Annotated in this window: 105 protein-coding genes and 1 pseudogene (1 of these 106 running past the window's edge); 34 read left to right on the top strand and 72 right to left on the bottom strand. The window is 59.9% G+C overall.

The window, feature by feature from the left end; translation table 11 throughout:
• Positions 1-341, top strand: the end of a protein-coding gene (locus H7698_RS12325) for an NEL-type E3 ubiquitin ligase domain-containing protein (RefSeq protein ID WP_194691550.1). It extends 4,753 nt beyond the left edge of the window; 341 of the gene's 5,094 nt are visible here — the last part of the coding sequence; the start codon falls outside the window, past its left edge; the stop codon is at positions 339-341.
• Positions 342-403: 62 nt separating this feature from the next.
• Here the strand turns inward: H7698_RS12325 and ureC are convergent, their stop codons facing one another.
• The 22 genes from ureC to H7698_RS12215 all read right to left on the bottom strand — a co-directional run bounded on the left by ureC (position 404) and on the right by H7698_RS12215 (position 21,008).
• Positions 404-2,104, bottom strand: coding sequence for an urease subunit alpha (ureC, locus tag H7698_RS12320; RefSeq protein WP_194691549.1), 1,701 nt, complete (start codon positions 2,102-2,104; stop codon positions 404-406).
• A gap of 156 nt (positions 2,105-2,260) precedes the next feature.
• Positions 2,261-2,569, bottom strand: a complete 309-nt coding sequence (locus H7698_RS12315; RefSeq protein ID WP_109627750.1) for an urease subunit beta — start codon at positions 2,567-2,569, stop codon at positions 2,261-2,263.
• A complete protein-coding gene (locus tag H7698_RS12310) occupies positions 2,569-3,102 on the bottom strand; it encodes a GNAT family N-acetyltransferase (RefSeq protein WP_194691548.1) in 534 nt (177 codons plus the stop codon). Before H7698_RS12310 ends, H7698_RS12315 begins: the two co-directional genes overlap by 1 nt.
• A 6-nt stretch (positions 3,103-3,108) precedes the next feature.
• On the bottom strand, positions 3,109-3,642 hold the full coding sequence (locus H7698_RS12305; protein WP_194691547.1) for a GNAT family N-acetyltransferase: 534 nt from the start codon (positions 3,640-3,642) through the stop codon (positions 3,109-3,111).
• A 9-nt stretch (positions 3,643-3,651) separates the two neighbouring features.
• A complete protein-coding gene (gene ureA, locus H7698_RS12300; protein ID WP_194691546.1) occupies positions 3,652-3,954 on the bottom strand; it encodes an urease subunit gamma in 303 nt (100 codons plus the stop codon).
• Positions 3,955-4,113: 159 nt separating this feature from the next.
• Positions 4,114-4,950, bottom strand: coding sequence for an urease accessory protein UreD (locus H7698_RS12295; RefSeq protein ID WP_194691545.1), 837 nt, complete (start codon positions 4,948-4,950; stop codon positions 4,114-4,116).
• 155 nt (positions 4,951-5,105) lie between these two features.
• Complete coding sequence (urtE, locus tag H7698_RS12290; protein ID WP_162439155.1) at positions 5,106-5,804, bottom strand: urea ABC transporter ATP-binding subunit UrtE; 699 nt, start codon at positions 5,802-5,804, stop codon at positions 5,106-5,108.
• A 130-nt stretch (positions 5,805-5,934) separates the two neighbouring features.
• Entirely contained in the window at positions 5,935-6,804 is an 870-nt protein-coding gene (gene urtD / locus H7698_RS12285) for an urea ABC transporter ATP-binding protein UrtD (RefSeq protein WP_194691544.1), read from the bottom strand.
• Positions 6,801-7,880: an urea ABC transporter permease subunit UrtC gene (urtC, locus tag H7698_RS12280; protein ID WP_162439153.1), complete on the bottom strand. Its 1,080-nt coding sequence runs from the start codon at positions 7,878-7,880 to the stop codon at positions 6,801-6,803. The genes urtD and urtC overlap by 4 nt, the downstream gene beginning before the upstream one ends.
• Entirely contained in the window at positions 7,880-9,382 is a 1,503-nt protein-coding gene (gene urtB / locus H7698_RS12275; protein ID WP_194691543.1) for an urea ABC transporter permease subunit UrtB, read from the bottom strand. Before urtB ends, urtC begins: the two co-directional genes overlap by 1 nt.
• Positions 9,383-9,545: 163 nt before the next feature.
• Positions 9,546-10,811 (bottom strand): urea ABC transporter substrate-binding protein, encoded by a 1,266-nt coding sequence (gene urtA / locus H7698_RS12270; protein WP_162439151.1) that lies wholly within the window; start codon positions 10,809-10,811, stop codon positions 9,546-9,548.
• Positions 10,812-11,167: 356 nt separating this feature from the next.
• Positions 11,168-12,544 (bottom strand): PepSY-associated TM helix domain-containing protein, encoded by a 1,377-nt coding sequence (locus H7698_RS12265; protein ID WP_194691542.1) that lies wholly within the window; start codon positions 12,542-12,544, stop codon positions 11,168-11,170.
• A 150-nt stretch (positions 12,545-12,694) separates the two neighbouring features.
• Complete coding sequence (locus H7698_RS12260; RefSeq protein WP_194691541.1) at positions 12,695-14,812, bottom strand: TonB-dependent copper receptor; 2,118 nt, start codon at positions 14,810-14,812, stop codon at positions 12,695-12,697.
• Between the two features lie 84 nt (positions 14,813-14,896).
• On the bottom strand, positions 14,897-15,334 hold the full coding sequence (locus H7698_RS12255) for a DUF2946 domain-containing protein (protein WP_194691540.1): 438 nt from the start codon (positions 15,332-15,334) through the stop codon (positions 14,897-14,899).
• Between the two features lie 21 nt (positions 15,335-15,355).
• Entirely contained in the window at positions 15,356-15,835 is a 480-nt protein-coding gene (locus H7698_RS12250) for a copper chaperone PCu(A)C (protein ID WP_194691539.1), read from the bottom strand.
• A gap of 47 nt (positions 15,836-15,882) precedes the next feature.
• A complete protein-coding gene (locus tag H7698_RS12245; RefSeq protein WP_194691538.1) occupies positions 15,883-16,281 on the bottom strand; it encodes a DUF2946 domain-containing protein in 399 nt (132 codons plus the stop codon).
• A 97-nt stretch (positions 16,282-16,378) separates the two neighbouring features.
• Positions 16,379-16,669, bottom strand: a complete 291-nt coding sequence (locus H7698_RS12240) for an addiction module antidote protein (RefSeq protein ID WP_194691537.1) — start codon at positions 16,667-16,669, stop codon at positions 16,379-16,381.
• Between the two features lie 3 nt (positions 16,670-16,672).
• On the bottom strand, positions 16,673-16,975 hold the full coding sequence (locus H7698_RS12235; RefSeq protein ID WP_194691536.1) for a type II toxin-antitoxin system RelE/ParE family toxin: 303 nt from the start codon (positions 16,973-16,975) through the stop codon (positions 16,673-16,675).
• A 188-nt stretch (positions 16,976-17,163) separates the two neighbouring features.
• On the bottom strand, positions 17,164-17,892 hold the full coding sequence (locus tag H7698_RS12230; RefSeq protein WP_194691535.1) for a cobalt-precorrin-6A reductase: 729 nt from the start codon (positions 17,890-17,892) through the stop codon (positions 17,164-17,166).
• Positions 17,889-18,986, bottom strand: a complete 1,098-nt coding sequence (locus tag H7698_RS12225) for a cobalt-precorrin-5B (C(1))-methyltransferase (RefSeq protein ID WP_194691534.1) — start codon at positions 18,984-18,986, stop codon at positions 17,889-17,891. Before H7698_RS12225 ends, H7698_RS12230 begins: the two co-directional genes overlap by 4 nt.
• A complete protein-coding gene (gene cbiE / locus H7698_RS12220) occupies positions 18,979-20,190 on the bottom strand; it encodes a precorrin-6y C5,15-methyltransferase (decarboxylating) subunit CbiE (RefSeq protein ID WP_194691533.1) in 1,212 nt (403 codons plus the stop codon). Before cbiE ends, H7698_RS12225 begins: the two co-directional genes overlap by 8 nt.
• Positions 20,191-20,357: 167 nt before the next feature.
• On the bottom strand, positions 20,358-21,008 hold the full coding sequence (locus tag H7698_RS12215) for a hypothetical protein (protein WP_194691532.1): 651 nt from the start codon (positions 21,006-21,008) through the stop codon (positions 20,358-20,360).
• A gap of 256 nt (positions 21,009-21,264) precedes the next feature.
• Between H7698_RS12215 and cobG the strand changes: the two genes are divergently transcribed.
• From cobG to H7698_RS12190, 5 genes are all read left to right on the top strand, one after another.
• Positions 21,265-22,587, top strand: a complete 1,323-nt coding sequence (gene cobG, locus H7698_RS12210; RefSeq protein ID WP_194691531.1) for a precorrin-3B synthase — start codon at positions 21,265-21,267, stop codon at positions 22,585-22,587.
• A complete protein-coding gene (locus H7698_RS12205; protein WP_162439138.1) occupies positions 22,580-23,206 on the top strand; it encodes a precorrin-8X methylmutase in 627 nt (208 codons plus the stop codon). Before cobG ends, H7698_RS12205 begins: the two co-directional genes overlap by 8 nt.
• Positions 23,206-23,937, top strand: coding sequence for a precorrin-2 C(20)-methyltransferase (locus H7698_RS12200; RefSeq protein ID WP_194691861.1), 732 nt, complete (start codon positions 23,206-23,208; stop codon positions 23,935-23,937). Before H7698_RS12205 ends, H7698_RS12200 begins: the two co-directional genes overlap by 1 nt.
• Positions 23,937-25,655 carry a precorrin-3B C(17)-methyltransferase gene (gene cobJ / locus H7698_RS12195; RefSeq protein WP_194691530.1) on the top strand — a complete coding sequence of 573 codons (1,719 nt, stop codon included), beginning with the start codon at positions 23,937-23,939 and terminating at the stop codon, positions 25,653-25,655. Before H7698_RS12200 ends, cobJ begins: the two co-directional genes overlap by 1 nt.
• A gap of 166 nt (positions 25,656-25,821) precedes the next feature.
• Positions 25,822-26,646: a hypothetical protein gene (locus H7698_RS12190; protein ID WP_194691529.1), complete on the top strand. Its 825-nt coding sequence runs from the start codon at positions 25,822-25,824 to the stop codon at positions 26,644-26,646.
• Between the two features lie 32 nt (positions 26,647-26,678).
• On the opposite strand, the gene H7698_RS12185 is transcribed toward H7698_RS12190, so the two are convergent.
• The 13 genes from H7698_RS12185 to H7698_RS12125 all read right to left on the bottom strand — a co-directional run bounded on the left by H7698_RS12185 (position 26,679) and on the right by H7698_RS12125 (position 43,542).
• Complete coding sequence (locus H7698_RS12185) at positions 26,679-27,275, bottom strand: MarC family protein (RefSeq protein ID WP_019582263.1); 597 nt, start codon at positions 27,273-27,275, stop codon at positions 26,679-26,681.
• A 63-nt stretch (positions 27,276-27,338) separates the two neighbouring features.
• Positions 27,339-30,116, bottom strand: a complete 2,778-nt coding sequence (locus H7698_RS12180) for a hybrid sensor histidine kinase/response regulator (protein ID WP_162439135.1) — start codon at positions 30,114-30,116, stop codon at positions 27,339-27,341.
• Positions 30,117-30,215: 99 nt separating this feature from the next.
• Entirely contained in the window at positions 30,216-31,511 is a 1,296-nt protein-coding gene (gene purD, locus H7698_RS12175; protein ID WP_194691528.1) for a phosphoribosylamine--glycine ligase, read from the bottom strand.
• A 155-nt stretch (positions 31,512-31,666) separates the two neighbouring features.
• Complete coding sequence (purH, locus tag H7698_RS12170) at positions 31,667-33,274, bottom strand: bifunctional phosphoribosylaminoimidazolecarboxamide formyltransferase/IMP cyclohydrolase (RefSeq protein ID WP_194691527.1); 1,608 nt, start codon at positions 33,272-33,274, stop codon at positions 31,667-31,669.
• 81 nt (positions 33,275-33,355) lie between these two features.
• Positions 33,356-33,676: a DNA-binding transcriptional regulator Fis gene (gene fis, locus H7698_RS12165; RefSeq protein WP_007907419.1), complete on the bottom strand. Its 321-nt coding sequence runs from the start codon at positions 33,674-33,676 to the stop codon at positions 33,356-33,358.
• Positions 33,673-34,683 (bottom strand): tRNA dihydrouridine synthase DusB, encoded by a 1,011-nt coding sequence (dusB, locus tag H7698_RS12160; protein ID WP_162439132.1) that lies wholly within the window; start codon positions 34,681-34,683, stop codon positions 33,673-33,675. Before dusB ends, fis begins: the two co-directional genes overlap by 4 nt.
• A 185-nt stretch (positions 34,684-34,868) precedes the next feature.
• Complete coding sequence (locus H7698_RS12155) at positions 34,869-36,089, bottom strand: DUF3426 domain-containing protein (protein WP_194691526.1); 1,221 nt, start codon at positions 36,087-36,089, stop codon at positions 34,869-34,871.
• 30 nt (positions 36,090-36,119) lie between these two features.
• The gene (gene prmA / locus H7698_RS12150; RefSeq protein WP_194691525.1) at positions 36,120-36,998 is read right to left on the bottom strand and encodes a 50S ribosomal protein L11 methyltransferase; all 879 of its coding nucleotides are present in this window, start codon (positions 36,996-36,998) and stop codon (positions 36,120-36,122) included.
• 350 nt (positions 36,999-37,348) lie between these two features.
• A complete protein-coding gene (accC, locus tag H7698_RS12145) occupies positions 37,349-38,707 on the bottom strand; it encodes an acetyl-CoA carboxylase biotin carboxylase subunit (protein ID WP_162439129.1) in 1,359 nt (452 codons plus the stop codon).
• 17 nt (positions 38,708-38,724) lie between these two features.
• On the bottom strand, positions 38,725-39,186 hold the full coding sequence (gene accB, locus H7698_RS12140; protein ID WP_054044024.1) for an acetyl-CoA carboxylase biotin carboxyl carrier protein: 462 nt from the start codon (positions 39,184-39,186) through the stop codon (positions 38,725-38,727).
• 24 nt (positions 39,187-39,210) lie between these two features.
• Entirely contained in the window at positions 39,211-39,666 is a 456-nt protein-coding gene (gene aroQ / locus H7698_RS12135; protein ID WP_010463880.1) for a type II 3-dehydroquinate dehydratase, read from the bottom strand.
• Between the two features lie 206 nt (positions 39,667-39,872).
• Complete coding sequence (locus H7698_RS31860) at positions 39,873-40,916, bottom strand: methyl-accepting chemotaxis protein (protein WP_442966291.1); 1,044 nt, start codon at positions 40,914-40,916, stop codon at positions 39,873-39,875.
• Positions 40,917-41,871: 955 nt separating this feature from the next.
• Positions 41,872-43,542 carry a GGDEF domain-containing response regulator gene (locus H7698_RS12125; protein ID WP_162439126.1) on the bottom strand — a complete coding sequence of 557 codons (1,671 nt, stop codon included), beginning with the start codon at positions 43,540-43,542 and terminating at the stop codon, positions 41,872-41,874.
• 475 nt (positions 43,543-44,017) lie between these two features.
• Here H7698_RS12125 and H7698_RS12120 point away from each other — a divergent pair, with 475 nt between their 5' ends.
• The 7 genes from H7698_RS12120 to H7698_RS12090 all read left to right on the top strand — a co-directional run bounded on the left by H7698_RS12120 (position 44,018) and on the right by H7698_RS12090 (position 51,631).
• A complete protein-coding gene (locus H7698_RS12120; RefSeq protein ID WP_194691523.1) occupies positions 44,018-45,085 on the top strand; it encodes a DUF2333 family protein in 1,068 nt (355 codons plus the stop codon).
• A gap of 3 nt (positions 45,086-45,088) precedes the next feature.
• Positions 45,089-45,637, top strand: a complete 549-nt coding sequence (locus H7698_RS12115; RefSeq protein WP_194691522.1) for an NUDIX hydrolase — start codon at positions 45,089-45,091, stop codon at positions 45,635-45,637.
• A 279-nt stretch (positions 45,638-45,916) separates the two neighbouring features.
• The gene (locus H7698_RS12110; protein WP_162439123.1) at positions 45,917-46,288 is read left to right on the top strand and encodes a translation initiation factor Sui1; all 372 of its coding nucleotides are present in this window, start codon (positions 45,917-45,919) and stop codon (positions 46,286-46,288) included.
• A 213-nt stretch (positions 46,289-46,501) separates the two neighbouring features.
• Complete coding sequence (gene speA, locus H7698_RS12105; protein ID WP_059405726.1) at positions 46,502-48,415, top strand: arginine decarboxylase; 1,914 nt, start codon at positions 46,502-46,504, stop codon at positions 48,413-48,415.
• 233 nt (positions 48,416-48,648) lie between these two features.
• Positions 48,649-49,959, top strand: coding sequence for a type VI secretion system Vgr family protein (locus H7698_RS12100; protein ID WP_194691521.1), 1,311 nt, complete (start codon positions 48,649-48,651; stop codon positions 49,957-49,959).
• A complete protein-coding gene (locus H7698_RS12095; RefSeq protein ID WP_162439121.1) occupies positions 49,956-50,738 on the top strand; it encodes a DUF4123 domain-containing protein in 783 nt (260 codons plus the stop codon). The genes H7698_RS12100 and H7698_RS12095 overlap by 4 nt, the downstream gene beginning before the upstream one ends.
• 62 nt (positions 50,739-50,800) lie before the next feature.
• A complete protein-coding gene (locus H7698_RS12090; protein WP_442966290.1) occupies positions 50,801-51,631 on the top strand; it encodes an alpha/beta hydrolase in 831 nt (276 codons plus the stop codon).
• Here the strand turns inward: H7698_RS12090 and H7698_RS12085 are convergent.
• The gene (locus tag H7698_RS12085) at positions 51,625-52,974 is read right to left on the bottom strand and encodes an MATE family efflux transporter (RefSeq protein WP_162439120.1); all 1,350 of its coding nucleotides are present in this window, start codon (positions 52,972-52,974) and stop codon (positions 51,625-51,627) included. The genes H7698_RS12090 and H7698_RS12085 overlap by 7 nt on opposite strands.
• A 99-nt stretch (positions 52,975-53,073) precedes the next feature.
• Positions 53,074-53,367, bottom strand: a complete 294-nt coding sequence (locus H7698_RS12080; RefSeq protein WP_162439119.1) for a hypothetical protein — start codon at positions 53,365-53,367, stop codon at positions 53,074-53,076.
• A 178-nt stretch (positions 53,368-53,545) separates the two neighbouring features.
• On the opposite strand from H7698_RS12080, the gene H7698_RS12075 reads away from it, so the two are divergent.
• The 5 genes from H7698_RS12075 (at position 53,546) to H7698_RS12055 (ending at position 58,163) form a co-directional block, all read left to right on the top strand.
• Positions 53,546-53,848, top strand: coding sequence for a MazG-like family protein (locus H7698_RS12075; RefSeq protein ID WP_162439118.1), 303 nt, complete (start codon positions 53,546-53,548; stop codon positions 53,846-53,848).
• Positions 53,848-54,597, top strand: a complete 750-nt coding sequence (locus H7698_RS12070) for a methyltransferase domain-containing protein (RefSeq protein WP_194691520.1) — start codon at positions 53,848-53,850, stop codon at positions 54,595-54,597. Before H7698_RS12075 ends, H7698_RS12070 begins: the two co-directional genes overlap by 1 nt.
• Positions 54,598-54,609: 12 nt before the next feature.
• Positions 54,610-55,236, top strand: coding sequence for a DUF4136 domain-containing protein (locus H7698_RS12065; RefSeq protein WP_194691519.1), 627 nt, complete (start codon positions 54,610-54,612; stop codon positions 55,234-55,236).
• Between the two features lie 54 nt (positions 55,237-55,290).
• Positions 55,291-55,848: a DUF4136 domain-containing protein gene (locus tag H7698_RS12060; RefSeq protein ID WP_162440634.1), complete on the top strand. Its 558-nt coding sequence runs from the start codon at positions 55,291-55,293 to the stop codon at positions 55,846-55,848.
• A 347-nt stretch (positions 55,849-56,195) separates the two neighbouring features.
• Positions 56,196-58,163: a pilus assembly protein TadG-related protein gene (locus tag H7698_RS12055; protein ID WP_194691518.1), complete on the top strand. Its 1,968-nt coding sequence runs from the start codon at positions 56,196-56,198 to the stop codon at positions 58,161-58,163.
• Here the strand turns inward: H7698_RS12055 and H7698_RS12050 are convergent.
• A complete protein-coding gene (locus H7698_RS12050; RefSeq protein ID WP_194691517.1) occupies positions 58,160-60,901 on the bottom strand; it encodes a PAS domain-containing sensor histidine kinase in 2,742 nt (913 codons plus the stop codon). The genes H7698_RS12055 and H7698_RS12050 overlap by 4 nt on opposite strands.
• Complete coding sequence (locus tag H7698_RS12045; protein WP_162440637.1) at positions 60,898-61,338, bottom strand: TadE/TadG family type IV pilus assembly protein; 441 nt, start codon at positions 61,336-61,338, stop codon at positions 60,898-60,900. Before H7698_RS12045 ends, H7698_RS12050 begins: the two co-directional genes overlap by 4 nt.
• Positions 61,339-61,412: 74 nt before the next feature.
• Here H7698_RS12045 and H7698_RS12040 point away from each other — a divergent pair, with 74 nt between their 5' ends.
• From H7698_RS12040 to H7698_RS12030, 3 genes are all read left to right on the top strand, one after another.
• Positions 61,413-61,883 carry a prepilin peptidase gene (locus H7698_RS12040; RefSeq protein WP_194691516.1) on the top strand — a complete coding sequence of 157 codons (471 nt, stop codon included), beginning with the start codon at positions 61,413-61,415 and terminating at the stop codon, positions 61,881-61,883.
• A 117-nt stretch (positions 61,884-62,000) separates the two neighbouring features.
• The gene (locus tag H7698_RS12035) at positions 62,001-62,783 is read left to right on the top strand and encodes a response regulator (RefSeq protein WP_194691515.1); all 783 of its coding nucleotides are present in this window, start codon (positions 62,001-62,003) and stop codon (positions 62,781-62,783) included.
• 1,413 nt (positions 62,784-64,196) lie between these two features.
• Positions 64,197-64,508 (top strand): DUF6124 family protein, encoded by a 312-nt coding sequence (locus tag H7698_RS12030; RefSeq protein WP_194691514.1) that lies wholly within the window; start codon positions 64,197-64,199, stop codon positions 64,506-64,508.
• 151 nt (positions 64,509-64,659) lie between these two features.
• Here H7698_RS12030 and H7698_RS12025 read toward each other — a convergent pair whose 3' ends face one another.
• The 8 genes from H7698_RS12025 to cpaB form a co-directional block, all read right to left on the bottom strand.
• A complete protein-coding gene (locus H7698_RS12025; RefSeq protein ID WP_162440641.1) occupies positions 64,660-64,920 on the bottom strand; it encodes a DUF3613 domain-containing protein in 261 nt (86 codons plus the stop codon).
• Positions 64,921-64,936: 16 nt separating this feature from the next.
• Positions 64,937-65,647 (bottom strand): tetratricopeptide repeat protein, encoded by a 711-nt coding sequence (locus H7698_RS12020; protein ID WP_194691513.1) that lies wholly within the window; start codon positions 65,645-65,647, stop codon positions 64,937-64,939.
• 11 nt (positions 65,648-65,658) lie between these two features.
• The gene (locus H7698_RS12015) at positions 65,659-66,549 is read right to left on the bottom strand and encodes a type II secretion system F family protein (RefSeq protein WP_162440643.1); all 891 of its coding nucleotides are present in this window, start codon (positions 66,547-66,549) and stop codon (positions 65,659-65,661) included.
• A 1-nt stretch (position 66,550) separates the two neighbouring features.
• Positions 66,551-67,435 (bottom strand): type II secretion system F family protein, encoded by an 885-nt coding sequence (locus H7698_RS12010; RefSeq protein WP_194691512.1) that lies wholly within the window; start codon positions 67,433-67,435, stop codon positions 66,551-66,553.
• 17 nt (positions 67,436-67,452) lie between these two features.
• Positions 67,453-68,727, bottom strand: a complete 1,275-nt coding sequence (locus tag H7698_RS12005) for a CpaF family protein (protein WP_194691511.1) — start codon at positions 68,725-68,727, stop codon at positions 67,453-67,455.
• Positions 68,724-69,914: an AAA family ATPase gene (locus H7698_RS12000; protein ID WP_194691510.1), complete on the bottom strand. Its 1,191-nt coding sequence runs from the start codon at positions 69,912-69,914 to the stop codon at positions 68,724-68,726. Before H7698_RS12000 ends, H7698_RS12005 begins: the two co-directional genes overlap by 4 nt.
• Positions 69,911-71,083 carry a type II and III secretion system protein family protein gene (locus H7698_RS11995; RefSeq protein ID WP_235992851.1) on the bottom strand — a complete coding sequence of 391 codons (1,173 nt, stop codon included), beginning with the start codon at positions 71,081-71,083 and terminating at the stop codon, positions 69,911-69,913. Before H7698_RS11995 ends, H7698_RS12000 begins: the two co-directional genes overlap by 4 nt.
• A 66-nt stretch (positions 71,084-71,149) precedes the next feature.
• Positions 71,150-72,094, bottom strand: coding sequence for a Flp pilus assembly protein CpaB (cpaB, locus tag H7698_RS11990; protein WP_194691508.1), 945 nt, complete (start codon positions 72,092-72,094; stop codon positions 71,150-71,152).
• 329 nt (positions 72,095-72,423) lie between these two features.
• Here cpaB and H7698_RS11985 point away from each other — a divergent pair, with 329 nt between their 5' ends.
• Positions 72,424-72,630 (top strand): Flp family type IVb pilin, encoded by a 207-nt coding sequence (locus H7698_RS11985; RefSeq protein ID WP_162440649.1) that lies wholly within the window; start codon positions 72,424-72,426, stop codon positions 72,628-72,630.
• Between the two features lie 64 nt (positions 72,631-72,694).
• The gene (locus tag H7698_RS11980) at positions 72,695-73,108 is read left to right on the top strand and encodes a response regulator (RefSeq protein ID WP_162440650.1); all 414 of its coding nucleotides are present in this window, start codon (positions 72,695-72,697) and stop codon (positions 73,106-73,108) included.
• A gap of 38 nt (positions 73,109-73,146) precedes the next feature.
• Here the strand turns inward: H7698_RS11980 and H7698_RS11975 are convergent, their stop codons facing one another.
• The 4 genes from H7698_RS11975 to H7698_RS11960 form a co-directional block, all read right to left on the bottom strand.
• Positions 73,147-74,817 (bottom strand): ShlB/FhaC/HecB family hemolysin secretion/activation protein, encoded by a 1,671-nt coding sequence (locus tag H7698_RS11975; protein WP_194691507.1) that lies wholly within the window; start codon positions 74,815-74,817, stop codon positions 73,147-73,149.
• Between the two features lie 138 nt (positions 74,818-74,955).
• Entirely contained in the window at positions 74,956-76,557 is a 1,602-nt protein-coding gene (locus H7698_RS11970) for a collagen-like triple helix repeat-containing protein (protein ID WP_194691506.1), read from the bottom strand.
• Between the two features lie 1,041 nt (positions 76,558-77,598).
• Entirely contained in the window at positions 77,599-78,453 is an 855-nt protein-coding gene (locus tag H7698_RS11965) for a MaoC family dehydratase (RefSeq protein WP_194691505.1), read from the bottom strand.
• Between the two features lie 2 nt (positions 78,454-78,455).
• The gene (locus H7698_RS11960; RefSeq protein WP_194691504.1) at positions 78,456-79,808 is read right to left on the bottom strand and encodes a 3-oxoacyl-ACP reductase; all 1,353 of its coding nucleotides are present in this window, start codon (positions 79,806-79,808) and stop codon (positions 78,456-78,458) included.
• Between the two features lie 355 nt (positions 79,809-80,163).
• Here H7698_RS11960 and H7698_RS11955 point away from each other — a divergent pair, with 355 nt between their 5' ends.
• Entirely contained in the window at positions 80,164-81,441 is a 1,278-nt protein-coding gene (locus H7698_RS11955) for an acetyl-CoA C-acetyltransferase (protein WP_162440089.1), read from the top strand.
• A gap of 118 nt (positions 81,442-81,559) precedes the next feature.
• Here H7698_RS11955 and H7698_RS31855 read toward each other — a convergent pair whose 3' ends face one another.
• Together H7698_RS31855 and H7698_RS31850 are read right to left on the bottom strand one after the other, a co-directional pair.
• A complete protein-coding gene (locus H7698_RS31855; protein ID WP_442966289.1) occupies positions 81,560-82,288 on the bottom strand; it encodes a methyl-accepting chemotaxis protein in 729 nt (242 codons plus the stop codon).
• Positions 82,289-82,417: 129 nt separating this feature from the next.
• Positions 82,418-83,350, bottom strand: a pseudogene (locus H7698_RS31850) (cache domain-containing protein); the annotation flags it as partial.
• A gap of 526 nt (positions 83,351-83,876) precedes the next feature.
• Between H7698_RS31850 and H7698_RS11945 the strand changes: the two are divergent.
• Both H7698_RS11945 and H7698_RS11940 read left to right on the top strand, forming a co-directional pair.
• Positions 83,877-84,770: a PA4780 family RIO1-like protein kinase gene (locus H7698_RS11945; RefSeq protein WP_162440091.1), complete on the top strand. Its 894-nt coding sequence runs from the start codon at positions 83,877-83,879 to the stop codon at positions 84,768-84,770.
• A gap of 129 nt (positions 84,771-84,899) precedes the next feature.
• Positions 84,900-86,117, top strand: a complete 1,218-nt coding sequence (locus tag H7698_RS11940) for an MFS transporter (RefSeq protein ID WP_194691502.1) — start codon at positions 84,900-84,902, stop codon at positions 86,115-86,117.
• On the opposite strand, the gene cueR is transcribed toward H7698_RS11940, so the two are convergent.
• The 3 genes from cueR to H7698_RS11925 form a co-directional block, all read right to left on the bottom strand.
• Entirely contained in the window at positions 86,071-86,484 is a 414-nt protein-coding gene (gene cueR, locus H7698_RS11935) for a Cu(I)-responsive transcriptional regulator (RefSeq protein WP_162440093.1), read from the bottom strand. The genes H7698_RS11940 and cueR overlap by 47 nt on opposite strands.
• Positions 86,484-88,874, bottom strand: a complete 2,391-nt coding sequence (locus H7698_RS11930; protein WP_194691501.1) for a heavy metal translocating P-type ATPase — start codon at positions 88,872-88,874, stop codon at positions 86,484-86,486. Before H7698_RS11930 ends, cueR begins: the two co-directional genes overlap by 1 nt.
• 166 nt (positions 88,875-89,040) lie before the next feature.
• Positions 89,041-89,424 (bottom strand): hypothetical protein, encoded by a 384-nt coding sequence (locus H7698_RS11925; RefSeq protein ID WP_162440095.1) that lies wholly within the window; start codon positions 89,422-89,424, stop codon positions 89,041-89,043.
• A 150-nt stretch (positions 89,425-89,574) separates the two neighbouring features.
• On the opposite strand from H7698_RS11925, the gene H7698_RS11920 reads away from it, so the two are divergent.
• Positions 89,575-89,772, top strand: coding sequence for a heavy-metal-associated domain-containing protein (locus tag H7698_RS11920; RefSeq protein WP_194691500.1), 198 nt, complete (start codon positions 89,575-89,577; stop codon positions 89,770-89,772).
• A gap of 95 nt (positions 89,773-89,867) precedes the next feature.
• A complete protein-coding gene (locus tag H7698_RS11915; RefSeq protein WP_162440097.1) occupies positions 89,868-91,064 on the top strand; it encodes a multidrug effflux MFS transporter in 1,197 nt (398 codons plus the stop codon).
• Positions 91,065-91,072: 8 nt separating this feature from the next.
• On the opposite strand, the gene H7698_RS11910 is transcribed toward H7698_RS11915, so the two are convergent.
• The 3 genes from H7698_RS11910 to H7698_RS11900 all read right to left on the bottom strand — a co-directional run bounded on the left by H7698_RS11910 (position 91,073) and on the right by H7698_RS11900 (position 92,757).
• Positions 91,073-91,246, bottom strand: coding sequence for a hypothetical protein (locus tag H7698_RS11910; protein ID WP_194691499.1), 174 nt, complete (start codon positions 91,244-91,246; stop codon positions 91,073-91,075).
• A gap of 168 nt (positions 91,247-91,414) precedes the next feature.
• Positions 91,415-92,428, bottom strand: a complete 1,014-nt coding sequence (locus H7698_RS11905; protein ID WP_194691498.1) for a zinc-binding alcohol dehydrogenase family protein — start codon at positions 92,426-92,428, stop codon at positions 91,415-91,417.
• A gap of 35 nt (positions 92,429-92,463) precedes the next feature.
• Complete coding sequence (locus tag H7698_RS11900; protein WP_194691497.1) at positions 92,464-92,757, bottom strand: putative quinol monooxygenase; 294 nt, start codon at positions 92,755-92,757, stop codon at positions 92,464-92,466.
• 116 nt (positions 92,758-92,873) lie between these two features.
• Here H7698_RS11900 and H7698_RS11895 point away from each other — a divergent pair, with 116 nt between their 5' ends.
• Both H7698_RS11895 and H7698_RS11890 read left to right on the top strand, forming a co-directional pair.
• The gene (locus H7698_RS11895) at positions 92,874-93,803 is read left to right on the top strand and encodes a LysR family transcriptional regulator (RefSeq protein ID WP_162440100.1); all 930 of its coding nucleotides are present in this window, start codon (positions 92,874-92,876) and stop codon (positions 93,801-93,803) included.
• A 233-nt stretch (positions 93,804-94,036) separates the two neighbouring features.
• Positions 94,037-94,771 (top strand): ArsR/SmtB family transcription factor, encoded by a 735-nt coding sequence (locus H7698_RS11890; protein WP_162440101.1) that lies wholly within the window; start codon positions 94,037-94,039, stop codon positions 94,769-94,771.
• Between the two features lie 227 nt (positions 94,772-94,998).
• On the opposite strand, the gene H7698_RS11885 is transcribed toward H7698_RS11890, so the two are convergent.
• The 3 genes from H7698_RS11885 to H7698_RS11875 form a co-directional block, all read right to left on the bottom strand.
• Complete coding sequence (locus H7698_RS11885; RefSeq protein WP_194691496.1) at positions 94,999-95,952, bottom strand: adenosine deaminase; 954 nt, start codon at positions 95,950-95,952, stop codon at positions 94,999-95,001.
• Positions 95,953-96,034: 82 nt separating this feature from the next.
• The gene (locus tag H7698_RS11880; RefSeq protein ID WP_194691495.1) at positions 96,035-97,000 is read right to left on the bottom strand and encodes a 2-oxoglutarate and iron-dependent oxygenase domain-containing protein; all 966 of its coding nucleotides are present in this window, start codon (positions 96,998-97,000) and stop codon (positions 96,035-96,037) included.
• 130 nt (positions 97,001-97,130) lie between these two features.
• Complete coding sequence (locus H7698_RS11875; RefSeq protein ID WP_194691494.1) at positions 97,131-98,213, bottom strand: BMP family ABC transporter substrate-binding protein; 1,083 nt, start codon at positions 98,211-98,213, stop codon at positions 97,131-97,133.
• A 297-nt stretch (positions 98,214-98,510) separates the two neighbouring features.
• Here H7698_RS11875 and H7698_RS11870 point away from each other — a divergent pair, with 297 nt between their 5' ends.
• Positions 98,511-99,602 carry a calcium:proton antiporter gene (locus tag H7698_RS11870; RefSeq protein ID WP_162440105.1) on the top strand — a complete coding sequence of 364 codons (1,092 nt, stop codon included), beginning with the start codon at positions 98,511-98,513 and terminating at the stop codon, positions 99,600-99,602.
• 97 nt (positions 99,603-99,699) lie between these two features.
• Here H7698_RS11870 and H7698_RS11865 read toward each other — a convergent pair whose 3' ends face one another.
• The 3 genes from H7698_RS11865 to H7698_RS11855 form a co-directional block, all read right to left on the bottom strand.
• The gene (locus tag H7698_RS11865) at positions 99,700-101,058 is read right to left on the bottom strand and encodes an 8-oxoguanine deaminase (RefSeq protein ID WP_162440106.1); all 1,359 of its coding nucleotides are present in this window, start codon (positions 101,056-101,058) and stop codon (positions 99,700-99,702) included.
• A gap of 251 nt (positions 101,059-101,309) precedes the next feature.
• A complete protein-coding gene (locus H7698_RS11860; protein WP_194691493.1) occupies positions 101,310-101,996 on the bottom strand; it encodes an SDR family oxidoreductase in 687 nt (228 codons plus the stop codon).
• A gap of 22 nt (positions 101,997-102,018) precedes the next feature.
• A complete protein-coding gene (locus H7698_RS11855; protein ID WP_194691859.1) occupies positions 102,019-102,384 on the bottom strand; it encodes a MerR family transcriptional regulator in 366 nt (121 codons plus the stop codon).
• Between the two features lie 83 nt (positions 102,385-102,467).
• On the opposite strand from H7698_RS11855, the gene H7698_RS11850 reads away from it, so the two are divergent.
• Positions 102,468-102,884 (top strand): hypothetical protein, encoded by a 417-nt coding sequence (locus H7698_RS11850; RefSeq protein WP_194691492.1) that lies wholly within the window; start codon positions 102,468-102,470, stop codon positions 102,882-102,884.
• Here the strand turns inward: H7698_RS11850 and H7698_RS11845 are convergent.
• From H7698_RS11845 to H7698_RS11815, 7 genes are all read right to left on the bottom strand, one after another.
• Positions 102,881-103,807 carry an ABC transporter permease gene (locus tag H7698_RS11845; protein WP_162440109.1) on the bottom strand — a complete coding sequence of 309 codons (927 nt, stop codon included), beginning with the start codon at positions 103,805-103,807 and terminating at the stop codon, positions 102,881-102,883. The genes H7698_RS11850 and H7698_RS11845 overlap by 4 nt on opposite strands.
• Entirely contained in the window at positions 103,807-104,913 is a 1,107-nt protein-coding gene (locus H7698_RS11840; protein WP_194691491.1) for an ABC transporter permease, read from the bottom strand. The genes H7698_RS11845 and H7698_RS11840 overlap by 1 nt, the downstream gene beginning before the upstream one ends.
• A gap of 11 nt (positions 104,914-104,924) precedes the next feature.
• The gene (locus H7698_RS11835) at positions 104,925-106,490 is read right to left on the bottom strand and encodes an ABC transporter ATP-binding protein (RefSeq protein ID WP_194691490.1); all 1,566 of its coding nucleotides are present in this window, start codon (positions 106,488-106,490) and stop codon (positions 104,925-104,927) included.
• A gap of 553 nt (positions 106,491-107,043) precedes the next feature.
• A complete protein-coding gene (locus H7698_RS11830; RefSeq protein WP_194691489.1) occupies positions 107,044-107,625 on the bottom strand; it encodes an IMPACT family protein in 582 nt (193 codons plus the stop codon).
• Between the two features lie 7 nt (positions 107,626-107,632).
• Positions 107,633-108,283, bottom strand: a complete 651-nt coding sequence (locus tag H7698_RS11825) for a TetR/AcrR family transcriptional regulator (protein WP_162440113.1) — start codon at positions 108,281-108,283, stop codon at positions 107,633-107,635.
• 87 nt (positions 108,284-108,370) lie between these two features.
• Positions 108,371-109,765 (bottom strand): uracil-xanthine permease family protein, encoded by a 1,395-nt coding sequence (locus tag H7698_RS11820; protein WP_194691488.1) that lies wholly within the window; start codon positions 109,763-109,765, stop codon positions 108,371-108,373.
• A gap of 125 nt (positions 109,766-109,890) precedes the next feature.
• Positions 109,891-110,811: a LysR family transcriptional regulator gene (locus tag H7698_RS11815; RefSeq protein ID WP_162440115.1), complete on the bottom strand. Its 921-nt coding sequence runs from the start codon at positions 110,809-110,811 to the stop codon at positions 109,891-109,893.
• Between the two features lie 141 nt (positions 110,812-110,952).
• Between H7698_RS11815 and H7698_RS11810 the strand changes: the two genes are divergently transcribed.
• Both H7698_RS11810 and H7698_RS11805 read left to right on the top strand, forming a co-directional pair.
• Positions 110,953-112,302 carry an aspartate aminotransferase family protein gene (locus tag H7698_RS11810; RefSeq protein WP_194691487.1) on the top strand — a complete coding sequence of 450 codons (1,350 nt, stop codon included), beginning with the start codon at positions 110,953-110,955 and terminating at the stop codon, positions 112,300-112,302.
• A gap of 70 nt (positions 112,303-112,372) precedes the next feature.
• Complete coding sequence (locus tag H7698_RS11805) at positions 112,373-113,866, top strand: CoA-acylating methylmalonate-semialdehyde dehydrogenase (RefSeq protein ID WP_162440117.1); 1,494 nt, start codon at positions 112,373-112,375, stop codon at positions 113,864-113,866.
• Positions 113,867-114,164 lie beyond the last annotated feature (298 nt).

Genomic DNA, 114,164 nt, shown 5'->3' with positions numbered 1-114,164 from the left:
CCGAAAGTCTGGATCTGCCGTGGCAATCGCGAGGCATGCTGTTCAGGACAATGGCTGGCGTTGAACCGGAAATGATCACCGCTGCTCGTCTCCATGTGTTGGGCCTGGAGCAGGGGGAGCTGCTCGCGGAGAGCATACTTGAGCAGCCTTTCTGGAGGTCGTACCTGGAAACAACGTATCGCAGTGATTTCGACGCGTTGAAGCTGGCCATGCAGGATGCGGATGAAATGGACCAATTTATCGCAATCAAGAACCTGGAAAAGTCCTTGACCGAGCAAGCCATCGAGCGTGCAAAGCTGCGAAGGACGGAGATACCGTTTACGGTCCAGTCTGCCAGTTGATTGATGTTTGACGGGCCCCGAATGCGATGCCGCATTCGGGGCTTTTTTACGTTCAGCGTCCGTTAGAACAGGAAGTAACGTTGTGCCATGGGCAAGGTTTCAGCCGGCTCGCACCACAACAACACGCCATCGGCTTTCACCTGATAAGTCTGCGGGTCGACGTCGATCGACGGCAGGTAATCGTTGTGAATCAGGTCGGTTTTCTGCACGTCGCGACAGCCTTTGACCACGGCGATTTTCTTCTTCAACCCCAAGGCTTCCGGTAAGCCGGCCTCCTGCGCTGCCTGGCTGATAAAGGTCAGGCTGGTGGCATGCAGCGAGCCGCCGTAACTGGCGAACATCGGACGGTAGTGCACCGGTTGCGGTGTCGGTATCGACGCGTTGGCATCGCCCATCAGGCTGGCTGCAATCGCGCCACCCTTGAGAATCAGCGAGGGTTTTACGCCAAAAAATGCCGGACGCCACAGCACCAGATCCGCCCATTTCCCCACTTCGACCGAGCCCACTTCGTGGCTGATACCGTGAGTGATCGCGGGGTTGATGGTGTACTTGGCGATGTAGCGTTTGGCGCGGAAGTTGTCGTTGCCTTCACCGTCACCCGGCAGTGGGCCGCGCTGCTTTTTCATCTTGTCGGCAGTCTGCCAGGTGCGCGTGATGACTTCGCCGACGCGGCCCATGGCCTGGCTGTCGGAGCTGATCATCGAGAACGCGCCGAGGTCGTGGAGGATGTCTTCGGCGGCAATGGTTTCCCGACGGATGCGGCTTTCGGCGAATGCCACATCTTCGGCAATGCTCGGGTCCAGGTGGTGGCAGACCATCAGCATGTCGAGGTGTTCGTCGATGGTGTTGCGGGTGAACGGCCGGGTCGGGTTGGTCGAGCTTGGCAGCACGTTGGGGAAGCCGCAGGCTTTGATGATGTCCGGCGCATGGCCGCCACCGGCGCCTTCGGTGTGGTAGGTGTGAATGGTGCGCCCCTTGAACGCGGCGAGGGTGGTTTCGACGAAGCCCGATTCATTAAGCGTGTCGGTGTGAATCGCCACCTGAACATCGTATTGGTCGGCAACGGTCAGGCAATTGTCGATGCTCGCCGGCGTGGTGCCCCAGTCTTCGTGCAATTTCAGGCCGATAGCACCGGCCTTGACCTGCTCGATCAGCGGCTCCGGCAGGCTCGCGTTGCCTTTGCCGGTGAGGCCGATGTTCATCGGGAAGGCATCGGCGGCCTGAAGCATGCGTGCCAGGTGCCAAGGGCCGGAGGTGCAGGTGGTGGCGTTGGTGCCGGTCGCGGGACCGGTTCCGCCGCCGATCATGGTGGTGACACCGCTCATCAATGCCTCTTCGATCTGCTGTGGGCAGATGAAGTGGATGTGGGTGTCGATGCCGCCAGCGGTGAGGATCATGCCTTCACCGGCAATCACTTCGGTGCTGGCGCCGATCGCAATGCTGACGTTCGGCTGCACGTCCGGGTTGCCAGCCTTGCCGATCCCGGCAATGCGCCCGTCTTTGAGGCCGACGTCGGCTTTGACCACGCCCCAATGGTCGATGATCAGTGCGTTGGTGATCACTGTGTCGACCACTTCGGCGGCGAGCAATTGGCTCTGGCCCTGGCCGTCGCGGATAACTTTTCCGCCACCGAATTTCACTTCTTCGCCGTAGGTGGTGAAGTCTTTTTCCACTTCGATCCACAGTTCGGTATCGGCCAGACGGACCTTGTCGCCGACGGTGGGGCCGAACATGTCGGCGTAGGCTTGACGGGAAATCTTCATCGTAATTCCTTGCACAAATGTATTGTGGCGAGGGGATTTATCCCCGTTCGGCCGCGCAGCGGTCGTAAAACCTGGCACTCCGATCTCTCTGCAATAACGCATTCGCCAGATTGCGGGTTCTTCGCACCCGAACGGGGATAAATCCCCTCGCCACAGTCAGTCGAGGTCACCCATGATCCGCCCGGCAAACCCGAACACCCGGCGATGCCCCGCCAGGTCCACCAGCTCGACTTCGCGGCTTTGCCCCGGCTCGAAGCGCACGGCGGTACCGGCGGGGATATTCAGGCGCATGCCGCGGCTGGCGGCACGGTCAAATGTCAGGGCATCGTTGGTTTCGAAAAAGTGATAGTGCGAGCCGACCTGGATCGGCCGGTCGCCGCTGTTGGCCACTTTCAGGCTGACCGTGCGACGGCCGACATTGAGTTCGATGTCGCCGGGCTGGATCTGGTATTCACCGGGAATCATCAATGGGCTCCTTGCAGGATCTTGTAGTAGAGGGCGGTCGGTTTGTACTGGCCGCTCGGGTCGCAGGCGAAGTCGGGGATCTGGCCGGCGCGGGTATAACCCAGGGCCTTGTAGAAGTCCTCTGCGGGTGAGCCGGCCTCTGTGTCGAGGTACAGCATGCCGCGCTTGTGCTGAAGGGCGGCGGTTTCCAGAGCGCTCATCAATTGCTGGCCCAGGCCGCGCCGACGCGCGTGTTCACGCACCAGCAGCTTTTGCACTTCCGCGCGGTTCAGTCCATTGGCTCTCTGGCACAAGGACAGTTGCACACTCGCTTGAACCTGCTCGTCCTTGACCACCACCCAGAGCAACACGTTGCCTTTGTTGAGGTCGTCCTGGACGTCATCGAAATAGGCGCGAGCCTGGGTAGCGTCCAGGTCAGCCATGAAACCAACGCTGGCGCCATAACCCACCGCGTCGAGCAGCAGGTCAATCAGACCCTGACGGTAGTGCGCAAAACTGTCGACATTGACGCGACGCAGTTGGGCGGCATTCATCGGGTGTCACTCCTTGTGGGCGAGCGGTGGTGGCGCGCCAGGATTGAGGGTCAGTTGCATGAAAGTCAGGTCCAGCCAGCGACCGAACTTGGTGCCGACCTGGGGCATCTGTCCGGTCGTCACAAACCCGGCTCGTTCATGCAAACGAATGGAGGCGGCGTTACCACTCTCGATGGCGGCAACCATGATGTGCTTGTCACAGCTTTTGGCGCGTTCGATCAGCACCGTCATCAGTTGCGGTCCGAGGCCATTGCCACGCTGATCGCTGCGCACGTAGACCGAGTGTTCGACCGTGTGGCGAAAGCCATCGAACGGCCGCCAGTCGCCGAACGAAGCGTAGCCCAGTACGGTGTTATCAGCGTCGACGATTACGAGGATGGGATACCCCTGGGACTGTCGCGCGCTGAACCAGGCCTGGCGGTTGCCCAGGTCGACGGCCTGCTCGTTCCAGATGGCCGTGGTATTGAGTACGGCATCGTTGTAGATATCGCGAATCGCCGGCAGGTCGGCGTGCAAGGCATCGCGGATGCGGTAAGTCATGGCGCTTCCTCAGGCGATGGGTTGATGGACGGTCACCAGTTTGGTGCCGTCGGGAAACGTCGCTTCGACCTGGATCTCCGGGATCATTTCCGGGATGCCTTCCATCACGTGTTCACGGGTGAGCAGGGTGGTGCCGAAGTGCATCAGTTCGGCCACGGTCCGACCGTCACGGGCGCCTTCAAGCAACGCTGCGGAGATGTAGGCCATGGCCTCGGGGTAATTAAGTTTCACGCCGCGAGCCAACCGCCGCTCGGCCACGAAGCCGGCGGTGAAGATCAGTAGCTTGTCTTTTTCACGTGGGGTCAGGTCCATCGCTTGGAATCCATCTGGGCAGATAAAAAGGTATTAGGATCTGTAAACACAAAACCCTGTAGGAGTGAGCCTGCTCGCGATAGCGTCGGCACATTCAACACATAAGTTGCCTGACACACCGCCATCGCGAGCAGGCTCACTCCTACAGGGGAACGTGTTTCAGGTGCTCCATATTCTGGGTTGGACGGCTTCCCGGCCGAGCAACGCAGGGCGCAGCAACCGCCATAAATCGATCAACCAACCGCGTGCCAACAACGCTTCACTGGCCAGGCATCGTGCAACCAGCAGCCCCGGCAATTGCGTCAGATCGCCGCGCACGTCATGAGGCAGCGAGCGGCATTGCTCCAGCAAGTCGCTATCGATTTCGCCCGTCACCAGCAACGTCGCAAACACCGGTTGGCCATCCAGACCTATTGGCGAATCAAGCAAACCATCAGCCCCGACAATGCGCTGACGTTCGTGCCAGAGCAACTGGCCATCGCGGCGGATGTCGAGCCGGGACTGAAAATGCCCGAGGTCGAAGCGTTCACCGCTAGCCGGGCGACCCAGTGCCACCACGTCCCAGTAGAACAACCGGGCATCACCTTCAAGGTCGATGGCGGTGCTGAGTTCGGCCTGTGCTGCACTGAAAATGATCGTCTCCTGGGGCAACCATTCCAGGGTCGCACCGGCGGCCACGTTCAGTTGCAGCTGCTGATAGGCGGGCCCGGCTGCGCGGTACCACTTGGCCGCGCCGGGGCTGGTGATCTGCGCCCAGGCATCGCGGCCGACACTGGCCGAGATGTCCAGGCGATCGCCCCCGGCAATTCCGCCCGGTGGGTGCACGATGATGTGCTGGCACACTTCGGGACCTTCGGCGTACAGATGTTTCTGCACCCGTAACGGGCCTTGGTGTCGGCGCTGAACCGGGCGCGTACTGTCGCCGAAACGGGCGTAGCCCAGTTCCAGTTCGGCGTGCCAGCTGGGGGTAAAGGCGCCGGAAGCAGGAAGAGTCATGGTCAGTGCTTAGTGAGAAGTCATGAAGGCATTTGCAAAGGCTGTGCCGTCCGTTTCCCAAGCAGAAGGCGGTTGTTGTTTGTTGAGGGGCACCAACATGGCGCACATCGAGGGTCGGGGTGCGGCAAATTGGTGCTGCGTGTGAGGTGAACAGCTCAGATTGTGACCAGACCTCGTACGCCCTCGGCTTCCATGTTTTCGCCGCGACCCTGCTGCACGATTTCGCCCCGGGACATCACCAGGTAGTGATCGGCCAGTTCGGCGGCGAAATCGTAGAATTGCTCCACCAGCAAAATCGCCATGTCACCACGGGCCGCGAGCTTCTTGATGACCGCGCCGATTTCCTTGATTACCGACGGCTGGATGCCTTCGGTGGGTTCATCAAGAATCAGCAGGCGCGGACGGCTGGCCAGCGCCCGGCCGATGGCAAGCTGTTGCTGCTGACCACCGGACAAGTCACCGCCGCGCCGCTGTTTCATTTGCAGCAACACCGGGAACAGTTCGTAAATGAAGGCCGGTACTTCCTTGGCCTCGGCCCCCGGGAAACGCGACAGGCCCATCAGCAGGTTTTCTTCCACGGTCAGGCGCCCGAAGATCTCGCGACCTTGCGGCACATACGCGATGCCTGCATGCACCCGTTGATGCGGCTTGAACGTAGTGATCGGCTTGCCTTCCCAATTCACCGCGCCCTCTTTGGCGGGCAGCAAACCCATCAGGCATTTGAGCAGGGTGGTCTTGCCGACGCCGTTGCGCCCGAGCAGGCAGGTAACCTCGCCCACCTTCACGTCAAACGTCAGGCCGCGCAGGATGTGGCTACCGCCGTAGTACTGGTGCAGCTTGTCGACTTGCAGCATTTCAAACTCTCCTACAGTGATCGTTCCCACGCTCTGCGTGGTAATGCCGCCATGGACGCTCCGCGTCCGCCGTTATGTGACGCGGAGCGTCACGGGATGCACTCCCACGTGGAGCGTGGGGACGATCATCTCAGCGACCGAGATATACCTCGATCACCCGTTCGTTATCCTGCACCTGCGCAAGCGACCCTTCGGCCAGCACGCTGCCCTGGTGCAACACCGTCACGTGGTCGGCAATCGAGCCGACAAAACCCATGTCGTGCTCCACGACCATCAGTGAATGTTTGCCGGCCAGGCGTTTGAACAGTTCGGCGGTGAACTCGGTTTCGGCGTCGGTCATGCCCGCCACCGGCTCATCGAGCAGCAACAGTTGCGGGTCCTGCATCAGCAACATGCCGATCTCCAGGAACTGCTTCTGACCGTGGGACAGAAGACCTGCGGGGCGATTGACCGAGCTGGTCAGGCGAATGGTTTCCAGCACCTCGCTGATGCGATCCTTCTGTTCGCCACTCAACTTCGCCCGCAGGCTGGCCCATACCGATTTGTCGGTTTTCTGCGCCAGCTCCAGGTTTTCAAACACGCTCAGGGCTTCGAACACCGTCGGTTTCTGGAACTTGCGACCAATGCCCGCCTGAGCGATTTGCACTTCGCTCATCTGTGTCAGGTCGAGGGTCTCACCGAACCAGGCCTTGCCATGACTGGGACGCGTCTTGCCGGTAATCACGTCCATCAGGGTGGTCTTGCCCGCGCCGTTGGGGCCGATGATGCAGCGCAGTTCACCGACACCGATGTACAGGTTGAGATTGTTCAACGCCTTGAAACCATCAAAGCTGACGCTGATGTCCTCCAGGGTCAGGATGGTGCCGTGGCGAGTGTCCAGGCCAGGGCCGGCGCGTTGGCCGAGGCCGATGGCATCGCGGCTGCTGCCGGCATCCTTGTTGGGCTCCACGGGAAAGAAGGCCGGTTCGAGCATGAATTCAGCCGTCGCAGTCACTCTCATTGTTCACCCCTTTTCTTCAGCAGACCGATCACGCCTTTGGGCAGGTACAGGGTCACGACGATGAACAGCGCGCCGAGGAAGAACAGCCAGTATTCCGGGAACGCGACGGTGAACCAGCTCTTCATGCCGTTGACCACACCGGCACCCAACAGGGGCCCGATCAACGTGCCGCGACCGCCCAGGGCTACCCAGACGGCGGCCTCGATGGAGTTGGTTGGCGACATTTCACTCGGGTTGATGATGCCGACTTGCGGTACGTACAAGGCGCCGGCCAAGCCGCACAACACCGCGCTCAATACCCAGACAAACAGCTTGAAACCACGCGGGTCGTAGCCACAGAACATCAGGCGATTTTCGGCATCGCGCAACGCAGTCAACACCCGGCCGAACTTGCTTTGCGCCAGCCTCCACCCGATGAACAGGCTCGCCACCAGCAACACCACGGTGGCAAAAAACAGCACGGCGCGAGTGCCTGGCTCGGTGATGCCGAAACCCAGAATGGTGCGGAAATTGGTGAAGCCGTTGTTGCCGCCAAATCCGGTTTCATTGCGAAAAAACAGCAGCATGCCGGCGAAGGTCAGGGCCTGGGTCATGATCGAAAAATACACGCCCTTGATCCGCGAGCGGAACGCGAAGAAACCGAACACCAGCGCCAACAGTCCCGGTGCCAGCACTACCAGGCACATCGACCAGAGGAAGCTGCTGGTGCCTGTCCAGTACCACGGCAATTCGGTCCAGGACAGGAACGTCATGAACGCGGGCAGGCCATCCCCCGAGGCCTGGCGCATCAGGTACATGCCCATGGCGTAGCCGCCGAGGGCGAAGAACAGACCGTGACCCAGGGACAGCAGGCCGGCGTAACCCCAAACCAGGTCCAGCGCCAAAGCGACGATGGCATAGCAAAGAATCTTGCCCACCAATGTCAGCGTGTAGGCGGAAACGTGAAAAACGCTGAGGGGCGATAACAGCGACAGCAGCGGCAATGCCAACAGTAAAACAAGGATCACCGCACCAACGGCGATCGTGACTTTCGGGCCGGCTTTTTTTGTCGCGGTAACGAGCAGGGGCTGGTTCATCAGTCGATCACCCGTCCTTTCAGTGCAAAGAGGCCTTGCGGACGTTTCTGGATGAACAGAATGATCAGCGCGAGGATCAGGATCTTGCCGAGCACCGCACCGATCTGCGGTTCGAGAATCTTGTTGGCGATACCCAGCCCGAAAGCGGCCAGCACACTGCCGGCCAACTGACCGACACCCCCGAGCACCACCACCAGGAACGAGTCGATGATGTAGCTCTGGCCGAGGTCGGGGCCGACGTTGCCGATCTGGCTCAGGGCTACGCCACCGAGTCCGGCAATGCCTGAGCCGAGGCCGAATGCGAGCATGTCGACGCGTCCGGTGGGCACGCCGCAGCACGCTGCCATGTTGCGGTTCTGAGTGACGGCACGCACGTTCAGGCCCAGGCGTGTTTTGTTCAGCAGCAGCCAGGTCAGCACCACCACGAACAGCGCGAATGCAATGATCACGATGCGGTTGTACGGCAGCACCAGGTTGGGCAGAACTTGAATGCCGCCGGAGAGCCACTGCGGGTTGGCGACTTCAACGTTCTGCGCGCCGAACAGCAATCGCACCAGTTGAATCAACATCAGGCTGATGCCCCAGGTGGCGAGCAGGGTTTCCAGCGGGCGGCCGTACAAGTGACGGATGACCGTGCGTTCGAGCGCCATGCCGATGGCCGCCGTAACGAAGAAGGCCACCGGCAATGCGATCAAGGGATAAAACTCGATGGCCTGTGGTGCGAAGCGCTGGAACATCATCTGCACGACGTAGGTCGAGTAAGCCCCCAGCATCAGCATCTCGCCGTGGGCCATGTTGATAACGCCGAGCAGGCCGAAGGTGATCGCCAGACCGAGTGCCGCCAGCAGCAGAATTGAACCGAGGGACATGCCGCTGAAGGCTTGCCCCAGGATCTCGCCGATCAGCAATTTGCGTTTGACCTGGGCCAGGCTGGTTTCGGCTGCCGTGCGTACCGTGGCATCGGTTTCGACGCTGGGCTCCAGCAGACTTTCGAGGCGGGTACGGGCCAGTGGATCGCCCGTTTCGCCGAGCAGACGTACGGCGGCGAGACGCACCGCCGGGTCACTGTCCACCAGTTGCAGGTTGGCCAGTGCAAGACTCAAGGCTGCGTGAACGCCCTCGTCCTGTTCGGCGGCGAGTTGCAGGTCGAGAAATTTCAGCTGCGCCGGTTTGGCACTTTTCTGCAATTGCTGCGCGGCGGCGAGACGAATTTTTGCGTCGGCTGCGAGCAATTGGTGACTGGCCAGCGCGGTGTCGATCAGACCCCGCAGGCGGTTGTTCAGGCGCAGGGTTTTGACTTGTCCGTCGACGGTCAGCGCGCCTTGTTGCAGGGCGTTGATCAGTTCGATACGGGCAGGGTCGGGCTGCGCAGCCCAGGATTCGAGCAGCTTTGCCTGTTGCACGGGATTGGCGGCGACGAAGTCTTCGGCATCGCTGGCGTGGGTGGCCATCGGTATCAGCAGCGCGATGGCGAGGATGAAACGGTAGAGAGCGGTGGGCATATGCAGGCCTTGCGCGGACTATATGTAGGCGTGAGCCTGCTCGCGATAGCGGTTTATCAATCAACAACTCTGTTGACTGTCCCACCGCTATCGCGAGCAGGCTCACTCCTACAGGGTTTTTTGTCGGTCCCGGACGAAGTGTCCGGGCCCGACATCCATTGGCTTAGTTGCTCTTCACCGCGTAATCCGGCTTCTTGTCGTTGCCGACAATGAACGGGCTCCACGGTTCGGCACGGATCGGGCCTTCGGTCTGCCACACCACGTTGAACTGACCATCAGCCTGGATCTCGCCAATCATCACGGGCTTGTGCAGGTGGTGGTTGGTTTTGTCCATGGTCAGCGTGTAGCCGGACGGGGCGGCGAAGGTCTGGCCGGCGAGGGCTTCGCGTACCTTGTCGACGTCGGTGGATTTGGCTTTTTCTACCGCTTGCGCCCACATGTGGATGCCGACGTAGGTGGCTTCCATCGGGTCGTTGGTCACCGCTTTATCCGCGCCCGGCAAATTGTGTTTCTTGGCGTAGGCTTTCCAGTCGGCGACGAACCGGGTGTTCGCCGGGTTCTGGACCGACTCGAAGTAGTTCCACGCCGCCAGGTTGCCTACCAGGGGTTTGGTGTCGATGCCGCGCAGCTCTTCTTCGCCGACGGAGAACGCCACGACCGGTACGTCGGTGGCTTTCAAACCCTGGTTGGCGAGTTCTTTATAGAACGGTACGTTGGAGTCGCCGTTGACCGTGGAGATGACAGCTGTCTTGCCACCGGCCGAGAATTTTTTGATGTTGGCCACAATGGTCTGGTAATCGCTGTGACCGAATGGCGTATAGACCTCTTCGATGTCTTTGTCTGCCACGCCTTTGGAATGCAGGAACGAGCGCAGGATTTTATTGGTGGTACGTGGGTAGACATAGTCGGTGCCGAGCAGGAAGTAGCGCTTGGCACTGCCGCCTTCTTCGCTCATCAGGTATTCCACGGCCGGGATCGCCTGCTGATTCGGTGCGGCGCCGGTGTAGAACACGTTCGGCGACATCTCTTCGCCCTCATATTGCACGGGATAGAAGAGCAGGCCATTGAGCTCTTCGAACACTGGCAATACCGATTTGCGCGACACCGATGTCCAGCAGCCAAAGACCACGGCAACCTTGTCCTGAGTCAGCAGCTGCCGGCCTTTTTCGGCGAACAACGGCCAGTTCGACGCTGGGTCGACCACCACAGGCTCCAGCATCTTGCCGTTCACGCCGCCCTTGGCGTTGATCTCGTCGATGGTCATCAACGCCATGTCTTTGAGGGAGGTTTCAGAGATCGCCATGGTGCCGGACAACGAGTGCAGGATACCGACCTTGATGGTCTCGGCGGCCTGGACAGTCCAGGTCATGCCCATCGCGGCAATCGATGCCGATAGTGTGAAAGCCTTGATCAAGCTGCGACGCTTCATTGTGCGATCTCCATGAACGTTAGATATTTTTCTTGGTTGGCAGATGCGGACTACTGAAGGGTCTTTAGCAAGGGCTGTGCCTGGTCGGCGAAAGGTGGAGAAATGACGTACCAGAGCGGTTGCGCTGCCTGGCGGCGCACTATGAAGGATCGCGTCTGGCGCGCTGGTGCGAGGTGGTGCGCCAGATTGGGGCGCATAAAGTGAACTCGTATCCCCGCTCATTCTCTGTGGGAGCAACGCTTGCTCGCGATGACGGCGTACCCACCACAGGGTTGTTGCCTGACACACCGCCATCGCGAGCAAGCTTTGCTCCTACAGGTGATCGTTGCTCCTGCGCTTCTCGAGAGAGGCGTGCGTCAGGATGTGGAGGCCGATTCGGTCTGCCGATTGAAACGCGAAAACAGCACCTTATCCAAAATCCACACCACCACGAGCGACGCACCTACCAGCGGGAACGCCACCGCCAGCGCAAACATGATGACCATCGCGGTTTTCCATTTCGGCAGGTCGTGACGCAGTGGCGGCACACCGAATTTGCCCTGCGGACGACGCTTCCACCAGATCACCACGCCACTGACGGCACTGAGCAGAATCATCAGGCAGATCAGCAGCACCATGATCTGGTTGAACACCCCAAACATTTTGCCCTCGTGCAACATCACGCCCACTTCCGTAGCCCGGGCGACGTTGCCGTAGTGTTCCCAACGCACGTCAGCGAGGACGTTGCCGGTGTATTGATCGACATGCAGGGTGGCGTCGTTTCGCGGGTCGTCGGCAAACACCGCGATGGTGAACACGCCCGTCGCGGTGGTCGGAAACGTGATGCTGTAGCCCGGCTCGACCTTGCGCTGCTGGGCGATGTTTTGCACCGCTTGCAAGCTGATGGTCGGTGCCGCAGGACCAGCTTTCGCATCGCCGTGGTTCATGTGTTCGGCGTGGTCGCCGGACATCGGCATCGGCGTGTTTTCCATCGCCCAGGGCACGGTCTGGCGCGTGGCGGTATTGAGGCTGCGAGCCTCGACGTCGGACTTGGGCATGTCATTCCACATCGCATCCGGGAAGACATTCCACACGCCCGCGTATTGTTTGCCCCAGAAGCCGGTCCAGGTCATGCCGCTGAGCAACATCACCAGCAGAAACGCGGCGCCCCAGAAGCCGGTGACGGCGTGCAGGTCGCGCCACAGCACTCGACCGCGACTGCTCAAGCGCGGCCATAGAATGCCAGCTGCCTGACCGCGAGGCCACCACAGAAAGACGCCGGAGACCACCAGCACAATGCCCCAGCCGGCGGCGAGTTCGACCAGTCGATCACCCACGGTGCCGATCATCAGTTCGCCGTGAATCGACCGCGCGATGGCCTGCAGATTCATCTTGGCGTCTTGCTCACCCAGGATATCGCCGTGATAGGGGTCGACGAACACGTTGAGCTCGGTGCCTTCGTTAACGACGACAAATTGCGCGCTGCGTTCTGCACTGATTGGCGGCAGGTATTGCTTGATCGTTGCTTGTGGATACGCCTCTTTGACCCGCTTGAGCAGGTCGTCGGCCGCCACCGTGTGGTGGCCGGCCGGGACGTTCAGCAAGCTGCCGTACATCAACGGATCGAGTTGCGGTTTGAACAGGTAAATAACGCCGGTCAACGCCAGCATCACCATGAAAGGCGCGACGAACAGACCGGCATAGAAATGCCAACGCCAGGCCAGGTTGTAGAAATTCACTTTGGGCTGTTTCATTGGTTGTGCTCCGCTTGGCAAATCAGTCGTTTGTTAAAAGATCGCAGCCTCGTTTCACTCGACAGCTCCTACACAGCTCCTACAGAGCGGCTACGGGAGATCCTGTTCATGCAGGAGCGGCCGCTGGCTGCGATCTTTTGACTTTTCTTGTTAGAAGCTCATGTCCACTTTGGTCCAGAGCGTGCGCCCCGGTTCTTTAATGGCCTGCGGGTCATTGGCCGGGTAGCCGAAACCCGCGTTCCCCGCCAGGTTCAGGTGCTCGGCGTAAGCCTTGCCGAACAGGTTGTCCACACCAGAACTGACCTTCCAGTTCTTGTTGATCCGGTAGGCACCATTGAGCGAGAACACCCCGAAGCCTGCCGTTTTGTCGAAGTCCTTGCCGACCACGTTGCCCTTGTTCTGGTCGATACGGTTTTGCGCGGCGACCACTCTCCACAGTGCGCCGGCGCTCCAGTTGTCTTCGCTGTAGGTCAAGCCGAAACGCGCATCCAGCGGCGGCATTTGTGGCAATGCGCTGCCGTCGCTGCTGTTCTTGCCCCAGGCGTAGGCCAGGGTTGCATCAGCCTTCCAGTGGCTGGTCAGCTTGTAGGCCGCGCCGAGTTCGCCACCCATGATCCGCGCGTCGATGTTTTCGGCCTGGGAGGTCATGCCCATCATCCCGGGCGTGTAGTTGAACAGGATGTAGTCGCGTACCTGCCCGATGTAGCCCGAGGCCCAGGCGTCGAGTTCTTCGGTTTTGTATTGCAGGCCGAAATCGAGCTGGGTGGTTTTTTCGGGTTTGATCGAATCGAAGGCGTTCACCGATCCGACAGGCCCGGAGTTGGGCGAGAACAGCTCCCAGTAATCCGGGAACCGCTGGGTGTGACCTAGGCCGGCATAGAGCGTGGTCGGGCTGTCCGCCAGGTCATGCTCGTAGCGGACGAAGCCGCTGGGCAGGGTGTCGGCGCGGGTGTCGTCGGCGGTCGGATTGGGGCGCGTCATCATCCCCGAGCCGGTGGTCTGACGGAAATCCTTGGCCGAGGCGCGGTCCAGTCGCGCACCTGTGATCAGCCGGTCGTTGTCGGTGGCGTACCAGGTCAGCTCGCTGAACACGCCGTAGTTATGGAAGTCGGCGTCCTTGGTGTACGGCAGGTTCTTATAGGTATCGATGCCCATGGCGCTGCGTTGGCGGTGTTCGTTGGTCTGCGCGTCGATGCCGCTGATCAACTGCACATCGGCCCAGCGCCAGGTCGCCTTGATCCGTGCGCCGAGGGTCCGGCGGTCGACGTTCGAGGCCATGGGGCCGGCCATCATCCCGGTGCCGGAAGGCGTGCGCAGGGTGTAGTTGTCCATCACGTGGTCGGCGTAGTTGTAGTAGACCTGCGCTTCGACCTTATCCAGCACCTCGCCCATGTTCGACTTCTCGAAACGGAGGCCGAGGCTTTCACGCTTGAACTGTGAGCCGTCCATGCCGCGTCCAGCGTAACGCGCTTCGCCATCGCCCTTGCCGGCGGTCAATTCCAGCAGGGTGTCGGCGTCCGGTGTCCAGCCCACCGCGACGTCGCCATTCCACTTGTCGTAGCGTGACGGCACGGTGTCGTTGTTGCCGTCCTTGTAGTCGTCGGCATGCGCGGTGTTGCCGATCACCCGAACATAACCCAGCGGACCGCCGGCAGCGGCATCCACCACCTTGTCGAAGCGGCCGTTGGAACCGGCCAGCACGCTGGCGTTCACTCGTGTGCCAAGCTCGCCGAAGCGTTCAGGCTCGCGGTCGAACAGGATGGTGCCGGCCGATGCGCCCGGTCCCCATAACACGGTTTGCGGGCCTTTGATGACGGTGAGTTTGTCGTAGGTTTCTGGCGAGATGTAAGAGGTTGGTGCGTCCATCCGGCCAGGGCAGGCGCCCAGCATCATGCCGCCGTTGGTGAGGATGTTGAGCCGCGAACCGAACATGCCGCGCAACACGGGATCACCGTTGGTGCCGCCGTTGCGCACCAGAGCGAAGCCTGGAATGGTCTTCAGGTAATCGCCGCCGTCGCTGGCTGGTACCGGTTGGCGCGGGTCCTTGGGGTTGGTGACGATGGTCAGCGGGGAGCTGGGCGCGATGGCAGTGATCACCGTCGGGCTCAGTTCTTCGCCATGACCTGCGTGTTCATCGGCCAGCACCATGGGTGTCAGCAAAGCGCCACAAAGAAGGGCGGTGGCGTGCCTGAAACGAACGCGGGATTCATTCAGGGCAAAAGTAGCTTGGGCAGCGCTCAAGCGTGTGTCAGCACAAAACCTGGACATGACAATTTCCATCGAACAGTCGTAAACGACACGGCCGGCAGCGTTGGGCTGTCTTCGATACCGTGTGAGATCGGATGTGGGTGTTTACGCGACGACGGGCGGGGCTCGGGTGCGAGCACCGGGGAAGAAGGTTTGCCGGGCGTGGCCCAGGCGCGGGGAGGGAGTACTGAAGGTTGTGGCTGTGGGGGTATCGAATGCGACGAAAGACTGGCCGCCGGTCAGTGCCGGGCAGTTGAACAACAGGCTGCAGTAGCCGCATTTCTCCCAGAGGGCGTGGTGATCGGGTTGTGGCGGGCAATGCTCTGCGGCGGGTTGGGCGCCGTGGTCCATGGCCGACATGTCCATCGACATGTTCATGGAGCCGGACAGGCTCGCGCGTTGATCCATCGGCATCGGCATCGACTGAGAAATCAGTGGGCCGATAAAGATCATCAACATGGCGAACAGGCTGATCCAGCTGCCGCGGGTCAGGCTCAAAGGCTGACGACGGGAGGCGGATGACCTGGCGTTAAGCGGGCGCATGGGCGGGCTCGGTGCTGTCGGTTACTGGGTATGCTCGTGCGCTTGCATGCCATCCGGCGCCTGCTTCTGCACCGAGACTTCAACGGTTACGTCACCGGACTTCTCGAAGTGCATCGTCAGCGGGAAGTGTTTGCCATCGGCCAGCAGGCTGCGGTCTTTCAGCTCCAGCAGCATGACGTGATACGCCATCGGCGCGAAAGTGATTTCGCCACCGGCAGGGATTTCGACGCTCGGAACCTGCTGCATTTTCATCAGGTCGTTCTGCTTGATGTGCTCGTGCAACTGGGCCTCGCCAGCAATTGGCGAGTCGACACTGAGCAGGCGGTCAGCGGTTTTGCCTTTGTTGTGAATCACGAAATACGCCGCGACGGTCGGCGCATTGGGCGGCAGTTCCTGAGACCAGGGGTGAGCGATTTCCAGCTCGCCGGCCTTGTATTCATGGGCGGTGGCAAAGCAGGCAGGCAGCAGCAACGCAGCCAGAACGATGAGTTTGTTCAACATGGCAGTACTCCGGATGGATTCAAGACGCAGTCAATTGCGAGAGGGAATCACACCATAGGGGACGCGCGGGGGTTCAGGCTCGGCCATTGCTGGCGCGGAGTGGGTGTGTCGAGTGCGGCGGGGGGCTGGCTTCGGTTGGCTTCGAAACGGGCGAAAAATGGTTGTGGTTCATGCCCGGGCAACGCCACAAGAGGCGAGGAACCGGAGCAACACCAGCAGTGCTGCATGTTGGAATGATCGTCGTTTTGCGGGGCTTTCTGCTCGATGTCGCCGATGGAAATCGCCACCATCTTCGTGCCGCCGGAGGTGCAGAAGCTGCCCCATAACAGTTGTTCGGCAGGCGACTTCGCCGACTGCGCCATCGCACCGGTCATCGGCATGGCGAGCATGTTGAATAGCACTGCGAAGCAGGCGATCCAGGCAATTGCGAGCCGTTGTCGGGACATGGGACAAATCCGGTGGGTGGGCGATCAGGCGCGGCTATTTAGCCTGATCAGGGCCGATAAGTAAAAACGTGGCATGCGGTGTGGTGTCGCAGCACGTTTAGACAGCGATGGCATGCAAGCGCAAGCCCAAGGCCTTCATAACTTTCATGATAGTCGCGAATTCAGGATTGCCAGTGCTGCTCAGCGCTTTGTATAGGCTCTCACGACCCAGACCCGCATCACGGGCAATCCGGGTCATGCCTTGAGCTCTGGCGATATCGTTGAGAGCTGCACGTATCAGAACACCGTCGCCTGCATCCTCTTCAAAGCAGGCATCCAGGTAAGCCGCCATTTCTGCCGGCGTCTTAAGAAAGTCTGCAGCATCGAAACGGACAAATTGTTCGGACATGATTTACTCCTCATTGCCGATGTTTTGCGCCATTTGGATAGCGCGTTTGATATCTCGCTTTTGAGTCGACTTGTCACCTCCGATCAGGAGCAGATAAACAATCTCGCCCCGGCGGGAGAAGTACATTCTGTAGCCCGGACCATAATGAACACGCATTTCATAAACGGCTTCGCCTACGGATTCACAATCGCCGAAGTTTCCGTGTTCGGCAGCCCGGAGTCGCGCGATGATCCGAGCTTTACCTACGGTATCTTTCAATGAGTCGAGCCAGACGGCGAACGCTTCGGAACGCTCAAAGTTGAACATGATCGATCGTATTCCTTGGGATACACGCAGGCAAGCAGCATTTTTTCGGGACGGGCCCGATGTCCCGCAGTTGCGGGTGAATGTGCTTGGCACAGGCAAAGAACACGTACGATAAAAGTGAAGCCGCTGATCGTATAGCCGGCGCCTTCCGAGATTGTTGCCGGCAAAGTCGTGATTTTTTGCAGTCTTCAGGAATCGTCTGACACGCACAGCGCTTTTATTAACTCACCTACCGACCCAAACTCTCGATCAACCCCCGGCAACACCGGCCGCTTCAACACCAGCACCGGCACCCCACGCTCGCGCGCCACTTCCAGCTTCGGCTCGGTGGCCGTACTGCCGCTGTTCTTGCTGATCAGCACATCGATCTGCCGACGCTCGAACAGTTCGCGCTCATCGTCGATCAGGAACGGGCCGCGGGCGCCGATGACTTCGCAGCGTTCGTTACCCGGATACGCGTCCAGCGCGCGCAACGTCCAGAATTGCTCTGGCGGAATTTCGTGCAGGTGTTGCAAGGGCTCGCGACCGAGGGTGAACAACGGGCGTCTGAAGGGTTTCAGGGCTACGATCAATTCGCTCCAGTCACTGACTTCGCGCCAGTCATCGCCGGCCTGTGGCTGCCAGGCCGGACGTCGCAGTGCCCAGCAGGGAATGGCGCTCGCGCGAGCCGCGGTGGCAGCGTTCCGGCTGATTTGCGCGGCGTAGGGGTGGGTCGCATCCAGCAATAGCTCGACCCCTTCATCGAGAATGAATTGCGCCAACCCTTCGGCGCCGCCGTAACCGCCGACACGTACCTGACACTGCAAATCGGTGGGCACACGACCGATCCCCGCCAGGCTATAGATATGTTCCGGCCCAAGGGTGCGAGCGATGGCCAGGGCCTCGGTGACGCCGCCGAGCAACAAGATGCGTTTCATTGGAAAGCTCCCGCGTGGCCGACAACGCCGCCCTGACGATCAATGGCAAAGACTTCCACCTGAACCTGCGCCGGTACCACGCTGCGGGCGAAATCCAGGGCGTGCTGGCACACCGCATCGCCCAGCGCGATACCGGCGGCGCTAGCCATGGCCAGGGCTTGCTGACTGGTGTTGGCGTCGCGAATCGCTTGCTGCAGCGGTTCATCGGCACCTATTGCGGCGGCCCACTGCGCGAGTTGCGGCAAATCGATACTCGAATGTCGACTGTGCAGGTCCATGTGGCCGGCAGCCAGCTTGCTGATCTTGCCGAAACCTCCACACAGGCTGAGTCTGTCCACAGGCACTCTGCGCAGATGCTTGAGCACTGCGCCGACGAAGTCGCCCATTTCGATCAGGGCGATTTCCGGCAGGTCATAGACCCGGCGCATGGTGTCTTCGCTGGCATTGCCGGTGCAGGCGGCGATGTGCAGGTAGCCGTTGGTCTTCGCGACATCGATGCCTTGATGGATCGACGCAATGTAGGCTGCGCAGGAAAACGGCCGGACGATGCCGCTGGTGCCGAGAATCGACAGTCCGCCGAGAATTCCCAGGCGCGGGTTCATGGTTTTCAACGCCAGCGCCTCGCCACCTTCGACGTTGACCGTGACGTCGAAACCGCCGCGGTAGCCGAGTTCGTCTGCCAGCAGGGTCAGGTGGTCGGTGATCATTTTGCGCGGCACCGGATTGATCGCCGGTTCGCCGACGCCCAGTACCAGTCCTGGACGGGTCACGGTGCCGACGCCTTGGCCGGCGTTGAAGCGAATACCCGGTTGGGAATTCAGGCGTACCTGGGAATAGAGCAGGGCGCCATGGGTGACGTCCGGATCGTCACCTGCATCTTTGATCGTTCCTGCTTCGGCACCGTTGCCGATCAGCCGGCAGAACTCCAGGCGCATCTGTACGCGCTTGCCCTTGGGCAGGGTGATGTCCACCGCATCCGAACTCCCTCCGCCGAGCAGCAATCGAGCGGCCGCCAGGCTGGTGGCGGTGGCGCAGCTACCGGTGGTCAGGCCACTGCGCAGGGGCGTGGGTTGTTCAGCAGTTTCGTCACGCATCGAAAGGTTTGACCACGTCCAGCAGTGTAATGGGCAGCGCCTGACGCCAGGTATCAAAGTCGCCCAGGGGTTGCGCTTGCGCTATATGGATGCGCGTGAGCTCCCCGCCGTGCAGCTCGCGCCAACCCATGAGGGTCATTTCACTTTGCAATGTCACCGCGTTGGCGATCAACCGACCGCCTGGCTTGAGTGCAGTCCAGCAGGCCTCCAGCACGCCCTCGCGAGTGACACCGCCGCCGATGAACATCGCATCCGGGCGCTCAAGACCTTGCAGGGCTTGCGGCGCACTGCCGCGAATCAGCTGCAGCCCCGGCACCCCCAGTGCGTCGCGGTTGTGCTCGATCAAACGTTGTCGGCCTTCGTCGGCTTCGATGGCCAGCGCGCGGCAACTGGGGTGGGTGCGCATCCATTCGATACCAATCGAGCCGCTGCCCGCGCCCACGTCCCACAGGAGTTCACCCGGTGTCGGTGCCAGGCGCGCGAGGGTGATGGCGCGAACGTCACGTTTGGTCAGTTGACCGTCATGCTGGAAGGCGGAGTCGGGCAGGCCGGCCAGACGGGACAGACGCGGAGTGTCGGGCGCGGCAATGCAGTCGATGGCGATCAGATTGAGGTCGGCGATCAGCGGATCGTTCCAGTCATCGGCGACCCCATCGATGCGGCGCTCGTCTGCACCGCCCAAATGTTCCAGCACGCTCAGCCGACTCGGACCGAAACCGCGCTCGCGCAATTGCGCAGCGATCGCGGCAGGGCTTTGGCCGTCGTTGCTCAGTACCAGAAGGCGAACACCGCTGCCCCAATGCGCATTCAGCGCGGCAACTGGACGGGCAACCACTGACAGCGTCAGCGTGTCCTGCAACGCCCAACCCATCCGCGCGGCGGCGAGGGAGCAGGAAGACGGCGCGGGCAGGATCAGCATTTCATCTGCGGGTATTTGCCGAGCGAGGCTGGCGCCGACACCGAAGAACATCGGGTCTCCACTGGCCAGTACGCAGACGGGTTCGCCGCGACTTGCCAATACGGGTGCCAGGGAGAAGGGGCTGGGCCACAATTGCCGTTCGCCACGGATGCAGGCAGGCAACAAATCGAGTTGGCGCTGACCACCGATAATTCGCGAAGCGCTTAGCAACGCGTGTCGGGCAGTTTTGCCCAGCCCCTTGAAGCCTTCCTCACCGATACCTACCACCGTCAGCCAGGGGGTCATGCTGTTCCTCATTAATCAAGCGAAGCCGAATCATTGCATTGCTCAGGCCTGAGTAGTCCTGTGCGGTTGCGCATCATAGCGCGGTGTTAAGGGTATTCGCGTGTCGATAGCGGTTGAATGGGGTCACTGATGGAGATTGTCAAAGCGATGGGTACGGGGGCGGGTTCTTATTGTTTGTTTTTTCGCAGATCAAACTTCTTCATTTTTATCTCCCGTACTTTCCTCTCAATGATTGCTCTATTGCTTTCAAGTTTCTTTTTATCCAGTTTGAGATACGCCCGTTGCTGAATGATGGCGGCGGCGTGTCCTTCCCAATCCCAGAACAGGAAACTGCTTTTTTTCGTATAAGCCACCAGTTCCAGATTGAACACTGCGATGGTAAGGACGCCCTTTTCATCGTACCGCGCAGGGATGGCCTGAAAGCGCTGTCCCATCAGACTTTGCTCGTCGAGAGAGAACAGCGCGGGCTCGTTGTATTTAAGCGCGTCGAGCGTGTCGATCATGGCGTTCCCTTGTCGGGTGTCCGGCATGGCTTGAGCACTTTGAACGAGGAAATCCGCAACGCTCCTCGAGAGCCCGGAACGCTTGCGTGTAACGATGGCATCCTGAAAGACAGACCAGCCCAGGAAATGCAGCGTGGAGACATATTCGTCCAGCCATTCTGTCGAGTCGAGAAAGCGGCTGTAGACCATGTCAGCGGATCGGGTGGCGATCTGGGTGCTGTCAGTCAAATCATCGTGATCTTGCAGTGAGAGGTCACCAATGCACGAAACCAGACTGTGTCCGGTCAGCAAACCAGGGGGTTTTTCATTATTCATGTGCGATTCCTGTTCATTAATCAAACTTCCGTTTTAAGTGTTGATTGAAAGTACAAGAGCAGGCACAGGGTTAAAACAAGAGAGGCTTAGGGAATTAATACTGGCTGTTAAGTGTTTGTGACGACAGGGCACCAAGAGCGTTTCAGAATTCAAGTGCCTGAGGAACGGCGCGTTTCGTCGTCTATGTGCTTGAGCTTTTCATCCGGCCCGGCAAAGCAGGCATAATGCCGCCCTTGATCCCGTTAACGGCCATCCCGTGAAATCACGTCCGACCTCCAGTCCCTTGCGCCCTTCGGCTTGCCCCGGATTGTTGCGTGTCGTCCAGGCGCTGGACGGCGGGATCTGCCGGATCAAACTCGACGGTGGCTCGATCCGCACCGATCAAGCCCTGGCAGTGGCTGATGCCGCCGAGCGATATGCCGGTGGCGTGATAGAGGCCACCAATCGGGCCAACCTGCAAATTCGCGGTATTGGTGAACAGGCAACAGCGCTGATCGATCATTTGCTGGCCGCCGAATTGGGCCCCACCACCGTTGCAGGCGACGACGTTCGCAACTTGATGCTGAGCCCTGCTGCCGGCATTGACCCCCAAATGCTGATCGACAGTCGTCCCCTGGCCCGACAGGTTCTGGACAGCCTGCAAATCCATCCGCGCTTCCATGAGTTATCGGCCAAGTTTGCCGTGCAACTGGATGGTGGTGAGGCGCTGGCAATGCTCGAACATCCGCACGATCTCTGGCTGAGCGCGACGCAGAGAAACGGCGAGCTGCTGTTTGCTTTCGGTTTCGCGGGATGCCCGACTGACACGCCCATCGCGGCGGTACGTCTAAAGGACGGGCATGCTTTGGTGGTGGCCGTCCTGGAGTTGTTTCTTGAGCTCGCGCGACCGGACCAGACCCGCATGCGGCACCTGTTGGCGGAGCGTTCTGCCGATTCACTGCTACATCTGTTGGCCGGTCGCGTGTCACTGATCTCCCTTGATCAGTGGCGTCGAACGGTGACAGGTCCGGGCTTGCCGGTAGGTACCTACCCGCAGCTTCAGGAAGGCCTCGTGTATGTGGGCGTCATGCCGCCGCTGGGGCGTCTGGATCCTTCGATGCTCAGAGGCGCGGCTTACCTGGCTGCAGAATTCGCCGATGCAAGCCTGCGCCTGACCCCTTGGCAGAGTCTGCTGCTGCCCAACATTCGCCAGGCGGATGCATCGCTGGTCAGCCGGCGCTTGCAGGCGTTGGGATATCTGGTCGACACCCATCAGCCGCTGACTCATCTCGTTGCTTGCACCGGATCTGCCGGTTGCTGCAAAGGACTCTCCGACACCAAGGGTGATGCGCAACGGCTGTCCGTATTGCGACAAGGTCGACACGCACAGGAGCAGGTCCACCTGTCGGGCTGCCCGCGATCCTGTGCTTGCGCACACACCGCCCCCGTCACATTGCTGGCGACCCGTCAGGGTCACTACGACCTCTATTTTCGCGATGCAGCGCTGCCGGGTTTCGGCGCGCTGCAAGCACGCAATCTCACTATTGAAGCGGCGGGCGCATTGCTTGATGCCCGTCCACGGAGCCCCCTTGATGCTTGATTACATCCGCGACGGTCAGGAGATCTATCGCAACTCCTTCGCGATCATTCGTGCCGAGGCCAACCTTGAGCGAATCCCGGCCGATCTGGAAAAACTCGCGGTACGAGTGATCCACGCCTGCGGCATGGTCGATGCCATTGACGGCCTGCAGTTTTCCGAAGGCGCCGGCAAGGCCGGGCGCGATGCACTCGCCGCCGGCGCTCCGATCCTGTGTGATGCACGGATGGTGTCCGAGGGCGTTACCCGCACACGGCTGCCGGCCAACAACTCGGTTATCTGCACGCTGCGTGACGACAGCGTGCCGGACCTCGCCCGTGAACTGGGCAACACCCGGTCCGCCGCAGCGCTGGAATTGTGGCGCCCGCACCTGGAAGGCAGCGTGGTGGTCATCGGTAACGCACCGACGGCATTGTTTTATTTGCTGGAAATGCTCGATGCCGGCGCCCCGAAACCGGCGCTGATTCTTGGTTTTCCCGTGGGCTTTGTGGGCGCCGCCGAATCCAAGGCAGCGCTCGCGGCTGACAGTCGCGGCGTCCCGTTTGTAATCATGCAAGGCCGCCTCGGTGGAAGCGCCATGGCCGCAGCCGCCGTCAATGCCCTCGCCACGGAGATCGAATGATGCAGCCACGTGGACGCTTGATCGGTCTGGGGGTCGGGCCCGGTGATCCGGAACTGATTACCGTCAAGGCATTGCGCCTGTTGCGCGAGTCGCCGGTGGTGGCGTATTTCGTCGCCAAAGGCAAAAAGGGCAATGCGTTCGGCATCATCGAGGCTCATTTGCAGGATGCACAGACGTTGTTGCCGCTGGTGTATCCGGTGACCACCGAGGCGTTGCCGGCGCCGCTGTCGTATGAACAAGTGATCAGCGACTTCTACGACGCGGCAGGCGAAGAGCTTGCCGCGCATCTGGATGCCGGTCGCGATGTGGCGGTGATCTGCGAAGGCGATCCGTTCTTCTATGGCTCCTACATGTACCTGCACGATCGTCTGGCCGAGCGCTATGAAGCGCAGGTCGTACCGGGTGTCTGTTCGATGCTGGGAGGGGCTTCGGTACTGGGCGCGCCGCTGGTTTATCGCAATCAGAGCCTGTCGGTGTTATCAGGTGTCCTGCCCCATGAGGATCTCAAACGCCGCCTTGCCGATGCCGATGCCGCAGTAATCATGAAGCTGGGTCGCAACTTCCCCAAGGTTCGACAGGTCCTGGAAGAACTCGGGTTGGCGGAGCGTGCGCTGTACGTCGAGCGCGCGACCATGGCTAACCAGAAAATCGTGCCGCTGGATCAGGTCGAGCCGATGTCCTCGCCGTACTTCTCTTTGATCATCGTTCCAGGTGAAAGGTGGCAGGGCTGATGACTCATCCAGTTCCGGCGATCGTCATTCTCGGCGATGGCAGCCTCGCGACCGCGCGTGAGATTCAACGACTGCTGCCAGGCGCACTGATCCACGGCTTGTCTGGACGGGTAGAGGACGTGGACGTCATCTATCACGAATTCGGCTCCACCCTGCGCGAGCTCTATCAACAAAACACGCCCATCATTGCCCTGTGTGCAGCCGGAATCGTGATCCGCACGCTGGCGCCACTGCTCCTGGAAAAAGGCGCAGAACCGCCGGTACTGGCCGTTGCAGAAGACGGCAGTGCGGTGGTGCCGTTGTTGGGTGGACTGGGCGGTGTGAACGTGTTGGCCCGCGACATTGCTCAAGGGCTGGGCGTGGCAGCCGCCATTACCACCAGTGGCGAATTGCGGTTTGGCACCTGTTTGCTGAACCCGCCGAAAGGCTATGCGCTGGGCGACCTTGAACTCGGCAAGCGATTCGTTTCCGATTTGCTTGGTGGCGAGCCTGTTCGTATCGAGGGTGACGCGCCCTGGTTGGCGCAAGCGCAGTTGCTGCAGGATCAGCAGGCGAATCTGGCGATTCATGTGGGTAGCGCCGAGCGTGAGCCTGTCGCGAATGAGCTGCTGATTTACCCGAAAAGTGTACTGGCGTTGGTAAGTGCCGAGACCGCGGACCTGGCCGATGCGATTCGCCAGGCCCTGCAGCAGGCAAAAATTGCCGTGCAATCGTTGGCCTGTCTGTTGGCCAGTGATCAGCAGATGGCCAGTCAGGCGCTGCGTGATGCGGCTGATGAACTCGGTGTGCCGTTGCGGTTTTCTGCGGCTGGCAGTGTCAGCGATACGATCAGTGGGGCGATTGGGGCGGCGACTGTTCACAGCCATAACGGCATCACTGTCGCGGTCGCCGAGCATCCGCTGGATCCGTTGCTGATCGGTCGTCCCCGCGGGCGCCTGGCCGTTATCGGCCTGGGGCCGGGCGCTGCCGATTTGATGGTGCCGGCGGTCAAAGCGGAATTGGCTCGTGCCAACGATGTGCTCGGTTACGAAACCTACGTGCGCATGGCAGGGCCTTTTCGCGCTGATCAAATTCTGCATTGCACCGACAACCGCGAAGAGATGCAGCGTGCGCGTCACGCCTTCGAACTGGCGGCGCAAGGCCGTTCCGTTGTCGTGGTGTCCTCCGGGGACCCGGGCGTATTCGCCATGGCAGCGGCGGTGCTTGAAGCGCTGCATGAATCCAGTGACCCTGCGTGGCACAACGTCGACCTGGAGATTCTTCCTGGCGTCTCGGCATCGCTGGCGACCGCTGCCCAGGCAGGCGCACCCTTGGGGCATGACTTCTGTGTGCTGTCGCTGTCTGACAACCTCAAGCCCTGGGCGATCATCGAGAAGCGTCTGGATCTGGCCGCTCAAGCCGATCTGGCCATGGCGTTCTATAACCCGATCTCGCGCTCCCGTCCGTGGCAATTAGGCCGGGCGCTCGAGATAGTCGCGCAGCACCGTACACCTGAAACGCCCGTGGTATTGGGGCGTGATATCGGGCGTCCGGGGCAAACGTTGCGGGTCACCACACTGGGGCAATTGACCCCCGATCAGGTGGACATGCGAACGATGGTGTTGATCGGTTCGTCCACGACGCGTGTTTTCCCTCGCGCGGAAGGTCTGCCCTGGGTATACACCCCTCGAAGTTACGGCGATCAATTGCTCGATATAGCCAAGCCAATGATTGATTAAATCAACACCGGAATGTCCGGGCTTCAGGCTCGGAACACTCTGGCGGTTACTGCGCATCCTGCTCTCACATAAAAGGACATTTAATGGTGTTTGAAGAGCGGGATTCAGTGCGATAGGTTTATCGCGTGCACAGTCGCACTAAACGAAACTAACAAGGATTGTTGGAATGGAAGATCTGGAAGGTAAAGTCAGTGTTGAAGTCAGTCGGGCTTTAGTGGCGTGGCGTATTGCCAGACGTCAATTAATAATTCCCAATGTGGGGCGCGCAAGATCTTTAGTTGCGCCGGACAGTTCTAGCCCTACCAAAGAACTGGATGCCGTTGTTCTGGGTAATACGCTGATCGGTTATGGCGATAACGTCTCGCTTGAAAATATGACCATCATTGAAAACATCATCAAGTTCTCGAAGATGGAAGCAACGCTGGAAGTGCCGGGGGATAAAAAGCCCAGGGAGTGGCATCGTGCGTTCTTGAGCTGCATGGAAGATCTGGGCTGTTATGTTCCCGACAGTGGAACGATAGAGCACACGCGCAGCGCTTTGAATCTGACGATGTCCAATATTGTCGCTGATATTATCAAAGCGGGCGTCGACGCGGCCAAAGCCGCCATACCTGGCGCAACCGTATTAGGGGCTATCGCAGATTCCACATTGGAGTCGATAAAGAAAGAGCCTGACATCGTCAAAGTATTTAATTACGAGGTCACTAAGACAAAAGGCGTGAAACTGGCGATCTTGCCCTGCGAGCAGCTGAAAAACGGTCTTATCATGATCATGTTGTCGTCCATCGACAGTAACGCTGACAAGGACGATGCCGGACTGCTCTTTTTTGATTTGAAAACAACGAGCCTCGAGGTGTTTCGTGCGGCGTCGTTCATTACCTTTAATCCACTGCGTTATGCGCAAGTGAAAGACGATATCGAACAGGTGCTCAATCAGCAGCAGGCCACACAGCTGAATAAAAGATTTAAGCGCCATCAGCGCATTCGATAACAATTACCCACCGAAGGAAAGTGCCTTGTTTATCAAGGCACCAGATACCCCTTCACGCCGGTAAAGATGATTTGTGCCGCCAGTGCGCACACAAACAATCCCATCAACCGGCTGACAATCTGCAAGCCCTGGTCACCCAGAATTCGTTCGATGCGGTTTGACAGATAAAGCACCACGCCAACGGTGAAGCTGGCCAGGGCGATGCTGAGGATGGCGGTCAGTTTGTCGTCCCAATGGGGCTGGCTTACACCCATCACCAGCAAGGCGCCGATAGTGCCGGGGCCTACCGTCAAAGGAATAGTCAGCGGGACGATGGTCACGTCCTGCTGAACGTTGTCGGTTTGCACCACCGATTTGCCTTGGGCCATGCCGAGCGCAGAGATAAACAATACGCTGCCGGCGCCGATGCGGAACGCGTCCACCGTGATGCCGAAAACATCGAAAATCACTCGACCGAACAGATACAACAGGACGCTTGAGACCAGGGTCGCGATCGCCACTTTCCAGGCCAGTCGACGTTGTTCCTTGCGCGAGTAGCCGCGGGTCAGGCTGATAAAGCAGGACAGGACGAAGAAGGGGCTGTAGAGCACCAGCATCTTCAAGTAAACGCTGAACAACACGTGGAGCATGGGGTGAGCTCACTGCGATGGAAGTCGGGGGAGAGTCTATCAGGCGCTGTCGAGGCTGTCGGCTCAGGACGTTTGGGTCGCCGTCTGGTTCAGCAGATCACGCTGGGCAACCCAATGTTCAATCAACTCGCGCAGCTGCGAAAGCTCGACCGGTTTGGCCATGTGCCCATCCATGCCAGCCTGCCGCGCACGTTCCTTATGCTCGGCGAGGATGTGCGCGGTCAATGCCACCACGGGGGTACGGATTCGCTTGTTGCCCACTTCCCAGGCACGCAATTGCTGGGTTGCCGAAAAACCGTCAAGTATTGGCATTTCGCAGTCCATCAGGACCAGGTCATAACGTTGGGCTTTCATGGCCTGCAGGGCTTCTTCGCCATTGCTGGCAGTGTCCGGTTGCAAGTTGAGTTTGCCCAGCATGCCGCGAATAACTTTCGTTGAGATGCTGTTGTCTTCCGCCACCAGGATGCGGAAATCGCCGGGAACCTTGATCGGTAGTGTCGGCCCGGTGGGCGGGCGGTGTGGTACGGCCACGCCTTTATTGCGCTGATTCAGTTCGTCGGCCAGGGTGGTCTTGAGTGTGTAACCAGCCACCGGTTTGGCCAGAATGCGCTTGATCCCGGAATTGCGCGCGATGATCTTGCTCGGCGCGTTGCTGATTCCCGTCAGCATGATCAGCAAAATGTCATGGTTGAGGCTTGGGTCTTCCTTGATCTTGGCCGCCAGTTGCATGCCGGTCATGCCAGGCATGTTCTGGTCCAGCAGGACCACGTCGAAATAATCACGCAGGTGCGCTTTGGTGCGCAGCAGCGCCAGTGCTTCTTTGCCCGAAGGGGCGGCACTGACATTCAAGCCCCAGGCCGTGCATTGTTGCACCAGCACTTTGCGACACGTGTCGTTGTCATCGACTACCAGTACCCGTGCACCTTGCAGGGGGCCGTCCAGGTCGGAGGTCGGGTGCTCGAGACGGTCGGGGTCAAGCGGCAAGGTCAGCCACAACGTGCTGCCCTGGTTGGCACCGCTCTTGATCCCGAATTCGCCTTGCATCAGGCGAATCAATTGACGGGCGATGACCAGCCCGAGATTCCCGCCGAGACGGCTGGCCGAAAGGAAATTTTTACTGTGGAGTTCGGCATGCATCAGCGCGTCGCGCTCTTCGGCGTCCATCGGCTCGCCGCTGTCCTGGACGGCGATGCGCAACCGCGGCTTGGCGCTGCGCTCGTCGAGGGCAACGACGATCAGGATTTCGCCTTCGTCGGTTTTCTTCAGGGCGTTTTCCAGCAAGCTCAGCAGGGTTTGACGCAGGCGTGTCGGATCGCCGCTGATGACCCGTGGTACTTGCGGCTGGATAAAGCTGATCAACTCGACGTTTTGTTGTTCCGCTTTGGCGCGGAAGATGCTCAGGCAGTCTTCGATCAGCGCATTGAGATCGAACTGCACATCGTCCAGTTCGATCTGCCCGGACTCGAGCTTGGAGATGTCGAGAATCTCGTTGATCAGTGTCAGCAGCTCATTGCCGGCGCTGTGGATGGTTTGTACGTAGTCGCGCTGCTTGACCGAAAGTGGTGTGCCCAGCAGCAGCTCGGTCATGCCGAGGACACCATTCATCGGGGTGCGGATTTCATGGCTGATCTTGGCCAGAAACTCGGCCTTGGCGTTGATTTCGGCGTTGCTGGCGGCCAGGTCGCGGCTGACGCTGAACCGGTCTTCGGTGATGCTGCGCTGGCGTTCGCTCAGGGCGATGCTCATCAGCAGACCGCTGACGCAGATGAATGCCAGGAGTGTCGTGATCAATCCCTGGGGTTCCACCAGGGTCAGCCCCAGCAAGGCGGGCAGGATAATCAATGTGCCGAGATTGAAGACCACCATGGCGGCCACGAACAGGCGCGCCGGACGATAGCCTTTTTGCCAGTGCCAGGCGCCCACGAACAGCATGCTGAGGCCGGCGAGGGCGACCATTGCGTAGGTAATGATATTCAGCGGCAGCGTGTTGACGAATAGCAGTAGCAGGCCGCAAGCAATGATGAACAGGATGTCGCCCATCAGCAGCTTGTTCAGCGGGTGAGGGCCGAGCGGAGCGAAGAAGCGGTACGCAAACATGAGACCGCACGGAGCGGTCATCAGCAAGGCCACGTAAGCTCCCGGCGTCTGTAGCGCCTGCCAATTGGGCAGCCAGGGCCCCGCCAGATTCAGCAGCATCGCCAGGCTGAGCATCAGCAAGGCCTCACAACCTGCCAGCCATAAACTGCTGCGGGATCGGGTATAGGCATAGCGGATGAGGTTGTGCAGGATCAGCATCCCGATGCAGCCGAATAGCAGGCCATAGATCAGGGTCTGGGTCTGATTGGCAGCGGTGGTGACCGCCGATTGCAGCGTGATGTAAGGCCGCATCTGGTGATCGGAAACCAGGCGCACGTAAACGTCGAGAGGCTTGTCGCTTTGGGGCAGTGGCAGCATGAAATCGCTGCTGGGCAATGGGTGCTCGGCCTTGGGCTCATCCGTCCCGGAATTGGTTTGCTCGATGAGCTTGTCGCCCTCCAGCACGTAGAGGTTGAGGTGCGACAGGTCGGGTGCGAACACTTTCAGCACTTGCTCGTGCTTGCCGGGCGCAAGCCTGAAACGCAGCCATAAAGCGCCATCGGGCTCGGCCGCGGTGAGACGTTCGAGTTCGATGGGACTGAATTGATTGGTGTAGCGAACGGAACGGATGTCGCTCAGTTGCAGGTTGCCCTGTTCGTCGAGCAATACACTCCAGCCACTGCCTTGCGCGGCGTGGGCCGCAGGCATGCAGAGCAAGGTCAACAGAGTGACAGTGAGGCTTATGGCAATCCTGAGCCAGCGCACGGCGAAATCCCTTCGTAGGTTGATGCCAGATTATAACTATGCGCGGCGCCGGAATAGTCCGGCAAGAGCCTGTGGCCCTTGCCCGACCGAATGAATCGTTTATTCCTGATTTTCGCCACGCTCGCGGGCAATGGCGCGGTAGCCAATATCCTTGCGATAGAAGCAGCCTTCCCAGTCTATTTTGGCCGCCAGCTTGTAAGCCTGCTGCTGAGCCGCATCGACACTGACGCCCATTGCGGTTGCGCACAGTACACGACCACCGGCGGTCACTACCTGACCGTCTTTCAGCGCGGTACCTGCGTGGAAGACTTTACCTTCCAGTGCCGCCGCCGCATCCAGACCGTTGATGGCAACACCTTTGGCGTAATCGCCCGGGTAGCCGCCGGCGGCGAGCACAATGCCGACGCTCGGACGTGGATCCCACTGTGCTTCGACTTTATCCAGCGCTTGCGCGAGTGCTGCTTCGACCAGCAATACCAGGCTCGACTGCAAACGCAGCATGACCGGTTGGGTCTCAGGGTCACCGAAACGGCAGTTGAACTCGATGACTTTTGGGTTACCAGCTTTGTCGATCATCAAACCGGCATAGAGGAAACCGGTGTAGATGTTGCCTTCCTCGGCCATGCCGCGAACGGTCGGCCAGATCACCAGGTCCATCACGCGTTTGTGCACTTCGCTGGTGACCACCGGGGCAGGGGAGTAAGCACCCATGCCGCCCGTGTTGGGACCGGTGTCGCCGTCGCCGACGCGTTTGTGATCCTGGCTGGTGGCCATCGGCAGCACGTTCTTGCCGTCGACCATGACAATGAAGCTGGCTTCTTCGCCGTCCAGAAACTCTTCGATGACCACGCGGGAACCGGCCTCACCGAAGGCATTACCGGCCAGCATGTCGCGTACGGCGTCTTCGGCCTCGATCAGTGTCATGGCAACGATCACGCCTTTGCCGGCGGCCAGGCCGTCGGCCTTGATCACGATCGGTGCGCCTTTTTCACGCAGATAGGCCAGGGCTGGCTCGATCTCGGTGAAGTTCTGGTAGTCGGCGGTCGGGATCTTGTGGCGAGCCAGGAAGTCCTTGGTGAACGCTTTCGAGCCTTCCAGCTGGGCCGCGCCAGCCGTTGGGCCGAAGCAATCCAGGCCGCGGGTGCGGAACAGGTCGACAACGCCCGCCACCAGCGGTACTTCCGGACCAACGATGGTCAGCGATACGTTTTTCTCGGCGAAGTCAGCCAGCTGCTCAAGCGCCAGCACGTCGATGGCGACGTTTTCGCACTTGGCTTCAATGGCGGTGCCGGCGTTGCCTGGCGCGACGAAAACTTTCTGCACACGTGGATCCTGAGCCACTTTCCAGGCCAGTGCGTGTTCACGGCCACCGCTGCCAATGATCAAAACATTCATTTCAAAAACCTCGGATGACGCTAATTCTGTGGAGCACCGCAGAGATGCTTTTCTGTAGGAGTGAGCCTGCTCGCGATTGCGGTCTTTCAGTCACTGCTGCTTTGACTGATCAATAGCTATCGCGAGCAGGCTCACTCCTACAGTGGATCGTGTACTTAGTGACGGAAGTGGCGCATGCCGGTGAAGACCATGGCGATGCCGGCCTCATCAGCCGCAGCAATCACTTCCGCATCGCGCATCGAGCCACCTGGCTGGATCACTGCGGTGATACCCACCTTGGCTGCGTTGTCCAGGCCATCGCGGAACGGAAAGAACGCGTCGGAAGCCATTACCGAGCCTGCTACCTGCAAGCCAGCGTGTTCCGCCTTGATCGCGGCAATCCGTGCGGAGTTCACACGGCTCATCTGGCCAGCGCCGACACCGATGGTCTGACGGTTCTTGGCGTAGACGATGGCGTTGGATTTAACGTACTTGGCGACTTTCCAGGCGAAGATCAGGTCGTTGATTTCCTGTTCGGTCGGGGCGCGTTTGGTCACGACTTTCAGATCTTCGCTGCCGATCATGCCGATGTCGCGGCTCTGTACCAGCAGGCCACCGTTGACGCGCTTGTAGTCCCACGCCGCAGCGCGATCAGCCGACCACTCGCCGCACGCCAGCAGGCGCACGTTGGCTTTCGCGGCCACGATGGCGCGGGCTTCTTCACTGACGCTTGGGGCGATGATCACTTCGACGAACTGACGCTCGACGATAGCCTTGGCGGTTTCAGCATCCAGTTCGCGGTTGAAAGCGATGATGCCGCCGAACGCCGATTCGGTATCAGTGGCGTAGGCCAGCTCGTAGGCCTGACGGATACCGCCTTCGGCGTCCGGGCTCACGGCGACGCCGCATGGGTTGGCGTGCTTGACGATCACGCAGGCAGGCTTGACGAAGCTCTTCACGCATTCCAGCGCGGCGTCGGTGTCGGCCACGTTGTTGTACGACAGCTCTTTGCCTTGCAACTGGGTCGCGGTGGCGATACCGACTTCGGCCGGCTTGGCTTCCAAATAGAACGCCGCGCTCTGGTGCGGGTTCTCGCCGTAGCGCATTTCCTGAGCCTTGATGAACTGGCTGTTGAAGGTGCGCGGGAATTCGCTGCGACCTTCAGTGCTGAGAGTGTCAGCGGCCTGGTTCACGGTGCCCATGTAGTTGGCGATCATGCCGTCGTAGGCAGCGGTGTGTTCGAAGGCCTTGAGCATCAGGTCGAAACGCTGAGCGTAGGTCAGGCCGCCGGCCTTGAGGCCTTCCAGTACGTTGGCGTAGTCGCTGGCATTCACCACGATGGCCACGTCTTTGTGGTTCTTGGCTGCAGAGCGAACCATGGTCGGGCCGCCGATATCGATGTTTTCGATAGCGGTCGGCAGGTCGCAGCCAGGTTTGTTGATGGTGGCTTCGAACGGGTACAGGTTGACCGCTACCAGGTCGATCGGCTTGATGCCGTGCTCGTTCATGATGGCGTCGTCGATACCGCGACGACCGAGGATCCCACCGTGGATTTTCGGGTGCAGGGTCTTGACCCGACCGTCCATCATTTCTGCAAAACCGGTGTAATCCGCGACTTCCACTGCGGCAACGCCATTGTCGCGCAGCAGCTTGAACGTTCCGCCGGTGGAAAGGATCTCGACGCCCAGGGCTTCAAGCTCCTTGGCGAACTCGAGGATCCCGGTCTTGTCGGAAACGCTGATCAAGGCGCGGCGGATCGGCAGGCGGGTAGTCTGGTCGGTCATTTCAATTTCCATCAAAAGCAAAGGAGTCAGCAAAAAAGGCGACCGTTTTTACGCGGGCGCCTTTCTGGTTTGATTGAATGCTTACAGCAAATCGTACTGCTTGAGTTTCTTGCGCAGCGTGCCTCGGTTGAGTCCGAGCAGCTCGCTGGCCTTGGTCTGGTTTCCCTTGACGTAGTTCATCACGCACTCGAGCAGGGGAGCCTCGACTTCGGAGAGCACCAGGTTGTACACATCCGTGACGGCAGCGCCCTCAAGGTGGGCGAAATAATTGTGCAGCGCCTTCTCGACACTCCCGCGAAGGGTCTGACCTTCTTCGCTCGGCGTATTGAGGTGCTGTTTCAAATTCACGTTGTCGCTCACGGGTGTTGTTCCACTCACTAAAGTCTCGGTCATCATCGTCATGCGGCCACCCCTTCTCCGTCCCCTGTCAGGCTCTTATAACGTTCGGCGAAGAAGCCCTGAACGTTGGCGCATTGTGCTTCCGTATCTTCCAAACGATTGAAGTGGGCGCGAAATTCCCTGGCGCCCGGCAAGGTTGCGAGATACCAGCCCACATGCTTGCGAGCAATGCGCACGCCCATGACATCTCCATAGAAGACGTGCAGCGCGGCCAAATGCTCTAGCAGTATGCGTTCCACCTCGATCAGTTCCAGCGCCGGAAGTTTTTCGCCGGTACGCAGGTAATGATCGATCTCGCGAAAAATCCATGGCCGCCCCTGGGCAGCACGGCCAACCAGCAGGCCATCGGCACCGGTCGCGTCAAGCACGTACCGGGCCTTTTCCGGCGAATCGATATCGCCGTTGGCAAAGACCGGAATCGACACCGCCTGCTTGATCGCGGCAATGGTGTCGTACTCGGCTTCACCGGTGTACAGATCGGCACGGGTGCGGCCATGGACCGCCAGCGCCGTTATGCCTGCCTGCTCGGCGATCTTCGCCACCGTCAGGCCGTTCTTGTTGTCCCGGTCCCAACCGGTCCGGATCTTCAGGGTGACCGGCACATCGACTGCGGCCACGACGGCCTGCAGGATCTCGGTTACCAATGCTTCGTCCTTCAACAGCGCAGATCCGGCGGCCTTGTTGCAGACCTTCTTCGCCGGGCAACCCATGTTGATGTCAATAATCTGTGCGCCCAGCTCGACGTTGGCCCGAGCCGCATCCGCCAGCATCTGTGCATCCCCACCGGCGATCTGTACCGAGCGTGGCTCGGGATCACCTTCATGGATCATGCGCATGCGCGATTTGCGGGTGTTCCACAAACTCATGTCGCTGGTCACCATTTCCGAGACTACAAGTCCTGCGCCCAATCGCTTGCACAGCTGACGAAAGGGCTGGTCGGTGACGCCCGCCATGGGGGCGAGAATCAAGCCGTTGTGCAATGTATATGGACCGATGCGTACCGCCGACATAGGACTTCCCTGTTGTGGGGCCGGATCATGAGAGTTCGAAAAAGGGTTGGCATGATACCCGCTCTCGATGACTGGATAAAGGCTGAATTGAACAAAATCTGAACAACTATTCTGTTATCGCCAGCGGTTTGGTCCACGCAGGCAAAGTCAGAAATCCGTCGCCAATCCGGGATCAGTGAACCGTTTCACTCGGGAGAGTGGAAACTCAAGCTGTAGTTCACCGCTTTGGAGCCTGGATCCAGAATGTCCAGCGCGATGTGAATCGGTGTTTGTGGTGGCATTTCTGCCATGCCTTCGAGGTCGCCGCTCAGGTACTCGCCAGGTTTGAATCGACGGCTGGCAATCAGGTGACCGTTAAGGTCGGCAAAGCGCAACTCCAGCAGTGGAAACGGCTGGGAGAATGCGGCCCGGTTATAGATGATCGCATCGACCACCAGTGCGCCGCTGAAGTCCGGATGGCTACGAACCACCAGGTTGCTGCTCTTGATTTTGGCAATGTCGACTTTGGATGGCACGGTGCAACCAATCTGCGGGCACAGTTGCTGGAACCAGGGACGGTACTGGTCCTGACGCGCGAGTTCTTCAAAATGGTACGCCACGTACTGGCCGGCGAGGGCGCCGGCGGCGAGCACGATCAACAGCAGCCAGAAAAACCGTCTACCCCAGGGGGAGCGACGTTTTTGCCAGTCCAGTTGCAGCGGATCGTCGGTCAGATCCTGCAGGGCTTCGGCGCGGCCGTTCGGTTCGCTGCGCTTTTTGCGCAAGGGCTCTATCGAGGGCAGGTCGTCGTCAATGTCATCGACGTCGGCGGTTGCGGACAAGCGTTCGCGCGGTGGTGGCGAGTCGAGCACCAGGTCCTGACGCACGAAGGGCGGACGAGGTTCATCGTCGAGTTCCACCAGCTCCAGCGTCAACGACGGTTCGGTGCGTGCCGGTTTGAGCAGGACAGTCGGCGGTTTCGTATCTTCCTCAACGTCGTCAGCCCGGACGCGATCGGCTGCTGACTCACTGAACAGGCTGTCGGCCCACGGCGCTTCATCGTGCTCGGTGGTGTCGCGACGAGCGCTCAACGTGTCTTCACGATGGCGGCCAAACTCGGTGGTCGGCTGTATTTCCCGTTGCTCAAGTCGGGCGAGTTCTTCGTCCAGGTCCAGGCTGTCGAGATCCAGCTCGGCGGCGGTCCACTGCTTCAGGCTGATTGCCCGTTGCTCTGGCGGCTCGACGGTGGCGGGAACCGCAGACGCCGCTTCCTGGCCAAGACTCTGCTCCAGCAGCTGCTTGGCGGCATTGAATACTTGCAGGCACGAGCCGCAACGAACCACACCCCGGGCCACGCTCAACTGAGCATGGCTGACGCGGAAGCTGGTTTGGCAATGCGGGCACTGAGTGACGAAGCTGTCGGTCATGCGGCGATCCGGATTATGCAGGCGCTCATTCTAGCGCCGACGGCCAGTGATGCGCACCCAGCCATCGCGATTGGCGATCGGGTCCAGATCGAAGTCCTGGGCGTAGGCTTTGGCGACGTCTTCACCCTGTTCGGCAAGGATGCCGGACAGTGCCAGGCGGCCACCTGGTTTGACCAGGCTGGACAGCTGCGGCGCCAGGGACACCAGCGGGCCGGCGAGAATGTTGGCAACCAGCACGTCAGCCTGAACCTGTGGCAGGTCTTCTGGCAGGTAAAGCGGGAAGAGCGCTTCAGCGATGTTGTTACGCCCGGCGTTGTCGCGCGACGCTTCCAGCGCCTGCACGTCGATGTCGGTACCGACCGCTTCCTTGGCACCCAGCAACAGGGCGGCAATTGCCAGAATCCCCGAGCCACAACCGAAATCCAGCACATTGCAGCCTTTCAGGTCCTGGCCGTCCAGCCATTCCAGGCACAGTGCGGTGGTTGGGTGAGTGCCGGTGCCAAACGCCAGGCCCGGGTCCAGCAGCAGGTTCACGGCGTCCGGTTCCGGGGCGGCGTGCCAGCTTGGCACGATCCACAGGCGCTGGCCGAAACGCATCGGCTGGAAACCGTCCATCCAGCTGCGTTCCCAATCCTGGTCTTCAATGATTTCGCTGTGATGCTCGGGCAGCGGGCTGCCGGTCAGCAATTCAAGGTGGGCCAGCACACTGGCGGCTTCGGTGCCATCTTCGAACAGCGCCAGCAGGTGCGTGTGCGACCAGAGAGGCGTGGTGTTGAGTTCTGGCTCGAAGATCGGCTGATCTTCAGCGTCCATGAACGTTACCGACACGGCGCCCACTTCAAGGAAAGCGTCTTCGTAGGTTTCGGCTTGTTCTGGGCTGATGGCGAGACGGACTTGCAGCCAAGGCATGGCGGGCACCTTTGAAAAATATTGATTGCAGCCTAGCGGGCTGCGAGAAGCGCGCAAGTTTACGCGAGCGCGGGGCGTTTGTGGGAGCGGACAGCGCCGAACGCCGCTCAGTTGAACCGTGACACCCCCGTAGCAGCTGGCGAAGCCTGCGTTCGACTGCGCTGTGGCGAGGGGATTTAGCGAAACGTCGCACCGCCCCGTTGGGTCGCGCAGCGGCCCCAATTCTTCACGACTGCTGCGCAGCCGGACGCAGGCTTCGCCAGCTGCTACACGGGTGTGTTGCAGGTCGGAAGAGGTGTCCCAGAAACAACAAAGCCGCCCGAAGGCGGCTTTGTTGATCAGGCTTAAGCTTAGTGCTTGTCGCCAGCCAGCTTGTGTTCCAGGTAGTGGATGTTGATACCACCTTTGCAGAAGCCTTCATCGCGGACCAGGTCGCGGTGCAGCGGGATGTTGGTCTTGATCCCGTCGACCACGATTTCGTCCAGCGCATTGCGCATGCGCGCCAGCGCTTCGTCACGGGTTGCGCCGTAGGTGATCAGCTTGCCGATCAACGAATCGTAGTTCGGCGGAACGGCATAGCCACTGTACAGGTGCGAGTCGACGCGAACGCCGTTGCCGCCTGGAGCGTGGAAATGCTTGACCGTGCCCGGGCTTGGCATGAAGGTTTTCGGGTCTTCGGCGTTGATCCGGCATTCCAGCGCGTGACCGCGGATGACGACGTCATCCTGGGTGTACGACAGCTTGTTGCCAGCGGCGATGCTGAGCATCTCCTTGACGATGTCGATGCCGGTGACCATTTCAGTGACCGGGTGCTCAACTTGAACGCGGGTGTTCATTTCGATGAAATAGAACGCCCCGTTCTCGTACAGGAACTCGAAAGTGCCCGCGCCACGGTAATTGATGTCGATGCACGCCTTGACGCAGCGAGCGAGCACTTCCTGGCGAGCCTTCTCGTCGATGCCCGGTGCCGGCGCTTCTTCGAGAACCTTCTGGTGACGACGTTGCAGCGAGCAATCGCGGTCGCCCAGATGGATGGCGTGGCCCTGGCCGTCGGAAAGAACCTGGACTTCCACGTGACGTGGGTTGGTCAGGAATTTTTCCAAATAGACCATCGGGTTGCCGAACGCCGCGCCAGCTTCGGAGCGGGTCAGTTTTGCCGAGGAGATCAGGTCTTCTTCTTTATGCACAACGCGCATGCCGCGACCACCACCGCCGCCAGCGGCTTTGATGATCACCGGATAACCGACTTCGCGACCAATGCGCAGAGCGGTTTCTTCGTCTTCAGGCAGCGGGCCGTCGGAACCCGGAACGGTTGGAACGCCAGCAGCGATCATGGCGTGCTTGGCCGATACCTTGTCGCCCATCAGGCGAATGGTGTCGGCTTTCGGGCCAATGAACGCGAAGCCGGAGTTCTCGACCTGTTCAGCAAAATCAGCGTTTTCCGCAAGGAAACCGTAGCCTGGGTGAATGGCGGTAGCGCCGGTCACTTCAGCAGCGGCGATGATTGCCGGAATGTGCAGGTAAGAGTGCGCGGCCGATGCCGGACCGATGCAAACGGATTCGTCTGCCAGGCCCAGGTGCATCAGCTCTTTGTCAGCCTTGGAGTAAACAGCGACAGTCTTGATGCCCATCTCTTTGCAGGCACGCAGAATCCGCAGGGCAATCTCACCGCGGTTGGCGATCAGAACTTTTTCCAACTTCGCAGTCATCAAAGTTTCTCCGCGGTTCAAACGATGGTGAACAGCGGTTGGTCGTACTCAACCGGCTGGCCGTCTTCGACGAGGATGGATTCGATCACACCGCTGGTTTCAGCTTCGATGTGGTTCATCATCTTCATCGCTTCAACGATGCACAGGGTGTCGCCTTTCTTCACGGTCTGGCCAACTTCAACGAAGGACGGCGAGCTTGGCGAAGATTTGCGATAGAAGGTGCCGACCATAGGCGAACGGGCAACAGTGCCGTTCAGAACTGGCGCGGCCGGAGCAGCAGGCGCGGCAGCGGCAACCGGAGCAGCAGCAACTGGCGCAGGCGCCGGAGCATGCATGGGAGCAGGTGCGTAGTACTGCTGAGCTGGAGTCTTGCTGTGGCGGCTGATACGTACGGACTCTTCGCCTTCTTTGATCTCGAGCTCGTCGATGCCGGACTCTTCCAGCAATTCGATCAGTTTCTTAACTTTACGGATATCCATGAATCATCAACTCCCAAGGGTCGGTCAGGGGCGTATAGCTTGTTGTTCAAGCTGCTCTAGGGCGGCCTCCAGGGCCAGTCGATAACCGCTGGCGCCAAGGCCGCAGATCACTCCCACCGCTACGTCGGAGAAGTAAGAGTGATGGCGGAAAGGTTCGCGTTTGTGCACGTTAGACAAATGCACTTCGATGAATGGGATGCTCACCGCCAGCAGCGCGTCACGTAATGCGACGCTTGTGTGTGTAAAAGCTGCTGGGTTGATCAGAATGAAGTCCACACCTTCGCCTTTTGCGGCGTGGATGCGGTCGATCAATTCGTACTCGGCGTTGCTTTGCAGGTAGAGCAGATGGTGACCGGCTTCACGGGCACGGCGTTCCAGATCCTGGTTGATCTGCGCCAGCGTCGTGGCGCCATAGGTGCCCGGTTCGCGGGTGCCGAGCAAGTTCAGGTTGGGTCCGTGCAGAACCAGTAAGGTTGCCATCTGCTGTTCCTTGTTATCTGTGAGCAATTGTCAGAACTCGGCGACTATGCCGCAAAGCCTTTGTGACTGTCCAGTTCTATGCAATAGCCAGCACGATGGCCGATGTTTGCGCGAAATATATGACTGAGTGATTAAATCCGGTCATTCGCCTTCTGAACACGTTCGGCGAAGTCTCGCGGGTTGATCTCGCCGATGATAGCGGTCTATCAGACGCGGAAGGCCTGAACCGCCGTGTGCAACCGTCCACCGAGCACCAACAGATGCTCCCCTTGCTCACGCCCTTCGCCAATCCGCAGCAGGTTATCCCCACCCAATTGATGAATTCGCTCACTGTGATCGCGGATCTCACTGACAGCGCCACTTTGCTGAGCGGTGACATCGGCGATGCGCACTGCCGTGTCGGAAATGGTTTGAATCGCACCGACGATTTTATCCAGCGCACCGTCGGCTGCCTGGGCCTGGTGAGCGGTGGCTTCGGCGTGTTCGACCTGAGCGCGCATGCCCTCCACCGATTGACGCGCTGCGGTTTGCAGACCAGCAATCAGCGTCTGAATCTCTGCTGTAGCGCCCGCCGTGCGTTGCGCCAACGAGCGGACTTCCTCGGCCACCACCGCAAACCCCCGACCCATTTCCCCTGCGCGAGCCGCTTCGATGGCGGCGTTCAGGGCCAGGAGATTGGTCTGGTCGGCAATCGAGCGGATCACGGTCAGGACACCGCCGATGGTGGCGGACTCCTCGGCCAGGTGTTCGATCATCTGCGCGTTGCCTTGCACCTCCCCGACTAGCGAATGCAGCCCGGTGAGGCTCAAACCGATGACTTTCTGCCCGTGCGCCACCGCCAATCCGGCATGGCGGCTGGCGTCGGCAGCCTGGCTGGCATCGCCGGCGACTTGTTGGATGGTCGCTTCCAGTTCCCCCAGCGAATCGCGGATCAGCGCCGTGTCACCTGCCTGATGTTCAGCGCCACTGTGCAAATCATTGCTTAACTCGGCCAAGGTTCGACTGCTGCCGGCGACTTGTTCGGCGTTGAGGCGGATGGTTCCCACCAGGTCAACCAGATAGGCGCGCAAGCGGTTGAGCGACAATTGAATGTCATGCAGTTCGCGGTTGGTGTTGCCCAGCTCGATGTCCCGGCTGAAGTCGCCTTCGGCCCAGGTCGACAGGGCTGGTGCCAGATTGGTCAGCGTACGCGCCAGGCGGCGCTGCAGCGTATCGATGAGCAAGGCAATCAACAGGATCAGCCCGATCATCACCCCTTGCATCAGCCGCACTTCACTCTGGATTTGCCCATGTTGTGCGCGCACCACGGGTTCCAGGCCGGCAATGGCGTGTTGTACGTCCGTGATCTTCTGGTGCGTGGCCGCGCCGAGTTCGCTGCGTTTTTGAATCTGTTCGCGGGTGCGCTCAAGCTCCGACGGATAACGGCTCAGCAAGCTGTTGAGTTCGCGTTTGAGCCCGACACCCGCATCTTCAGCCACGGCTTTCTCGGTGTTCTCCAGCCCCATCAATGCGGCGAAATCATCGGTGTTCGACTCGCTGCTGCGGGTCACGCCCAACAGTGGCAAGGCATCCAGCCGTTCAGCCTGAGTGCGGATGTTGGCGACTTCGCGTTCGACGTCGGCGGCCAGTTCACTGCGGCCGCTGCTCACCAGTTTGTCCCGTGCCAGCGACAGCTTGCCCAGGTGTTGAGAGGCGGCGAGTAGCGGCGTCAGGTAGGCCGCATTCGTGCTGGCGTACTGGCTGAGCTGGTCGAGACTGGCCCCCAGTTCGCGTTCGGCTTGCAATAGCAAGGCCTGTGGGTCGCCCGCGAGTTTTCCGGCGGCGAGCAAGTCGGTTTTGCTGAATGCTTCGAGGTTCGACAGGCTTGGACGCAAGGTGTCGGCCAACGCCGGGGGTAACTCACCGAGTTCTTTATTCAGGTCGTCGATCGCCTGGCTGGCGCTGCTGAGGCGCAGGGCATCGCCGCTGGCGAGGTAATCCTCAACGTTACGCACAACGCCATTCTGAAATTGCTGGGACAGGCCCAGGTAACGCTCCATTAATAGATAAGGGCGTTCGAGGGCTTTTTGCGACCACCACAGCGTGGCGCCAAGGGCCAGGCACACGGCGACTAAAAGGAGGGTGTTGAGATTGGTCAGCAGCTTCAGGCGCATCGCGGGACTACCAACGGCAGAATGGTAAGCGCCTGAAGTTATTGCGTTTCTGTTACAGGGTTATGACCAGTTCGCTGGATTCCGATGAAAAGATGGCACTTTGCTTTGATGCCCGCGCGGACTGCACGCGGTTGCGCCCGGCATGCTTGGCCCGGTACAGCGCCTCATCTGCCTGACTCGCCATCATCAGGCTGTCGCAGTCATCATCAAGGTCCACAACCCCGGCGCTGAACGTGCACCAAAGATCCTGCGGCTGGGCTGGGTAGTGAATCTCGGCAAAACGCTGGCGAATTTCATCGAGGACTTTATGGGCCGACTCAAGATCGGTGTCCGGCATCACGATAGCGAACTCTTCACCGCCGTAACGGCCAATGAAGTCTGTCTTGCGCAAGCGCTGCTTTAAGAACAACGCCAGGCTTTTGATCACCCGGTCGCCCATGGGGTGGCCATGGCTGTCGTTGACCCGTTTGAAATGGTCGATGTCGAGCATTGCAAAGCTCAATGGCTTGTTCTCGCGACGGGCGCGGAAGCTGCAGTCTTCGAGCAATTGCAGGATGTGTGTGTGGTTATACAGACCGGTCAGGCTGTCGCGGACCATCCGTGCTTTCAAATTGCGCGCCCGTGCTGCGCGGTTGCGCACGGTGGTGATCAGATGGCGCGGTTTGATCGGTTTGGTCAGGAAGTCGTCGCCGCCTTCGCTCATGGCGTCGAGTTGCTTGTCCAGGTCGTCTTCGGCCGAGAGGTAAATGATGGGCACGCTGACATAACGGTCGTTGTGGCGAATCACTTTGGCCAATTCGGTGCCGGTGCAGGCGGGCATGTACATGTCGAGGATGATGAGGTCTGGCTGGAAATCCGCCAGTTCGGCCATGGCCTGAATCGGTTCGATCAGGGTGCGCGTGACGATCCCGGCGCTGTTGAGCAGGCGCTCGGTGTGCAACGCCTGGGCGCGTGAATCGTCGATGATCAGCACTTTAAAGGGTTCGTACTGGGCGACGCAGGTCAGGACTTCGATCTTCTCCAGCAGGCTCGAGGCTTCGAGGGTGCCGGTCAGAAACTCCTGGCCACCGGCACGCACGGCGGCGAGGCGGGTAGGGGTGTCGGTTTCGTTCAGGCTGAAAAACAACAACGGCAATTGATGGTCCAGGCCTTCCTGGGCCTCGGCCGCGAGTTTCAAACCGATACCGGCTCCGCAGAAATCCACGTCCATGACAATCGCCGCAGGCAATCGCTCGACCATTGAGGAGCGAAACGCCGCCACACTGTCGAGGGATTGGGCGCTGAGGCCGAAGAACTCGAGCTGTTTGGCCAGGCGCTCGGCGCGCTCATGATCCTGCAGCAGCACATAGATCGGTTTGCGCAACGGAGGCAGGAACGTTTGGTCGAGTTGATCGCCATGCCGCAAGCCGGTGCGCGAGAGGCGCTGCATCAAGCGATTGAGGTCGGTGATCAAGCCGCTGCTCAGGCGTCCACGGTTGGCGTCGACAGCGTCCAGCGCCTGGCCGATGTGGCGCGCCAGATGAGTGTGTTCCGGTTGTTCGAAACGCTCGGCGAACCGTAGCAGGCGCAAGTTGGCTTCGCTCAATTCCGAGAGGTCGGTCGTGGACCACTCGCTGCGTTGCAGGCGCTGCCATATCTCAAGAATTTGACGTGCCTGATGAATTACCCGCTGGGCAAAGTGGTGCTTGAGGCGCTCACGGCTGGGGTCTTCTGGCTCGGTCATATCCTGACTACTAGTTAGGGTGCATGCTGAGATCGACTGGTGGCTCTATGCTAGCACCTCTTTTCATTTGGATGAGTGTCGTGCATCAATAATCTGGAAAGTGGCTCCATTCAGTTTATGACTGGTTGGTCGGATGTGATCGGGGCAGGCGTAATACCTGTAGCAGCTTGCGAAGCCTGCGTCCGGCTGCGGCGTGGCGAGGGGATTTATCCCCGTTGGGTCGCGCAGCGGCCCCAAATCTTTACGACTGCTGCGCAGCCGAACGGGGATAAATCCCCTCACCACCGGCTTCGCCAGCTGCTACAGGGTGGTTTGGTTTGGATGCGCGTGTACGAGGCGTATGCTTCGCTTGCTCCAACAAGGTGTGCGCTTCATTTATAGTGGCGGCTCGATCAGATTCTGCGCGGCAAACGAGGCACGATGGCGTAGGGTTGTGGTCGAACCGATGAACTCAAGTGATTGAAAGGATATCGCCATGCTGGACTGGAAGAACCGCGCGGGCAGTGCGCCTGAACGTGCCGCTGAACCTAAATCGGCTGCCCGCAGCTATATCGGTGGCCTGCTGTTCAGCCGGGCGCTGGCCACTCTGATCGCCATCTACCTGATTGTGACGATTGCCCTTGGCTGGTACTGGAGCCAGGAGCCGGCGCTGTTTCCGGTTCAACAAAATGCCCAGGTCGCTGCCGAGAAAGAAGGCAAGCAGATGGTGATCGGCTACACCACGGTCGAAACCCTCAAAACCGTTGCCGGGACCCTGCTGAACAAGCCGGGCGGCTACATTTCCAACGACCGTTTCCCGCCAGGCCTGTGGATGGACAACACGCCAAGCTGGGAATATGGCGTGCTGGTACAGGTCCGCGATCTGACGCGCGCCTTGCGTAAAGACTTCGCCCGTTCGCAATCGCAGTCGGCGGAAGACTCTGATTTGGCCAAGGCCGAGCCGCGTTTCAACTTTGACAATAAAAGCTGGGTGCTGCCCTCCAGTGAATCCGAGTATCAGGAAGGCATCAATTCCCTGAGCCGTTACCAGGCTCGCCTGTCCGATCCTACGCAGAAAAACGCACTGTTCTACGCCCGTGCCGACAACCTGAACAACTGGTTGGGCGATGTGGGCACCCGCCTGGGTTCGCTGTCGCAACGCCTGTCGGCCAGCGTTGGCCGGGTCAAGCTGAACACGGCGTTGAAAACTGAAGTCGTGGCGCCGGGTCAGGTGCCGCAGGTCGACGAAGAAATCGTCGAAACCCCGTGGATGCAGATCGACAACGTGTTCTACGAAGCTCGCGGCCAGGCCTGGGCCTTGTCTCACCTGTTGCGCGCTATCGAAGTCGACTTCGCTGACGTACTGGCCAAGAAGAACGCCACCGTGAGCGTGCGTCAGATCATTCGTGAACTGGAAGCGTCGCAAGAACCGGTCTGGAGCCCGATGATCCTCAACGGTAGCGGCTTCGGTGTGCTGGCCAACCACTCGCTGGTCATGGCCAACTACATTTCCCGAGCCAACGCTGCGGTGATCGATTTGCGTCAATTGCTCAATCAGGGCTGAGTCATGTCCGACAGCGAAAAAGAGGCCGCCCACCGCGTGGCCTCGGATGCCGAACAGATCGCCTGGGTCGACGAGCAGGATAATCTGCTCGGCGCCCTGGTCCGTTCCGATTTGCGCGAACGCGAGCTGATTGGACGCGGCACCTACATCATGCTGTTCAACTCCGCCGGTGAACTCTGCGTGCACCGGCGCACCCTGAGCAAAGCGATCTACCCGGGTTATTGGGACGTCGCGGCGGGGGGCATGGTGCTCGCCACCGAAACCTACGCCGAGTCGGCGGCCCGTGAGCTGGAAGAAGAGTTGGGCGTAAGCGGGGTGGAGCTGGTCGCTCACGATCACTTTTTCTTCGAAGACACGGGGAATCGCCTCTGGTGTTCAGCGTTTTCGGCGGTGTGGGATGGCCCATTGATCCTGCAGCCGGAGGAAGTGCTCGAAGCGCGCTTTATCCCTGTCGATCAGGTCATGCTCGAAATACAGCAAAAGCCTTATTGCCCGGACTCTCTGGCTGCATTGAAGCGCTATCTGAGAGCCCGCGGCGATGACGTCGCATAAGAGGCATAAATTGGCGCCGATTGGCTCTTAGCAAGCCGGCTTTTTGTCGTTACACTGCGCGACCTTTTGCAGGAGCGAGCCTGCTCGCGAAAAACGCAAGGACGACGCGTGCTGCCTGATGCCGCGCGTTATCGTTGACGTCCATCGCGAGCAGGCTCGCTCCTACAGCGAAATGCTTGTTTTACCGTTTCAGTAGCGCTGCCCCTGCCTGAGTGGGGCTTCGCGGTCGATGGCACCCAAGTGCCGCGGCCAGTCTTTGTCCTCCCAAGAGGATTGCCGGTGGCCAAAAAAGCCGCATCCTTCGCCGCCCTTGGTGGCCTGGTATTTTCCACCGACGCAGGTCGTCATTGCCCGGATTGCAGTAAACCGGTGGATGCCTGCATCTGCAAACAGACCGTTATCCCGGCTGGCGACGGCATTGCTCGCGTGCGCCGCGAAAGCAAGGGCCGTGGCGGCAAGACGGTGACGACCATCACCGGCGTGCCATTGGCTGAAGATGCGCTCAAGGACCTTGCCACTGCGTTGAAGAAACGTTGCGGCACGGGTGGAGCGTTGAAAGACGGGATCATCGAAATCCAGGGCGATCATGTCGAGCTACTCTTGGCCGAGCTGATCAAACTCGGTTTCAAAGCGAAGAAGTCCGGCGGCTAGCAGCCTCTGTGAAAACCACCCTCGGCTTGATCCGGTCCTCACAGCAGGTCTGGTGTCGCCCACATGGTTTTCACAGAGCCTGTTCTGACCGGTTTCTAAACTCACTGCGGTCAGCGAGGTCTATCCCTCGTTGACGAACCGTCATTTTCATTCTTTAGACTGCGCCGGCCTGAACCCAGGCGACGCTCTATGACTTCTTTATAGGGGACTTCAATGTCCGTACGACGCACACGCAAAGACGATGGCAGCCAATGGACAGTTGCGGACAGCCGCAGTGTTTACGGGATTCGCCATTGGGGGGCCGGGTATTTCGCGATCAATGACGCCGGTCGCGTCGAAGTTCGTCCGAACGGTCCGACCAGTTCGCCTATCGACCTGTTCGAGCAAGTCGACCAGCTGCGCAAGAGCGGCTTGTCCTTGCCATTGCTCGTACGTTTCCCGGATATCCTGCAAGACCGCGTGCGTCAGCTGACCGGCGCATTCGATGCGAACATTGAGCGTCTGGAATACCAGAGCAAGTACACCGCGCTGTACCCGATCAAGGTTAACCAGCAGGAAGCGGTGATCGAGAACATCATCGCTACCCAGGACGTGTCCATCGGCCTGGAAGCTGGCTCCAAGCCTGAGCTGCTGGCCGTACTGGCGTTGGCACCGAAGGGCGGCACCATCGTCTGCAACGGGTACAAGGACCGTGAGTTCATTCGCCTGGCGCTGATGGGCCAAAAGCTCGGTCACAACGTCTTCATCGTGATCGAGAAAGAATCCGAAGTTGAACTGGTGATCGAAGAGGCCGCCTCGCTGAAGGTCAAGCCTCAGGTCGGTCTGCGCGTGCGCCTGTCGTCCCTGGCATCGAGCAAATGGGCTGACACCGGTGGCGAGAAATCCAAATTCGGTCTGTCGGCGGCGCAGCTGCTGTCGGTGGTCGAGCGTTTCCGTGCCGCTGGCCTGGACCAGGGCATTCGCCTGCTGCACTTCCACATGGGTTCGCAGATCGCCAACCTGGCGGACTACCAGCACGGTTTCAAGGAAGCGATCCGTTACTATGGCGAGCTGCGTAACCTGGGCCTGCCGGTCGATCACATCGACGTCGGTGGCGGTTTGGGTGTCGACTACGACGGTACCCACTCGCGCAACGCCAGTTCGATCAACTACGACATGGACGATTACGCCGGTGTTGTGGTCGGGATGCTCAAGGAATTCTGCGACGCGCAGAGCCTGCCGCACCCGAACATCTTCTCCGAGAGCGGCCGTTCCCTGACCGCTCACCACGCCATGCTGGTGGTACAGGTCACCGACGTCGAGAAGCACAACGACGACGTGCCACAGATCGAGAACAAGGAAGCGCTGCCGGAAACCGTGCAGTGGCTGGTTGACCTGCTGGGTCCGACCGACATCGAGATGGTCACCGAAACCTACTGGCGCGCGACGCACTACATGAGCGACGTGGCCACCCAGTACGCCGATGGCAAGCTGACCCTGGCCGAGAAAGCCCTGGCCGAGCAATGCTACTTCGCCGTGTGCCGTCGCCTGCACAACTCGTTGAAAGCCCGTCAGCGCTCGCACCGTCAGGTGCTCGACGAACTCAACGACAAGCTGGCCGACAAGTACATCTGCAACTTCTCGGTATTCCAGAGCCTGCCGGACACGTGGGCCATCGGCCAGGTTCTGCCGATCCTGCCGCTGCACCGTCTCGACGAAGAGCCGCTGCGCCGTGCGGTATTGCAGGACCTGACCTGCGACTCCGATGGCAAGATCAAGCAATACGTCGACGAGCAGAGCATCGAGACCAGCCTGCCAGTGCACGCGCTGAACGAAGGTGAAGACTACTTGCTGGGGATCTTCCTGGTGGGTGCCTACCAGGAAATTCTCGGTGACATGCACAACCTGTTCGGTGACACCGACTCGGTGAACATCTACCAGAATGCCGACGGCAGCGTGTACCACGCGGGTATCGAAACCCACGACACCATCGAAGACATGCTGCGCTATGTGCACCTGTCGCCCGAAGAGCTGATGACCCACTACCGCGACAAATGCGCCAGTGCGCGCATCACTGCGGCAGAGCGTACCCAGTTCCTCGATGCACTGCGTCTGGGCCTGACCCGCTCCTCTTACCTGTCTTCTTGAGGTAAGTCTGCGTTTCACCTGGCTGTCTGAAAATTTCCCGCGTACTGCGGGAAACTTCAGACCGCCTGGTGCGACGTTTCTTTTTTACCTGCTGAAAAATCCTGCTTTGTGGCGATTAAAACCCTATCGTCCTCTTTTCGCGTAGGTCATTTCCTAAGTTGTAATTCGGCACTCTACTCGGCCATGTCTCTCAGCGAGAATCCTCGGCCGCCCCCTCTTGTAGAGAATCGCCGATGTTCAATCCAGTCAACGAACGTTCATTTCGTCTGGATGTAGCAGGCCTGCACCACCCCCTTGAAGTCCTGTCTTTTACCGGTCGAGAAGCCATCAGCGAGCCTTTTGTGTTCGACGTGGAACTGCGGGTAGATGACCCGGCGCTGGACCTTGCCAGCCTCCTGTACCGCTCGGTTTTTTTGAATTTTGGTTTAGCGGGAAACGGTATTCACGGACAACTGCATGAACTGGTTCGGCAGGAACATGGCTCGACGCCCTGGCGCTGTCGGGTGCGTCTGGGGCCGCGGCTCGGTTGTTTGTCCCAGCGCTACAGCCAGCGAGTGTTCAGTGCCAGTTCGGTACCGCAAATCCTAAGCCAGGTGCTTCGCGAGCACGGTATTGCCGACGAGGATCGGCGTTTCGAGTTGAGTGGTGATTATCCGTTGCGTGATTTTTGTACGCAGTACGAGGAGTCGGACCTGCAGTTTCTTCAGCGACTCTGCGCCGAAGCGGGACTTCACTATTTCTTCGAGCATCGCCCGCGTGGGCACTGCCTGGTTTTTGGTGATGCTCAGGGCCGCTTTCCACTGGGTGGGCGTGAAATGTTCCAGGCGGCGGGCGAGCAACCGGCGGTGCGCCAGTTCGGACGTGAAGAGGGCCAGGCCCTTCAGTCTGATGCCTACGGTCGTACGGATGTGGTGACGTTGCGTAGTGGCCAGTTGATGCAGCTGTGCGGTCACCCGATCCCGCAGTGGAATCAACTCTGGCTGTTGACCTGTATTGAACATCAATGGAGTCGTGAGCGGATGACTCCCTACAGCAACCAGATCCACGCCGTTGACTGCGAGCAGACCCTCGTCTTGGCCAAACCGACCGTGAAGCCACGGATGCACAGCCTCCAGCGGGCCTGGGTAGTCGATGTCGATGAAGTGCAGCCCGATGCATCCCGGTCAGTGGCCGTGCAGTTTGACTGGCTGTATGAGGGCGAAGGTGCGATGCCCAGTCATTGCTGGCTGCCCTTGGCCGAGGACCTGTGTTCCTCATCGGCAGCGCTGTTGCCCGAAGGGGCCGAAGTGGTGGTGAGCTTTATCGAGGGTGATCCGGATCAGCCGGTCATCGCGGGGTTTCTCCAGGCGCCTGCGCCCGCGGAGCAAGCGCTTGAGCCCGAACAGGAAGCCGGAACGGACGAAGATTTAGCGTCGCGGCTGGCCTCGGGAGAGCCTTTGATTCTGCTGTGCCTGCTGCCCGGCGGCGGCAGTTTCCATCATTGTGCGCAGACCCTGTGCACCTGTCGGGTCGTAATGGGGTCAGGCCGGGGCAGCGCCGCATGAGTGGCGCATTGGCGCGATGGCTGTTGTTCGACGGAACCGGTGCACCGCAGATGAGTGCAACGCTGCACAGCTCATTCGCCCATGTGCGGCGTGTCTGGTTATTCGAAGGCACGGAACTGCATGCGTTGCGTGAGCAGGGCCCCGTCCTGATTGACCTCGCTGACTGTCCCCGGCTGGCTGAGTCATGCCACAGCGAAACGCACCTATGGCCAGGCTTGTTGCTGTTCAGTGAGGCTTCGGCTGCTCAGTTGCTCGCTCATCTGCGTCGGATGCTCACGGTGTCGATCGGTCTGCACCATCGAGCCCTGTTGAGTTACTACAACCCGTACACCGCGAGTTATTTTTTCGATGCCTGCGATGCCCGTGAGTTGAGTTGCTGGCTGGGACCGGTTCGCCAGTTGCGCTGGTTTGGCGGGACGTGGGCCGACCGGGCGATAGGCAGTCAGGGCTGGCAACAACTGAGCAATCCCGGGCTGGTCGTCAGCCCGCTGGGCAATCAGGAAAACCTCAGCCCGCGCCAGCTGGAGAAGCTGCAAACCTGTTTGCTGGAGCAGCACACCTGGCACTGGTGTCAGTCAACGGGCACCGATTATCACCACCTGTGGTCCCATGTTGAGGAAGGCCTTGCGCTGGGTTTCAGCGAGCGCCCGGTACTCGATGACTGGTTGTGGCTACGCTTGCAATACCCGCACGCTTTACTGGCACAGCCGCTGCCGGGACTGACCCCGCAGGAGCGTCTCGAGTGCCTGCGTTACCTGTGGCAGAACGACAAACTCTGAACCCGAGGTTCACCTTGATGGCGAGCAAGATTCGACGATTGTTCAACCTGGCCATCGGTGCAATGTTACTGGTGGGGGCGACCGCCTGTTCACCGCTGAAGATGCTCAATGCCCTGACCCCTGACGGTACCTTCGACAAGACCGAAGGCATTGCCTATGGCAGTGATCCCCGGCAAAAACTCGACGTGTATGTGCCACGCCACCCCATGCAAAACGCGCCGGTGGTGGTGTTTTTCTATGGCGGCAGCTGGAACAGCGGTTCACGGGCCGATTACAGTTTCGTCGGCGAAGCCCTGGCATCGCGGGGGATTGTGGCCGTGCTGGCGGATTATCGCCTGTACCCGCAGGTGCGCTATCCGGCGTTTCTCGAAGATGGAGCGAAGGCCGTCGCCTGGACGCATGAACACATCCGGGAATATTCCGGCAATCCGCAGCGGTTGTACTTGATGGGCCACAGTTCTGGCGCCTACAACGTATCGATGCTGGCGCTGGACCCGACGTTGCTGGAGGAGGTGGGATTATCGCCGCACAACATCAGCGGCTGGATTGGTCTGGCGGGGCCGTACGATTTTCTTCCCATCGAAAATCCTGACGTGCGCCCGGTGTTCTTTTGGCCGAACTCGCCACCCCAATCACAACCCATCAATCACGTCAGCCGCGGCGCGCCGCCAGCCTTGCTGATGGCTTCACGCGACGACGAGCTGGTCAACCCGACCCGCAACACCGGTGGCCTGGCGTTGAAATTACGTGAAGCCGGGGTCCCCGTTCAGGACCTGTATTTTGCGCGCACCGGTCATGCCACGCTGGTGGCGACCCTGTCACGACCGATGCGTGGACTGGCGCCGGTGCTGGATGAGGTCACAGGCTTTATCAGAGCGACGCCGACTCAGTGAGTTTTACCCGCGAACCAGCCATCGTCCTTGCGTAAATACCAGGCAAACGCGGCAAGCGTCAGGCTGCGCAGCAACATGAACAACAGGAACGTTATCCACAGGCCATGGTTGCCCAAGCCTTGCAGCGCCCAGGCAAATGGCAGCAGCAACACGACCGTCAACAGCATCCCGTTGCGCATTTCCCGGGCGCGCGTAGCCCCGATGAATAACCCGTCGAGCAAGTAGCTCCACACGGCAATCAAGGGCAACGCGGCCAGATAGGGCAGGTAGATGAACGCTGTGTCGCGCACGCTTTGAATATCGGTCTGCATCTCGATGAACAAATGCCCGGCGAACAGGAACAGCACGGCAAAGCCCAGACTCGCCAGCAACGACCAGCCGCAGGCCACCACCAAGGATCGGCGCAACGCATCCCGATCCCGAGCACCAATGGCATGCCCGCACAGGGCTTCCACGGCGTGCGCCAAGCCATCGAGCGCGTGGGCCGTCAACAGCAAGCCATTGAGCAGCAGCGCGTTGGCAGCCACCGTGGCATCGCCCAATCGAGCGCCCTGCACGGTGATCAGGAAAAATACCGATTGCAGTGCCAGGCTGCGAATGAAAATGTCGCGGTTGACCGCCAGCAGTGGCCGCCAGCTCTGCCAGATCGCCAGCGCGGCCCAGGCAATGTGACCGGGGTAGGCGCGCAAGGCTTTGCGGGTCAGCAGCAGACCGATGAGCGCGCCTGTCCACTCGGCGATCACCGACGCCCGAGCAGCACCGACCACCCCCCATTCCAGTCCCAACACGAACCACAGGTTTAAGGCGATGTTGACCAGGTTGGTGCTCAGCAGAATCGCCAGCGGCGCCCGGGCATTCTGCGTACCCAGGAACCAGCCGACCAGTGCATAACTGGCCAGCGCCGCCGGGAGACCGAATAGCCGGGTGTGGAAGAACTCGCGAGTCAGCTGATCAAGCTCCGCCGAGGGCTGCATGAAATGCAGCGCGACTCCGCTCAACGGCACGCCCGCTGCACCCAGGACAATTGCCAGTCCCATGGCCAGCAACAGACCCTGCAATAGAATCTGCCGCAACGCTGCGCCATCGCCTCGCCCGGCGGCCTGTGCCGCGAACCCGGTGGTGCCCATACGCAGGAAGCCCATGCCCCACGCGAGAAAGGTGTACAGACTGGCCCCGACTGCCACCGCGCCCAGTTGATGGGCATGGGGCAAGTGGCCGATGACAGTGCTGTCGACCAGCGCCACCAGCGGTACGGAAATGTTCGAGAGAATCATCGGGGCGGCCAGCGCCCAGACCCGGCGATGGGTCGGGCGGTCGCGCCAGTCAGTGATCAGGTTGGACATGCAGGCTCCTTGGGGGAGCGGGCATTGTAGCGACACATTTGGAATCTACAGCGATCCATTTGTGGGCGCTTGGCTCCCACAGGGGAGAAGGGCAGGGGGTTAGTGGATTATCCAGCTCAATAACCAAAGCCCCAGCAGCAACCAGATGATCCCCATGATGATCGACGCATTCATGAACGCCCGAATGGCTGACCACAGCAGCATCAGGCCAAGAATCAAGGCAATGATGCTGATGATCGAGGTGTCCATTCCCAGCGCCCGGGAAAGCCCTTCGACGAAGTTGGCGCCAGCATGGCTCAACAGGTTGAACAGACCACTGAGGCCGTCAACGATAAAACGGATAACCGAGCCGAGTGCCTGGCCGAGCCATTCGAAAAAGCTTTCTACCTGCATGTCGTGAACGTCCTGATGTAAGTGGTTGAGGCTTGGGCCAACGATTGCGCTGGGGAGTTCCCTTATCCCGGGATCTTATGAGTATGACGCAAGATCCCTGTAGCAGCCGAACGCAGGCTACATAGACCTTGCCTTGATCGCACTTCACCCCGAAGCTATACGCCTTCAGGAGAGCCCGATGAACCTTGTTGAACTGACCCAACGCCTGCACGCCATCCGTGATCGCAATGACTGGCGGCAATTTCACAGCCCCAAGAACCTGGCCATGGCCGCCAGCGTTGAAATGTCCGAGCTGGTGGAGATTTTCCAGTGGCTGACCGAGGACCAGTCCCGCCAGTTACCAGCGGACAAGCTCGCCCACGCCGGGCAGGAAGTGGGCGACATCGTGCTTTATCTATTGCTGTTGTGCAGTGAGTTGGGGTTGGACATGAATGAAGTGGTACGCAGCAAACTCGCGGACAGCGAACGGCGGTTCAGCTGATGAGCGACCGTCATTTCGATCAGTTGGCGACGCGTTTCGCTGAAAAAATCTATGGCGGCGCCAAGGGCGCGATCCGCCTCGCCGTGCTGCAGGCGGACCTCGCTGAAACCCTGCCGGACCGCCCCTTGCGCGTTCTCGACATCGGCGCTGGCCTGGGCCACATGTCGTTGTGGCTGGCCCAGCGTGGCCATGACGTCACGCTCGCCGAGCCCGCCGAACCCATGCTCGAAGGTGCTCGCCAGCGCTTCGCCGAAGCCGGCCAGAACGCCACCTTCATTCAAGCCCCCTGGCAGGACCTGCTCGGCCAGCTCACCGAACCCTATGACCTGGTGTTGTGTCACGCCGTTCTGGAATGGCTGGCCGAACCCCACGCGATCCTGCCCGTGCTGCATCAGCTGACCAAACCTGACGGCTGGTTGTCCCTGGCGTTTTATAACCGCGACGCGCTGGTCTATCGCAACCTGCTCAAAGGTCACTTCCGCAAAATGCGCAAGAACGACATGGCCGGCGAAAAGCAGAGCCTCACCCCCCAACAGCCCCTTGATCCGCGCGAACTCGCGGCGCAACTTGAAAGCCTGTGGCGGGTCGAAACACAGAGCGGGGTCCGGGTTTTTCACGACTACATGCCGGTGGAGTTCCAGGCCCGCGTCGAGCTGGTGGACCTGCTTGAAATGGAGCTGGCTCACCGTCGTCACCCAAGCTTTGCCGGGCTTGGGCGCTACTTGCACTGGATCTGTCGGCCGGTCTGATCGGAGCATGAAATGAAAAGTCGTTCAGGGTTACTGGTGATCTGTCTGGGCTTGGCCGCTTGTCAGGGCAGCAATCCTTATGTGGCCACGTCCAGGCCCTTGCCGCCCGCACCCCCGCAAGCGGCCACGACCTTCGACCGCAGCGCCTACCCGGCACCCCCTCGTGACTACGGACGCTACCGCAGCTGGGCCTGGTTGAACGGGCAACTGCCGCCGGGAACTGCGTGGGCGGATTCCGCACAGGTTGCCGAAGCCGTCAGCAACGCCCTCGATCAGCGCGGCTTGCGCCCCTTGCATGACAATCGCCCGGCCGACCTGTTCGTCAGCGCCGATCTGCGTGTGGAAACCCGTTTGCGCCAGGTACGGGACGACTATTACGGCGGCGGTTATTACGGTGGTGGATACGGCGGATACAACCATTGCTGTGGCAGCGGTTATGGCGTCTACAACAGCGTGCCGATCGTGCGGACCTACCAGGAACAGGTCGTGGTCGTGCACGTCGATATGTTCGACGCACAAAGTGGCCAGCCGGTGTGGAGCGCCAGCGCTGAAACCAGCGATACGGGCACTCAAAGTGCGCGAGCGGATGCGATCAGGACGGCTGTGGAAAAGGCCATGTCGGCGTATCCTCCCAGTTAGCTTCTGCAGATAAGAAGCATTGCGCAGGTTCATGCCGTTCACCGGAGAAAAATCATGTTCCGCCGACTCGCTTTACTGGTTGTGGTTGCGCTGCTCAGCGCCTGCGCCTCCGATCAGGTCAATCACGACTTCGACGCCAGCCGCGACTTTGCCGCCTACCGCAGCTGGAGCTGGAAAGACCCCGCCCTGCAATATCGTCCTGATGACCCGCGGATCAAGAGTGACCTTACCGAGCAACGCATTCGCCAGTCGGTGAGCGAGCAGCTCGATCAACGCGGCCTGCGTCCAGCCGCTGCCGGCACTCGAGGTGACTTGAGCGTGCAGACTTATCTGATTATTGAAGAGCGCCAGCAACAGGTGACCACCAATTACGGCGGCGCCTGGGGTGGCCCTTGGAATGGTTACTACGGCGGCCCGATGTACAACGAAACCCGTAACATTACTTACAAAGTGGCGACGATCCAGATCGACCTGCTTGACGGCAAGGACGGCAAGCTGGTGTGGCGCGGCAGTGACGAGCAGATGCTCGCCCGCTCCCCGAACCCGACCGATCGCAGCAACGCGATACGCGAAACGGTCGGTCGGATATTGGCCAATTATCCGCCCAAGTAATTCAGCGCAACCCTCGTAGGAGCCAAGCTTTGCTCCCAAAGGGAATATTGTTCACTTAAGCTGAACGCTTACATTTGTGGCGAGGGGATTTAGAGAACGTCGCACCGCCCCGTTGGATTGCGAAGCAGCCCCAAAACTTTACGACTGCTGCGCAGCCGAACGGGGATAAATCCCCTCACCACAGTATTTTTCTCGTCTGAAGTTCGTCTCAGTGAACAGTATTCTGCTCTTGTGAGAGCTTTTCCTGTGCGCGATAGCGAGTTGCCAGCAACCTCTCCAACCCTTGTCTACACTGATTTTTACCCACGGAGGTAATCCTCGGCAGTACGCTGGCAAAGGAGTGCGCGATGTCTCCCCGCATGCAGTTTCGCGGCCCGACCGCTCAACGCGGCGCGATCGGTTTGATGGCGGCGCTGACCCTCGGCCTGGCGATGATGTTCATGTTGCTGGTGGTCGATAGCGGTCGGCTGTACCTGGAGCAGCGCAAGTTGCAACGGGTGGCTGATGTGGCTGCGCTTGAAGCGGTGACTCGCGACGGTGATTGCCTTGCAAACCTCACCGCCGCCAAATACTCCAAAGAAAGTGCCAGCCGAAACGGTTTCACCGTGGCCGATGGCACCACTTTAAGCACCAGCTGTGGTGTGCTGAAAACCGGCACCGATAACCTGCGAAGCTTCACGCTCGATGCCAGCAAAAAGGACGCTATCCGCGTGGTCGCCACACGCGTGGTTCCGACCAGCATTGCCGCTGGCATCGGTGCATTGTTCAGCTCTGGGCCGACCAGTCTCAATACCCAATTGACAGCAACAGCCGTCAGCGCTCCGGCAGTGCTGCCGCCCTTGGCCATGTTGACGATTGGCAGCACATTATTGGTGGTCGACTCCAATAAGTCGGCAGCCTTGAATCTGCTGCTAGGGAAAATGCTCGGCGGCAAACTTGATCTAAGCCTGGCGGGTTGGCAAGGCCTGGTCGACACCAATATCAACTTGTTGAGCTACCTCAATCAGCTGGCAATTGATGCCCACGTTAGCGCCGGAAACTACACCGAGTTGCTCAATACGAGCATTGGACTGAATCAGTTGCTGGACACGGCAATCACCGTTCTCACGGCCGGTGGCACCACGACCAGCCTGGCCGTCAGCGGCTTGACCGATCTCAAGGCCGCCGCCGGGAGCACATCATTGGTGCTTGGCCAGTTGTTGCAACTGCAAACAGCGACGCCTTCTTCGGCATTGAATACCAATCTTCAGGTCTTCCAACTGGTGGAGGCCTTCGTGCAACTGGCCAACAGCAAGAACGGGATCGTGGCGAGCATTCCCTTGAATATTCCGGCGCTGGTCAACGGTTCGGTACAGATCAAGGTGATTGAGCCACCGCAGTTATCGGCTTTCGGCAACCCCGCGCTGGCCAAGGCGAACCCGATGGGCGCTGACCGCATATTTGTTCGCACGGCACAGGTGCGAACGGTGCTCTCGCTTAACTTGCCATTGCTGTCGGGTATCACGGGCTTGCTGGATGCCATCGTCAGCACACCGGTCGTGGGCGGTGTGACCAGTGCCCTGAATGACCTGTTGCACCTGAATCTCGCTGGCGCGGTAGGCTCGCTGCTTTGCACACTGACCGGGACCTGTCAGGTCACCGATCTGAAAATCCTGCCGACATCCACCATCGACATCGCCCTGGAAGTAGCCGCAGCCGACAGTCACGTCACGGACTACAACTGTGCCAGTGATGCCACGAAATCCCTGACCACCCAAACCAACACGGCAGTGGTAAAGCTCAAGGTGGGCAACATCGATAAGACCAACGCCTTTTCATCCTCGGCCGATGTCACCGTGAAACCACTCGCCTTGATTGATATCGGGATGTACAACTGCGTGCTCTGGGTGTGTGACAAGGCTAACCGCAAAGCCTTTTACGGGGGCGGCCTGGGCGTAAAAGTCGATGCGCCTGTCCTCAGTACTCAAAGCACCCACGTCTACAATCAGCCACCGGAAATCAAACAACCCCCCTTGTTCTACAGCCTTGGTACCCAAGGCATCGTCGATAGCTTGAAAACAACCCTTAACGGCGTCGAAGTACTGGCCTACAAACCCACCGGTTCCAGTCTGCTGGGCGGATTGCTGACGACTGCCGCCGGTACACTCAACACCATCAATAGCACGCTGGGCGCCACCATCGACCTTCTGCTCAGTAGAGTGCTGGACCCCATTCTGGACAGCGTGCTCTCCACACTCGGGATCACGCTGAACAAGATTGACGTCGGCGCCAACTTAAGTTGCAAACCGCCCGGGCGCGCCGGGTTGGTGATCTAAGGATCGAGCAGAATCGGCAACTCAATACAAAACCGCGCACCTTGCGGCGAGTTGCTGACGCTGAGCCGTCCACCCATGTTCTCGACAATCCCGTAGCTCACCGACAGCCCCAACCCGGTACCGACACCGACCGGTTTGGTGGTGAAAAACGGTTCGAATATGCGCTCCAGCAACCTTGGATCGATACCGCCGCCGTTGTCCTCGACCCACAATCGTACATGCTGCGCATCCCGTTCGGCATGCACTGCAATCCACGGCTCCAGCTCACGATTCGTTTCACGTTGCGCGAGCAGTGCATCCCGGGCGTTGACCATCAGGTTGATCAACACCTGCTCCAACTGATCGACATAACCGCGAACCTGCACTTCGAAGTCGACCTCGCTGACCCGCAGCTCCACGCCTTTGCCGCGCATGCCGTCGGCCAGCAGCGACAGTGTGCCTTCGATAGCGTGCGCCGGATTGAACGGATGCTGCTCGATCTCGGAACGGCGGCCGAACACGCGCATGTGATCCACCACCCGCGCGGCACGCTGGACCTGTGCATCGATGCGGTTGAGCTTGTCGGTCAGGTAGTCGATCTGCACATCACCGCTGCTCAGACGTTTGAGCACATTGACGATGGCCATGCGCATCACATTCAGCGGCTGGTTGATTTCATGGGCCAGGCCCGTGGCCATTTCGCCGAGGGTGGCCATTTTTGCGCTTTGAGTCAGTTGCTGCTGGGTTCGCCGGACTTCGGTGTTGTCGCGGCCCACGGCCTGAACCTCCAGCAATCGCCCCTGCTCGTCGAACACCCCGCGATCCGACCAGACCCACCAGGCGTGCTCCCGTCCCGGCAGTTGCAAACTGATTTCCGCGCTACTCACCGGGCATTCAGGACTCAGATCACTTAGCCGCATAAGAAACGCCTCACGCTGCTCCGTGGACATCCAGCTGCCGAGGTTCACGCCGGGCAGTTGTTCGGGCTGGCATTCGAGGTAAGTCGCCAACGGTCGATTGCCGAATGTCAGGGTCAGGTCCGGGCGGTAGCGGCAGATCATGGCCGGTGAATCTTCCACGAGGATGCGATAGCGCTCTTCGCTTTGTTTAACCTGCTCGGCCGCCAGGGTCGCTTCGGTGACGTCCAGCCACAGGCCAACTGCTTCGACCGGCAACCCGAGGTCATCGCGCAGCAATTTGGCTTCATCCAGCAGCCAATGGTAATCACCGCGACTGTCACGCAACCGATAGCGGGCACGCACCGAACCTTCGCGCAGCAACAGGCGTGTGCGTTCGAAGTACTGATCGCGATCCTCCGGGTGTATCCGCTCCACCAGCGCTCCGACGCTGCAATCGGCGAGGGACAATCCCAGTAGAGGCAACAGGCTGTCGCTGAAAAAGGTTGGGTGCAACACCCCTTCGGCATAGCGCTGCACGTAGATAACCGCAGGTGAACTGGCGATCAGGTTGTCCAGGCGCGCGTGCGCTTTTGCGGCATCCTGCTGCTGGTTCTTGATGTCGCTGATGTCGAGCATGAACCCGATCAGACGCCGGTGTTTTCCGATGCCCACCGCTTGGCCCTGCAGGCGATACCAGATCGGTGTTTGCGCGGCATCGGTGCGATGCAGGCGTACGCACAGCGACAACGCCACGCTGTCGTTTTGCAGGGCTTGCAAGCGCGCGTTCAATTCTTCGCGTTCGGCTGGGTGCACGTGATCGAGCCATTCCTGGAGTGACAGTTGCGCGTTACCGAGCCCTAAAGTGCTCGCCAGCGAAGGGGCCAAATGAACCGAATCAGTGTCGTCGAACAGCTCCCACCAGCCTGTGCCGAGCAACGTTTGCAACGACTCCATGCGTTCCAGTTGCAGGCGGTGGCGGTGCTCGCGCAAACGCTCCAGCAGGGGAGCGGCCAGCGCGGCAGTCAGGTCCAGCCAATCGCGATCATGCATGTCAGGCGCACGCTGTTGCGCCGGATACAGACCACACAGCAACCAGGCAGCCACGCCTTGCGCATCGTGATAAGGCACGACGAATCCATCGGCGTTGCCAAAGAGGCTTTGTAGCCGCGGGTGCTCGCTGCGACTGAGTTGCTGGGGCGCGGAGCCGTTCAGGCTATCGAGACGGGTGCCCAGGCGCTGATTGTCGTGCCAAAGACCGGGCGCGTCGAAGGCGGTGTAGTGGTGAAGAACCTGCCAGCCATCGCCCTGTTCATCGAGCAATGCGATGGCGATGCTGGGAATCTGAAAGCGCTGGGCCACGCACTGCAATTGCTCCGTCAGCACCTCGGGCAGGCGCGCCAGGCTGCACAAACGCAGTTGTTCATTGGCCTGTGCTGCCAGCTGTTGGCATTGCTCGCGAATGCGTGCCTGTCGGCGTTCCAGCAACAGATCGCCGATGTCGAGCAGTTGCAGCAACCAGGTATCTGCCAGCGGCTGAACCCATCCGCGCAGGTGCAGGGGCTGTCCGCCGAGCCCCTGAAAGTCGAGGTCCAGGCTGTGTCCCAGCCACTCCTCGGGCGTCCCTTCGACGGACAGGCAACTGTCGGGCATCAGGTAGCTGGTTAATGGCGCGGGGTGTGCGTGAGGTGTTGGGTGTGCGAGCGCATGCCTGAGCGGACCGGTTAAGTGAATGACGCCGCCGTGGGCGTCCAGGTGGACTTGTAGACCGATGCCCGGCGTGCTCAGCGTGTCCGGTGCAATCGGTGGAGCCACCCGTTGTCGCTGGAGTAAACGCCCGAAGAGCGTGTCACCACTGCTCAAAACTGCAGGCTCGATTGAGCGCTGAGCGTCGTTGGCAAGTTGGGCACCGAACCGACCCCCGGCAACACCAAGGTGGGCAGGACGTTGTTCAATTTGCTGCTGGGATAATCGATGCTGACGGTCAAAACACCGGCCGCATAAACCGCCTTGGCATGGTTGGGGACACTGAATTGCAGCCCGGCCGGAATCCAGGACAATCGTTGGGTCAGCACATCTGTCGCCACTTTCTCGACAGCCTGTTTGTAGTTGGCGGTTGTCGGGTCCACGGCAACGCTGCGGCGAACCGCTTCGGCGGTCGACTCGTTGAATGACTGCATCAATAACAGCGGCAGGCTGTAACTGAGCACGCCATACAGCACGGCAAAAAAAATCACGAACACCAACGCGAATTCGATGGCTGCGGCGCCTTTTTGCTGGCGAGGGAGGGCGGTTTTCATGTGTGCGTCTACCCTGACAATCACAACGTAATGTCAGCATAGAATCATTCAGCCAAAACGGACGGCTTTTACTTATGCAGAGCGTTTTTCTACTGATCTGGCTGATGATTTGCGCGGCGCAGGATGCTCGGGAGCGGCACATCGCCAATGCCCTGACCTTGGGGGTTGGAGCGTTGGCGCTGGCCTGGTTGTTGTGGACAGGAAAAACCTGGCTCGGCGCAGAGGCCTGGCAGGGTGGCCAGGCTTTTTTGCTGGCGCTGGCGTTCACATTGCCGGGTTACTGGATGGGACGCCTGGGCGCCGGGGATGTGAAATTAGTGACAGCTTTGGCGCTTGCGACGGACGGTATGCACGTTCTGGGTACTTTTATCGGGGCCGGTGTCGCGAGTGTTTTGTGGCTGCTGATTTCGCCAAAAGTCTGGCTTTATATGGGTCAGTCACTTAGAGGGTATTTGCGGTACATGGGCCCTGAAATGTCAAAAAAACAACCCTTTGCGCCCTTCGTTCTGGTGGGGGCGGCGCTCACGATGGCCTGGATCCGCTAGTCACTTACTCTGTGTGCAGACCGAAAAAGTCGTCTACTTTCAAGTCATTCGTAGTTGTACAGCGTTTGGCTGTCGGTACAGGAATGGCCAGGTTTTGGCGTCGGCATGGAGTAACACGTGAACAAGCTCACCTCGGTAGTAAAAGTCCTTGTGGTCGACGATCAGCCGTTGATCGTGGAAGAACTTAACGAGTTTCTCGAGAGCAGTGGATATCGCTGTGTTCCCTGTGAGACCAGTCAACAGGCGATTGAATGTTTCACTGAAGATGCGGATATCGGCCTGGTGCTGTGTGATTTGCACATGCCGGGCATGGATGGCATTCAACTGGTCAAGGAGTTGCAGCGAATCGCGGGCAAGGAACGGGTGTTCGAGGCGATCATGCTGACCGGCCGGGCAGACAAGCAGGATGTCATCAAGGCATTGCGTGCAGGCTTTGCCGATTACTATCAGAAACCTATTGATCTTGATGAGTTGCTGCAGGGCTTGCACCGTCAGATGGTGGCGCTGCAGGAGCGGCAAAAGGGCCTGCAGTTGGGGCATTTGAATCAGAAGCTGCAGTACCTTTCCGAGTCCATCGATGATCTGTACCAAGACCTCGACAAGGTTCGGCGCAGTCCTTCGCCGCGGGGTTCTTCGGGCGCTGGTTTGAGTGAGGCGGATCGGTTGGAGATTCCTTCGATTTTCAATCAGCTGTCTCCTCGGCAACTGGACGTGGCGCGGTTGGTGGGGAAGGGGCAGACGAATTATCAGATTGCGTGTGAGTTGGGGATTACCGAGAACACGGTGAAGTTGTATGTGTCGCAGGTGTTGCGGTTGACGCATATGCATAATCGGACGCAGTTGGCGTTGGCGTTGTCGCCCAGTGGTTCTGGCTTGCGGCAGCGAGTGACGGCGCACTGACCTTTGGGTTGCTTGCGCTTTTTGTAGGAGTGAGCCTGCTCGCGATGACGGCCTATGGGTTGACCCGATTTATGCGGATGTACTCGATCCACTGTGGGAGCTGGCTTGCCGGCGATGACGGCCTGACGGCCGACCCTTTTTTTGCAGGTGTACATATCCATTGCTGCGGTAACGGCCACTTAGGGTTTCGCCCTTACGGCGAGGCACTTTTTTCAAACGCCAAAAAAGTACCCAAAAAGGCTCGCCCCCAAGCGTACGGCACCTCGCTAAAGCTCGGTGTTCCCTCGCTCCGGTATTCATCTGGGGGCATCGCCTACGGTCTGCTTCGCGACGACCTCCTCTCGATGTGTGCGGCTTCGCCGCACGGCGCTTCGCGCCTGCCCCCCAGATGAACACCTCCACTCGGCCTCCCGAAGGGGCGGGTGGATCAAAAGCCGGATCAAGATCAAAAGCGTTTAGGCGAGCTAACGCTCGGCCTTGAGTGGTGAAGGGCAACGGCGCTGGGTGGTGGTTTTCTTTAGATGCTCTGTAGGAGCAAAGCTTGCTCGCGATGACGGCCTGTCAGCCGACCCCATTCATGCGGCTGTACTCGATCCTGTGGAAGCTGGCCTGCCAGCGATGGCGGCCTGACAGCCAATCCGATTGATGCAGGTCTACTCGATCTATTGTAGGAGTGAGCCTGCTCGCGATAGCGGCCGATTGACCGACCTGATTCATGCGGATGTACCCGATTCCTGTGGGAGCTGGCTTGCCAGCGATGGCGGCCTGACAGCCAATCCGATTCATGCAGGTCTACTCGATCTATTGTAGGAGTGAGCCTGCTCGCGATAGCGGCCGATTGACCGACCTGATTCATGCGGATGTACTCGATCCCTGTGGGAGCTGGCTTGCCAGCGATGGCGGCCTGACAGCCGACCTGTCTCTTGCAGGTGTACTCAATCCATTGTAGGAGTGAGCCTGCTCGCGATGGCGTCATGAAAACCAGCCAATTACTTTAGATAAAACACCGGTAGGAGCTGCCGCAGGCTGCGATCTTTTGATCTTTCTGCATCGCGCCACTAAAAGATCAAAAGATCGCAGCCTGCGGCAGCTCCTACACAAAGCGCCTACGAGTGTTTCGTTTTTCGCGTTTTTTCCCACAGGTTTTTAAGGTTGGCCTTCGGAAGCGCCATGTCTAGTCTCTGGCCGTCGCTGCCCATTCAGCGGCCAGGATTGGAACCCCTGATGTGTAAACGAAATGGCCTCTCATGACGTATGCTTGCGCACCTCAAAAGTGTGCACTCCGTTATGGCGGCTGTGCGCGGGAGACTTCGAGTCTGTCGGGTTACCGTTTGCCCGGGTTCCAGCCTGCGTACAGCTGCCACCTTCCCTTGGAACCGAAAGGAGCAGCTTCAACCTGGACGGAGAACTGCCATGCCAAAACCAACCCCCAATCCCCCCGAATCAACCACCACCGCATCCCACCTCGACCTCAAAGCCGCCATTCTGAAAAACTCAAAACCCCATAGCCCCAGCAAAATGTACGCAATCGTCGCGGACATGGACACCGAAAGCCTGCTGGCAAATGCCTGTGAATCCCTGGCTTCGGCCAGCGTCATGGCGAGTGATTTCGCGACGTTCCTTGATGGGCCGCAGCGCAGCATGCTGTTGGGTATTCAACAGGTGGTGATGCTGGCCGATCTGGCGGTGAATCAGGCATTGGACAACCTTGATCCCCGAGACTGAACGCTCAGTTTTTGTGGCGAGGGGGATTGTCGAATCATCGCAGCGTCCCGCTGGAGTGCGCAGCAGTCGCTACCATTTTGGGTCGGCTTCGCCACCCAGCGGGAGCGAGCTCCCTCGCCACAGGAATTGGGGTAACCAGCAACTGCGCGCATCAATTCCCCTCCACCGTCCCCGCCGTGTCCTGTCCATAAAAATCCGGTATCTCGTGCTCGAAGCTTTTCAGGAACCGCGCCATGGCTTTTTCCCGTTCGGCTGCCGAGGCGGTTTGGGGCGTGTGGGAGGCGGCCTGGTTTCGGCTTTGCAGTGTCAGCCAGCCTTCGGTTTCCTGTTGTTGAGGTGATGAGGGGCCGGGGTCGAGGGCATGGGCTGGGAGGCTTAGCAGGCCCAGGCTGCACAGAAGGATCAGCTTCATTTTGTTCTCCTGACCACTACTTCGTGACGTCGGTAACGATCGCCACCTGGCCGCTGCTGGACGGACGTGGGGTGGTGGGGTTTTTGAGTTTTTCGGCGCGGGCCTGGGCGTCGCTGAACTGTTCGGGGCTCAGGCCGGCACGGCTGACCACTTCGCCGGCTTGCTGCCAGTTATCCTGGTAAATCAGCAACGCCACCAGATTCACGGCCGCCAGTTGATCGCTCTGTTTAAGCTCGATGGCGGTGAGGAATTCGAAGCGGGCGTCGTCCAGGCGTAGCTGGTTGAGGTAGACCACGCCCAGGTCGTTGCGGATTTTTTCGTCGGTCGGCGACAGTCGCGCCGCTCGCTGCAGATGTGCCTGGGCCAGGCCGTTGTCGCCACGTGCTGCCGCCAGTTGCCCCAAGCCGTGCTCGGCTTCGGCAGCACGACAACTGCCGAGCAGGCTGCGGTACAACGGCTCCGCTTCGCTGCGTCCCAGCAAGCGGTAGACCCGGGCTTTGCGCAGTCGCACATCGGCCAGGTTGTCCGGCAGGTTTTGCAGGTTGGCGAGGCTGGCGTGCAGCTTGCCGTCCTTGGCCATGTCATCGGCCAGGTTCAGTGCCAGCTCCTGATCGGCGCTGGGTTTGGCGCAGCTGGTCGAGGCGGTCAGGGCCGACCAGGGCGCTTGGCCGTTGGTGGCGCATCCGCTCAGTATCAGCAGGCTCAGGGCAGCGAACAGTATTTTCATCAAGAACCTCTTCAGGACGCGAACGCGCGGGCGATGGCGGTAAATCCCGGGCCTGCCAGCACAATCAACAAAGCGGGGAACAGGAATATCATCATCACCACCGACATCTTGGCCGACATTTTCGAGATGTATTCCTGCAGGTTGGTCAGGCGTCGATCGTCGAGCAACTGCTTGAGCGAGAGCAGGGATTTCATCGCACCGCCACCTTGCTGGATCAGTTGCTGAAGGATGATGCAGGTGTCGGTGAATTCATCGATGGCCAACACATTGGCCGCCTTGTTCAATTCCTGCCCGAGCTCCAGGCCCGAGTCCACCCGGGCCAGAATCAGGCTCAGTTCCTGAGTCACCTGCGGCAACAGTTTCCGGGCTTCGGTGCTCAAGACGCGCAGGGCCTGCTCCACGGCCATCCCCGATTCGAACAAGATCCGTAGCAGTGGAATGAGTGTGGAAATCTCCACGGCGATCTGTTTCTGGCGTCGTTTGGCCGCATAGGCCAGCAAGCGTTTTGGCAGCAGGTAACCGATGCCCAGCCCGAAGAATGGCGCGATCCAGTGCGTCTTCACCTGGGGATAAAACAACTCTTGCGCCAGGAAGACCAGCCCGGCCACCAACAGCGGCGTGCCGACCTGCAAGGCCGCAAAGATCGAGCGCTGCCGGGCGCGGCGCCATCCAACGCGGTTGAGCAGCACTTGGGTTTCATTGTCGAGGCTGACGCTGCGCTGTCCCAGCTTGCTGTCGCCGAGCACGCGTAGCCAACTGCCTAAGCGATTGTCGCGCACCATCTGGCCATGCAAGCGCTGGTTGATCTGGCGTTCCCGACGGTGACGCGCAAACAGATCGCCCACGACCAGCAGCATGGCGGCGAGCAGTAGCAGCGAACTGATGATCAGTGCCGTGGCCATATCAAATGCTCCTTAACATGCGCCAGAGCACCAGGCAGCCCATGATTTGCAGGCTGGCGGCGATCATGAGCATTTGCCGCCCCCCTGCGTCGTTCCACATGCCAAGCATGTAGCCAGGATTGACCAGCATGAAATAGCTCACCAGGATGAGCGGCAACGACCCCAGCACCCAGGCCGTCATGCGGGTCTCGCCGGTGAGCGCGCGCAATTGCCGGGCGCCCTGTTCGCGCTCGCGGATCAGTTTGATGAGGTTTTCCAGCAGCTCACTCGCGTTGCCACCGTAGCGGTGATTGACCTTCAGCCCGAGGGCGAACATGCGCAGTTCGTCCTGCTCATACAGTTCGGCAAAATCGCTCACCGCTTCCGGCAGGCTCACGCCCAGTTGCACGTTGCGCTGGACCCGTCCCATGGCAGTTTTCAGTGGATCTTCGCTGACGTCGATGGCGCCCATGACCGCATCTGCGAGGGTGCGACCGGATTTGAGGCTGCGCACGGTGTGGTCCAGAAGCTGTGGCAGTTGTTCCACGATTCGGCGAATCCGCCGGCGATAGCACCAGGAGACGTACACCCGTAACGCCAATGGCGGCAGTACCAGCAACAGGAAGAATCCGCTCCAGCTCGCCACCGCAAAACCCAGCAACATCGACATGGCCCACAGCGCCAGCCAGAGGCCCAGTTTCTCTGTCGGGCGTCCAAGCCCCGCACGCAAAAATGCCCGCTCCAGCCCGGTCCAGGAGCTTTTGGCCGGCTCCAGTTCCGGTTGACCCTGAGCCAGCCGATTGAGTACCCGTTCTGTGCCGGTCTTGCGCAGGCCCTGGTAAAACAGGCGAATCGAAAACGTCAGCAGCAACACGCACATCAGGCACAGCATCAGAGGGCCGATCATGGGCAGGCGCCTCGCGGTCAGTTATGCGGCACGGCCGACTCGCGGCGCAGCTTGTCGCCAGCGGGATTGACCGCCTCGCGCAGAAAGCCGAAACCGGTGCGTCGATCAAGCCGGAACAGGGTGTTGGTGACGTACACGTCTTCGCGAATACCCACCACTTCGACGACTTCGCTGACGCAGCGGCGACCATCGGGCATGCGCGTCAGCTGGATCACCACGTCCAGTGCTGCGCAGATCATTTGCCGCAGCGTGCGTTCGGCAATCGTGCGCCCGGTCAGGCCCACCAGCGTCTCCAGGCGCAACAGTGCATCTTGTGCGTTGTTGGCGTGCACGGTGCTCATGGAACCGTCGTGGCCGGTGTTCATGGCGGTGAGGACGTCGACCACTTCGACGCCCCGAATCTCGCCGAGGATGATCCGGTCCGGGCGCATCCGCAGTGCGTTGCGGATCAAGTCGCTGGCTTTCACTTCACCGTGTCCTTCGGCGTTTGGCGGTCGCGTTTCGAGGCGCACAACGTGTGGATGGCCCAGCTGCAATTCAGCAACGTCTTCGATGGTGACCAGACGCTCGTGAGGATTGATCAGTTGGCTGAGAATGTTCAGCAGCGTGGTCTTGCCGGTACCGGTGCCGCCGCTGATCAAAATATTGCAGCGCCTGCCCACGGCTTCCTGTATGAAATCGAAGATCGCCTGATCGATGGTTTGCATCGCCATCAGGTCCGAGCTTTTGAGCATGTCTTTGCGGAATTTTCGAATCGACAAACACGGGCCGTCGAGGGCAATCGGCGGAATGATCGCATTGACCCGACTGCCGTCGGGCAGCCGTGCATCGACCATGGGCGAGGACTCGTCGAGGCGTCGACCGAGGGGCGCGAGGATGCGTTGCATGACGCGCTCGACGTGATGCGCATCGATAAACCGCAGATCGCTCTGGTGCAACACGCCGTCGCGTTCAATGAACACCCGGTGCGGGCCGTTGACCAGAATCTCGGTCACCGCCGGATCGCGCAGCAGCACTTCGAGCGGGCCGAAGCCGGTGAGTTCGTCGACGATTTCTTCGGCCAGACGCTCCATCTCATAACGGGAAATCGCCAGGTGCAGTCGGGCAATGTATTCAGCGATCTTGTCGATCACGAACTGCGACAGCACCTGCCTGGAACCCTCCAGCAGGTTTTTGCCGGACTCTTCGATGGCATCGATGATGTACCGGTGCAGCACCAGCTTCAGGCCTTCGTGGTCGGTGTTGCCGACCGGTCCGCGCGTCGGCGCACCGAAGAGTTTTTCACTGCTCATTGAGCACCCCTCAGTCGGTTGAACCAGCCTGTTTTAGGTTTGGCCAGGCCTTCGGAGCGTTTGGCCAGGCGTTCACCCAGGGTGCGCAGGCTTTGGGTCAGGGCTTCGCGTGGGGCCAGTTCGAACAAGGTCATGCCCTGGTTTTTGGCGTTTAGCCGCACCTCAGGGCTGTAGGCGAGGGTGGCAATGGTCTCCATCGCGAAACTTTTTCCCAGGGTCTCGGCGTCCGGTGCGACGTTGCGCAGGTAGCGGTCCACCAGCAATCTCGAGTGGTCGAGCTTCATGCCTTTTTCGCGCCAGAGATTGAGGACCGCGAGATTGCGACGGCAGTCGAGCACGTTCTGATCGGTGTACCACAGCAGCTTGTCGCAGTGGCTGACGAAGGTGCGCAGCGCTTCACTGTCCGGCTGTCCGGTGAGGTTCACCACGATGTGCTGGAAGTGTTGGCGCAGGGCGCTGAGCAGCATGTACAACTCAGCGGCGCTGGTGTGCTCCAGCGGTTCATCGTTGCCTGCGTAAGCGAGGATCCTCAGCCCGACGTCGCACCGGGTGAAGGCGCTGTCGATCAGCGTCGCGTCCAGGCGTCGAAGATGCCGCAAGGCATCGCCGAAGTGAAACGAACTCTCCAGCCCGAGCAACGCCAGGCTGTCACCCCGGGGCAATCCCAGGTCCAGCAACAGCGTTTGCTGACCGCTTTTTTGTACGACTTGCGCCAGGTGGGTGGTCAGCAGCGCGCCGTCCGCATTGCTTTGAATCCCGTAAAGGACCGTCAGGCCACCCAGTTGCGTGTTGGGCGCCACGGGCGGCAGGCGTTTGCTCAAGCGCCGCACCAGCCCTGCGACTTCGCTGGAGCGCGAGCCATACGCGACAAAATCCCGTGCACCGGCACGCATGGCGTTGAGCACCAACTGGTTGTCCATGCCGTCGCCCAACGCCACGATGGCCAACATCGGTTTGGCTTCCAGCGCACCCTCGATCAACGCGCTCTGGGCCACCACGTGTTCTCGGTCGAGGCCGACGAAGACGAGGCTGGCAAAGGTGACGTCGACCAGCGCCAACAGCTCGTCGAGGCTGCCCCCGCCTGCACTGACCACCTGCCCCAACGGGGCGAGGGCGCCTTGCAGCCACTCAAGATCGGTGCTGTTGCGCGTGATCGCCAGGAAGGTCTGACTCAGGTTCTGGCTCATTGCGATAACCCGCTGCGTTTATCGAAGTTGCCGTTTTCGAGGAAGTACATGCGATAGAAATTCGGGTCGTAGTTGCGCAGTTTCTCGCCCGGCAGCGAGGGCAGTTGCGCGTTCGCCGCCAACGGCTGAACGAGGTGCGGGGTAACGATCATCAGCAGCTCGCGTTCTTCGCGGTTGATGTTCTGATCACGGAAAAAAGCCCCGAGGATCGGGATATCGCCCAGGCCCGGAAACTTGTTCACCTGAGAACTGTTGCGGGTGCTGATCAAGCCACTGATCACGAAGCTTTCGCCATCGGCCAGGGCGATGCTGGTGTCGGTGCGGCGCACGGTCAGCGCCGGCACCACCGTGCCCGCGATGTTCACGCCGTTGCTGTAATCCAGCTCGCTGACTTCAGGCGCGACTTTCAGGGCAATGCGATTGCGTCCGACAATCGTTGGGGTCAGCGTCAGGCGGATGCCGAACTCTTTGTACTCGATCGAGACGTTGTCACTGCCGGAGCTGGGCACCGGGATCGGAATTTCGCCACCGGCCAGGAAGCTCGCACTCTGGCCACTCAGCGCTACAAGGCTTGGGCGCGCCAGGGTGTAGGCAAAGCCGCTGCCTTCCAGGGCGTTGATCATCACCATGGTTTTGCCACCGATCCATGAAATGTTGAACTGGCCGTTGTCCACGGGCAGTCGGGGCTGGACCACACCGTCAATCGTCGGCAAGGTTCTGGGCGCGCCGAACAGGAAGTTGCCGCGGGTGCCGAAAATCGAGGTCGACGCTTCCTTCAGTTTGGTCCGACTGACTTCTACAAAGCGGATGTCGGTCTGCACTTGAGAGGGCAGCAATTCGTCTTCGGAGGGCAATGTGGCGGCGGTGAGCGCGGCGGTCGCTTTGCCCTGAACGAACACCATGGTCTGGCGGGGCGACGTGGAGCAGGCGGTCCAGACCATCAAACTGGTCGCGCCGGGTGCGACACCTGTCAGCAGAAAACCACTGTTGCCCGTGGTGCGCACGTCAGCGATTTTCGGATCGCCTACCGCCAGTCGCGTGATCGCCACTGGCGATTGCAGCTCCTGTTGCAAGCCTTCGCCCACCTCCAGAACGGCGGGTAACGGATTCAGTGCGGTGCAATTGCTGGCAGCCGCGAAGCTGTTTTCGACAGGCGCCGTCGACAACATCAAGCAACCGAGCAACGGGTAGAACGGCAGCATGGAACGACTGGGCATGTAGCTATCCTTGCTCGATCATGGGGTTTGTTGCGTAACCTGATTACCGCGAATAATTTCCACCGCAGGGCGGGCCGCGGCGGTGCGAACAGGGCTGCCGACGGGTGTTTTAGGCGCGCCACCCAATGCCAGTTGGGTGAACTGAAACAGGCTGCTGTTCGCCGCATCGAGGTGCCCTGTCGCGTCGTTTTCTCCAGCCCAGTATTTGGCCAGGCGCTGCTCTTCTGCGCTGCGCACCGCGAGACGCAAGGTGCCGACTTGTGTCGCCAGCATCAATCGGCTCACCAGCGGTTCCGGGACCGCCAGCAGCACGGTTCGCGCGGCAATCTTGCGTTGTTCCTGTTTGATTTTTTCTTCGGCGGTCAGGGCGGGGGATGCCGGCTTGCCATCATTGGTCAGGCCCAGTTGATCGCCAACGCCGAGCACGCGCATGGCCGGGACGACGATCTGTGCCGACTGTTGCAGGTTGCTCGCACCCTGGGGCAGGAACAGCAGCACATCGACGTAGTCCCCCGGTGCCAACTGACCGGCAGCACCGATCACTTCGTCGACCGCCACCGCGAGCGCACGCTCGTTGGTGTGGATCATGCGCGCCAGTGTTCCACCGGCTTCGAAGCTGTCTTCGCTCAGCCAGGTGCCGGCACTGAGTGAACGCCAAGGCGTGCGGCCGACGGCTTGCTCGATGTTGCTCAGGCTGCCCGCCGGGGCGCTGCGAAGTTTTTCCACGGCCAGATCGGCGGCGGTCAACGGCGTGAAGGGCGCGACGTCGTGCACCAGGACGACCACCGGTTGGCGGGTCTGGTCTTCAGCGGTGGCGACGGTTTTTTCGAGGGCAATGCCAGCACTTGGCGTGGCGACGGGTTCGGCAACGGGGGTACGGCTGAGCATCAAACCCCAGTATCCGGCAACGCCGGCGCCGATAAGCAGTAGCCCGGCCAGGCCCATGGTGAAGCGACTGTTCATGACGGCTCTCCCTTTCCTGCTGCAAGAATTGACCGTTATCCAGACGGGTTAATCCGTGCTCAGGCAGCTATGAACATTCCAACTATATCGCTATTTGACGGTAGCGCAGCTAGGGCGAAACGCCATTAGCCTCGGTGAAAATATCTGGCAAAGTTTGCGAAGTGGCCGAAATGACGGGTTTTTCCTGGCGCCAGAAACAGGACTAATACTTAGTGATTAATCCGTTCTTACAGTTGCTGGGGTCGGGTTTGTTGACAATGCTCTGGTGGCACGGAGCAATCATGTCACCGCCCGTGATACCGGCGCCCGAGGGCCCAAGGAGTTGTCAGATGTTCCTCAAACTGTATGTGAAAGTTCGCGTGTTTTTTGAAAGCACTGAAGGGGCTTCGGCGATTGAGTATGCGATTGTGGCGGCGATGGTTGCAGCCGTGATTGTGGTGTTCATTACCCCCATATCAAAAGAGGTGACTGATATTTTTACCGGACTCCGGGATGCGCTCATCGACGCACGTCCTGCTGCACCAGCCACACCTTAACCTTCCGATCTGGGTTTTATGAGCTACCGTGGTTCAACCTGGTCCATTGGTTTCGGAACACCCTATGACAGTCATTTCAATGCCACGCCAGCAGTTGCTTTTGGTCGACGACGAAGAGGATGCACTGCTGGAACTGGCTGAACTATTGGAGGGCGAGGGCTTCTGTTGCTTTACGGCAACGTCGGTCAAACTCGCCCTGCATCACCTGACCCGCCATCCCGATATTGCCTTGGTGATCACTGATCTGCGCATGCCGGAGGAAAGCGGCATGTCGCTGATCAAGCGCCTGCGCGAGCACACGTCACGCCAGCATCTGCCGGTGATCGTCACGTCCGGGCACGCGGACATGGAGGATGTCAGTGACATGCTGCGCCTTCAGGTACTCGACCTGTTTCGCAAGCCGATCTATCACGTACGGTTGCTGGAGACGCTCAATAACCTGTTTCCACAGCCTCAGTTGCACCGGGTCATCAACTGAACACAAATCCACTGTAGGAGCAGTGGGATGTGTACCCCTCACAACTGATAACTGAAACTGATGCTGTACCTCGGTTTGCGGTTGAACGTGTCCAACGCTTCGTCCGACATCGGTTTGGCTGCTTCCAGGGCAATGTTGTAGTACTTGGCGTCACCAAAACGAATCCCCACTGCCGCCGATGACAGATTGCTGCCTTTGACAGGCAGCTCATTGAACCAGGTTTTCGAACGGTCCAGCGCCACGTACGGTTGCACTGTCCGCACCCAATTCCAATCGCGGTTGAAGCTGTAGTTCACCTCATAGGCCACGCCCCACCCCTTGTCTCCGGAAGCCTGATCATCGGGGTAGCCACGGCCGAAGTTTTGCCCTCCGAACACGGCGCGTTCGCTGTCGGGCAGGGTGTCGTCGCTCCAGTACAACGCGCCGGAAAGAACTCCCTGCCAGTTCTCGAAAAACCTGTCGCTCTGCACACCGGATAACCGCAGTCGAAAGAAGTCCAGGTCGAGATCGCTGTTGTTGGTTTTCGCCCCCATGCCGTCGATGCCCTGGTACACGCCACCGCTGATGATGCGCAGTTGTTTGGCATCGGCTTTGCGCCAGTCGCTTTCGAAAGCCAGGGCGCGGATGTCGCTGTTGATGTCGACGCTTAGCGGAAAACCGACGACCTGATAGCGGGTCTTGTCGTTGACCGCGTACAACCTCGCACCGGCGCTGAGCAGTTCGTTGGGCGAGGCAATGAGCGGGTGGGTGAAACCGATGGAATAGCGATCGTTTTCGCGGTGTGGTTTGAGTTCCAGTCCGTTGTCGGTCAATACGTTGGTGCCGGGATCGGCGCGGTAACGCGAGGCTGACAGCGCCAGTTGCGTGCCCTCGGCATTGAGGAACTGGTTGTAGTCCAGGCGGTAGTAACGCTCGTGATCGTCCCCCGGTGGAAACAGTCCGCTGAGGCTCAATTGTTCGCCCATGGCCGTCTGGGAATTGCTGCTGACACCGAGCAGCGCCTGGAGACTGTTGCGATTGTTCTCGGTGGTGCTCAGGGTACTGGTGAACGGTTTGCGACTGGCCTGGGCGACGAGGTAAGCCGCGCCATCGGTGGTGCCCGGCGGCGGCACCTGCGCCTGCAATGTCACGCCGGGGATGCGGCTCATCAGCGTGGTGTAGCGTTCGAAGGTCTTGCGCGTCAGCGGACGTTCGGCCTGCAGTTTGGCCACCAGTTTGTCGAGCAGGCCTTTGACCCGTCCGACGTCACCCTGCAATTGATAGTCCTTGATATAGCCCTCTACCAACACCACTCGGGCCACCCCATTGCTGAACGTTTGCTGCGGCAGGAATGCGTAGGACAGCAGGTAGCCATCCTGTTGATAACGACGGGTGATGCTGCGGGTCGCTTCGATGAGATCGGCGAGGCTGGTTTCATGGCCTAGCAAAGGCTGGTAGAGCGTGGCGAGCTCGCTGAGCGGATAAATCGTTCCGCCTTCGATCTGCACGGTCTTGAGGTTGACGCGGGTGTTCATCATCAACGGCTGATTTTGGGCTGCACCGGGTTCGGGCACCGAGGGCGCTGCCGTGGTAGGGCGGTATGCGTCGGCCGGGAGGTTCGGCACGGGAAGGTTGCGGTTGGTTTCGTTGCTGTTGAGGAAGCTGGGAAGGGTGTCGGCGAGAACGCATGAACTGACGGTCAAAAACAGCAGGCTAGCCAAGACGCGCATAGGACACTCCATGTTCAATTTACTACTTCGCCTGGATCTTCATGTTCCAAAGAAAAAGCGGAAGACTCCTTCGAATCTTCCGCGTTCAACCAAGCGTAGGCGCTGTAGATAAGGCCGTCGAATCGGCCGGGTGCAATATCAACGATTCTTGCCGCTCACTTTTCCGGTCAGGCCACCCAGCAAGCCGCCAAGGCCCCCGGTTGTGCCAGTGTCGCCGGCGCCGCCAGTGACCAGTGTGCCCACGGCGCCGACGGTGCTGCCCACGGTGGTCACGGTGTTGCCGACGGCCGTTACGACGGGGTTCGGTGTGCTGGTGGCGATGGTGCTGCCGAGGTTGGCCACCGCGCCGCCGACCTGGGTCGTCAGCCCGTTGACCGGGGCGCCCAGACCCGTCGCTGTGCCGATGTTTTGGGTCAGGCCAGTGACGGCAGTCGTGACCGGATTCAAGCCGCTGCCCACCGCGTTGCCGAGGTTGGCCAAGGGGGCGGTGGCGGCGGTGTTGGGTGCGCCGGAACCGCCGAGCGCGGTGTTGACGGAGGCGACGAGACTGCCTGCAGACGCGGCCGTGACACCGCCTGCACTGACCAGGCCATTGGTGTTGCCAGCGTTCAATCCGCTGCCGACATTGACCACCGCGCCGCCGACGGTCTGCAGCAATCCGGTGCCGCCCAGGCCGCCTCCGGTGCCTGAACCGGTGCCGTTGGCAACCAGTCCGCCGGCCTTGCCGACCGCTGTGCCGGTGTTGCTCAAGGCGCCGCCGACGGTGTTGGTCAATGCGTTGCCGTTGCCGGCCAGGGTGACTTTGTTGCCAACGCCGTCGACGGTGTCGCCGACTTTCTTGACGATGCCGTTGAGAGGGTCACCCAGGCCGGTGGCGCTGCCCACCTTGTCGGTGGTGCTCTCGACCAGGGCGATCACGGGCACCAGTTTGTTGCCGGCTTCTTTGGTGACTGAACCCAATGGGCCGGTCGTGGTGGCGGTGCTCAAGGTGTCGCCGAGCATGGTGACTTTTTCACCGACGCCATCGAGTACCGGGGTGACTTTTGTCACGACGCCGCCGACTACCGGGATGCTGTTGGTGGCGGTGGCGAGTTTGCCGCTGACGTCGGATACGCCGTTGCCGACATCTTGTACCACTCCGCCGACTGAGGACGCTGTGACGCCGAGGCCGTTGGGGTCGGTGCCCAGTTTGCCGACACCGTTGGCGACGCCATCGCCCAGGGTGGTGACGACGTTGCCGGTGGTGTTGGCGACGCTTTGGACGATGCCGCCTGCAACGGGGACGGTGCTCAGGGAGTCGCCGATCTGGCCGACGCCGTCACCTGCGCCACTGACGGTTTTGCCGACGTCCTGGAGCAGTGTGGTGGTGACCAGTGGGGTTGTGCCGGGGTTGGTCGGGTTGGTGGGGTCTGTGGGGTTGGTTGGATTGGTGGGGTCGGTGGTGCCGCCGCCCGTGCCGCCCGTGCCTCCGGTTCCGCCAGTACCGCCTGTGCCCGCAGTGCCTCCGTCGGTGTTTCCGGTGTTTCCGGTGCCGCCTGTGCCTGCGGTGTCGCCGCTGGATCCACCTGATCCGCCAGTGCCGGCTGAGTCGCCGGAGCCTCCTGCGCCTGCTGCGCTGTCAGGGGATGAGCTGTCGGAGCTGCTGTGGTGGCCGCCACCGCCGCTGCTGCAGGCGCTTAGGCCTACGGTGAGGGAGAGGGCTATTGCGATTGCTGATGTGCGCCAGATGTTTGTGGTCATGGGGGTATTCCTTGCACCAACGTTTGTTGTTTTCGATGGCCTGTCGGTTTCTGTTGCCGACGGTGTCTTCGTCCGTTGTTTGCATGACAGCTGGGGGGGCTTTGGAATGCCATTCTGCAGTTGGTATTAATGCCTTTTTCCGGGGGGTGGGGGAGGTGGGTTTTTCTTTTTAAATCAGAGGGGTGGGGTGGGGGTTTTTGGTTCAAACACCTTAGTGATAGTTGTAATTTGGGCGTGGCGGCCTGTGGGCCGACCATGGGGTGTTGGGTGGGGTGTATATCCGTTTCTGCGGTAACGGCGGCTTGGGGTTTCGCCCTTACGGCGAGGCACTTTTTTCAAACGCCAAAAAAGTACCCAAAAAGGCTCGCCCCGGCGTACGGCACCTCGCTTAGGCTCGGTGTTCCCTCGCTCCGGTATTCATCTGGGGGCATCGCCTACGGTCTGCTTCGCGACGACCTCCTCTCGATGTGTGCGGCTTCGCCGCACGGCGCTTCGCGCCTGCCCCCCAGATGAACACCTCCACTCGGCCTCCCGAAGGGGCGGGTAGATCAAAAGCCAGATCAAGATCAAAAGCTTTCAGGCGAGCTAACGCTCGGCCTTGAGTGGTGAAGGGCGACGGCGAGCTAACGCTCGGCCTTGAGTGGTGAAGGGCGACGGCGAGCTAACGCTCGGCCTTGAGTGGTGAAGGGCGACGGCGAGCTAACGCTCGGCCTTGAGTGGTGAAGGGCGACGGCGAGCTAACGCGCTCGGCCTTGAGTGGTGAGGGGCGACGGCGAGCTAACGCTCGGCCTTGAGTGGTGAGGGGCAGCGGCGAGTTGCGGGCGGTGTTTCGATGATGGGGGACTGAGAGGCAAACTGATCCCGCTGATGCACCAGATCCACTGTGGGAGCTGGCTTGCCAGCGATGGCGGCCTGACAGCCGAACTGATTTCGCGTATGTACTCAATCCCCTGTAGGAGTGAGCCTGCTCGCGATGGCGATTAATCAGGCTCGAATGACTGCCGGAAAAAAACTCCACCTCTCACTGCATCGATTTGATCTTCATGCAACCGGTCGCCAATGCCCAACCATGTGCTCAAGATCCCCCACGCCCAGTAACTGAAAATCTCCACTGGAGCCCGCCGGGCTCGCCAGGAGTGTCACTTCGCTGGGCAGCCGCACCGGTTTCCTGAATTGCACGGCGATTTCGACGTTCGCTTTGGGCAGGTGATCGGCGAGTGCTGCGAGGGTGCGTGCCTTGTTCCACAAGCCGTGGGCGATGGCGGTCGGGAAGCCGAAGAGTTTGGCGCTGACGGCGCTGAGGTGGATGGGGTTGTAGTCGCCGGAGACTTTGGCGTATTGCCGGCCGATGTCGGCGGGGGCTTTCCATTGGGCGACTTGGGTCATGGTCAATGACGGTGTCAGTACGTCTTCAACCGGTTCGCCCTCGAGCTTGACGCCGCGACACAGCATTTGGCTTTCGGCTTCCCACAACGGCCCCAGTTGATCGTCCAGGGTTGTGACGACGTCAAAGGTCGCGCCTTTGGCGTGAGGTTGCAGGTTCTGCACTTGTACGCTGACTCGCACGCGGCCTACGCCGCCCATTGGGCGCAACACGCGAATGCGGTTGCTCAGGTGAATCAGGCCGAGCAGCGGGAACGGGAATTCCTTGGCGGTGAGGAGTTGCATCTGCAAGGCGAACGCGAGGATGTGCGGGTAGGTCGGCGGTAATAGAGCGTTGTCGGTGAATCCGCAGACGTTGCGATAAGCCGCCAACCGTTTCTGATCGACATCGACCCAGCAGCGCAGTCCCGAGTCGGGGAGGGTGGTGCCGGTAATTTTGCGTCGTGTCGCCGCCCGTACATACAGCTCGGACAGACCAGGTTCGCTGTTGAGTGTGTGCCAATCGGTGATCATGACTATGCCCCCAAAACGCTTTGCCCGCAGACGCGCAATGCTTGTCCGGTGAACGCGCCTGTGCCGGGTTGCGCCAGCCAGGCGACCGCTTCGGCGACGTCTTGCGGCAGGCCGCCCTGGCCCAGGGAACTCATGCGCCGTCCAGCTTCGCGCAGGGCGAAGGGGATGTGGGCGGTCATCTGGGTTTCGATAAAGCCCGGTGCCACGGCGTTGATGCTGATGCCGCGTTCACTGAGCAGCGGCGCCCAGGCTTCGGCAAGTCCGATCAATCCGGCCTTGCTGGCCGCGTAGTTGGTTTGCCCGCGATTGCCGGCGATGCCGCTGATGGACGCAAGCAGGATCACGCGTGCGTTGTCGCGCAGGGTGCCGCTGTCGAGCAATGCTTTGGTCAGGACTTGTGGCGCGTTGAGGTTGACTGCAAGCACAGCGTCCCAGAATTCTGGCGTCATGTTGGCCAGGGTTTTATCCCGGGTGATGCCCGCGTTGTGCACCACGATGTCGATGCCTTCGGGCAGTTGTTCGATTAACTGTGCGGCGGCATCTTCGGCGCAGATGTCCAGGGTGATGCTGCGTCCGCCGAGGCGTGCGGCGAGGGCTTCGAGATCGGTTTTTGCCGGGGGAACATCGAGTAAAACAACGTCGGCGCCGTCACGGGTCAGGGTTTCGGCAATGGACGCGCCGATCCCGCGTGCCGCGCCGGTCACCAGTGCTTTGCGTCCTGCCAGCGGTCGGGTCCAGTCTGTCACGGGGGTGTCGCAGGCGTTCAAGCGTATGACCTGGCCGGACACGAAGGCGCTTTTAGGCGAGAGGAAAAACCGCAGGGGCCCTTCGAGCTGATCCTCGGCGCCTTCGCCTACGTAGATGAGTTGCAGGGTGCCGCCGCTGCGCAGTTCCTTGGCCAGGGATCGACTGAAACCCTCCAGGGCACGTTGGGCACTGGCGGCGAACGGGTCGCTCAGGCTCTGGGGGGCACGACCGAGGATGACTAGGTGGGCGCTGTGGTCGAGGTTTTTCATTAGTGGCTGGAAAAACTCGCGCAGCTGTTTTAACTCATCGGTGTGCACCAGATCACTGGCGTCGAACACCACAGCCTTGAGTTTTGGGCCGTGGCCGGGAATCCACGCGGTGGCCGTTGAAGGCTCGGTGCCGTAGCTGTAGATAGCGTCGGTCAGACGGTTGGCGAAGGCGCTGATGTTTGCTGTCAGCGGGCCGCCGCCAATCAACAGTGCCCCTTCCACAGGCCGCAGCCGGCCCGCTTGCCAGCGCTCAAGGCGGACGGGAGCCGGCAGACCCATGGCACCGACCAGACGATGGCCGATGGACGAATTGGCGAAGTCGATATAGCGGTCAGACATGGAACGCTCTCCAGTAGCTGGGGTTCAAAGTGTGGACCACGAATGGCGATCAGTCGTTCGATCCACGAGATAAGGCCTACGCTTGATCACAGCAGATTAGTTTGTTGCAGGACTTTCAGGAGAAAGCACGTCGCCAATTGAAATGCATCCCCTGTGGGAGTGAGCCTTTGTGGCGAGGGGACTTGTCCCCGTTGGGTTGCGAAGCGACCCGATTTTGAGTCTGTTGTACCTGACACACCAATCGCTAAAGTTCGGGACTGCTGCGCAGTCCAACGGGGACAAGTCCCCTCGCCACAAGGGCCCGCCGCCACAGGGGCAACGGTTTGGTTTCAAAAAATTTCATCAGGAGCTTTTCATGACTCAGCTGCGCCGCGTCGCGATCATTGGCGGTAACCGAATTCCCTTCGCCCGCTCCAACGGGCCATACGCCACGGCCAGTAATCAGGCGATGCTCACGGCAGCCCTCGAGGGGCTTATCGAGCGCTACAACCTGCATGGGCTGCGCATTGGCGAGGTGGTTGCGGGAGCCGTGCTGAAATTGTCACGAGATATGAACCTGACACGCGAATGCGTGCTCGGTTCGCGACTGTCGCCCCTCACCCCGGCCTATGACATCCAGCAAGCCTGCGGCACGGGGCTGGAAGCGGCGCTGCTGGTGGCGAACAAGATTGCCTTGGGCCAGATCGATTGCGGCATTGCCGGTGGCGTCGATACCACGTCCGATGCGCCGATCAGCGTCAGCGAAGGGTTGCGCAAAATTCTGCTGCAGGCCAATCGCGCCAAGACCACCGGCGACAAACTGAAAACCTTTCTGCAATTGCGCCCCAAGCACCTGATCCCCGAGTTTCCTCGCAACGGCGAACCGCGCACCGGGTTGTCCATGGGGCAACATTGCGAGTTGATGGCGCAGACCTGGAACATCCCTCGGGAAGAACAGGATCAGTTGGCGCTGGAGAGTCATCACAAACTGGCCGCGTCCTACACCGAAGGCTGGCACAACGACCTGATGACGCCGTTTCTTGGACTGACGCGCGATAACAATTTACGCCCGGACCTGACCCTGGAAAAACTCGCCGCGTTGAAGCCAGCGTTCGAGAAAAGCGCCAAGGGCACGCTGACGGCGGGCAACTCCACACCTCTCACCGATGGCGCATCGCTGGTGCTGCTGGGCAGTGAAGAATGGGCGAAGGAACGTGGCTTGCCGATTCTTGCGTATCTGCGGGACGGCGAAGCGGCGGCGGTGGATTTCGTCAATGGCGCGGAAGGTTTGCTGATGGCCCCGGTGTATGCCGTGCCGCGCTTGCTGGCGCGCAATGGCCTGACGCTGCAGGATTTCGATTACTACGAAATCCACGAAGCATTCGCCGCGCAGGTGCTCTGCACATTGAAGGCCTGGGAAGATCCGGAGTACTGCAAAACCCGCCTCGGCCTCGACGCGCCGCTGGGCGCTATCGACCGTAGCCGACTCAACGTCAAAGGCAGCTCATTGGCCGCCGGGCATCCGTTTGCTGCGACTGGCGGGCGTATTGTTGCCAACCTGGCGAAGTTGCTGGATGCGGCGGGCAAGGGGCGTGGGTTGGTGTCGATTTGTGCGGCGGGCGGGCAGGGGGTGACGGCGATCATCGAGCGTTGAGAATGGGGCTGCCTCGTTAAAAGATCGCAGCCTCGTTTCACTCGACAGCTCCTACAGGAAGTCGCATTTCTGTAGGAGCTGCCGCAGGTTCGGGCTGCGTTCGGACGATCTTTTGATCTTACGTCCTGAACCGCCGAACCAACCCGTCCAGCTCGTTGGACAAGCCCGCCAGACTCTGCGAATCGACCCGCGCCGAGTTCGCAAGATCGGCCACCAACTGCGCATCGCCATGAATCTGGCTGATGTGCCGGTTGATGTCTTCAGCCACCTGATGCTGTTCCTCCGCCGCAGTTGCGATCTGCGTGTTCATGTCGCGAATCACGTCCACCGATTCTCGAATCAACCCGAAGCTGCTGCGGGCTTCACCGATACGGCTGACCGATTGCTGAGACACCTCCAGGCTCGCATGCATCTGCTGGGTGACCTGGCTGGTGCGCTTGGCAAGGTTACCCAGCAAACCGTCGATTTCTGCGGTGGAGTCGGCGGTGCGTTTGGCCAGCGCCCGGACTTCATCCGCCACCACCGCGAAGCCGCGTCCTTGTTCGCCTGCCCGCGCCGCTTCGATGGCCGCGTTCAGAGCCAGAAGGTTGGTCTGTTCAGCAATTGAACGAATGGTGCCGAGGATCGACTGAATGTCGTTGCTGTCGCGCTCAAGCTGTTGCATCGATTGGGCGGACTGTTCGATTTCCTGGCTCAGGCGATCGACGCTGGTGACCGCTGCATCGATTTGTTGCTGACCTTCGCGGGCCTGACGCTGGCCACTGTCCGCCGACTCTGCGGCCTGGCTGCAAGAGCGGGCCACTTCGTTGGCGGTGGCGACCATTTCGTGGAAGGCGGTGGACACCATGTCCACGGCTTCACGCTGACGTCCGGCGGCTTCGGCCATGTCACTGGAGACCCGGGTCGAGCTCTGGGACGTGGCGAGGATCTTGGTGGCGGCGCCGCCGATGCTTTGGATGAGGGTGCGAATGGCTGCCAGGAACTGGTTGAACCAGCTGGCCAGTTGCGCGGTTTCGTCCTTGCCACGGACGTCGAGATTTTTGGTCAGGTCGCCTTCACCTTGGGCAATGCCTTCCAGGCCGCTGGCGACGCTGCGGATCGGACGCACGATAAGGCTGGCGAAACTGGCGCCGACGACGGCGAAGAATACAGCCAGTACGGCAGCGATGATCGCGATCAGCCAGGTCAGTTGGGTAGCCGCGCTCATCACGTCGGCTTGTTTGATCAGGCCGACAAACGTCCAGCCCAATTGCTCCGATGGCCAGACGTTGGCCATGTAGCGCTCGCCATTCAGCTCGACCTCCACCAGGCCTTTGCCGGCCTTGGCCAATTGCGCGTAGCCATCGCCGAGGCTGTTCAGTGCCTTGAAGTTGTGTTCCGGCTGCTTCGGATCGACCAGGACGGTGCCATTGTTCTCCATCAGCATCAGGTAGCCGGTTTCACCGAGTTTGATCTGCTTGACGATTTCGGTGAGCTGCTTGAGCGAGACGTCGATGTTCACCACGCCGCCCTGCGCGCCAAGCTGATTGGCGACAGCGCGCACGGTACTGACCAGCACGGCGTCATCGCCGGCCCAATAATAGGCCTCGGTGCGCAGGGTCTTGCCGGGGTTGGCCATGGCGGTTTTGTACCAGGGACGAACACGCGGGTCGTAGTTGGACATTTTCGGATCGCCCGGCCAGAACGCGTAGGCGCCGTTACTCATGCCGTACGACACGTAGGCGTACGCCGGGTGGCTGGCGGCCAGGCTGGCAAACAGGTCGAACAGTTGCTTGTCGAGTTCGCTGTCCGGCAGGTCGCCGGCATTGGCGCCGACCCGGCTTTTAACACTGCTGTCCGCCGCGTTGACCAGCGGTTGGGCCGCCAGGTAATCAACGTTCTGGCTGATGCCTTCGAAAAACAGCTGCATGGCGTTGCTGACCTGGCGGATTTCGCGACCGCTGCCGTCAATGAATTCGTTTTTCGCATCGCTGCGCAGGTTCAGCACCACCAGTGTGGCGACCACGATCACCGGTACGCAGGCAATGACTGCAAACGCCCAGGTCAATTTTTGTTTTATGTTCATCCGCGCTCCGGATTGTCATTGGCGTTGTTGATCCGATTGTCGGACAAAATGTTTGTCTCTAAAGAGATCGGCCATGAGCGGCGGAAATTGAGGGGATGGGGGAAATATCCTGTGAAGGAACGAGCGCTCGAACTTAACGTCTGTGCTAAAGGCCCTTGCTTGCACTTGAGCTATGATCTTCGGCGGCCGATAACCGTAGGGTTGTCAGATTTATCCGGCACATTGTGTGCTTCTTGCGGTACAGCCTGCGGTACGTCTTGCGGTAAATAGGAACGTTCATAGGTCGGCAACCCCTCCCACCGGCGAGTGGATTGCCGTATAACGAATGACTTTCGCGTGTTTGGTAATAAAGGACCCACAATAAAAGCTGATGAAGACTCCAAAACGCATTGAACCCCTGATCGAGGACGGTCTGGTCGACGAGGTGCTGCGCCCACTCATGAGTGGTAAAGAAGCAGCTGTTTATGTGGTGCGCTGCGGCAACGAGTTACGTTGCGCGAAGGTCTACAAGGAGGCGAACAAACGAAGTTTCCGCCAGGCGGCCGAGTATCAGGAAGGCCGCAAGGTACGCAACAGCCGTCAGGCCCGGGCGATGGCCAAGGGTTCCAAGTTCGGCAAGAAAGAAACCGAAGACGCCTGGCAGAACGCCGAAGTGGCGGCGCTGTTTCGTCTGGCCGGTGCCGGCGTCCGGGTGCCCAAGCCCTACGACTTCCTGGAAGGCGTGCTGTTGATGGAGCTGGTTGCCGATGAGTACGGCGATGCCGCACCCCGTTTGAACGACGTGGTGTTGGAGCCGGACCAGGCGCGCGAGTATCACGCGTTTCTGATTTCGCAGATCGTGCTGATGTTGTGTACCGGTCTGGTGCACGGTGACCTGTCCGAGTTCAACGTACTGCTGACCCCGACCGGCCCGGTGATCATCGACTTGCCTCAAGCGGTAGACGCAGCGGGTAATAACCACGCGTTCAACATGCTGGAGCGGGACGTGGGCAACATGGCTTCTTACTTCGGGCGGTTTGCGCCGGAGTTGAAAAAGACCAAGTTCGCCAAGGAAATGTGGGCGTTGTATGAAGCCGGCACCTTGCACCCGGCCAGTATCCTGACCGGTGAGTTTGATGAGCCGGAAGAGTTGGCCGACGTGGGCGGGGTCATTCGCGAGATCGAGGCGGCACGCCTGGATGAAGAGCGCAAGCAAGCGGTGCGCGCGGCGGATGATGCACCACCCAGCAAAACCGAAGAACCGCCTCCACCCTGGATGCAGTGATCGGTTGACGAAAAACCCGGCCTCGGCCGGGTTTTTTATAGGCAGCCTGTTTTGAGACCGCGTCGCTTTCATCGCGGGCAAGCCCAGGCAGCCAGGATTTGTCATACCCACCACACTCAAGGACTGAATGTGAACACCTCCACCCGCAATGCCCGGCTCATTGTCAGTGCCCGTCTGGTCTCGGACTTCGGGGCCTTTCTCAACATGGTCGCCCTGGCCACCTACGTTTATCTGCTCAGCAACAGCCCCATGAGCGTCGGCATTTTTCTCGCCAGCCGAGTGGCCGGGGGTGTGTTCGCCAGCCTGATCGGCACTGCGTTTTATCGCCGTTGGGCCGGGCGGATGCCGTTGATTGTTTTTGATCTGTTGCGGGCAGGATTGCTGGGTCTGTTGCTGGTACTGCCGGTTGCCCAGCAAGCGCTGCTGTTGCCGGTCATTGCCTTCGGTCTGGGATTTGGCAACTCGATGTTCGCCATAGGCCTTAACAGCCAGCTACCCAACCTGATCAAAAGCGAACAGTTGCTCAAGACCAACGCCTGGATTACGTCTGCCTCGTCAGCGGCCATGGTTGCAGGCAGTCTGGTGGCCGGCTTGTTAGTGGCAGCGTTTGGTTTTGAAACGGTCTTTGCGTTGAACGTCGTCACGTATCTGCTGGCGGCGCTGTTTATCGTGCCGCTGCGGTTTTCCACGCAAGCCCCTGACGCCGGGACAACTCACGGAGAGGGTGAATGGTCAGCCTTGCGCCAGGGCCTGCGCGGTAAGCCTGTGGTGGCGGCCATGCTCGCCGTCACCATGGCCGATACCTTGGGCAGTGCCGCACACAACGTAGGCTTTCCAATCATTTCAAAACTGCTGACCCCTGAGTCGGCCAGTACCACCTTGGGCCTGATGCTGGCGGTCTGGGCCAGCGGCAAGTTCATCGGCGCGCGCATCGCCAGCCGCCTGAAGGGCTCGGACAACATCAACCTGGAGCGCCGGTTTTTCTTCGGCGTGTTGCTCATGTCCTGCGGTTTCATCCTGATGTTCCAGCAGCAGACCCTGTATGGCCTGCTGCTGTTTTCGCTGCCGGCGGGGTTGGGGGATGGTTTTTCGGAAGTCGGACTGATGTCGCGCCTGCAGCGGGAGCCGGAGCATCTGCGCCTGCCGGTTTTCAGCTTTCTGACGCTGCTGCAAATGACCGGTTTCGGCATCGGCATGCTGATCGCCGCGCCGTTCTATTCGTGGTGGACACCCGGTGCGGTGGTGTTGCTGTTTCACGGCATTCCCCTCACCACTTTGTTGGTGGTGAAGGGGCTGTCGATCAGGAATGGGCAGGCTCGGCGCAGCAACCCGACGCCAGGCTCTTGAGAATCGGACAGTCGGGGCGTTGGTCGCCCTGACAGTGCTCGACCAGATCCTGCAGGGTGTCGCGCAACTGGCCCAGTTCGAAGATCTTCTGGTTCAACTCTTCGATGTGCTGGCGGGCCAGGGCCTTCACATCGGCGCTGGCGCGTTGGCGGTCTTGCCAAAGGGTCAGCAGCTTGCCGACCTCTTCCAGTGAAAATCCAAGGTCCCGTGAGCGCTTGATGAATGCCAGCGTGTGCAGGTCGTCATCGCCGTAGACGCGGTAGCCGCTGTCGGTGCGATGGGCGGCCTTGAGCAAGCCGATGGACTCGTAGTAACGGATCATCTTTGCGCTCAGACCGCTGCGGCGGGCTGCTTGGCCGATGTTCATCAATTGTCCTCCAGGTCCTTGGGTTTCCAGGTTTTCAACAGTAGCGCATTGCTCACCACGCTGACGCTCGACAGTGCCATGGCCGCACCCGCCAGTACCGGATTGAGAAAGCCGAACGCCGCCAGAGGAATGCCGATCAGGTTGTAAACAAAGGCCCAGAACAGATTCTGTCGGATTTTCGCGTAGGTTTTGCGGCTGATCTCAAGTGCCGCCGGTATCAGTCGCGGATCACCGCGCATCAGGGTGATTCCCGCTGCGTGCATGGCCACGTCGGTGCCGCCGCCCATGGCAATGCCGATGTCGGCTGCGGCCAAGGCCGGTGCGTCGTTGATGCCGTCGCCGACCATCGCCACCACGCCGGTTTTTTTGAGTTCGGCGACAGTGGCCGCTTTGTCCGCTGGCAGAACTTCGGCGTGCACATCGGTGATGCCCAGCGCTTCAGCGACCACTTTGGCACTGCCGCGGTTGTCGCCGGTCAACAGGTGGCTGCTGATGTTCCGTGCGCTGAGTTGTTGCACAGCTTGCAGCGCACCGGGTTTGAGCGTGTCACCGAATGCGAACAGGCCGAGCACCTTGGGTTCGGGGCTTTGTTCGATCAGCCATGACAGCGTCCGGCCTTCGGTTTCCCAAGCGCTTGCCGACCCGGCCAGCGGACCTGTGTTCAAACCACTTTCTTCGAGCAGGCGACGATTGCCCAGCGCCAACCGACGACCATCAAGCGTGCCGGCAATGCCGCGCCCGGTCAGGGACTGGCTGTCGGTGACGTCGGCGACGGTCAAGTCGCGCTCGGTGCAGGCATCCAGCACGGCTTTGGCCAGTGGATGCTCACTGCCTCGTTGCAGGGCGCCAGCGTTTTGCAGCAAGGCATTCTCGTCGCCCTCGACGGCGCTCATGTGTGCGATACGCGGTGTACCTGAGGTCAACGTGCCGGTCTTGTCGAACACTACGGCGCTGACTTCATGGGCACGCTCCAGCGCTTCGGCATCCTTGATCAGGATCCCGTAGCGCGCCGCGACGCCGGTGCCTGCCATGATTGCAGTCGGTGTCGCCAGGCCCAAGGCACAGGGGCAAGCGATGACCATGACGGCGACGGCATTGATCAGCGCCGTTTCAATCGGTGCGCCGTAAAGCCACCAACCGATCAGCGTTGCCAACGCAATCAGCAGGACCGTGGGCACGAATACCTGACTGACTTTATCCACCAGTTTCTGGATCGGCGCTTTCGCGGCTTGCGCGTCTTCGACCAGGCGGATGATGCGCGCCAATACGGTTTCGGCGCCCAGCGCCTGAGTGCGAACCAACAAACGACCTTCGCCATTGATCGCGCCGCCGGTAACCTTGTCGCCGGGTTGCTTGGGGACGGGGAGGCTTTCGCCGCTGATCAGCGCTTCGTCCGCGTGGCTCTGGCCTTCAACCACTTCACCGTCCACGGGGAAGCGTTCACCGGGTTTGACCATCACCAGATCATTGAGGCGCAGGGCGCTGATGGCGACGTCGAGCTCGCGGCCATCGATCACCTGAATCGCTCGTTCCGGACGCAGGGCTTCGAGGGCGCGGATGGCGGAGGCGGTCTGGCGCTTGGCGCGGCTTTCCAGGTACTTGCCCAGCAGGACCAAGGCGATCACCACCGCCGAGGCTTCGAAGTACAGGTGCGGCATGCGCCCGGCGGCAGTGGCCCATTCATAAATGCTCAGGCCATAACCGGCGCTGGTGCCCAGGGCGACCAACAGGTCCATGTTGCCCGCGCCGGCGCGCACGGCTTTCCAGGCGGCGACATAAAACCGAGCACCGAAAATGAATTGCACCGGGGTGGCCAGCATGAATTGCGCCCAGGCCGGGAGCATCCAGTGCACACCGAAGGGTTGCAGCAGCATCGGCAAGACCAGCGGCAGGGCAAGGATGAGGGCCATGATCAATATCCAGCGCTCACGGTGCAGGCGCTGTTGTTGATTGTCGGCAGTCGGGTGTTCGACTTCCCAGACGCTGGCGGAATAACCGGCCTTGTCCACCGCCGCGATCAAGGTTTGCGGATCAACCTGGCCGAGTAATTCGAGGTGGGCGCGTTCGTTGGCCAGGTTGACGCTGACGCTTTTCACGCCGGGCACCTTGGCCAGCGCACGCTCGACCCGGCCGACGCACGATGCGCAGGTCATGCCGTCAATGCTCAGTTCAATGCTCTGTTGCGGCACGCTGTAACCGGCTTTGTGCACGGCGTCCATCAGGGCCGGCAGGCTGTCACTGGGTGCCTGGATCCTAGCCTGTTCCGTGGCGAGATTGACACTGACAGCCGTGGCGCCGACGACTTTGCTCAAAGCGCGCTCGACGCGCCCGGCGCAACTGGCGCAGGTCATGCCGGCGATCGGCAGATCGAACGTAGTGGATTCGGACATGGGTAACGCTCCCTGTAGTGGATGACTACAGGATCAACCTTGACATGCTGGCAAGGTCAAGTGTCATGTTTCGAAATCAAAAGATCAAAAGATCGCAGCCTGCGGCAGCTCCTACATTGACCGCGTATCAACACAATCCCGCGGGCTGCGATCTTTCAAGGGCGATTCAGTACCCCAACGCGGCGGGTTTGAGGTACATCCCTTCCTGCGTCATCGCAATGCGGAACTTCAACACATCACCGGCCTTCAGCGTGATGGTCTGCGATCCCGGTGCTAGCATGCCCGGATTGCACCCCGGTGCCTGGCCTGGCAGCAGTTTGAGGCGCAAGGACACATCGCCCGGTGGCAGGTTGAATGAAGTGCTTTGTTCCTGAAACAGTCGCGCGGACAGCTGATCCTGGAGATAAACGCCGATTTCGCAGTTGGTCGACACTTCCAGGCGCTCGCGGGAAATGATCAGCACTCCGTAGTCCTCCCCGGCGGCGTAGACCGAAGGCGCGGCGGCGAAGAGGCTGAGAAAGCCAAACAGGCTGAGAGCTGACCAGCGCATGGCTGAATCTCCTGATGTCGAAGTCATTGATGTACGCAGCTTGGCCGAGCGCGGCAGCGAATGCCAGCCCGGCCGATGATTTCAGAACTTGACCTTGTCATGGTGGCAAGCTTGAGACTGCTTTCAAACCTCATCTACAGGAGTCATCCCATGCAAGTATTCAACGTTCAAGGCATGTCCTGCGGTCACTGCGTCAAAACCATCACCCAGGCCTTGCAAGCGAAGGATCCGGCAGCGAGCGTGCGCATTGATCTTGCGGCAAAAGAAGTCGGGGTTGAGAGCGCGTTGTCAGTCGAGCAGGTGATCGCCGCGATCACTGAAGAGGGCTATGAGGTGAAAGTCGCCTGAGGCTTTTTATTAGTTAGCGACCTATCGGAATGTTCAAGGCGTCCATGCGCAGCTAGACTGTGGGGCTGTTGCTTTCTTGTCCCACTGGATGCCTGATGAATTTCCGTAGCATTTTGATACTTGGCGCCCTGAGCGCTTTCGGGCCGCTGGCGATCGATTTTTACTTGCCTGCTTTCCCGGCGATGGCTTTGGCTTTCGGCACCGATGAGCAGCATGTGCAGTTGACGCTGGCGGCCTACTTCCTTGGCTTGTCTATTGGTCAACTTGTCTACGGTCCGATAGCGGATCGGTTTGGGCGCCGTATTCCTTTGTTGAGCGGTGTCGTCCTGTTTACCCTTGCCTCGTTGGCTTGTGCCTTCGCACCGAATCTTGAATGGCTGATGGGCGCGCGCTTTATCCAGGCCTTGGGTGGGTGCGCGGGGATGGTGATTTCGCGGGCGATCGTCAGCGACAAATGCGATGCGGTGGGCTCGGCAAAAGTCTTTTCACAGCTGATGCTGGTGATGGGCCTGGCACCGATTCTCGCGCCGATGCTGGGCGGATTGCTGGTTAATACCACGGGCTGGCAGTCGATATTCCTGGTGCTCACCGGTTTCAGTGCGCTGGCGGCATTGGCTGTGGCGCTTGGCTTGCCGGAGAGCATGCCCGCTCACCTGCCGCGGCAACCGTTGTCGGGAGCATTACGCCAGTACGGTCGTTTGTTGATGGCCCCGGTGTTCCTCGGCCACGCCTTGACCGGCGGTATCGCGATCGCCGGGATGTTTGCCTACATCGCCGGTTCTCCGTTTGTGTTCATCAAGCTCTATGGCGTGCCGCCCGAACATTTCGGCTGGCTGTTCGGTACCAATGCGGCGGGGTTCATTCTGGTCGCGCAGGTGAATGCCCGGTTGTTGGCCAAGCGTGGTCCGGCGTTCCTGCTGGTACGAGCCGTGTGGGTCTACCTGGCTGCCGGACTGGCGCTGTTGGCCGTCAGCTCGCTGCACACCGAGCACTTGTGGCCGCTACTGATTCCGCTGTTTATCTGCATCGCCAGCCTTGGCTGCATTCTCCCGAACGCGTCGGCGTGTGCGATGAATGGACAGGGCGCTCGCGCTGGCAGTGCGTCAGCGTTGCTCGGTTGCCTGCAATTCAGTGTCGCCGCCGGGGCTGCAGCGCTGGTGGGGATTTTGTACGACGGCACCGCCGTGCCGATGGCCATGGTCATCAGCTTGTGCGGGATTCTGGTGGTGAGTGCAGCAATGCTCACCCGACGTCTGCAAAATGCCCGGGCGCTGGCGCAAGCTCAGGCCTGAGGCCGGACTCAACCAGCAGCGCGCTGCTGCTGGTTCTGGGGAAATTGATGAGGGGCGTGCAGACGTGCTTCAAGTGTGCGCGTGAAGGCCAGCGCTTCAGCTTCGCTGCGGAATGTCACGGCGTGCTGGTCCAGACGAACTTGCCATTGGGACTTGGCCACTTCTTTTATCAGGATATTCATTGCTGACCTCCTATCGGTAAAAGACTGCATCGCAGAGGACTCGATTGTAGTCCTCAATACGATCGCAATTGTGACGAAGGTCAAGCTTCGGACTGACGGTTTGAACGTTCAGAACAGAGCAGCCTGTGGCCGTATCCACACAAGGCTGCAATGTTTTGAATTATATTTTTAGAACCCTTCCAGCACGATCTTGCCTTTGGACTTGCCGCTTTCCAGCAGTTCGTGAGCGCGGCGCAGGTTGGCCGCGTTGATGGTGCCGAAGTGCTCACCGACCGTGGTCTTCAATGTTCCGGCGTCGATCAGCTCAGCGATGCGGTTGAGCAGTTTGTGCTGCTCGATCATGTCCGCGGTTTCGAACAGCGAGCGGGTGTACATGAACTCCCAGTGCAGCGACAGGCTCTTGCGCTTGAGCTTGGTCACATCCAGTGCTTTCGGATCGTCGATCAACGCCAGTTTCCCCTGTGGCGCCAGCGCTTCGACCAATTGATCCAAATGAGCATCGGTCTGGGTCAGGCTCGCGACGTGGGTGACGTGCTCGACTCCTGCACGCTTGAGCTCTTCGCTCAGCGGCTGACTGTGATCGATGACCAGGTCAGCCCCCAGCTCGCGCACCCAGCTTTGAGTTTCCGGGCGCGAGGCGGTGCCGATCACTTTCAAGCCGGTCAGTTGGCTGGCCAGTTGCGTGAGGATCGAACCGACACCGCCGGCAGCGCCGACGATCATCAGGCTCTGGCCTTCGTCGGTTTTGCCTTCGCGTACCTGCAGGCGTTCAAAAAGCAACTCCCAGGCAGTGATGGCGGTCAGCGGCAGGGCAGCTGATTCGGCGAAGCTCAACGTGGTCGGCATATGGCCAACGATCCGCTCGTCCACCACGTGCAGCTCGCTATTGCCGCCAGCGCGGGCAATGGAGCCTGCGTAGAACACGTTGTCGCCGGCCTTGAACAAGGTCACTTCACTGCCGACGGCCTTGACCACGCCTGCCACGTCCCAGCCCAGCACTTTCGCCGTGCCTTCTTCTGGCTGGACGTTCTGGCGGACCTTGGTGTCCACCGGATTGACCGAGATGGCCTTGACCTCCACCAACAGGTCCCGCGGCCCGGCGACGGGCTCTGGCAGTTCGATGTCTTGCAGGGACTTGGCGTCGGTGATCGGCAGTGAGGCGTAGTAGGCGATGGCTTTCATGGGTAACTCCAAAAAGTGGGTAATAAAAGACGGACTCAGGCCACGAAACCCAGGCGCTTGAGTTCGAAGTGTTCGATCAGGTCGCCGGCTGTTGCGCGGAAATTCTGGATATGGTTGCTGGCGTCATGGGCCTGCAACGCTTCGTCGCTGCTCCACTTTTCGATCATGTAGAAGGCCTGCGGATTGGCGAGGTCCACGTGCAGATCGTATTGACCGCAACCCGCCTCGGCACGGGTCGGTTCCAGCAACGCACGCAGATGCTTTTCGAGGGCGTCCTGCTGACCCGCTTTGGCGATGAGGGTGGCGATGGCGGTAAAGGGCTGGGACATGGTCGACTCCGGGACGGGCTGTTTTCGATGAGGCAGATGATTGGCTATTTCTACACAAGATAAAACCCGCTAAAAGAGCAGTCTCTTTCAATATTTTTTTGATAATCGGTGGAGAAATGCTGCGTTTCGATGACTTGCAGTTGTTCGTCCGGGCGGCGGATCTGGGCAGCCTTTCGGCGGCGGCGCGTGTAATGGACATGTCGGCAGCGGTGGCCAGTGCGGCCTTGAAGCGGATCGAACAGCAGCTGGGTGCCCGCTTGCTGGCTCGTTCGACGCGCAGCTTGCGCCTGACGGCCGAAGGTGAAGGTTTTCTCGAGTACGCCCGTGCCGCCCTGAGCAATCTCGATGAGGGGCGGCGTTTGTTGGCCAGCGGCCAGGATCAGGTCAGCGGCATTTTGCAGCTGTCGGCACCGTCGGACTTCGGCCGCAACCTGTTGCTGCCCTGGCTGGACGAGTTCCAGCGCGAACATCCGAAGCTCACGGTGCGCTTGTTGTTGGGAGACCGTATCGCCGACCTGTTCCGCCAGCCGGTGGACATCGCCCTGCGTTATGGCGAGCCGGAAGACTCCAGTCTGGTGGCGCTGCCCATCGCCCCCCATAACCGCCGTGTACTGTGCGCCGCGCCGGATTACCTCGCCCGACATGGCGAGCCTCGTCAACTCGAGCAACTGGCTCAGCACAATTGCCTGCTTTTCATGCTTGGCAGCCGGGTTCACGATCACTGGAGTTTTCATGACGGCAGACGCGAAGTCGGGCTGACGGTCAGTGGTGATCGTTTCAGCGATGATGCCGATGTCGTGCGTCTGTGGGCAGTGGCGGGAGCGGGAATTGCCTATAAATCCTGGCTCGATGTGGCGGCGGATGTATTGGCCGGTCGTCTGAAGCTGCTGATGCCGGAGTTGACCTGTGAGCGTGCGCCGCTGAACCTGTTGTGCGCTCATCGCGCACAACTGAGTAAGCCCGTGAACCTTTTGCGAGAAATGCTTGCCAGTCGATGCGGCACGTTGAGCGGGCAATTTCCGACTTTTGCCGCAGGTGAACATTAGTCGCAGCTAAATAGAGAAATTTCCCACAGGAACTATCACCACCCAGGGTTTCAGGGACGACAGGAAGTGGCGTCCCACCTGCTTATACTTGCATCCCCCTTTTGTCGGACATGGCGTACGCGGGTGGCCGAAGTTGCCCCGGAGCAGGGTGTTTTCGACGCCTTGGCCGAGAAAACAATAAGGGTCAAGATGTCTGCGAGCAGTCGACAAACGATTCAACAGGGAGTGAATAAATGGAACATGCACCTTGCATCAGCCAGATTGCCACGTTGCTGGCTGACCCAAAGCGCAGCGCAATGATGTGGGCCTTGATGGACGGTTCTGCACGCCAGGCCGAAGACCTGGCGCTTCTGGCCGGCCTGTCGCCCTCTTCCGCCAATGCCCATTTGGGGCGGTTGTCTGCCGGAGGTCTGTTGAAAGTCGAGGTTCGTGGACGCAAGCGGTTTTTCCGTCTTGCAGCGCCGGAAGTCGGCGCCGCGGTCCAGGCTTTGGCCAGCGCCACGCTGGCCAGCACTCCTCAGCCCATTCCAGATGTTTTCAAACGCTCGGTACCTGTGGCCAAACCCCAGGCAGTGCCTTCGCCATTGTTGCGCGCAAGGCTTTGCGAGGAACATTTGGGCGGTACCCTGGCCGCCGATTTGTATCAGCGCCTCGTGGATGCCGGCTGGATCGAGCAACACGATCAGCGAGTGTCCATCACGCACAAGGGCGCGACACAGCTGGCCTTGCGCGGTGTGTACATTCAGGCACTGACTCATCACAACGGTAAAGTCGCCTGCGCATGCCCTGACTGGAGCGAGCGACGTCCGCACATGGGCGGTCCACTGGGTGCGGCGTTGTTGCAGCTGTTCATGCAGTCCGGATGGCTGAGCCTGCCGAACGATTCACCCGCGTTGCTGGTGACGGTAACGGGACAGCGTGAAATCCATCGTTTTGCGAGGGAAACCGAGCTGGAAATGGCTGTTTGAACCGCGATCACGGCGATGTTCGGGGCGGTGAAAACCAGTGTGGGTGTTCGGGATGGAGACTTGAGGGAAGACACTGGAGGCGTTGAGTGAGGCTGTTGTCCTCGACTGACCACATACCCTGTAGGAGCGAGCCTGCTCGCGATGGTGGATTATCAGTCAACTGACAGGTTGAATGTAATGGCCTCATCGCGAGCAGGCTCACGCCTACAAAGGGCGTGTAGTGAGGCTTATGGCTTTACCAACCGCGCATCCAGGCTGTTCTGAGCCAGGCGTTTGGCCTGATCCTGGGTCATGCCCAGATCGGTGTACAGCGCGTGGAAGTTCTCGGTGACATAGCCGCCAAAGTACGCCGGGTCATCGGAATTCACGGTGACTTTCACCCCACGCTCCAGCATGTCCAGAATGTTGTGCTGAGACATGTGATCGAACACGCAAAGCTTGGTATTCGACAATGGGCAAACAGTCAGCGGAATCTGCTCGTCAATGATCCGCTGCATCAGGCGTTCATCTTCAATGGCGCGAACGCCATGGTCGATGCGCTGGATTTTCAGCAAGTCGAGGGCTTCCCAAATGTACTCGGGTGGACCTTCTTCACCGGCGTGGGCCACGGTCAGGAAGCCCTCGTGACGGGCGCGGTCGAATACCCGCTGGAACTTGCTTGGCGGGTGACCCATTTCCGAGCTGTCCAGGCCGACAGCCACAAACGCATCCCGGAACGGCAGTGCTTGGTCGAGGGTCTTTTCGGCTTCTTCTTCGCTCAGGTGGCGCAGGAAACTCAGTATCAAACCGCTGGTAATACCGAGCTGTTGCTCGCCGTCTTTCAGTGCGCTGGCGATGCCGTTGAGCACCACTTCGAATGGCACGCCACGGTCGGTGTGGGTCTGTGGATCGAAGAACGGTTCGGTGTGGATCACGTTCTGCGCCTTGCAGCGCAACAGGTACGCCCAGGTCAGGTCGTAGAAATCCTGGGAGGTGCGCAGCACGTCAGCGCCCTGGTAATACAGGTCGAGAAACTCTTGAAGGTTGTTGAAGTCGTACGCCTTGCGCAGGGTTTCAACGTCGCTCCACGGCAGCGCGATCTTGTTGCGCTCGGCCAGGGCGAACAACAGCTCAGGTTCCAGCGAACCCTCGAGGTGCAGGTGCAGTTCTGCCTTGGGCAGGGCGTTCAACCAGTCGTACATAGTCTTTTCTCATCAGGTGCAGATGCCGGGCATTCTACAGATGCCCGCGGCAACAATTGGTAAAACCTGACCAGCCGGTTCATCACACCCCTTCCGGCTCCCGGCGATAGGCGTAGGTGTCAGCGAAGCGCGACAGCAGGAACTCGGCGCACGTGGTGATCGGATATTTAGCGGGATGCTGCGCATCCTGGCAGCCGGGCAAGCATTCAATCACCGTGTCCGGGTGCGGTTCGGCGAAGAATGGCATCGAGTAACGGTCCACACCCAGCGGGCTGATCACCCGATGTGGCGTGGACAGGTAACGGTCGTTGCTCCAGCGCGCCATCATGTCGCCGAGATTGACCACGAACGTGCCGTCGATAGGCGGTGCGTCGATCCACTGGCCCTTGACGTTGCGCACTTGCAGCCCGCCGGCGGCATCCTGATACAGCAAGGTGATGCAGCCGTAATCGGTGTGTGCGCCGGCGCCTTGTTGCTCCTCGGAACTGGCGGTGTGGCGGGGCGGATAGTGGATCATTCGCAGTACGCTGACGGGTTGATTGAAGCGGGTGTCGAAGAAGTCGGGCTCGATGTTCAGCGCCAGGGTCATGGCCCGCAGCAGGGTTTGGGCGAGCGCCTGCATGTCGAGGTAATGTTGCTCCAGCAGAGGTTCCCAGCCGGGTATCGAGGGGTGACGGTTAGGGCCGCGCAAGGGTTTTTCTGCCAGTACGTCAGGGTGGTCATCTGGCAGGTGCAGGCCCATGTCGAAGGTTTCTTTGAGGTCGCTGGGTCTGCCTGGATCGAGTTGCTCGGTGGCGATGGCGCCGTAGCCGCGGTGGTGGCGGGTCTGGGTGATGTCGATCTGCAGTTTTTCGGTAGTGGGGAGGGTGAAGAACTGTTTGGCGCTATCGAGCACGGCTTCTATTCGCGATGGGCTGATCGGGTGGCCCTTGATGTAGAAAAAACCCCATTCGCGGCAGGCGTGGTCGATTTGGCTGGCGACGGATTGCCAGGCGGATTGATCGTCGGTGTAGAGCGGGGCGATGTCGATGATGGGAAGCTGATTCATGCGCAGTCCTTAAGAACGCTGAAGATCCAATGTGGGAGTGAGCCTGCGTGTGTCAGGCAGCACTGATGTCTACTGAGATGCCGGTATCGCGAGCAGGCTCTCCCACAGGGGATTGTGTGTCGTGCAGGAATTACTTCGGAATGTCGGCCTTCATGCCTTCGACGTAGTAGTTCATTGAAGCCAGCTCGGCATTGGTCGCTGTCACGCCGGACGGGATTTTCTCCGCGCCAGCCTGGTCCTTGATCGGCCCGGTGAAGGGGTGGAAGGCGCCGCTCTTGATGTCGGCAATGATCTGCTCGGCTTCGGCCTTCACCGCTGCAGGCACCAGGTCGCTGATTGGTAGCTCAACCGTGCCTTCCTTCAAGCCGCCCCAGTAATCCTGCGATTTCCATGAATGATCGAGCACGCTTTGGGTCGCCTGGATGTAGTGCGGTCCCCAGTCATTGACGATGGAAGTCAGCACCGCTTTCGGTCCGAAGTGCGCCATGTCCGAAGCGTAGCCGACGGCATATACACCGCGTCGCTCAGCGGCCTGGATCGGCGCCGGGCTGTCGGTGTGCTGGAACACCACGTCGACGCCCTGATCGATCAGGGCGTTGGCGGCGTCGGCTTCCTTGCCCGGATCGAACCATGAGTTGACCCACACCACCTTGATTTCCGTGCCGGGGTTGTACTTGTTCAGGGCCAGCTGGATGGCGTTGATGTCGCGGATCACTTCCGGGATCGGGAAGGACGCGACGTAGCCGATTTTTTTGCTTTTGGTCATCTTGGCGGCGAGGAAGCCGCCGACGTAACGCCCTTCATAGGTACGCGCCAGGTAGGTGCCGAGGTTCTTGTCCTGCTTGTACCCCGTGGCGTGTTCGAAGGTCACCTTGGGAAATTGCTTCGCGACTTTCAGGGTCGGGTTCATGTAGCCGAAAGAGGTACTGAAGATCAGGTCGTACTTGTCCTTGGCCATGTTGCGGATCACCCGCTCGGCGTCGGCGCCTTCGGGGACGTTTTCCACGTAGTTGGTGGTGATCTGGTTACCGAACTTTTCGGCCAGCGCCTTGCGCCCCTGTTCATGCTGATACGTCCAGCCGTGGTCACCGATCGGACCGATATAGACGAAACCGACTTTCAGCGGCTCGACGGCAGCGGCGGTCAGGCTGGTGCTCAGACCGATGGCTGCGGCAACGGCGCACATCAGTTTCTTCAACGGACGTTTATGCATGAACTCGAACTCCATTTTATTTTGAGGTTGACGAGTGCAATGCAAATTGCTGACCAATAAGACAACAAATGGCTAAAGACCGCGTAACGGCTATCGCGGGCAAGCCCGCTCCCACATGACCTGCGCAAATCCTGTGGGAGCGGGCGTGCCCGCGAAGGGGGGCGATTGGCCAATAAAAGTGCAGAGCCTGACACTGCCGCCATCCACTGGTGCGCTAAGGTGTAACGAAACGTTAGCGCCGTGCCGCAGTCAGTAGCTCATCACTCTGGTTTCGCTTCACTCGGTAAAAGGCCCGCAATGCTCACACTCCTCAAGCAAGAAAAGTTTCTGCTGCTGGCCCTGATCGCCGCGTTCATCGCTTATCCGCTGGAGCACTGGTTACTGCACAGCGGCCAGGTCGTGGCGTTGATCGGTGGTCTGGTGCTGATCGCGTTCATCGTCGCTGCTTCCATGCGCGTCGCCCATCACGCCGAACTGCTCGCGGAAAAGGTGGGCGACCCTTACGGCACGATGATCCTCACGCTGGCCGCAGTGCTGGTGGAAGTGGTGATCCTGGCCATCATGATGAGAAACGAAGCCTCGGCGACTTTGGTGCGCGATACGATTTATTCGGCGGTGATGCTCGACATCAACGGCATCCTCGGCCTGGCGGCGCTGATGGGTGGCCTCAAGCATGGTGAGCAGTCCTACAACGACGATTCGGCGCGCAGCTATAGCGTGATGATTCTTACCGCCATGGGCGTGTCGATGGTGGTGCCGGAGTTCATTCCCGAGGCGAACTGGAAAATTTATTCGGGTTTCACCATCGGTGCGATGGTCGTGCTGTATGCGCTGTTCCTGCGCATGCAGGTCGGGCCGCACAGTTATTTTTTCAGCTACAGCTACCCGGAAAAGCGTCGCCGCAAAGAGCCGGTAGAGACTGAACCGGCACCGGTCAGCCTGACCACTTCCATCGGCACATTGGTATTCGGCGTGGTGGTGATTGGCGCGCTGGCGGAGGTGATGTCCAAGACGCTCGATCTGGGGCTGGAAGGGACGGGAGCACCGCCGGTGATCACGGCGATTCTGGTGGCGGCGATTTCCGCGGCGCCGGAGATTTTGACGGCGTTGCGCGCGGCCTTGGCCAATCGCATGCAGTCAGTGGTCAACATCGCCATGGGCGCGTCGCTGTCGACAGTCATCCTGACCGTTCCGGTGATGGAAGCGATGGCACTCTATACCGGGCAGCCCTTTCAGATGGCGATGACACCGGTGCAGACCGTGATGATTTTCCTGACCTTGATCGTCAGCGCGATCAACCTCAACGATGGCGAAACCAATGCCATCGAAGGGATGACGCACTTTGTGCTGTTTGCGACGTTCATCATGTTGTCGCTGTTGGGGCTTTAAAAGCATCGCGGGCAAGCCCCGCTCCCACAGGTCAAACGCCGTTCTCAGGACCTGTGCAAAGCCTGTGGGAGCAAGGCTTGCCCGCGATGGCTTCAGGTCAGGTGCCAGCAATCAGCTGCCGGGCCGCCTGGCTGTGATCGGCGATCAAGCCTTTCAGATCCAGCCCCTCGACCTGCCCGTCTATCACGCGCCACTTGCCGGCGATCATCACCCGATCCGCACGGTCCGCGCCGCACAGCAGCAACGCTGAAACCGGGTCATGGCTGCCGGAGAAGCGCAGCTCATCCAGCTTGAACAGCGCCAGATCGGCCTGTTTTCCGACTGCCAGCTCACCGATGTCGGTGCGGCCCAGCAAACTGGCCGACCCTTTGGTTGCCCAGCCCAGAACCAGTTCCGGCGTGATCTTCTCAGCGCCATAACGCAGCCGCTGAATGTACAGCGCCTGACGGGTTTCGAGCATCATGTTCGAGGCATCGTTTGACGCAGAACCATCCACACCCAAACCGAGCAATGCGCCGGCTGCGGTCAGGTCCAGGGTCGGGCAAATGCCGGAAGCCAGGCGCATGTTCGAGCTTGGGCAATGGCAGATACCGGTGCCGGCAGCGCCGAGGCGGGCGATTTCATCGGGGTTGAAGTGAATGCCGTGGGCCAGCCAGGTGCGCGGGCCGAGCCAGCCGACGCTGTCCAGGTAATCCACGGTGCGCAGGCCGAAGCGCTGCAGGCAGAAATCTTCTTCGTCGAGGGTTTCGGCCAGGTGAGTGTGCAAGCGCACATCGAGCTTGTTCGCCAGTTCAGCGCTGGCGGACATGATTTCCGGGGTTACCGAAAACGGCGAGCAGGGCGCCAGGGCGATCTGGATTTGCGCGCCGTTGCCACGTTCGTGGTAGGCGGCGATCAGGCGCTGGCTGTCGTCGAGAATGACTTCGCCTTGCTGCACGGTCTGTTGCGGCGGCAGGCCACCGTCCTTTTCACCGAGGCTCATGGAACCGCGGGTCAGCATGGCGCGCATGCCCAGTTCGCGAACACTCTCGACTTGCACGTCGATCGCGTTTTCCAGCCCTTCCGGAAACAGGTAATGGTGATCGGCTGCGGTCGTGCAGCCAGACAGCAGCAGTTCGGCCAGCGCGACTTTGCTGGCGAGGGCGAGCTTTTCCGGCGTGAGGCGAGCCCAGACCGGGTAGAGGGTTTTCAACCACGGAAACAGCGGCTGATTAACCACCGGTGCCCAGGCACGGGTCAGGGTTTGATAGAAGTGGTGGTGGGTGTTGATCAGGCCCGGCAGGATCACATGCTCGCGAGCATCGAAGACCTGCTCACAGGGCGCGGAAGGTTGCTGGCCAGCGCCGAGCACTTCGACGATGACGCCGTCTTGCACCACCAGACCGCCACGGGCATCGAGGTCGTTGGCTGTGAAAATGGCAAGGGGGTTTTTTAACCAGGTACGGGTCGCAGGCATGTTGGCCGGCTCCTCTGAAAATTGGGTTCAGGGTTGCCAGCTCAGTGTTGCCCTGTCTGCTGATCCAGGTTCGCCGCGGGGGCGAGGTGCGGAGTTTCGGATAAAACGCTGTTGTGGGCAAGCCCGTCCCGACCAGACGTTGAACAACTGGGCGCCAAGTTTGTTCGCGATGGGTGTGTGTCAGTCGTCATGATTTCGACCGAGGTACCGCATCGCGAGCAAGCTCAGCTCCCACAGGTATAGGAAGCGACTTACCAGGGAATGGTTTCGCCTTTGTAATTGACGAAGTGATGCCCGCCCTTGCCGCTGTAGGCGTTCACTTGATCGATCAGCCCGCGCGTACTGGTTTCTACATCGATATCAGCGCCTTGGCCGCCCATGTCGGTCTTGACCCAACCTGGATGCAGCGACAGCACAGTGAGTTTCTGATCGCCCAATTGCGTCACAAAGCTGTTGGTCATGGAGTTCAGTGCCGCCTTACTGGCTTTGTACAACGCCAGGTCCGGCGAGTCAGGCATGGTCACGCTGCCCAGCACTGAGCTCATGAACGCCAGCACGCCACTGTCCGCACGAATCTGCCCGGCGAAACGCTGAGCCAGATTGATGGGTGCCACGGCATTGGTGAAAAACAACTGGCCGACTTCGGCCAATGTCGCGCCGCCCGGCGTCTGAACATCCGGACCCTTGACCCCGGCATTGACGAACAACAGATCAAACACATCGCCCTTGAGCTGTTGACTGAGGGCGATGACGGCCTGCTGATCGTCCATGTCGAGTTTTTCGATGCGCACGTCACCCAAGGCTTGCAGTGCCTGGGCGTTCTGTGGATTGCGGACGGTGGCGGTGACTTGCCAGCCATCGGACAGCAAGGTTTTCACCAGGCCCAGTCCCAGGCCCCGTGAGGCGCCGATGATGAGTGCGGTTTTTGCCGAAGTCATAAGGGTTTCCTTTGAATGGGGATCACGGATTTAACGGAGGCTGTTGCAACGGACATTGTTGCCCGAGTCGTTGCTGTAACTCGTGACGCAACGCGCCGAGTTCGGTCATGCGGGCTTCGATCAGCTTGAGCTTGTCTTGCAGCAGTTGTGTGACGGCGCTGTCCGGGTCGGGGGACTGCCACAACGCGGCGACGCTGTTGCCGATTTCGCCGAGGGTGAAGCCCAGCCGTTGGGCCGTCTTGATGTAGAGCACCAGTTGCACCATGTCCGCGGGGTAATCGCGGTAGCCGTTGGCGCTGCGTTGCGCGGCGATCAATCCACGCTGCTCGTAGAAGCGCAGCGTGTCACGACTGACCGCGCTGGCCTGGGCTAATTCACCGATGCGCATCATGACGTCTCGAGAGGGGCTTGACCCTGGAGCATACTCCAGGCTTTAGCCTTGTTGCTCCCTGAATTTATGGAGCAAGGCTGATGTGGACTTCATCGCAATACACTCGATTGGTGCGGGGCAGCGCCTGGTATGACCTGATCGTGACCGCCGCGTTTGCCACGCCGTGGAGTTTTGCTGCATTGCATGGGGTGTTGTCGGGTTTGAGTGCAGCGTTTGATCTGCCCGGGGAGCTGCCGGCGTTCGAGCCGATGCACATGCTGATGGCGAATCTGCTGGGGTCGATTGTCTGCGTGTGGGCGGTGCTGCGGATTCGTGATCCGCAGCAGGTGTATGGACGGTATGACGCTGTTGGCAGATTCCTGTTTGCTGCCTGGCAGTTGTATGCCTTGCTCCATGGCGCCACTGCGTTGTTAGTGGTTTTTCTGGTCTTTGAGTTGGCGTGGGGCGTGGCTCAGGTGTTGCCGGTTCCGACGATGAGTTCGACTCGGTCTCCCTAATGCCCGGCCTGCCACGGTTGCCCCAACGACATCGGCGCGTACAACCGAGTACGCACCGCATCCCGCGATAGCAGCACCAGCACCACAATGGTCGCGACGTAGGGCAGCATCGCCAGCAGGCTCGACGGGATCGCCAGCCCCAACCCCTGCGCCACCAGATGCAGGATGCTGGCGAGCCCGAACAGGTAAGCCCCGAGCAGCAAACGCCAGACCCGCCAGCTGGCGAAAACCACGAGCGCCAAAGCAATCCAGCCACGTCCGGCGCTCATGTTTTCGGCCCACATCGGCGTGTAGGCCAGGGACAAGTAAGCCCCGGCCAATCCCGCCATCGCACCGCCGAACACTACCGCCAGGGTCCGCACACCCAGCACCGGCAACCCCATGGCGCTGGCGGCATCCGGATTTTCCCCAACGGCTTGAATGATCAACCCGACGCGGCTTTTCACGATCACCCACGCCACCAGCGCAAACAGCACGAACGACAGATAAACCAGCAGATCCTGGGCAAACAGCATCCGCCCGATCAGCGGGATTTCACTCAGGTAGGGAATCGCGATCGGTTCAAAGCCGGCCAGGGGCTTACCTACCCAGGCAGCACCGACGAAGGTCGACAGGCCCACGCCAAAGATCGTCAGCGCCAACCCGGTAGCCACCTGATTGGCGTTGAACACCAGCGCGACCACGGCAAACAGCGACGACAACAGCATCCCGGCAAGCATCGCCAGCAACACGCCGAGCCACAGGTTGCCGCTGTTCAGCGCGACGATAAAACCAATCACCGCGCCAAACAGCATCATGCCTTCCTGGCCCAGGTTGAGGACGCCGCTCTTCTCGCAGATGAGTTCGCCCAATGCCACCAACAGCAGCGGCGTACCGCAACGGACCATGGCGTAGAAAATATTGCTCAGCAGATCGATATCCATCACAGCGCTCCTGCTTGTACGACGGTAGTGGGTGCGCGGCGGGCCCAGCGCAGGTTCAAGCGCGGTCGGTAGAGGATCAGCACGTCACTGGCCAGCAGGAAAAACAGCATCATGCCCTGGAACAATTGGGTGATGGCTTGAGGCAGGTTCATGCTCATCTGCGCGCTCTCGCCGCCGATGTACAGCAAGGCCATGAGCAGGCTGGAAAACAGAATGCCGATCGGATTCAAGCGCCCGAGAAACGCCACGGTGATCGCGGCGTAGCCATAACCGGGGGAGACCTGCGGCACCAATTGGCCGATCGGGCCGGTGACTTCACAGACGCCGGCGAGCCCTGCCAAACCGCCGCTGATCAACAGCGCCAGCCAGATCAGCCGCTTCTCGCGGAAACCGACAAATCCGGCAGCACGCTTGTCCAGCCCGAGCACTTTGATCTGGAACCCGACGAAGCTTTTTTGCAGCAGCACCCACACCGCGACCAGTGCGAGCAGCGCGAAATACACGCCGGCGTGGACTCGCCCGTCCTCCATCAACAAGGGCAAACGGCTGGCGTCGCCGAACATGGCCGACTCCGGGAAGTTGAACCCGGCGGGGTCTTTCAGCGGCCCATGTACGCAGAACAGCAGCAGGTTTAGGGCGATGTAATTGAGCATGATGCTGGTGAGGATTTCGTTGGCGTTGAAACGCGTGCGCAGCCACGCCGTCAGCCCGGCCCACGCCGCGCCGGCCAGGGTTCCGGTGAGCAGGATAAACACCAATGCCCAGCGGCTTTGCAGGTCGATGATGTTCACCGCCAATGCACTGCCCGCCAGCGCGCCGAGCAGCAGTTGGCCTTCGGCACCGATGTTCCAGATCCGCGCCTGATACGCCACCGCCAGGCCCAAGGCGCAGAGCAGAATTGGCAGCGCCTTGACCAACAGTTCGCAAACGCCATACAGATCGCTGATGGGCGCGATCAGCAAAGTGTGCAATGTCAGCAATGGGTCGTGCCCGAGCGCAATGAATAACAATGAGCCACAGCCCAGCGTCAGGATGGCCGCCAGTAAGGGCGAGCACCACAGCATCAGGCGTGATTGCTGACCGCGGGGTTCTAGAGAAAGCAGCATGTGTGACTCCGTTAAACCGTTGCGGATGCGGGTGATTGAGGGGCATCGAACTGACCGGCCATCCAGCGACCGACATCGATCAGTCGGGTGTCGGCGGTGGCCTTGAGCGTCGACATTTGGCCGCTGCACAAGGCACCCAGCCGGTCGCTGATCTGGAACAGTTCGTCGAGGTCTTCGGAGATCACCAAGATCGCCGCACCGCCATCGCGCAAGGCAATCAGCGCTCGATGAATGGTGGCGGCGGCGCCGACGTCCACGCCCCAGGTCGGGTGCGCGGCGATCAGCAGTTTCGGTTGTTGAAGGATTTCCCGGCCGAGAATGAATTTCTGCAGGTTGCCGCCGGACAAGCTGCGCGCCGGTGCTTGGGTGTCGGGAGTTTTCACTCCGAAGCGGTGGATGATCTCTTCGGCCAAGGCTTCGACCTTGCTGCGTTGGATCAGGCCGTTGCTTACCAGACCGTGTTGGAAGGCGGTCAGCAGCGCGTTGTCGGCCAGGCTGAGTTCCGGCACCGCACCGTGGCCCAGACGCTCGGCGGGAACGAAGGCCAGACCGAGTTTGCGTCGCGCATCGGGTCGCAGATGGGCCACGGGTTGGCCGCCGAAACAGATCCTGTCGGCGTCGTTGTGGTGCAGCCGTTGCTCACCACTGAGCAACGCGAGCAACTCATCCTGGCCATTGCCGGCGACACCGGCGATACCGACGATTTCACCGCCGCGCACTTCAAGATGGATGGCCTTGAGCGAGCAACCAAACGGGTCCGGATTGTGCCAGGACACCCCCTTCACGTTGAGAAAGACATCACCGCCCATAGCCTTTGGGTAATCGGTGATCAGCTCGGCGGTTTCTCCGACCATTAACCGCGCCAGTTGCTGATCGGAGCATTCGGTCGGCACGCAATGTCCGGCCACTCGACCGCCGCGTAACACCGTGGCGCTGTGGCACAACGCGCGCACTTCACTGAGCTTGTGGCTGATAAACAGAATGCTGCAGCCTTCCGACGCCAGGCGCCGCAAAGTGACGAACAAATCGTCGGCCTCTTGAGGTGTTAGCACCGAAGTCGGTTCATCGAGAATCAGCAGGCGGATGTCCTGCATCAGGCAGCGAATGATCTCCACCCGTTGCCGTTCCCCGATGGACAGGCTGTGGACAAGTCGCTCGGGTTCCAGCGCCATGCCATAGCGCTGGGATACTTCACGGATTTTGGGTTCGAGCTGTTTCGGCGTACCGGCCGCGCCGCCCATGGCCAGGGCAATGTTTTGTGCCACGGTCAGGGTTTCAAACAACGAAAAATGCTGGAACACCATACCGATTCCCAAACTCCGGGCCTGGCCAGGATTGCGCATGTTCACGCGCTGCCCTTGCCAGATGATCTCTCCCGAATCGGCCTGGGTGACGCCATAAATAATCTTCATCAGAGTACTTTTGCCCGCACCATTCTCGCCGAGCAGGGCGTGGATTTCGCCCGGATCGATGCTGAGGTCGATGGCGTCGTTGGCCAGGCAACCGGGATAACGCTTGGAGATTTTGCGCATCTGCAGGCGGGGTGTTGGGTCGGGGATCGGCACGGGGTTGGGCATGACAGGCTCGGGTCGATTGGAGTTGTGCCTGTGGATAAAGCAATTTCCTGGCCATTGAGTCAGGAAAAGTCGAAAACACTCAGGGTAGAGGTCTTGAGGACGGTACTTCGAGCGAGATTGTGTATTGGTCCGGCACTACTTGAGGGCGGCACAATTGAGCAAGCCCTGTTTTAGCCCTGGTTTGGCTGGTCAAAAAACGAGCAGCGCGCCGCAAGCCATGCAGGATATGGGGCAGCGACAGGCATAAACGGGTTATCCACAGATTGCTCCACAGTATTTGTGCGCAAGCTCCCGCGACGGGCATAAGCACTGACCGGCTTTCTTCTAACGGCGATATACGACGCTAACTGATTGTTTTTAAATTGATTTGTTTGTTTTCATGGCAGATTGGGCAAAAAATGTACAAAGCCCGCAAAGCCGCATGACAGAAGGGTTACAGCCGAGTGTGCTCAGGTTATCCACAGCCGGATGCACAGTAGATGTGGGCAAGTGTTAGGAGCATGAGGATTGGGCGATGCTCTAAAAGATCGCAGGCTGCGCTTCTCTGAGCGTCTTAACGTTGCAACAAAATGCGCCCGCGACTGAGATCTGCCAGCAGCGTTTGAAGGGTATCAATCTGGGCTTCACCCACCGCCAATTGCAGCTCTACGCCATTAGCGGTGAATGTCTCTTCGGTCACCAGGCCTCCCAGCTCTGCTACACGAAGTTTCACCAATGGCAGCTCGGCGAACCCACAGGCACAACTCAGAGGTACCCGGCTGATCAACTCGACTTTCGGTGCGTTTTGCAGGCATTTGTTTGCCCCGCCGCCATACGCCCGTGCGAGGCCGCCGGTGCCGAGTTGAATCCCGCCGTACCAGCGAATCACCAACACCACGACCTGATCACAGTCCTGTGCGTCGATGGCCGCCAAAATCGGACGACCTGCTGTGCCACCCGGTTCGCCGTCATCGGTGCTGCGGTATTGATCGCCAAGCTTCCACGCCCAGCAGTTGTGCGTGGCATTCAAGTCGCTGTGCTGCTCGATGAATGCCTGGGCTTCAGCCGGGCTGCCGATCGGTGCGGCGAAGGTGATGAAGCGACTTTTGCGAATCTCTTCGCGGTATTCGCAAAAACCGCTGAGGGTAAAAGGCATAGGTGTCTTAAATAGTGGGCGTGAGGCCGCAGCCCTTGAGGATGATGCGGATCAGGTTGTTGCCGGCGTCTTCCATGTCCTGCTTGGTCAACTTGGAGCGCCCGCTAACGCGGCAGATCTGCGTGGCGAAGTCAGCGTAATGCTGGGTGCTGCCCCACAGGAGAAAGATCAGATTGACCGGGTCGACGGGGTCCATTTTGCCTGCATCGATCCACGCCTGGAACACCGCGGCACGGCCCTGGAACCAGGCACGGTAGTCCTGATTGAAGTACTCGGTCAGGCATTCGCCACCACTGATGACTTCCATCGCGAAGATCCGCGAGGCCTGCGGCTGACGTCGCGAGAATTCCATCTTCGCGCGAATGTACCGCGTCAGCGCCTCGGCGGGATCATCCTCGGCTGTCAGGGTGTTGAAGGTGCTATCCCACAGTTCGATGATGTTGCTCAGCACCGCGACGTACAAACCAAGCTTATTGGTGAAGTAGTAATGCAGGTTCGCTTTTGGCAATCCGGCATTCAGGGCGATGGTGTTCATGCTGGTGCCTTTGAAACCGTGACGCGCGAATTCGTCTTCAGCGGCTTTGATGATGGTCTCTTCGTTCTTTTGACGAATGCGGCTGGCGGGTTTTCCGCCGTGGGCTGGGACTTCAAAGGTCATAGGCACTTCCGAACTGATAGGTGGGTGCAACCAGTGCGTTGATAGCGCACCCACGTGTATCAGACAAGTCCTGTCACGATAAAAGCGCTACACCTGCTCGGTCGGCTCGGCGTTCAGTGCCTGATTGACTGCAGCCGGGCTTGTTTTGGTTTCAGGGAGCATAAGGCACATCAGAATCGCGGTCAGACCTCCGCTTGTGATCGCCGAATCGAACAGGTTCTGTACGAGCTTGGGCATCAGGTGCAAAAGGTTGGGTTGCGCCGCGATGCCCAAGCCCACTCCGAAGGACGTGGCAATGATCAACATGCTGCGTCGGTCCAGCGGTGCCTGGGCAAGGATACGTACGCCGGCGGCCGCGACGCTGCCAAACATCACCAGCGTTGCACCGCCGAGCACCGGTTTGGGGATTTGCTGCAGCACCGCGCCTATCAGGGGAAACAACCCGAGACAGAACAGCACTGCACCGATGTATAACCCGACGTAACGGCTGGCCACGCCGGTGAGCTGAATCACACCGTTGTTCTGCGCGAACGTGGTGTTGGGGAACGCGCTGAACGTGGCGGCGATGACGCAACTGACGCCGTCACCGAGCACGCCTCCCTTCAGCCGATTGATATAGGAAGGCCCCGTGATGGGCTGGCGCGCGAGCATGCAATTGGCTGTCAGGTCGCCGACGGTTTCGATGGTGCTGATCAGGTAGATAAGTGCGACTGGCAGGAACGCGCTCCAGTCGAAGTTGAAGCCGAACTTGAATGGGATTGGGAGACTGATCAGCGGCACGTCAGGCAATGGCTGTGGCACCAGTTTTCCGCTGAACCAGGCAGCCAGGCTGCCAAGTACCAGGCCGATGATAATGGCAGAGAGTCGGATCCAGGGGGTGTTCGAACGGTTGAGCAAAATGATCGTCAACAGCACGAATACGCCAAGGGCGAGATTGCCCGGCGCCCCGAAGTCCGCGGCGTTGAAACCGCCACCCAGATCGGTGATGCCGACCTTGATGAGGCTGATGCCGATCAGCGTAATCACGATCCCGGTCACCAATGGCGTGATTACCCGGCGCAATTGGCCGATGAAGCGGCTCAGGACTATCTGCACCACGGCGCCAAAGAAGCACACCCCGAAAATCATCGCCAGGATATCTTCCGGGCTGCCACCGCGCTGTTTGACCAGAAATCCTGCCGACAACACAGCGCCCAGGAACGCAAAGCTGGTGCCTTGCAAGCAGATCATGCCGGCCCCGATGCCAAACGGCCTGCGTGCCTGAATGAAGGTCCCTACCCCCGAAACCATCAACGCCATGCTGATCAGGTAGGGCAAGTGGGCGGTGAGTCCCAGCGTTGAACCGATGACCAGCGGCGGGGTAATGATGCCGACAAAACTGGCGAGCACGTGTTGCAGCGCGGCGAGGATAGCGGCGAGTGGCTTCGGACGGTCGTTGAGGCCATAGATCAAATCGCTAGGGCTTGAGGATTCTGGCTGCATGGGTGTTGGTCTTCTTTTTAAGCGGGAATGACGGTACTCATGCCCTGCAAAAAGCTGTCCAAGTGCTCAAGATATTTTGCGTTGTAAGGCCTGTAGCCCTTTGATTACGACACTCTGGTGATTTTTCATCTCGTTGCGGCCAGGCTTTCCAGAAAGCTTTCGAGCACTAAATGGGGGCGGCGGCCCTTGCGTGTGACCGATGCGAGACTCAGGTCATAGAAGCGTGCTTTGGGCTTCAATGCTCGCAACCGGCCTTGTTGCACCCACAGGGCAGCGTAGTGGTCTGGCAGATAGCCGATGTAGCGCCCGGTCAGGATCAGGAAGGCCATGCCTTCACGGTCGGATGCGCTGGCGGTGCAGTTAAGCGCCTGGTAATGGGCCTGGATGTCGGCGGGTAAACGGAAGGTGGGGGCGATGGCGTCCTGGCTATTGAGGCGTTCGTCGTCCAGTTGTTTGTCGTCGACGTAAAACAATGGGTGGCCGACCGCGCAATACAGCAGGGAGCGCTCGCTGTAGAGCGGCTGATATTCCAGTCCCGACAGTGCGCTGGCTTGGGGCACCACGCCGACATGCAGACGACCGTCGAGTACACCTTGTTCGACTTCGTTGGGCGCGATCATGCGGATCTGGATCTGCACGTCGGGGCCACGTTCCTTCAGTTGTGCAAGGGCGTGGGTAATGCGCATGTGGGGGAGGGTGACGAGGTTGTCGGTCAGCCCGATGGTCAATTCGCCGCGCAGGTGCTGATGCAGGCCGTTGACCTCGGTGCGAAAACTTTCCAGTGCACTTAATAGCTGCAACGCGGATTGATAGACCTCCCGACCTTCTTCGGTCAGGGAAAAGCCTGCACGACCGCGTTGGCACAGGCGCAGTCCGAGGCGCTGTTCCAGGTCGCTCATTTGCTGGCTGATGGCTGAACGGCCGATGCCCAGCACTGACTCCGCGGCAGAGAAGCCGCCGCACTCCACCACGCTACGAAAAATCCTCAGCAGTCGGATATCAAAGTCGCTGACTTGCGCCAGAGGATCGGGGCGGCGAGTGCTCATGCTGTTAATTACTCAAAGTTTAGTCTGGGTCAGACTGAAGGTTAGAAAAGTTGGATTTCACAGACTTTATCCTCGTGGCAATTTAGCTGCAAGAACGCTTTTTGATCTCTATGCCGCTTATTGCCCTGCGAGGTTTTGCTCATGAACATGCCTGAAAACGCTCAGTCTTCCCTGGCCAGCCAGTTGAAGCTCGATGCTCACTGGATGCCTTACACCGCCAACCGTAACTTCCAGCGTGATCCGCGACTGATCGTTGCCGCTGAGGGCAGTTGGCTGACTGACGACAAGGGCCGCAAGGTGTATGACTCATTGTCCGGTCTGTGGACATGCGGCGCAGGGCACACCCGCAAGGAGATCCAGGAAGCCGTCGCCAAGCAACTGGGCACCCTCGATTACTCGCCGGGCTTTCAGTACGGCCACCCGCTGTCGTTCCAGCTGGCTGAAAAGATCACTGATCTGACGCCGGGCAATCTGAATCACGTGTTCTTTACGGACTCGGGTTCCGAGTGTGCGGATACGGCCGTGAAGATGGTTCGCGCTTACTGGCGCCTGAAAGGCCAGGCCACCAAGACGAAGATGATCGGCCGTGCGCGTGGTTATCACGGTGTGAACATCGCCGGTACCAGCCTTGGCGGTGTGAACGGCAACCGCAAAATGTTTGGTCAGGCGATGATGGATGTCGATCATCTGCCGCACACGCTGCTGGCGAGCAATGCCTATTCCCGTGGTATGCCGAAAGAGGGCGGTATCGCTCTGGCGGATGAGCTGTTGAAGCTGATCGAACTGCATGACGCTTCTAACATCGCTGCAGTGTTTGTGGAGCCGATGGCCGGTTCCGCTGGTGTGCTGGTTCCGCCAGAGGGTTACCTCAAGCGCCTCCGCGAGATCTGCGATCAGCACAATATTCTTCTGGTGTTCGATGAAGTGATCACCGGTTTCGGTCGCACCGGTTCCATGTTTGGTGCTGACAGCTTCGGCGTGACCCCGGATCTGATGTGCATCGCCAAGCAAGTCACCAACGGCGCGATCCCGATGGGTGCGGTGATTGCCAGTTCCGAGATCTACCAGACCTTCATGAATCAGGCGACGCCTGAGTACGCGGTCGAGTTTCCGCACGGCTACACGTATTCCGCACACCCGGTGGCCTGTGCCGCTGGCCTGGCGGCACTCGATCTGCTGCAGAAAGAAAACCTGGTGCAGAGCGTGGCCGAAGTGGCGCCGCATTTCGAAAATGCGCTACACGGTCTGAAGGGGTCGAAGAACGTTATCGACATTCGCAACTACGGCCTGGCCGGTGCGATCCAGATCGCTGCGCGTGACGGAGATGCCATCGTGCGTCCGTTCGAAGCGGGCATGGCATTGTGGAAGGCAGGGTTCTACGTACGCTTTGGCGGCGACACTTTGCAGTTCGGCCCAACATTCAATAGCAAACCGCAGGACCTTGATCGTTTGTTCGATGCGGTCGGCGAAGTGCTGAACAAGATCGACTGATTCCAAACGCTATCTATATATAGAGGGCGCCCTGAGCAGGGCGCTTGTGGACAATTTTCAGGAGCCCCGCATGAGCCTTATCCCGCATTTGATCAATGGTGAGCTGGTGACCGACAACGGTCGCACTGCTGACGTGTTCAACCCGTCGACCGGTCAGCCCATTCATAAAGTGCCATTGGCCAGCCGCGAAACCATTCAACAGGCGATCGACGCTGCCAAGGCTGCATTCCCGGCCTGGCGCAATACGCCACCGGCGAAACGTGCCCAAGTGATGTTTCGCTTCAAGCAATTGCTGGAACAGAACGAAGCGCGTATTTCCCAGCTGATCAGCGAAGAGCACGGCAAGACACTTGAAGACGCGGCAGGTGAACTGAAGCGCGGTATCGAGAACGTCGAGTTCGCCTGTGCCGCTCCGGAAATCCTCAAGGGCGAGTACAGCCGTAACGTCGGCCCGAACATTGATGCGTGGTCGGATTTCCAACCGCTTGGTGTGGTCGCGGGTATTACGCCCTTCAACTTCCCGGCGATGGTGCCGCTCTGGATGTATCCGTTGGCGATCGTCTGCGGTAACTGCTTCATCCTCAAGCCGTCCGAGCGTGATCCGAGCTCCACATTGCTGATCGCGCAGTTGCTGCTAGAAGCCGGTCTGCCAAAAGGTGTGATGAGCGTGGTGCATGGCGACAAGTCGGCAGTGGACGCGCTGATCGAAGCGCCGGAAGTCAAGGCGCTGAGCTTTGTCGGTTCGACGCCGATTGCCGAGTACATCTATGCCGAGGGCACCAAGCGCGGCAAGCGCGTACAGGCACTGGGCGGCGCAAAGAATCACGCGGTATTGATGCCGGATGCGGATCTGGATAACGCGGTCAGCGCGTTGATGGGCGCTGCCTACGGTTCCTGTGGCGAGCGTTGCATGGCGATCTCGGTGGCCGTGTGTGTGGGCGATCAGGTAGCAGATGCACTGGTGGCCAAGCTGGTACCGCAGATCAAGGCACTGAAAATCGGTGCAGGTACTTCTTGCGGTCTGGACATGGGGCCGCTGGTCACGGGGCAGGCGCGGGACAAAGTCGGCGGTTATGTGGATGACGGCGTTGCTGCCGGCGCCACGCTGGTGGTCGATGGTCGCGGCCTGAGTGTGGCAGGCCATGAAGAAGGGTTCTTCCTGGGTGGCTGCCTGTTCGACAACGTCACGCCAGAGATGCGTATCTATAAAGAAGAGATCTTTGGGCCAGTGCTGTGTGTCGTCCGCGTCAACAGCCTGGAAGAGGCAATGCAGCTGATCAATGATCACGAGTATGGCAACGGCACCTGCATCTTCACCCGTGATGGGGAAGCGGCGCGGTTGTTCTGCGATGAGATCGAAGTCGGTATGGTCGGCGTCAACGTGCCGCTGCCAGTTCCGGTTGCGTATCACAGCTTTGGTGGCTGGAAGCGTTCGTTGTTTGGTGACCTGCACGCTTATGGTCCGGATGGGGTGCGCTTCTATACCCGTCGCAAGGCCATTACGCAGCGCTGGCCGCAACGTGCGAGTCATGAAGCTTCGCAGTTCGCATTTCCTAGCTTGTAAGTAGAAGGGAATAAGGCCGCCTTTAATAGGCGGCCTTCTTGTTTTCGGGGCTTTTTTGACCTTTGTGACAGATTTATGAAATTAGAGGTTGACGGCAGATTCAGGATGTCTATAATTCGCCCCACTTCCGGCGCAGTCGAAACGGAAAACTCCTTGGTAAACAAAGAGTTGCGCGGTTTTCGGCAGTGAGTTGCTTCAGGTCATCGAAGCGCGAAAGGAGTTGAAAAAGAGGTGTTGACAGCAGCGAGTAACGCTGTAGAATTCGCCTCCCGCTAACGAGAGATCGAAAGCGCAAGTG

Origin of the sequence: Pseudomonas sp. p50(2008), from assembly GCF_015351605.1 — a bacterium.
In the GTDB taxonomy this organism is placed as follows: Bacteria; Pseudomonadota; Gammaproteobacteria; order Pseudomonadales; family Pseudomonadaceae; genus Aquipseudomonas.
Note: the sequence above shows the minus strand (reverse complement) of the source record. Positions and strands in the feature narration are given on the sequence as shown.

Coding starts and splice junctions, on each gene's coding strand:
- ureC (WP_194691549.1), bottom strand. CDS start 2,104: ATGAAGATTTCCCGTCAAGCCTACGCCGACATGTTCGGCCCCACCGTC.
- H7698_RS12315 (WP_109627750.1), bottom strand. CDS start 2,569: ATGATTCCCGGTGAATACCAGATCCAGCCCGGCGACATCGAACTCAAT.
- H7698_RS12310 (WP_194691548.1), bottom strand. CDS start 3,102: ATGAATGCCGCCCAACTGCGTCGCGTCAATGTCGACAGTTTTGCGCAC.
- H7698_RS12305 (WP_194691547.1), bottom strand. CDS start 3,642: ATGACTTACCGCATCCGCGATGCCTTGCACGCCGACCTGCCGGCGATT.
- ureA (WP_194691546.1), bottom strand. CDS start 3,954: ATGGACCTGACCCCACGTGAAAAAGACAAGCTACTGATCTTCACCGCC.
- H7698_RS12295 (WP_194691545.1), bottom strand. CDS start 4,950: ATGACTCTTCCTGCTTCCGGCGCCTTTACCCCCAGCTGGCACGCCGAA.
- urtE (WP_162439155.1), bottom strand. CDS start 5,804: ATGCTGCAAGTCGACAAGCTGCACCAGTACTACGGCGGTAGCCACATC.
- urtD (WP_194691544.1), bottom strand. CDS start 6,804: ATGAGAGTGACTGCGACGGCTGAATTCATGCTCGAACCGGCCTTCTTT.
- urtC (WP_162439153.1), bottom strand. CDS start 7,880: ATGAACCAGCCCCTGCTCGTTACCGCGACAAAAAAAGCCGGCCCGAAA.
- urtB (WP_194691543.1), bottom strand. CDS start 9,382: ATGCCCACCGCTCTCTACCGTTTCATCCTCGCCATCGCGCTGCTGATA.
- urtA (WP_162439151.1), bottom strand. CDS start 10,811: ATGAAGCGTCGCAGCTTGATCAAGGCTTTCACACTATCGGCATCGATT.
- H7698_RS12265 (WP_194691542.1), bottom strand. CDS start 12,544: ATGAAACAGCCCAAAGTGAATTTCTACAACCTGGCCTGGCGTTGGCAT.
- H7698_RS12260 (WP_194691541.1), bottom strand. CDS start 14,812: ATGTCCAGGTTTTGTGCTGACACACGCTTGAGCGCTGCCCAAGCTACT.
- H7698_RS12255 (WP_194691540.1), bottom strand. CDS start 15,334: ATGCGCCCGCTTAACGCCAGGTCATCCGCCTCCCGTCGTCAGCCTTTG.
- H7698_RS12250 (WP_194691539.1), bottom strand. CDS start 15,835: ATGTTGAACAAACTCATCGTTCTGGCTGCGTTGCTGCTGCCTGCCTGC.
- H7698_RS12245 (WP_194691538.1), bottom strand. CDS start 16,281: ATGTCCCGACAACGGCTCGCAATTGCCTGGATCGCCTGCTTCGCAGTG.
- H7698_RS12240 (WP_194691537.1), bottom strand. CDS start 16,669: ATGTCCGAACAATTTGTCCGTTTCGATGCTGCAGACTTTCTTAAGACG.
- H7698_RS12235 (WP_194691536.1), bottom strand. CDS start 16,975: ATGTTCAACTTTGAGCGTTCCGAAGCGTTCGCCGTCTGGCTCGACTCA.
- H7698_RS12230 (WP_194691535.1), bottom strand. CDS start 17,892: ATGAAACGCATCTTGTTGCTCGGCGGCGTCACCGAGGCCCTGGCCATC.
- H7698_RS12225 (WP_194691534.1), bottom strand. CDS start 18,986: ATGCGTGACGAAACTGCTGAACAACCCACGCCCCTGCGCAGTGGCCTG.
- cbiE (WP_194691533.1), bottom strand. CDS start 20,190: ATGACCCCCTGGCTGACGGTGGTAGGTATCGGTGAGGAAGGCTTCAAG.
- H7698_RS12215 (WP_194691532.1), bottom strand. CDS start 21,008: ATGAATAATGAAAAACCCCCTGGTTTGCTGACCGGACACAGTCTGGTT.
- H7698_RS12205 (WP_162439138.1), top strand. CDS start 22,580: ATGCTTGATTACATCCGCGACGGTCAGGAGATCTATCGCAACTCCTTC.
- H7698_RS12200 (WP_194691861.1), top strand. CDS start 23,206: ATGCAGCCACGTGGACGCTTGATCGGTCTGGGGGTCGGGCCCGGTGAT.
- cobJ (WP_194691530.1), top strand. CDS start 23,937: ATGACTCATCCAGTTCCGGCGATCGTCATTCTCGGCGATGGCAGCCTC.
- H7698_RS12190 (WP_194691529.1), top strand. CDS start 25,822: ATGGAAGATCTGGAAGGTAAAGTCAGTGTTGAAGTCAGTCGGGCTTTA.
- H7698_RS12185 (WP_019582263.1), bottom strand. CDS start 27,275: ATGCTCCACGTGTTGTTCAGCGTTTACTTGAAGATGCTGGTGCTCTAC.
- purD (WP_194691528.1), bottom strand. CDS start 31,511: ATGAATGTTTTGATCATTGGCAGCGGTGGCCGTGAACACGCACTGGCC.
- purH (WP_194691527.1), bottom strand. CDS start 33,274: ATGACCGACCAGACTACCCGCCTGCCGATCCGCCGCGCCTTGATCAGC.
- fis (WP_007907419.1), bottom strand. CDS start 33,676: ATGACGATGATGACCGAGACTTTAGTGAGTGGAACAACACCCGTGAGC.
- dusB (WP_162439132.1), bottom strand. CDS start 34,683: ATGTCGGCGGTACGCATCGGTCCATATACATTGCACAACGGCTTGATT.
- H7698_RS12155 (WP_194691526.1), bottom strand. CDS start 36,089: ATGACCGACAGCTTCGTCACTCAGTGCCCGCATTGCCAAACCAGCTTC.
- prmA (WP_194691525.1), bottom strand. CDS start 36,998: ATGCCTTGGCTGCAAGTCCGTCTCGCCATCAGCCCAGAACAAGCCGAA.
- accC (WP_162439129.1), bottom strand. CDS start 38,707: ATGACTGCGAAGTTGGAAAAAGTTCTGATCGCCAACCGCGGTGAGATT.
- accB (WP_054044024.1), bottom strand. CDS start 39,186: ATGGATATCCGTAAAGTTAAGAAACTGATCGAATTGCTGGAAGAGTCC.
- aroQ (WP_010463880.1), bottom strand. CDS start 39,666: ATGGCAACCTTACTGGTTCTGCACGGACCCAACCTGAACTTGCTCGGC.
- H7698_RS31860 (WP_442966291.1), bottom strand. CDS start 40,916: ATGATCGGGCTGATCCTGTTGATTGCCTTGCTCATCGATACGCTGCAG.
- H7698_RS12125 (WP_162439126.1), bottom strand. CDS start 43,542: ATGACCGAGCCAGAAGACCCCAGCCGTGAGCGCCTCAAGCACCACTTT.
- H7698_RS12120 (WP_194691523.1), top strand. CDS start 44,018: ATGCTGGACTGGAAGAACCGCGCGGGCAGTGCGCCTGAACGTGCCGCT.
- H7698_RS12115 (WP_194691522.1), top strand. CDS start 45,089: ATGTCCGACAGCGAAAAAGAGGCCGCCCACCGCGTGGCCTCGGATGCC.
- speA (WP_059405726.1), top strand. CDS start 46,502: ATGTCCGTACGACGCACACGCAAAGACGATGGCAGCCAATGGACAGTT.
- H7698_RS12100 (WP_194691521.1), top strand. CDS start 48,649: ATGTTCAATCCAGTCAACGAACGTTCATTTCGTCTGGATGTAGCAGGC.
- H7698_RS12095 (WP_162439121.1), top strand. CDS start 49,956: ATGAGTGGCGCATTGGCGCGATGGCTGTTGTTCGACGGAACCGGTGCA.
- H7698_RS12090 (WP_442966290.1), top strand. CDS start 50,801: ATGTTACTGGTGGGGGCGACCGCCTGTTCACCGCTGAAGATGCTCAAT.
- H7698_RS12085 (WP_162439120.1), bottom strand. CDS start 52,974: ATGTCCAACCTGATCACTGACTGGCGCGACCGCCCGACCCATCGCCGG.
- H7698_RS12080 (WP_162439119.1), bottom strand. CDS start 53,367: ATGCAGGTAGAAAGCTTTTTCGAATGGCTCGGCCAGGCACTCGGCTCG.
- H7698_RS12075 (WP_162439118.1), top strand. CDS start 53,546: ATGAACCTTGTTGAACTGACCCAACGCCTGCACGCCATCCGTGATCGC.
- H7698_RS12070 (WP_194691520.1), top strand. CDS start 53,848: ATGAGCGACCGTCATTTCGATCAGTTGGCGACGCGTTTCGCTGAAAAA.
- H7698_RS12065 (WP_194691519.1), top strand. CDS start 54,610: ATGAAAAGTCGTTCAGGGTTACTGGTGATCTGTCTGGGCTTGGCCGCT.
- H7698_RS12060 (WP_162440634.1), top strand. CDS start 55,291: ATGTTCCGCCGACTCGCTTTACTGGTTGTGGTTGCGCTGCTCAGCGCC.
- H7698_RS12055 (WP_194691518.1), top strand. CDS start 56,196: ATGTCTCCCCGCATGCAGTTTCGCGGCCCGACCGCTCAACGCGGCGCG.
- H7698_RS12045 (WP_162440637.1), bottom strand. CDS start 61,338: ATGAAAACCGCCCTCCCTCGCCAGCAAAAAGGCGCCGCAGCCATCGAA.
- H7698_RS12040 (WP_194691516.1), top strand. CDS start 61,413: ATGCAGAGCGTTTTTCTACTGATCTGGCTGATGATTTGCGCGGCGCAG.
- H7698_RS12030 (WP_194691514.1), top strand. CDS start 64,197: ATGCCAAAACCAACCCCCAATCCCCCCGAATCAACCACCACCGCATCC.
- H7698_RS12025 (WP_162440641.1), bottom strand. CDS start 64,920: ATGAAGCTGATCCTTCTGTGCAGCCTGGGCCTGCTAAGCCTCCCAGCC.
- H7698_RS12020 (WP_194691513.1), bottom strand. CDS start 65,647: ATGAAAATACTGTTCGCTGCCCTGAGCCTGCTGATACTGAGCGGATGC.
- H7698_RS12015 (WP_162440643.1), bottom strand. CDS start 66,549: ATGGCCACGGCACTGATCATCAGTTCGCTGCTACTGCTCGCCGCCATG.
- H7698_RS12010 (WP_194691512.1), bottom strand. CDS start 67,435: ATGATCGGCCCTCTGATGCTGTGCCTGATGTGCGTGTTGCTGCTGACG.
- H7698_RS12005 (WP_194691511.1), bottom strand. CDS start 68,727: ATGAGCAGTGAAAAACTCTTCGGTGCGCCGACGCGCGGACCGGTCGGC.
- H7698_RS12000 (WP_194691510.1), bottom strand. CDS start 69,914: ATGAGCCAGAACCTGAGTCAGACCTTCCTGGCGATCACGCGCAACAGC.
- H7698_RS11995 (WP_235992851.1), bottom strand. CDS start 71,083: ATGTTGTCGACGGCGCCTGTCGAAAACAGCTTCGCGGCTGCCAGCAAT.
- cpaB (WP_194691508.1), bottom strand. CDS start 72,094: ATGAACAGTCGCTTCACCATGGGCCTGGCCGGGCTACTGCTTATCGGC.
- H7698_RS11985 (WP_162440649.1), top strand. CDS start 72,424: ATGTTCCTCAAACTGTATGTGAAAGTTCGCGTGTTTTTTGAAAGCACT.
- H7698_RS11980 (WP_162440650.1), top strand. CDS start 72,695: ATGACAGTCATTTCAATGCCACGCCAGCAGTTGCTTTTGGTCGACGAC.
- H7698_RS11975 (WP_194691507.1), bottom strand. CDS start 74,817: ATGCGCGTCTTGGCTAGCCTGCTGTTTTTGACCGTCAGTTCATGCGTT.
- H7698_RS11970 (WP_194691506.1), bottom strand. CDS start 76,557: ATGACCACAAACATCTGGCGCACATCAGCAATCGCAATAGCCCTCTCC.
- H7698_RS11965 (WP_194691505.1), bottom strand. CDS start 78,453: ATGATCACCGATTGGCACACACTCAACAGCGAACCTGGTCTGTCCGAG.
- H7698_RS11960 (WP_194691504.1), bottom strand. CDS start 79,808: ATGTCTGACCGCTATATCGACTTCGCCAATTCGTCCATCGGCCATCGT.
- H7698_RS11955 (WP_162440089.1), top strand. CDS start 80,164: ATGACTCAGCTGCGCCGCGTCGCGATCATTGGCGGTAACCGAATTCCC.
- H7698_RS31855 (WP_442966289.1), bottom strand. CDS start 82,288: ATGGTGTCCACCGCCTTCCACGAAATGGTCGCCACCGCCAACGAAGTG.
- H7698_RS11945 (WP_162440091.1), top strand. CDS start 83,877: ATGAAGACTCCAAAACGCATTGAACCCCTGATCGAGGACGGTCTGGTC.
- cueR (WP_162440093.1), bottom strand. CDS start 86,484: ATGAACATCGGCCAAGCAGCCCGCCGCAGCGGTCTGAGCGCAAAGATG.
- H7698_RS11930 (WP_194691501.1), bottom strand. CDS start 88,874: ATGTCCGAATCCACTACGTTCGATCTGCCGATCGCCGGCATGACCTGC.
- H7698_RS11925 (WP_162440095.1), bottom strand. CDS start 89,424: ATGCGCTGGTCAGCTCTCAGCCTGTTTGGCTTTCTCAGCCTCTTCGCC.
- H7698_RS11920 (WP_194691500.1), top strand. CDS start 89,575: ATGCAAGTATTCAACGTTCAAGGCATGTCCTGCGGTCACTGCGTCAAA.
- H7698_RS11915 (WP_162440097.1), top strand. CDS start 89,868: ATGAATTTCCGTAGCATTTTGATACTTGGCGCCCTGAGCGCTTTCGGG.
- H7698_RS11910 (WP_194691499.1), bottom strand. CDS start 91,246: ATGAATATCCTGATAAAAGAAGTGGCCAAGTCCCAATGGCAAGTTCGT.
- H7698_RS11905 (WP_194691498.1), bottom strand. CDS start 92,428: ATGAAAGCCATCGCCTACTACGCCTCACTGCCGATCACCGACGCCAAG.
- H7698_RS11900 (WP_194691497.1), bottom strand. CDS start 92,757: ATGTCCCAGCCCTTTACCGCCATCGCCACCCTCATCGCCAAAGCGGGT.
- H7698_RS11895 (WP_162440100.1), top strand. CDS start 92,874: ATGCTGCGTTTCGATGACTTGCAGTTGTTCGTCCGGGCGGCGGATCTG.
- H7698_RS11890 (WP_162440101.1), top strand. CDS start 94,037: ATGGAACATGCACCTTGCATCAGCCAGATTGCCACGTTGCTGGCTGAC.
- H7698_RS11885 (WP_194691496.1), bottom strand. CDS start 95,952: ATGTACGACTGGTTGAACGCCCTGCCCAAGGCAGAACTGCACCTGCAC.
- H7698_RS11880 (WP_194691495.1), bottom strand. CDS start 97,000: ATGAATCAGCTTCCCATCATCGACATCGCCCCGCTCTACACCGACGAT.
- H7698_RS11875 (WP_194691494.1), bottom strand. CDS start 98,213: ATGCATAAACGTCCGTTGAAGAAACTGATGTGCGCCGTTGCCGCAGCC.
- H7698_RS11870 (WP_162440105.1), top strand. CDS start 98,511: ATGCTCACACTCCTCAAGCAAGAAAAGTTTCTGCTGCTGGCCCTGATC.
- H7698_RS11865 (WP_162440106.1), bottom strand. CDS start 101,058: ATGCCTGCGACCCGTACCTGGTTAAAAAACCCCCTTGCCATTTTCACA.
- H7698_RS11860 (WP_194691493.1), bottom strand. CDS start 101,996: ATGACTTCGGCAAAAACCGCACTCATCATCGGCGCCTCACGGGGCCTG.
- H7698_RS11855 (WP_194691859.1), bottom strand. CDS start 102,384: ATGCGCATCGGTGAATTAGCCCAGGCCAGCGCGGTCAGTCGTGACACG.
- H7698_RS11850 (WP_194691492.1), top strand. CDS start 102,468: ATGTGGACTTCATCGCAATACACTCGATTGGTGCGGGGCAGCGCCTGG.
- H7698_RS11845 (WP_162440109.1), bottom strand. CDS start 103,807: ATGGATATCGATCTGCTGAGCAATATTTTCTACGCCATGGTCCGTTGC.
- H7698_RS11840 (WP_194691491.1), bottom strand. CDS start 104,913: ATGCTGCTTTCTCTAGAACCCCGCGGTCAGCAATCACGCCTGATGCTG.
- H7698_RS11835 (WP_194691490.1), bottom strand. CDS start 106,490: ATGCCCAACCCCGTGCCGATCCCCGACCCAACACCCCGCCTGCAGATG.
- H7698_RS11830 (WP_194691489.1), bottom strand. CDS start 107,625: ATGCCTTTTACCCTCAGCGGTTTTTGCGAATACCGCGAAGAGATTCGC.
- H7698_RS11825 (WP_162440113.1), bottom strand. CDS start 108,283: ATGACCTTTGAAGTCCCAGCCCACGGCGGAAAACCCGCCAGCCGCATT.
- H7698_RS11820 (WP_194691488.1), bottom strand. CDS start 109,765: ATGCAGCCAGAATCCTCAAGCCCTAGCGATTTGATCTATGGCCTCAAC.
- H7698_RS11815 (WP_162440115.1), bottom strand. CDS start 110,811: ATGAGCACTCGCCGCCCCGATCCTCTGGCGCAAGTCAGCGACTTTGAT.
- H7698_RS11810 (WP_194691487.1), top strand. CDS start 110,953: ATGAACATGCCTGAAAACGCTCAGTCTTCCCTGGCCAGCCAGTTGAAG.
- H7698_RS11805 (WP_162440117.1), top strand. CDS start 112,373: ATGAGCCTTATCCCGCATTTGATCAATGGTGAGCTGGTGACCGACAAC.